Origin of the sequence: Anoxybacillus flavithermus, assembly GCF_002742685.1 — a bacterium.
GTDB classification, from domain to species: domain Bacteria; phylum Bacillota; class Bacilli; order Bacillales; family Anoxybacillaceae; genus Anoxybacillus; species Anoxybacillus flavithermus_E.
Genome location: NZ_PEDM01000002.1, coordinates 55589 through 142030, shown reverse-complemented (window position 1 = coordinate 142030; position 86442 = coordinate 55589). Strand labels below are relative to the sequence as shown.

The 86442-nt window shown below is 43.1% G+C and carries 81 protein-coding genes and 2 riboswitches (1 of these 83 running past the window's edge); of the genes, 56 read left to right on the top strand and 25 right to left on the bottom strand.

Annotated features, from left to right (window positions below):
• Window positions 1-100: 100 nt before the first annotated feature.
• The 3 genes from CS060_RS02750 to CS060_RS02740 form a co-directional block, all read right to left on the bottom strand.
• On the bottom strand, window positions 101-466 hold the full coding sequence (locus tag CS060_RS02750) for an EAL and HDOD domain-containing protein (protein ID WP_257211105.1): 366 nt from the start codon (window positions 464-466) through the stop codon (window positions 101-103).
• Between the two features lie 15 nt (window positions 467-481).
• Window positions 482-1042: a response regulator transcription factor gene (locus CS060_RS14255; RefSeq protein WP_257211104.1), complete on the bottom strand. Its 561-nt coding sequence runs from the start codon at window positions 1040-1042 to the stop codon at window positions 482-484.
• A gap of 63 nt (window positions 1043-1105) precedes the next feature.
• Window positions 1106-2464: an HD-GYP domain-containing protein gene (locus CS060_RS02740; RefSeq protein ID WP_035049069.1), complete on the bottom strand. Its 1359-nt coding sequence runs from the start codon at window positions 2462-2464 to the stop codon at window positions 1106-1108.
• A 118-nt stretch (window positions 2465-2582) separates the two neighbouring features.
• Here CS060_RS02740 and CS060_RS02735 point away from each other — a divergent pair, with 118 nt between their 5' ends.
• The gene (locus CS060_RS02735) at window positions 2583-2954 is read left to right on the top strand and encodes a helix-turn-helix domain-containing protein (protein ID WP_257211107.1); all 372 of its coding nucleotides are present in this window, start codon (window positions 2583-2585) and stop codon (window positions 2952-2954) included.
• Between the two features lie 17 nt (window positions 2955-2971).
• On the opposite strand, the gene CS060_RS02730 is transcribed toward CS060_RS02735, so the two are convergent.
• Entirely contained in the window at window positions 2972-5077 is a 2106-nt protein-coding gene (locus tag CS060_RS02730) for a methyl-accepting chemotaxis protein (protein WP_035049065.1), read from the bottom strand.
• 84 nt (window positions 5078-5161) lie between these two features.
• Window positions 5162-5752 carry an SCO family protein gene (locus CS060_RS02725; protein ID WP_035049063.1) on the bottom strand — a complete coding sequence of 197 codons (591 nt, stop codon included), beginning with the start codon at window positions 5750-5752 and terminating at the stop codon, window positions 5162-5164.
• Between the two features lie 143 nt (window positions 5753-5895).
• Between CS060_RS02725 and CS060_RS02720 the strand changes: the two genes are divergently transcribed.
• Entirely contained in the window at window positions 5896-7143 is a 1248-nt protein-coding gene (locus CS060_RS02720; RefSeq protein ID WP_035049061.1) for a M48 family metallopeptidase, read from the top strand.
• Window positions 7144-7359: 216 nt separating this feature from the next.
• On the top strand, window positions 7360-8646 hold the full coding sequence (aceA, locus tag CS060_RS02715; protein ID WP_035049059.1) for an isocitrate lyase: 1287 nt from the start codon (window positions 7360-7362) through the stop codon (window positions 8644-8646).
• Window positions 8647-8723: 77 nt separating this feature from the next.
• Here the strand turns inward: aceA and CS060_RS02710 are convergent, their stop codons facing one another.
• Entirely contained in the window at window positions 8724-9332 is a 609-nt protein-coding gene (locus CS060_RS02710; protein ID WP_035049058.1) for an HD domain-containing protein, read from the bottom strand.
• A gap of 283 nt (window positions 9333-9615) precedes the next feature.
• On the opposite strand from CS060_RS02710, the gene CS060_RS02705 reads away from it, so the two are divergent.
• The 8 genes from CS060_RS02705 to hlpB all read left to right on the top strand — a co-directional run bounded on the left by CS060_RS02705 (window position 9616) and on the right by hlpB (window position 24122).
• Window positions 9616-10827, top strand: a complete 1212-nt coding sequence (locus CS060_RS02705) for a YqcI/YcgG family protein (protein ID WP_306559368.1) — start codon at window positions 9616-9618, stop codon at window positions 10825-10827.
• 181 nt (window positions 10828-11008) lie between these two features.
• Window positions 11009-11527: a competence protein ComK gene (locus CS060_RS02700; protein WP_082180297.1), complete on the top strand. Its 519-nt coding sequence runs from the start codon at window positions 11009-11011 to the stop codon at window positions 11525-11527.
• 65 nt (window positions 11528-11592) lie between these two features.
• The gene (locus CS060_RS02695; RefSeq protein WP_099668672.1) at window positions 11593-12195 is read left to right on the top strand and encodes a TVP38/TMEM64 family protein; all 603 of its coding nucleotides are present in this window, start codon (window positions 11593-11595) and stop codon (window positions 12193-12195) included.
• A 16-nt stretch (window positions 12196-12211) separates the two neighbouring features.
• A complete protein-coding gene (addB, locus tag CS060_RS02690) occupies window positions 12212-15676 on the top strand; it encodes a helicase-exonuclease AddAB subunit AddB (protein ID WP_099668671.1) in 3465 nt (1154 codons plus the stop codon).
• A gap of 4 nt (window positions 15677-15680) precedes the next feature.
• A complete protein-coding gene (addA, locus tag CS060_RS02685) occupies window positions 15681-19310 on the top strand; it encodes a helicase-exonuclease AddAB subunit AddA (RefSeq protein ID WP_099668670.1) in 3630 nt (1209 codons plus the stop codon).
• Window position 19311: 1 nt separating this feature from the next.
• A complete protein-coding gene (locus tag CS060_RS02680) occupies window positions 19312-20475 on the top strand; it encodes an exonuclease SbcCD subunit D (RefSeq protein WP_035049050.1) in 1164 nt (387 codons plus the stop codon).
• Entirely contained in the window at window positions 20472-23831 is a 3360-nt protein-coding gene (locus tag CS060_RS02675) for an AAA family ATPase (protein ID WP_099668669.1), read from the top strand. The genes CS060_RS02680 and CS060_RS02675 overlap by 4 nt, the downstream gene beginning before the upstream one ends.
• A gap of 12 nt (window positions 23832-23843) precedes the next feature.
• Window positions 23844-24122, top strand: a complete 279-nt coding sequence (gene hlpB, locus CS060_RS02670; protein ID WP_035050697.1) for an HNH nuclease-like protein HlpB — start codon at window positions 23844-23846, stop codon at window positions 24120-24122.
• On the opposite strand, the gene CS060_RS02665 is transcribed toward hlpB, so the two are convergent.
• The 7 genes from CS060_RS02665 to CS060_RS02635 form a co-directional block, all read right to left on the bottom strand.
• The gene (locus tag CS060_RS02665) at window positions 24119-24340 is read right to left on the bottom strand and encodes a spore germination protein (protein WP_035050695.1); all 222 of its coding nucleotides are present in this window, start codon (window positions 24338-24340) and stop codon (window positions 24119-24121) included. The two genes, hlpB and CS060_RS02665, sit on opposite strands and share 4 nt — an antisense overlap.
• Entirely contained in the window at window positions 24315-24713 is a 399-nt protein-coding gene (locus CS060_RS02660) for a spore germination protein GerPE (RefSeq protein ID WP_035050693.1), read from the bottom strand. Before CS060_RS02660 ends, CS060_RS02665 begins: the two co-directional genes overlap by 26 nt.
• Complete coding sequence (locus CS060_RS02655; RefSeq protein WP_035050692.1) at window positions 24710-24907, bottom strand: spore germination protein GerPD; 198 nt, start codon at window positions 24905-24907, stop codon at window positions 24710-24712. The genes CS060_RS02660 and CS060_RS02655 overlap by 4 nt, the downstream gene beginning before the upstream one ends.
• The gene (locus CS060_RS02650) at window positions 24904-25488 is read right to left on the bottom strand and encodes a spore germination protein GerPC (protein ID WP_099668668.1); all 585 of its coding nucleotides are present in this window, start codon (window positions 25486-25488) and stop codon (window positions 24904-24906) included. Before CS060_RS02650 ends, CS060_RS02655 begins: the two co-directional genes overlap by 4 nt.
• A gap of 72 nt (window positions 25489-25560) precedes the next feature.
• Complete coding sequence (locus tag CS060_RS02645; protein WP_006319008.1) at window positions 25561-25773, bottom strand: spore germination protein GerPB; 213 nt, start codon at window positions 25771-25773, stop codon at window positions 25561-25563.
• A 12-nt stretch (window positions 25774-25785) separates the two neighbouring features.
• A complete protein-coding gene (locus CS060_RS02640) occupies window positions 25786-26007 on the bottom strand; it encodes a spore germination protein (RefSeq protein WP_006319006.1) in 222 nt (73 codons plus the stop codon).
• A 3-nt stretch (window positions 26008-26010) separates the two neighbouring features.
• On the bottom strand, window positions 26011-26235 hold the full coding sequence (locus CS060_RS02635; protein WP_009361956.1) for a spore germination protein: 225 nt from the start codon (window positions 26233-26235) through the stop codon (window positions 26011-26013).
• A gap of 141 nt (window positions 26236-26376) precedes the next feature.
• Between CS060_RS02635 and CS060_RS02630 the strand changes: the two genes are divergently transcribed.
• Together CS060_RS02630 and CS060_RS02625 are read left to right on the top strand one after the other, a co-directional pair.
• Window positions 26377-27969 (top strand): long-chain-fatty-acid--CoA ligase, encoded by a 1593-nt coding sequence (locus CS060_RS02630; RefSeq protein ID WP_099668667.1) that lies wholly within the window; start codon window positions 26377-26379, stop codon window positions 27967-27969.
• A gap of 71 nt (window positions 27970-28040) precedes the next feature.
• Window positions 28041-29150, top strand: coding sequence for a DUF418 domain-containing protein (locus CS060_RS02625; RefSeq protein ID WP_099668666.1), 1110 nt, complete (start codon window positions 28041-28043; stop codon window positions 29148-29150).
• 5 nt (window positions 29151-29155) lie between these two features.
• Here the strand turns inward: CS060_RS02625 and CS060_RS02620 are convergent, their stop codons facing one another.
• Entirely contained in the window at window positions 29156-29335 is a 180-nt protein-coding gene (locus CS060_RS02620) for an aspartyl-phosphate phosphatase Spo0E family protein (RefSeq protein WP_035046237.1), read from the bottom strand.
• Between the two features lie 185 nt (window positions 29336-29520).
• On the opposite strand from CS060_RS02620, the gene CS060_RS02615 reads away from it, so the two are divergent.
• On the top strand, window positions 29521-30384 hold the full coding sequence (locus CS060_RS02615; RefSeq protein ID WP_099668665.1) for a fumarylacetoacetate hydrolase family protein: 864 nt from the start codon (window positions 29521-29523) through the stop codon (window positions 30382-30384).
• Between the two features lie 22 nt (window positions 30385-30406).
• On the opposite strand, the gene CS060_RS02610 is transcribed toward CS060_RS02615, so the two are convergent.
• The gene (locus tag CS060_RS02610) at window positions 30407-31648 is read right to left on the bottom strand and encodes an ornithine--oxo-acid transaminase (RefSeq protein WP_012575742.1); all 1242 of its coding nucleotides are present in this window, start codon (window positions 31646-31648) and stop codon (window positions 30407-30409) included.
• A 96-nt stretch (window positions 31649-31744) separates the two neighbouring features.
• Here CS060_RS02610 and CS060_RS02605 point away from each other — a divergent pair, with 96 nt between their 5' ends.
• The gene (locus tag CS060_RS02605) at window positions 31745-32101 is read left to right on the top strand and encodes a YisL family protein (RefSeq protein WP_035046202.1); all 357 of its coding nucleotides are present in this window, start codon (window positions 31745-31747) and stop codon (window positions 32099-32101) included.
• 114 nt (window positions 32102-32215) lie between these two features.
• The gene (locus CS060_RS02600) at window positions 32216-34162 is read left to right on the top strand and encodes a putative bifunctional diguanylate cyclase/phosphodiesterase (protein ID WP_035046204.1); all 1947 of its coding nucleotides are present in this window, start codon (window positions 32216-32218) and stop codon (window positions 34160-34162) included.
• Here CS060_RS02600 and CS060_RS02595 read toward each other — a convergent pair.
• Window positions 34156-34677, bottom strand: a complete 522-nt coding sequence (locus CS060_RS02595) for a DUF2777 family protein (RefSeq protein WP_099668664.1) — start codon at window positions 34675-34677, stop codon at window positions 34156-34158. The two genes, CS060_RS02600 and CS060_RS02595, sit on opposite strands and share 7 nt — an antisense overlap.
• Before the next feature lie 124 nt (window positions 34678-34801).
• Here CS060_RS02595 and asnB point away from each other — a divergent pair, with 124 nt between their 5' ends.
• The 8 genes from asnB (at window position 34802) to CS060_RS02555 (ending at window position 44431) form a co-directional block, all read left to right on the top strand.
• Complete coding sequence (gene asnB / locus CS060_RS02590; protein WP_035046239.1) at window positions 34802-36652, top strand: asparagine synthase (glutamine-hydrolyzing); 1851 nt, start codon at window positions 34802-34804, stop codon at window positions 36650-36652.
• Between the two features lie 85 nt (window positions 36653-36737).
• The gene (locus CS060_RS02585; RefSeq protein ID WP_035046208.1) at window positions 36738-38258 is read left to right on the top strand and encodes a phytoene desaturase family protein; all 1521 of its coding nucleotides are present in this window, start codon (window positions 36738-36740) and stop codon (window positions 38256-38258) included.
• Window positions 38258-39679, top strand: a complete 1422-nt coding sequence (locus CS060_RS02580; RefSeq protein WP_035046210.1) for a phytoene desaturase family protein — start codon at window positions 38258-38260, stop codon at window positions 39677-39679. The genes CS060_RS02585 and CS060_RS02580 overlap by 1 nt, the downstream gene beginning before the upstream one ends.
• Before the next feature lie 2 nt (window positions 39680-39681).
• A complete protein-coding gene (locus CS060_RS02575; RefSeq protein WP_082180234.1) occupies window positions 39682-40533 on the top strand; it encodes a phytoene/squalene synthase family protein in 852 nt (283 codons plus the stop codon).
• Window positions 40520-41248 carry a carotenoid biosynthesis protein gene (locus CS060_RS02570; protein ID WP_180271044.1) on the top strand — a complete coding sequence of 243 codons (729 nt, stop codon included), beginning with the start codon at window positions 40520-40522 and terminating at the stop codon, window positions 41246-41248. Before CS060_RS02575 ends, CS060_RS02570 begins: the two co-directional genes overlap by 14 nt.
• A complete protein-coding gene (locus tag CS060_RS02565) occupies window positions 41245-41910 on the top strand; it encodes a lysophospholipid acyltransferase family protein (protein ID WP_035046212.1) in 666 nt (221 codons plus the stop codon). Before CS060_RS02570 ends, CS060_RS02565 begins: the two co-directional genes overlap by 4 nt.
• Window positions 41907-42989: a glycosyltransferase family 2 protein gene (locus CS060_RS02560; protein ID WP_035046213.1), complete on the top strand. Its 1083-nt coding sequence runs from the start codon at window positions 41907-41909 to the stop codon at window positions 42987-42989. The genes CS060_RS02565 and CS060_RS02560 overlap by 4 nt, the downstream gene beginning before the upstream one ends.
• Entirely contained in the window at window positions 42965-44431 is a 1467-nt protein-coding gene (locus tag CS060_RS02555) for a phytoene desaturase family protein (protein WP_099668663.1), read from the top strand. The genes CS060_RS02560 and CS060_RS02555 overlap by 25 nt, the downstream gene beginning before the upstream one ends.
• On the opposite strand, the gene CS060_RS02550 is transcribed toward CS060_RS02555, so the two are convergent.
• Entirely contained in the window at window positions 44409-45752 is a 1344-nt protein-coding gene (locus CS060_RS02550) for an MATE family efflux transporter (RefSeq protein ID WP_082180235.1), read from the bottom strand. The two genes, CS060_RS02555 and CS060_RS02550, sit on opposite strands and share 23 nt — an antisense overlap.
• 122 nt (window positions 45753-45874) lie before the next feature.
• Here CS060_RS02550 and CS060_RS02545 point away from each other — a divergent pair, with 122 nt between their 5' ends.
• Window positions 45875-46723: a helix-turn-helix domain-containing protein gene (locus tag CS060_RS02545; RefSeq protein ID WP_035046215.1), complete on the top strand. Its 849-nt coding sequence runs from the start codon at window positions 45875-45877 to the stop codon at window positions 46721-46723.
• On the opposite strand, the gene CS060_RS02540 is transcribed toward CS060_RS02545, so the two are convergent.
• The gene (locus CS060_RS02540; protein WP_035046216.1) at window positions 46707-48470 is read right to left on the bottom strand and encodes an alpha-glycosidase; all 1764 of its coding nucleotides are present in this window, start codon (window positions 48468-48470) and stop codon (window positions 46707-46709) included. The two genes, CS060_RS02545 and CS060_RS02540, sit on opposite strands and share 17 nt — an antisense overlap.
• Window positions 48471-48745: 275 nt before the next feature.
• Between CS060_RS02540 and CS060_RS02535 the strand changes: the two genes are divergently transcribed.
• The 27 genes from CS060_RS02535 (at window position 48746) to CS060_RS02405 (ending at window position 75063) form a co-directional block, all read left to right on the top strand.
• Entirely contained in the window at window positions 48746-50038 is a 1293-nt protein-coding gene (locus CS060_RS02535) for an extracellular solute-binding protein (RefSeq protein WP_035046217.1), read from the top strand.
• Window positions 50039-50149: 111 nt separating this feature from the next.
• A complete protein-coding gene (locus CS060_RS02530; protein ID WP_035046218.1) occupies window positions 50150-51433 on the top strand; it encodes a carbohydrate ABC transporter permease in 1284 nt (427 codons plus the stop codon).
• A 1-nt stretch (window position 51434) separates the two neighbouring features.
• Window positions 51435-52277, top strand: coding sequence for a sugar ABC transporter permease (locus CS060_RS02525; RefSeq protein ID WP_032100816.1), 843 nt, complete (start codon window positions 51435-51437; stop codon window positions 52275-52277).
• A gap of 97 nt (window positions 52278-52374) precedes the next feature.
• Window positions 52375-53889, top strand: a complete 1515-nt coding sequence (locus CS060_RS02520; protein ID WP_035046219.1) for an alpha-amylase family glycosyl hydrolase — start codon at window positions 52375-52377, stop codon at window positions 53887-53889.
• A gap of 19 nt (window positions 53890-53908) precedes the next feature.
• Complete coding sequence (locus CS060_RS02515; protein WP_035046220.1) at window positions 53909-56236, top strand: glycoside hydrolase family 31 protein; 2328 nt, start codon at window positions 53909-53911, stop codon at window positions 56234-56236.
• 17 nt (window positions 56237-56253) lie between these two features.
• On the top strand, window positions 56254-57288 hold the full coding sequence (locus CS060_RS02510) for a LacI family DNA-binding transcriptional regulator (RefSeq protein WP_035046221.1): 1035 nt from the start codon (window positions 56254-56256) through the stop codon (window positions 57286-57288).
• An 84-nt stretch (window positions 57289-57372) separates the two neighbouring features.
• Window positions 57373-57553, top strand: a riboswitch (cobalamin riboswitch).
• 153 nt (window positions 57554-57706) lie between these two features.
• The gene (locus CS060_RS02505; protein ID WP_035046241.1) at window positions 57707-58069 is read left to right on the top strand and encodes a (2Fe-2S) ferredoxin domain-containing protein; all 363 of its coding nucleotides are present in this window, start codon (window positions 57707-57709) and stop codon (window positions 58067-58069) included.
• Window positions 58066-58818, top strand: a complete 753-nt coding sequence (locus CS060_RS02500; protein ID WP_052025486.1) for an energy-coupling factor ABC transporter permease — start codon at window positions 58066-58068, stop codon at window positions 58816-58818. Before CS060_RS02505 ends, CS060_RS02500 begins: the two co-directional genes overlap by 4 nt.
• Window positions 58815-59084, top strand: coding sequence for an energy-coupling factor ABC transporter substrate-binding protein (locus CS060_RS02495; protein WP_035046223.1), 270 nt, complete (start codon window positions 58815-58817; stop codon window positions 59082-59084). The genes CS060_RS02500 and CS060_RS02495 overlap by 4 nt, the downstream gene beginning before the upstream one ends.
• On the top strand, window positions 59077-59799 hold the full coding sequence (locus CS060_RS02490; protein WP_035046224.1) for an energy-coupling factor transporter transmembrane component T family protein: 723 nt from the start codon (window positions 59077-59079) through the stop codon (window positions 59797-59799). Before CS060_RS02495 ends, CS060_RS02490 begins: the two co-directional genes overlap by 8 nt.
• Window positions 59783-60550 (top strand): energy-coupling factor ABC transporter ATP-binding protein, encoded by a 768-nt coding sequence (locus tag CS060_RS02485; protein ID WP_035046245.1) that lies wholly within the window; start codon window positions 59783-59785, stop codon window positions 60548-60550. Before CS060_RS02490 ends, CS060_RS02485 begins: the two co-directional genes overlap by 17 nt.
• A gap of 5 nt (window positions 60551-60555) precedes the next feature.
• Entirely contained in the window at window positions 60556-62076 is a 1521-nt protein-coding gene (gene cobJ / locus CS060_RS02480; RefSeq protein ID WP_099668662.1) for a precorrin-3B C(17)-methyltransferase, read from the top strand.
• 5 nt (window positions 62077-62081) lie between these two features.
• Entirely contained in the window at window positions 62082-62900 is an 819-nt protein-coding gene (locus CS060_RS02475; protein WP_035046226.1) for a sirohydrochlorin chelatase, read from the top strand.
• A gap of 10 nt (window positions 62901-62910) precedes the next feature.
• Window positions 62911-63684, top strand: a complete 774-nt coding sequence (cobK, locus tag CS060_RS02470) for a precorrin-6A reductase (protein WP_035046229.1) — start codon at window positions 62911-62913, stop codon at window positions 63682-63684.
• Window positions 63685-63688: 4 nt separating this feature from the next.
• Window positions 63689-64321 carry a precorrin-8X methylmutase gene (locus CS060_RS02465; RefSeq protein ID WP_035046231.1) on the top strand — a complete coding sequence of 211 codons (633 nt, stop codon included), beginning with the start codon at window positions 63689-63691 and terminating at the stop codon, window positions 64319-64321.
• Between the two features lie 2 nt (window positions 64322-64323).
• Window positions 64324-65436, top strand: a complete 1113-nt coding sequence (locus CS060_RS02460; RefSeq protein WP_035046233.1) for a cobalt-precorrin-5B (C(1))-methyltransferase — start codon at window positions 64324-64326, stop codon at window positions 65434-65436.
• Window positions 65402-66607 (top strand): bifunctional cobalt-precorrin-7 (C(5))-methyltransferase/cobalt-precorrin-6B (C(15))-methyltransferase, encoded by a 1206-nt coding sequence (locus CS060_RS02455; RefSeq protein WP_035046247.1) that lies wholly within the window; start codon window positions 65402-65404, stop codon window positions 66605-66607. Before CS060_RS02460 ends, CS060_RS02455 begins: the two co-directional genes overlap by 35 nt.
• Complete coding sequence (gene cobI, locus CS060_RS02450; protein WP_035046235.1) at window positions 66604-67305, top strand: precorrin-2 C(20)-methyltransferase; 702 nt, start codon at window positions 66604-66606, stop codon at window positions 67303-67305. The genes CS060_RS02455 and cobI overlap by 4 nt, the downstream gene beginning before the upstream one ends.
• A complete protein-coding gene (cobM, locus tag CS060_RS02445; RefSeq protein ID WP_099668661.1) occupies window positions 67302-68069 on the top strand; it encodes a precorrin-4 C(11)-methyltransferase in 768 nt (255 codons plus the stop codon). Before cobI ends, cobM begins: the two co-directional genes overlap by 4 nt.
• A 1-nt stretch (window position 68070) precedes the next feature.
• The gene (locus CS060_RS02440; RefSeq protein ID WP_035046085.1) at window positions 68071-69150 is read left to right on the top strand and encodes a cobalt-precorrin 5A hydrolase; all 1080 of its coding nucleotides are present in this window, start codon (window positions 68071-68073) and stop codon (window positions 69148-69150) included.
• Window positions 69132-70505, top strand: coding sequence for a cobyrinic acid a,c-diamide synthase CobB (locus CS060_RS02435; protein WP_052025479.1), 1374 nt, complete (start codon window positions 69132-69134; stop codon window positions 70503-70505). Before CS060_RS02440 ends, CS060_RS02435 begins: the two co-directional genes overlap by 19 nt.
• Complete coding sequence (locus tag CS060_RS02430) at window positions 70498-72012, top strand: cobyric acid synthase (protein WP_099668660.1); 1515 nt, start codon at window positions 70498-70500, stop codon at window positions 72010-72012. The genes CS060_RS02435 and CS060_RS02430 overlap by 8 nt, the downstream gene beginning before the upstream one ends.
• Entirely contained in the window at window positions 72002-73027 is a 1026-nt protein-coding gene (gene cobT, locus CS060_RS02425) for a nicotinate-nucleotide--dimethylbenzimidazole phosphoribosyltransferase (RefSeq protein WP_052025484.1), read from the top strand. The genes CS060_RS02430 and cobT overlap by 11 nt, the downstream gene beginning before the upstream one ends.
• On the top strand, window positions 73020-73769 hold the full coding sequence (gene cobA / locus CS060_RS02420; protein WP_099668659.1) for a uroporphyrinogen-III C-methyltransferase: 750 nt from the start codon (window positions 73020-73022) through the stop codon (window positions 73767-73769). Before cobT ends, cobA begins: the two co-directional genes overlap by 8 nt.
• The gene (cobO, locus tag CS060_RS02415) at window positions 73763-74284 is read left to right on the top strand and encodes a cob(I)yrinic acid a,c-diamide adenosyltransferase (protein ID WP_035046093.1); all 522 of its coding nucleotides are present in this window, start codon (window positions 73763-73765) and stop codon (window positions 74282-74284) included. The genes cobA and cobO overlap by 7 nt, the downstream gene beginning before the upstream one ends.
• An 87-nt stretch (window positions 74285-74371) precedes the next feature.
• Complete coding sequence (locus CS060_RS02410) at window positions 74372-74656, top strand: AbrB/MazE/SpoVT family DNA-binding domain-containing protein (protein WP_035046095.1); 285 nt, start codon at window positions 74372-74374, stop codon at window positions 74654-74656.
• On the top strand, window positions 74644-75063 hold the full coding sequence (locus CS060_RS02405) for a type II toxin-antitoxin system VapC family toxin (protein ID WP_035046097.1): 420 nt from the start codon (window positions 74644-74646) through the stop codon (window positions 75061-75063). Before CS060_RS02410 ends, CS060_RS02405 begins: the two co-directional genes overlap by 13 nt.
• Window positions 75064-75087: 24 nt before the next feature.
• Here the strand turns inward: CS060_RS02405 and metH are convergent, their stop codons facing one another.
• From metH to CS060_RS02390, 3 genes are all read right to left on the bottom strand, one after another.
• A complete protein-coding gene (gene metH, locus CS060_RS02400; RefSeq protein WP_099668658.1) occupies window positions 75088-78477 on the bottom strand; it encodes a methionine synthase in 3390 nt (1129 codons plus the stop codon).
• Entirely contained in the window at window positions 78470-80317 is a 1848-nt protein-coding gene (locus tag CS060_RS02395) for a bifunctional homocysteine S-methyltransferase/methylenetetrahydrofolate reductase (protein WP_035046184.1), read from the bottom strand. The genes metH and CS060_RS02395 overlap by 8 nt, the downstream gene beginning before the upstream one ends.
• A gap of 69 nt (window positions 80318-80386) precedes the next feature.
• Window positions 80387-80489: riboswitch (SAM riboswitch) on the bottom strand.
• Between the two features lie 90 nt (window positions 80490-80579).
• Entirely contained in the window at window positions 80580-81071 is a 492-nt protein-coding gene (locus CS060_RS02390; RefSeq protein WP_021094041.1) for a YajQ family cyclic di-GMP-binding protein, read from the bottom strand.
• Between the two features lie 163 nt (window positions 81072-81234).
• Here CS060_RS02390 and CS060_RS02385 point away from each other — a divergent pair, with 163 nt between their 5' ends.
• From CS060_RS02385 to CS060_RS14250, 3 genes are all read left to right on the top strand, one after another.
• Window positions 81235-82200 carry a BMP family lipoprotein gene (locus CS060_RS02385; protein WP_035046100.1) on the top strand — a complete coding sequence of 322 codons (966 nt, stop codon included), beginning with the start codon at window positions 81235-81237 and terminating at the stop codon, window positions 82198-82200.
• 12 nt (window positions 82201-82212) lie between these two features.
• Complete coding sequence (locus tag CS060_RS02380; RefSeq protein ID WP_099668657.1) at window positions 82213-83865, top strand: methyl-accepting chemotaxis protein; 1653 nt, start codon at window positions 82213-82215, stop codon at window positions 83863-83865.
• A 146-nt stretch (window positions 83866-84011) separates the two neighbouring features.
• A complete protein-coding gene (locus CS060_RS14250) occupies window positions 84012-84101 on the top strand; it encodes a putative holin-like toxin (protein WP_003395444.1) in 90 nt (29 codons plus the stop codon).
• A 192-nt stretch (window positions 84102-84293) separates the two neighbouring features.
• On the opposite strand, the gene CS060_RS02375 is transcribed toward CS060_RS14250, so the two are convergent.
• Window positions 84294-84419, bottom strand: a complete 126-nt coding sequence (locus CS060_RS02375; protein WP_003395443.1) for a DUF3941 domain-containing protein — start codon at window positions 84417-84419, stop codon at window positions 84294-84296.
• A 30-nt stretch (window positions 84420-84449) separates the two neighbouring features.
• On the bottom strand, window positions 84450-85313 hold the full coding sequence (locus tag CS060_RS02370; protein ID WP_035046103.1) for a DegV family protein: 864 nt from the start codon (window positions 85311-85313) through the stop codon (window positions 84450-84452).
• Between the two features lie 87 nt (window positions 85314-85400).
• Between CS060_RS02370 and CS060_RS02365 the strand changes: the two genes are divergently transcribed.
• A complete protein-coding gene (locus CS060_RS02365; protein ID WP_099668656.1) occupies window positions 85401-86234 on the top strand; it encodes a YitT family protein in 834 nt (277 codons plus the stop codon).
• 24 nt (window positions 86235-86258) lie between these two features.
• Here CS060_RS02365 and CS060_RS02360 read toward each other — a convergent pair whose 3' ends face one another.
• Together CS060_RS02360 and CS060_RS14035 are read right to left on the bottom strand one after the other, a co-directional pair.
• Window positions 86259-86432, bottom strand: coding sequence for a DUF3813 domain-containing protein (locus tag CS060_RS02360; RefSeq protein ID WP_082180233.1), 174 nt, complete (start codon window positions 86430-86432; stop codon window positions 86259-86261).
• A gap of 1 nt (window position 86433) precedes the next feature.
• On the bottom strand, window positions 86434-86442 hold the 3' portion of the coding sequence (locus tag CS060_RS14035; protein ID WP_009361918.1) for a hypothetical protein. It continues 144 nt past the right edge of the window; only the last 9 of its 153 coding nucleotides appear in the window; the start codon falls outside the window, past its right edge — the gene reads right to left on this strand; it ends in the stop codon at window positions 86434-86436.

Below are 86442 nucleotides of genomic sequence, written 5' to 3'. Positions count from 1 at the left end.
ACTGTAAATACAGCTTGTTGTACCGTCAACATGCGATTCACCTCCTTGTCTATCAATATTCACATCATAGACAGGAAAAGCAAAAAATATTCAGCTCACTTTATGATGTGGCTGAATAGTTACGTGCAATCACATATCCTTCTTTTTTCAACTTTTTGCATATGTGTAACAGCTCATTGGAGTAAGGAATAGACTCTAAAATTTCAACAACAATAAGATGTTTTGGGAAATAAAACGGCAGCTCTCTTTTCAATAATGTTTCTGTAAAATTAATAAAACAGCGAGAGCCATTTGTTAATCTTTCAATACCTATATTCATAAAACTATTAATCAATACATCGATCGTTGCACGGTCTCCATCAATAGAATTATAAACATTTTGTTCCCCATTCCGATACAGAAGTTCATAACCAATAACCTCATCATTCCGATTAAAGATCGGCTGTCGTCCCACATAAATGTCCATATGGCTCCCCCAAATTTATAAAAGATAGCTAAATTTTGCGATAAGCTGAGAACGACGTTTGACGTCAAGTTTTTGAAAGACATTGTTAATATGATTTTTTATTGTATGATGACTTAAAATGAGTTCCTGTGCAATTTCTTTATTGCTGTATCCTTTTAACAAAAGAAAAAAAATTTGTTTCTCTCTCTCTGATAGTTGTTCAATTTCTAATGTAAGCAAGTGCTCACGATATTTGGTTTGGATAATAAGAGCAATTGTTTCCATCAAGCATGTAATGTAATGATGTGCGTCATGATGGTATGGATGTGAAACAAATAATAACGCTTGAAAATCATTTGTTTTTACTTTAATAGGAAAAACAACCCAATTAAACAAACTATACTGTAGTAAGGTCGGTTGAGTGATGTCAGAAGTGTGTTGCTTCAAATAAGACTCATTTTTATAAAAATAATATTTTATATCTTCAGATGAGTCATAGGAAAAAATAATTTCTCCATTAATAATAAGAACAGTTGGTTGATCGATAGAACGTTCAAAGCAAGAAAGTGTTGTTTTTAACAATTGTATACAGTTCAATGAATGTTTCTCCCTTCCATCTCAAGAAAAAAGCGATATGAAAGCTAGAGCTTCGTATCGCTATTATACAATATTTATATCCTTTTTAGTGAATAAATGGTTTAGTGTGTAGACAACCGCCTCATCCCATTTCACCCCACTTTCTTCTCTCAAAATATGCATGACCTCGTGTTGATTTTTTTTATCGCGATATGGGCGAGAAGATGTCATTGCATCAAAAGCATCTGCGACAGAAATAATTCTTGCAAGCAAAGGAATTTCTTCAACTTTAATTTGATTTGGATACCCTGTTCCGTCCATATGCTCCTTATGGAACAGAATAGCATGCAACAAGTCTTTATTTGTTATTTGCAATATGTTTTTTGCTATAAGGTAACTGATGATCGGATATTGTTTAATGATTGAAAATTCATCTTTAGATAAAGGCTCTTTTTTTAATAAAATATAGTCAGGTATACCTAATTTTCCAATGTCGTGAAGAAGGGCGGCGTGATATAAACTATTCAACTGATCATCCAATAAACCAATATGCGCACCAATTCGCAAACAATAATGTGCAACGCGTCGTGAATGTTCAGCAATGTATTTATATTCATCGTTTTGCTGTTCTATTTCTGATAACAAGGAGAGAATGTGTTTTGTTTTATCGTTGTAACTGTTTAGCGCGTGAACGAGCATAGTCGTCTCATCGATATGTATATTCGGAATTGGTGCATTTCCTATTCGTCTGCAAAGCAAATGAAACGTTTGTTTCATTTGCTTTGATATCGTATAACTGATACCGATGTAAAATGTCATGAAAATGAAAAGAAGCAAAAAGGAAACAAAGAAAAAAGTCTCGCCCATTTGGCTTTGAATAAAGAGAAGTTTAATAAGTAACATATAAGCGAAAATAACACCAAACATTCCTATTCCGTAGTGGAACATTTTCTGAAAGTGCGATAAATGAACAAAATCTGTTGCTGTTACGGCATTTTGATAACCACGTTCAAAAAAATAATAAACATTATGCTCGATTACTTTTTGTAAAGAACGATAAGTCACATGAAAGATGAGTGGATGCCATAATGTATATAAACAAATGGCGATCATTAAATACGGAATAGGTAAGTGAAAGAACAACAATAAAGCGATGAACACGAGAAAGTAAAGTGTGATAGTGCCCATCATTGCTAACGGTTGCTTTTTTAATACATATATATATTTGTAAACGTTATACTCATTCTCCTCTTTTCTAAAAACTTGTACTTTCCTTATTTTCTTTTCAATCGTGATGATGAATAAGAAAAAGGTCACGAAACATGAGTATATGACGTATAAGCTTTTAGAAACGTCCATACAAGCAAGGATAGACGAAATAATGATATAAAAACATACAACTACTACATAAATGGTACGTTTTGCATGCGCATAAACGTCCATGAGTCCACCGCCTTATTACAATAAAAAAGATGAAGAAAGGTTTGTTCGTGTATATTATAGTTTCTTTTTAGGAATTTTTCAACAAAAAAATCCAAAAAAGAAACAAAACATGAAGGGAATGGTGAATGTGGATGATGTAAAAGGTGTCATCAGTAAACGAATTAAGCAGCGACTGAAACAGTTGAATTTGAAGCAAAAAGATTTAGTAGAGCAAACAGGACAGTCGAAAAGCACCGTTAATAAGATTGTGAACGGTATAGTCACTCCAAGAGTAGACTTGCTTATCCCGATTAGTCGTGTTCTCGATGTTTCGATAGATTGGTTAGTTGCAAATGAACAGACAGAACGAACGAATGATAAAAGTCAGATAGAAGAGGAAATTATAAATATTTTACGTCATGTTGATGAAACGAAAAAAATGCATATTTATTTCATTATTTCATATATTTTAATGATACTTGATGAAAAAAATACTGTGAAAAAAAAGTAGATCAGCCATTGGCTGATCTACAAGGTGAAGCGCTGAATGAGTTGCTGAAGTTTCGTTGAAATATGAGCTAGTTGTTTTGCAGATTCATCCAGTTGTTTTGAAATATTGGCTTGTTCGTCAATTGAACTTGTCGCTTCTTGAATTTCTTGTTGAACGTCTTTTGCTGTTTCCACAATATTTTCAATTGATGCCGTTACTTGTTCAACACCTGCTGACATTTGTTCTGTTGCTGCGGATATTTCTTGAATTTCTTCTGAAACAGCGTCTGTTTTTTGGACAATTCGTTCGAACGTTTGCGTCGTGCTTGTGATAACTGTGCTACCTTGTTTAATGTCATCTGCACCTTGTTTTGTTACTTCGGCAACTTCCTGCACTTGATGCTGGACGTGTCCAATAAGGTCACTCACTTGTTTTGCTGCTTCATCTGCTTGTTCGGCTAGTTTCCGTACCTCTTCAGCAACAACAGCGAACCCTTTTCCTGCTTCACCTGCTCGAGCTGCTTCAATGGCGGCATTTAAAGCAAGCAAATTCGTTTGTGATGAGATTGCACTAATCGTTGCGACGATATTTCCGATTTGTTCAGAATATGATGTGAGGCTATTCACTTGTTTGTTAATAAGAGCGAAAGATTGTTCGATTTGCTCCATTTGTTTTACGGTTTGTTCTAGTTGCTCTTTTCCTTGTTTTGCTTCATCGGACATTTCTTTCGCTGAGTCAGCTACTTCTGATGTCGACTCGGCTAGTTTTTGAACTCCAATCGCCATTTCTTCCATCGCCTTCATACTTTCAAGCAATGCTTCCGTTTGTGACGTTGTCCGTTCTGTAATTTCACTCATCACTTCATGCACATATGTGCTTGCTTCGCTATTTTGTTTCGCGTTTGTTGCGATATGACTGGCTTCGTTTGTTAATTGGTTGCTTTCATCAGACAATGTTCCGATTTGCTCGCGAAGCTGTTTTACCATTTCTTCCATTGATTTTGTCAACGTTCCTACTTCATCAGCATAAGGTAACGATTGAATATGAATATTTAAATTCCCTTCAGCAATTTGTTGCGCAGCAAGTGCTGTATGGCGTACAGGTAATAAAATACGGCGGAGCGTTACTGTAATAAAAACGGTAAGTAATAAAATGATGGCGATAACGCCAACTGCTCCTTCAATTGCGAGTGTTTGTACACGTTTAAACACGATATGGGTAGGGACGGATAATACAAGTGCCCATGTTTTTTCGAATCGCGGTAAGTCAATTGGAGCAAAAGCGCGCAAAACATCGTCTCCAACAAGTTTAGAATAAATTTCATCTGAAAAATGTTCATGATTTGCGATGCGCTGTAATACCGTTTTTTCTTTATCTAATGTAATTGTTTTTCCGATAAACTTTTCATCTAAACCGCTGGCGATAATTGTTCCATTTCCGTCAATAAAATTTAAATATCCGCCAAGCGGCTTTTCTTTACTAACAAGTTGTTGTAAAAATGACACTTCAAAATCAACGCCGACAATACCTAAGAACTGATTTGTTTCAGGATCGAGAAGTGGGAAAATGAGTGATGTAAGCAACACGTTTTTCCCATTTACTTCATATGTGTAAGGCTCGAGTAACAACGGTTTTTTAATATTTTTTGGTATTAAATAATAGTCCCCTGCTCCCTTTTTATCATAATCACGGCTTGCTTCGACAATAATTGTTCCATCGCTACGAACGACATACGGTACAAAACGACCTGTTGCATCGTGTCCTTCTTTATTAACGTACATTGTATCTTTTCCATCAAATGCATTTGGCTCCCACAACGTATAAATGCCGAGCAATTGCTTGTTATGATCGAGTAAATCGTGCATATGTTCTAACACTTGTTCGCGAGTTAATTGATGTTTTTTTGCGAATAACATATATTTTGCAAATGTATCTGCAATCGTTTCAGCATGGGTGAAAACTGTTTCGATAGTATGTGCATATGATTTCGTTTCTGCCACAGCATATGATTTTGTTAACTGCTTTTCTTCGTTTAAAAACTGGTACAACAAAAAAGAAACGGCACTAATTGTAATGATTGCGACCATTGTTGACAGCAAAAAAGCTGTTCGAAAAATAAGACTCCGATCTTTCCACCTTTTCATGATATACTCCCCCTGTATAGTTCTAAAGTACTATTACCACAACATATTAATATAAGACACAGTAGTCAGACAAGAGAAAAGAGGCTATTTCGCCTCTTTTACAATTTCTTTATAAACTTTCTCTTTATCAAACCCTTTTTCGCCCATGCCGAATGTGGCGATGACGCGGTTGTTTTCGTCTAAAAAGTATGTGAGCGTCGTATGAATAAGCATGCCGTTTCCAGGATCGCGGTATAAGAAGTTAAACGCGTCGGCCACTTTTTTTGTATCTTCTTCACTACCTCTCAAAAAAATCCATCCTTCGTCATCGCTTTCTACTCCGAACATGTTCGCATACGTTTGCATCACTTGTTGTGTGTCGCGTTTTGGATCGATCGTAATTGTAATAAACTCGACTTTCGTTTTAAACAAGCCGTCTTTTTCGAGCTGTTCTTTTAACTGTTTCATTTGAAATGACGTACTTGGACAAATGTCTGGACAGTTTGTGTACACAAACTCTAGTAGCCGCACTTTCGGTTCCATGTTACGAAATGAATACGGTTTTCCCCATGCAGTTTCCATCGTCACGTCTTTTGGAAACTCCATTTTATCTTGGCGGTAGTAAGAAAAATAAAATATGCCTATACCAATGCAAAGTGCAAGTAAACTAAAAAAGCCGATATATAGTTTTTTCAACGTATATCCCTCCCACTTTCATCATACATAATCAACGTGCCAATGAGGAGAATGGGACGTGACAATTATTTGAATTTTTTCGTTGTTCTAAATGGCGAATGAAAAACTAAACTAGTAGTAACGATGGACAAGGGGGAAGGAAAATGAGAAAAATGGCTTTTTGGACGTTGTTTCTTTATGCAATGTATGCGCTATTTTTTGCATTTTACTTATTTCAATGGACAGACTCATCTATTCCAGCACAATATAAGGGAACGAGCGCAGATCCTGCAACGTTTTTAACGAAAAAAGAACTGATGCTTGCTGAACAGTTTTCGGAAGTAAAAAACTTTTTATTTTTCTTATCTGTTCCATATGAGTGGGTCATTTATATTTTTGTGTTGTTGTTTGGTTTGTCAGCGCGTTTTCAACAGTGGGCGGAGGCAACGACAAAACAGCGGTTTATGCAAACGGCGATTTACGTCTTTTGGTTATCGCTTCTTGTACAAGTTGTGACGTTTCCGCTTAGCTATACAAGTTACTACATGGCGAAAATGTACCATATTTCAACCCAAACGTTTTCGAGTTGGATGCGTGATGAACTGATTGATTTTTGGGTGAATTATGCGATCATGGTTGTCGTTGTGTATGTATTATATACGCTTATGCAAAAATTCGAAAAGCGATGGTGGGTGTACGCGTGGCTTTGTTCCATTCCGTTTACGCTTTTTTTAACGTTTATTCAGCCCGTCTTTATTGATCCACTTTATAACGATTTTTATCCGCTGAAAAATAAACAGCTTGAAGCAAAAATTTTAGCGTTAGCGGAGAAAGCAAACATCCCAGCTGAACACGTGTTTGAAGTAAACATGTCGGAAAAAACGAATGCGTTAAATGCGTATGTCACAGGCATTGGCAACAACTCGCGCATTGTGTTATGGGATACGACGCTTGAGCGGTTAAGCGAAGATGAAATTTTATTTATTATGGCGCATGAAATGGCGCATTACGTCATGAAACATATTTATTGGGGGATTGGGTTATATATTGTTGTGACATTTGTCGGGTTGTTGTTGACGAATCGATGGATGAAACGAATGATTGAACGTTTTGGCGTGCTTTGTCGCATTGAAAAATGGAATGACCTCGCTTCTTTACCAATGTTTTTACTATTGATTTCGCTATTCAGTTTTGCGGCAAGCCCTGCGATGAATGCCATTTCCCGTTACGAAGAGCATGCCGCGGACAAGTATGCGATTGAGCTAACGAAAAATAAAGAAGCGGCGATCTCGACGTTTCAACAGTTGACCCGCTCAAGTTTAAGTCAAGTACATCCACCTTATCTCGTCAAACTATTTCGTTACAGCCATCCGACAATCTTAGAACGGATAATTTTTTTAGAGCAACAATAGAAGTAGGATAATTTTTTTGAAAAAAATTCATAAAAATACTTTCTTTTCTGAAAATTGTGTTATATAATAAAAACGTCAAAAGAAAAACGTGTATTATAACAAGAGGGGTGGGAGACGTATCAAAGCTCGTACATAGAGAAAAGAGCGTCATAACTTTTTGGGGGTCATATGCACGAAAACAGAGGGGTTACGATAAAAAACAAGGGGGAGAAGGAAATGGCAACATTCGAAGAACGTGTGAAACAGTTAGAAGAAAGTTGGCAATTGGATGAACGGTGGAAAGGGATTACGCGCCCGTATAGCGCAGAAGATGTCATTAAGTTGCGCGGTTCGCTTGATATTGAATATACACTAGCGCGTCGCGGAGCGGAAAAACTTTGGCATTTATTAAATACGGAAGATTATGTGCATGCGCTCGGTGCTCTAACAGGAAACCAAGCGGTGCAGCAAGCGAAAGCAGGTTTAAAAGCGATTTATTTAAGCGGTTGGCAAGTGGCAGCGGATGCGAACTTAGCGGGTCATATGTATCCAGACCAAAGTTTATATCCAGCAAACAGCGTGCCGCACGTTGTAAAGCGTATTAACCAAGCGCTTCAACGCGCCGATCAAATTCAATATGTGGAAGGAAAAGAAGACATCGACTATTTCTTGCCGATCGTTGCCGATGCGGAAGCAGGATTTGGCGGTCAATTGAACGTATTTGAACTGATGAAAGCGATGATTGAAGCAGGAGCAGCAGGCGTCCACTTTGAAGATCAATTGTCTTCAGAGAAAAAGTGCGGCCATTTAGGCGGAAAAGTGCTGCTTCCAACGCAAACAGCGATTCGTAATTTAATTGCGGCGCGACTTGCGGCAGATGTGATGGGAGTCCCAACCGTATTAATTGCGCGCACAGATGCGAACGCAGCCGACTTAATTACAAGCGACATCGACCCGCGCGATCAAGAGTTTATTACAGGTGAGCGTACGCCAGAAGGCTTTTTCCGTACGCGTGCGGGATTAGACCAAGCGATTGCGCGCGGATTGGCATATGCACCGTATGCGGATTTAATTTGGTGCGAAACGAGCGAACCAAACTTAGAAGAAGCACGTCGTTTTGCGGAAGCGATTCATGAAAAATTCCCAGGCAAATTGCTTGCGTACAACTGCTCGCCTTCATTTAACTGGAAGAAAAAATTGGATGACGAAACGATCGCAAACTTCCAAGTGGAGCTCGGAAAAATGGGCTACAAGTTCCAATTCGTTACATTGGCAGGATTCCACGCACTCAACTACAGCATGTTTATGTTAGCACATGGCTATCGCGATCGCGGCATGGCGGCTTACTCTGAATTGCAACAGGCAGAGTTTGAGGCAGAAAAATATGGTTACACAGCTACACGCCATCAACGTGAAGTCGGAACAGGTTACTTTGACGAAGTATCGCTTGTTATCACAGGCGGTCAAGCATCAACGGTGGCGTTAAAAGGTTCGACAGAAGAAGAACAATTTACGGGTGCGTAAAGGATAATAACCCCAAATGATTTAGTATAACTGAATCATTTGGGGTGGTTTTTGTAAATAAAACAACATCATTGATTCTATATGTTTTTGTATTTTTCTACTTTTATCCCTGATTCTATCATTTTTTCCTCTCCTTCTTTTTCTACCATATCTTTTAACTGATTAAGAAAAGAATCGAAATTAACATGTTTGGACATTTTGTATACCATTTCATATTCTATTTCTAACCATGTTGAAATGTTTGCTTCATTATGTTGAATTTGCACCTCTAACTTATCAAGGGCGTTAGCAACTTTTGCTTCATATGTCTCTTTCTTTTCAAATTCTAACCATAGGTTAAATATTTCTTCTCCTATTTTTTGTGGGAGAATGTTTTTTATTTTAAGAGCCGCTTCAAATTCCATCTGTTCTTTTTGGATCTTTGCTTCAGTTTCATGAAGTGTATTGAACGCAGGGATATCACCGGCGATAGCTTCAACGAGATCATGAATAATAATCATCTTTATTAATTTTTCTTGATTTATTTTTTTTATGTAAGGGGCGACTAGCATTGCCATGAAAGCCATTCTCCACGTATGTTCCGCTACACTTTCCTGTCTCCCATTAGATAACCAACTGTGTCTTAACTCCATTTTTAGATTTTGTGCAAGTTTAATGGCATTCATAATTTTATCTATGTCGTTCATAAACAAATGTTTCCTCCCCATTCATTTTATATTTTTATTTTTTATGGCTACAACTAGTAAGTTTGACTTCATTTTTTGATTGTCGAAAGATAAGATTACTCATCTTAACGCTACAAAGTGTTCTTTTATATACGTTCATTTTAAGTGATGATTTTAATTTTTGAAAGTATTTGAAAGTAATTTTTGTATTTGAACTATATTTCTTTATAAGTTATAATTTTACATGTTATTTCATGTATTTTTTAGAAGTTTTATTTAGTGTTCTAGGAGGAATGTGTGATGAATAAAATGTCTATTTACCAAAAAAAAGGTTGAAGAAGTTATTTTAAGATTAGGAGGGTATTGGACTCCTCTTTCTGCTTTGGCACGACTTAGTGAAGAAGTTGGAGAAGTCGCAGAGGAAATTAGGGGGAATGGAGAAGATGGAAATTTAATCAAGGAGCTTTCTGATGTGTTCATTATCTCCACATGCTTAGCTAATCAGTATTGTGTAAATCTTGACGAAGAGTTCGCTAATATGGGTTACTGTAGCAATACAAACAAATTGTATGATTCAATTCCCGAGTGTTGTGATATTACCGAGTCCTTCTTGAATGTATCTGTTCAATTATCTAAAATTTCAAGGATTTTAAATCACTATGAGGGGGATAAAGTGCGGAAAAAGGGAGAAAGTGCATCTAGAGTTTCCACAGAAATTGCTAAGTTACATGTCCTCCTTGTATCTATATCTAAGAGTTTGAAAGGTGACTTATTTGAGGAAGTTGATCAGGTTCTACAGAAGAGTTTATCAAGGGATAAAGGAAGATTTGGTTATTTTCAAGATCCTACAACATCACTAACTATTCAAAGGTTTAAAAAGGTAGCTGAAAAAACAAGTTGTATCTTCTCATCAAGATCAAAAATTTGGGGAAGTTATAGCTTTATTGAAAGCATGTCACTAGAGGAAAATCTCGAAAAAAATTTAAAACTATTGGAGCGTTTTAATAGAGTCGCTCCTTTTGAAGGACTTGATGGGTTTGTTATTGAAGCTTATGGTAAAGGATATGGAGATACATTAGAGAATTTATCCTATACATTAAAACGAGTCTTAAAGTATTTAAGTGATAACGATCCAGCAAAGGCTCATTGTATGAATCAAAATATTCTTAAGCCGGATTGGAGATTTTCGTTTGGGGATCAAACTTTCTTTATCACCACATTTGCCCCATGTTACCCTGAGAAACATCCGAGGTACTCGTACAATCCATTTTCTACGTTTATATTTTTGCAACCGGAGTTTTCTTTTGACCATCATGGCATTCATTCTGGGAATGCTAAGCGTGAGTCAATAAAAGAAATAATTAGAAAAAAATTTAGAGAAAATGGCTCTGAATATAATATTGACTTAGTGAGGCAGCCGTTAGAAGCCTATAAGTATGTAAAACCAATAAATGTTGATGATGCACCTGTGAAATGGTGGGAAAAAGAAGTGGTGCAAAGTAATGTAAACATGTAGTATATGACTACAACATATTCGTCTATCGGAAGCTATTCGAAAGTGTGTTTTGTCGCGCCTTCGCGTGACAAAACACCGAGTAACCGATCGTCAGACCTCTTCAACCTGTCTGAGGTGATGATGTTGGGGTACTGAATAGTCGAAAAATATGAAAGTGTATAAAAATAAGGGAGGGAGCTGTATGCTCATTGTCGAGCATCTCCATTTGACACGCTATACGATGGGACTTTTTCCGTTTTCTCGTGATAAACAAATATGGACGAAAGCGTTGGAGGAAGATGGAGAAATCATCGTGAAAAAAAGTCCGATGGAAATTATTGAACAAAGTTGTTTGTATTATGGCGCAAGTTTAAGAGGAAGGAAAGATGGAGCGAGGCATATTATCGGCACTTCGCATAAAGCACCAATTGCAGTCGAACCAACGAACGAAATTTTCTTTTTTCCAACGATCTCCCCAATGAATCCTCAATGTGTATGGCTATCTCATTTGCATATTCGTCATCATGAACATGTTCAAGGTGGGAAAACGCGCATTACGTTTTCAAATGGCATGAGCGTAGAGCTATGTATTTCGCATCATTCATTCGTGAATCAGCTACATCGTACGGCTCAGTTGCGAACAAAAATGAACGAACGAATTGAAGCACGCGAAAGGAAAATGATGTATTTATTATATTTACGGGAAAAGGAATGGTCGTAGTAGTTTTCTCTTTTCCTCTAAACTTGTACAATATAAGCATGAGCACGTAGCAAAGGGGTTACTGTATGAGTTTAGAGGAATTAAAACAATGGTTTACGATCAAACATATGCTTGATATGTTAGCCGAATATCGTTCGTTTGGCGTGATTCCCGGCATCGTCTTGCCGATGGCAGAGGCGTTTTTACCGTTTTTGCCGCTTTTCGTTTTTGTCATGGCAAACGCGGCGGCATTCGGTCTTTGGAAAGGGTTTTTCATCTCATGGATTGGAACGAGCGTAGGCTCACTGCTCGTCTTTTTTCTCGTTCGAAAAATCGGGAGGCAACGATTTTTCTCCTTTTTACATCGCCACCCGATGATTCGCCGCATGATGCATTGGGTGGAACGACGCGGATTCGGTCCGCTCTTTTTACTACTTTGTTTTCCGTTTACACCATCAGCGGCGGTCAATGTGGTTGCAGGGCTATCGGGCATTGCGATGCAACAATATATGCTTGCTGTTTTGCTTGGAAAAATGGTGATGGTGTTTATGATTAGTTTTATTGGTTATGATGTGGTAGCGCTTATTCGCCAACCGATGCGTACGGTGTTTGTGGCAGTCGCCATTTTTCTCCTTTGGTATATTGGAAAAAAAGTCGAGCAACGTTTCGCATTGCATGACGGAAAATAAGAAAGGATGAACGAATATGTCTGTACGCTTCATCATCGGGCGCTCAGGAAGCGGAAAAACGACGATGTGTTTAAAGGAAATAATCGAACAACTTGCGCATGAACCCGATGGCGCTCCGATTATTTATCTTGTTCCTGAACAAATGACGTTTCAATCGGAATACGCTTTAATGAAAGAAAACATAAAAGGAATGATTCGCGCACAAGTGTTTAGTTTCACACGTCTTGCTTGGCGCGTCTTGCAAGAGACAGGCGGCATGAGCCGCCATCATTTAACGCAAACAGGCGTACATATGTTGCTAAGGAAAATTGTTGAACAGCAAAAAGAACAGTTAAAGCTGTTTCGAAAAGCAGCTGACAAACGCGGCTTTATTGAACAACTTGAACGAATGTTGACGGAATATAAACGATATTGTGTCACTCCAGCAACGTTAAAACAAACGGAAGAAGAGCTGCGCCGTCATGCGACCGCAAACGAAGTTGGGCTTGCCGACAAATTAAAAGATACAGCCATGATTTTTGAGCAATTTGAACAGCATATGGCGCATCATTATGTCGATTCAGAAGATTATTTGCGTTTGCTTGCCGAAAAAATTCGCCATTCTTCTTATATGAAACGCGCGCGCATTTACATGGACGGCTTTTATGAATTTACGCCGCAAGAATATATGGTCATCGAACAATTATTTATTCATTGCCCGCATGTGACCGTTGCGCTTACGTTAGATGCCCCGTATGAACAACTGCCAAACGATTTGCACGTATTTCGCAGCACGTGGCGAACGTATGCGCAATTGCGTGAAATTGCATTACAAAACGGGATAGCGATTGACAACGTCATGCAACTTCATGACAACGTTCGCCACAAACATGAAGAGCTTCGTCATCTTGAAGCATGTTATGATGCACGACCTGTTTGCAAGTTGGAAAAACAGACGGAAGCGATCGTCATTGGAGAAGCGACCACGCGACGAGCAGAAATGGAAGGGATTGCGCGCGAAATCGTTCAGCTCGTGCGCGATGAAGGATATCGCTATCGTGACATCGCTTTGCTCATTCGAAACGTTTCAGACTATCGCGATGTGTTAAAAACAGTATTTGTTGATTACCGCATCCCGTATTTTATTGACGAAAAAGAACCGATGCTTGATCATCCATTTATTGAATGGTTGCGCGCAAGTATGGAAGCGGTGCGGACAAATTTTCGTTATGAAGCGGTATTTCGTGCTGTAAAAACAGACTTGTTTTTCTCGCTTGAGCAATCTGTACATGAGATGCGCATGGCGATGGATCAGCTTGAAAACTATGTGCTTGCTTCCGGCATCCAAGGAGATAAGTGGACAGAGCATTGGACGTATCGTAAATATAAAGGGCTAGAAGGCATACACGCCCCACAAACCGATGAGGAAAAACGATATGAACAACAATTAAATGAATGGCGCAAGCTTGTCATTTCTCCGTTGTTGTTTTTACAAAAGCGATTAAAACAAGCAAAGACAGGGCGTGAGCGATGTGAAGCGCTATATGCATATGCAGAACAGCTCCATATTCCCCGAAAATTAGAACGTTTACGCGATGAAGCAGAAGAAAGAGGCGATCTGTCCGCTGCCCGCCATCATGAACAAGTATGGCAAGCGTTTATTCATTTGCTTGATGAATATGTGGAAATATTAGGCGATGAATCCCTCTCGCTCGAAACGTTTTTTACGATTATTGAAACGGGATTTGAAAGTTTGCAGTTTTCTCTCGTGCCACCAGCGACAGACCAAGTGTTAATTGCGCATTTTGATCGTTCCCGTCTTTCGAACATTCGCTGTACGTTTCTTGTCGGGGTAAATGAAGGCGTCATTCCGATGCGCAAAAATGATGATGGCATGTTGTCGGAAACAGATCGCGAATTGTTGCATCATTATTCCGTACGCGTTGCTCCAGCAAGCCGTGATCGATTGCTTGACGAACCTTTTTTGCTTTATTTAGCGCTTGTTAGCCCGTCTGAACGTTTATATGTGACGTATGCGCTCTCTGACGAGCAAGAAAAAACGTTGTTGCCATCGATGTTTATTAAGCGGCTGACGGATATGTTTCCGCATGTGAAGAAAATGCAATGGGGAGCCGATCCGTTTTTCCTTCCGCCTCATGAACAATTGTCATATATGACAAACGATATTGCCACGCTCGGTCCGTTAGTGCAGCAACTTGAAGCGTGGAAGCGACAATACGCCATCGCCCCGATGTGGTGGGATGTATACAACACCTACGTCCAACATGAGCAATGGAAAGAACGAATCGCGGTCGTTGTGCGTGCGTTATTTTACGAAAACCGTGCGAAACCGTTACGGAAGCAGTTGGCGAAAGAGTTATATGGAAAAAAAGTGAAGGCGAGCATTTCGCGTATGGAGACGTTTAACCGCTGTCCGTTCGCTCATTTTGCCGCGCACGGTTTAAAGTTAAAGGAACGAACAGTCTTTCAATTAAAGGCGCCAGATATGGGACAGTTGTTTCACGAAGCGCTAAAAGTGATTGCGAATCGTCTGCGAGAAGAACAGCTTCCATGGAGTGAATTATCAAAACAACAATGTGAACAGTTGTCATATGAGGCGGTGGAGCAAATTGCTCCGTACATTCAACAAGAAGTGTTGTTAAGCACACACCGTTACCGATATATGAAGAAAAAACTGCAAACGATTATGACGAAAGCCACCACCGTATTAAGCGAACATGCGAAAAGAAGCGGATTTGTGCCGATTGGTGTTGAATTAGGATTTGGTGAAGGGGAGTTGCTCCCGCCGCTTACATTTACATTATCGGACGGAACGGTGTTGCAGTTTGTTGGGCGCATTGACCGCGTCGATCAAGCAACGAGCGAACAAGGTGTACTTCTTCGCATTATTGACTATAAATCGAAACAAAAGACGCTCGATTTAACGGAAGTATATTACGGCTTAGCGTTGCAAATGTTAGCGTATTTAGATGTCGTGCTTGAGTATGCGGAAAAGCTTGTTGGTACATCGGCATTTCCGGCAGGGGTGTTGTATTTTCCGATTCATAACCCGACGATGAAACTGAATGAATGGCTTGAGGAACACGAGCTAGAGAAAAAGTTTTTAGAACAGTTTAAAATGGGGGGCTACGTGTTAGCGGATGAACAGACGGTACGGCTGATGGATGAACAAGTAGAGCCGGGAACGAGTTCTCTCGTTATTCCTGTTCGTTTCAATAAAAATGGAACGTTTGCGCAACATTCGAAAGTGTTAACTGAGCAACAATTTACGATGTTAAGGCAACATGTGCGCCGTCTGATCGTCGATGTCGGTGAACAAATGATAGAAGGTGTTACACATATTGCACCATATAAACAAAAAGATAAAACAGCATGCCAATATTGTGAGTTTCGCGATGTGTGCCAATTTGACGAAGGGGTCGATGCGGAACAATATCGCATATTAACACCGAAACAGATTGATGAATGGTTAAAGGAGTGATTGTGTGATTCCGCCAAAACCACCGGAAAGTCAATGGACAGATGAACAATGGAAAGCGATTTATGCCACAGGTCAACATACGCTCGTTGCCGCCGCCGCAGGATCAGGAAAAACGGCAGTGCTTGTCGAGCGCATCATTCAAAAAATATTGCATAAAGAGCAGCCGATCGATGTCGATCGGTTGCTTGTTGTGACGTTTACGAATGCCGCGGCTGCAGAAATGCGCCAACGCATTGGGGAAGCATTAGAACGAGCGCTTGAAAGAGAGCCGCATTCGCTTCATTTGCGTAGACAGCTCAGTCTTTTGCAAAAAGCGTCTATTTCAACGATTCACTCGTTTTGTTTAGATGTCATTCGCAAATATTATTACGTCATCGGCATTGATCCGGTATTTCGCATTGCGGATGAAGGAGAGATGGCGCTATTAAAAGAGGAAGTGTTAGAAACGTTATTTGAGCAATATTATGCAGAAAACGACGAAGCATTTTTAGCTGTTGTTGATCGCTATACGAGCGATCGCACAGATGCGGATTTACAAACGCTTATTTTACGGCTATATGAATTTTCTCGTTCGCATCCAAATCCGAACGAATGGTTACAACAAATCGTTCATATGTACGATGTCGCAGAACACGCACGCGTTGACGATTTACCATATGCGCATTACCTTTTCCAAGCGGTTGATTTAGCGCTAGAGGCGGCGGAACAACGCTTGGCGCAAGCGTTGCAAAAAACGAAAGAGCCAGGCGGACCGGATTATTTGCACGATACGCTCGCAAGCGACGAACAAGTCATTGCAAAGCTAAAAGAAGCGCGCCATGAGTCGTGGCAAAAGCTGCACGAAACGATCAAAAACGTATCGTTTGCAACGGCAAAAAGAAAGCCGAAAGATGGAGCATATGACGAGCCATTAATTGATGAGGTAAAAAAGCTGCGCGATCAAGTGAAAAAAGAAATAACAAGTTTAACAGAAGAATTGTTTTCGTTTCAACCGGCGACATACGTGCGCCATTTGCGCGAAATGAAGCCGATTGTTGCCACGATCGTACAGATGGTGCAGCGGTTTGCTGAGCTATTGCAAGCGAAAAAAGACGAAAAAGGGATTGTTGACTTTTCAGACTTAGAACATTACTGTTTACGCATTTTACGCGCTCCTTCTCCCGAGCATGAGTTCAAGCCGTCGGAAGCGGCTCTTTATTATCGAGCGCAATTTGTTGAAGTGCTCGTCGACGAATATCAAGATACGAATATGGTGCAAGAGTCTATTTTACGGCTCGTATCGAACGACGATGAAGCAACGGGCAACATGTTTATGGTCGGCGACGTGAAACAGTCGATTTACGGTTTTCGTCTTGCGGAACCGTCGCTTTTTTTACAAAAATATAATCGATTTACGAAAGAAGGCGATGGTGGACTTCGCATCGATTTAGCGAAAAACTTTCGCAGCCGAAAAGAAATATTAGACGGAACGAACTTTATTTTCCGACAACTCATGACGGAAACGGTCGGGGACATGCGCTATGACGATGATGCGGCGCTTCGCTTTGGCGCGCGTGATTATCCGGAAAAACAAGTGCCGGTCGAATGTGTGTGGATTAATGAAGCAAAACAAGAAAGCGATGAAGAGGAACAAGAGGATGTAACGGCTGTTCAGCTCGAAGCGCGCTGGATCGCTAAAAAAATCAAGCAATTGCTTGCCGAGCCGTTTTTCATTTACGATCGTCGCTTAAAAGGAGAACGGCGCTTAATGTATCGCGACATCGTCATTTTATGCCGCTCGATGTCATCTGCTTCAGCGATGTTAGAAGAATTTCGGAAGCAAAACGTTCCTGTCTATGCCGAGTTGTCGACAGGTTACTTTTCAGCGACCGAAGTGTCTATCATGTTATCGCTTTTGAAAGTCATTGACAATCCGTATCAAGACATCCCGCTTGCGGCAGTGCTTCGCTCACCCATTGTTGGATTGGACGAAAATGAATTGGCGCGCATTCGTTTAGCGAAAAAAGACGGGGCTTTTTATGAGGCGCTGCTTGCTTTTGTCGAGCAGTCACAAGATGATGAGCTTTATGAAAAAGTCAAACGTTGGCTTTCGTATTTGTCGGAGTGGCGTACAGCGGCAAGACAAAAGCCGCTTGCTGATTTCATTTGGCAATTGTATCGGGAAACAAACTTTTACGACTACGTCGGCGGAATGCCTGGTGGAAAACAGCGGCAAGCGAATTTGCGTGCGTTGTATGACCGCGCAAAACAATATGAACAAACGTCATTTCGTGGCATTTTTCGTTTTTTACGCTTTATTGAGCGGTTAAAAGAGCGTGACAACGATTTTGGTGCTGCTCGTTCGCTGACAGAACAAGAAGATGTTGTGCGCATGATGACGATTCATAAAAGTAAAGGGCTTGAGTTTCCGGTCGTCTTTTTAGCTGGTGCATCGAAATCGTTTAATATGCGAGATTTACGTGGCGACTATATATTAGATAAAGATTTCGGATTAGGGATGCGCTTTGTTCATCCGACGTGGCGCGCAAGCTATCCGACTGTTGCGCAATTAGCGATGAAGAAAAAAATGAAATGGCAACTGCTTGCGGAAGAAATGCGTATTTTATACGTTGCCTTAACGCGCGCAAAAGAAAAATTGTACATCGTCTGTACGGCAAAAGATATCGAAGCGAAAAAGAAAAAATGGCAAGAAGTCACTTATACATCAACGTGGGAATTGCCAGCTTATATGATTGAAAAGGCGAAAAGCTATGCGGATTGGATCGGTTATGCTCTCATCCGTCATCCGCAAAGCATTTGCCCGTCGAAAACGGTGCTTCATGATGCATCGCTATGGGAGATGCACGTTGTGCCAGCCCATGAGCTTGAACAAGAAGATGAACAAGCGAATGAGCATCGTGACATCGTTGAAGCGATGCAACAACTGCAACCTGTGGCGATCAAAAGTGAATATGAAGAAGAAGTCAAGCGCCGTCTTTTTTGGACGTATACGTATGCGAGCGCAACGACGTTAAGGGCGAAACAAAGTGTATCAGAATTAAAACGGCAACGCGACATATACGGTGAACATGCTGAACAGCCGTTTCGAAAAGAAATCATTGAACGGCCGCGCTTTTTGCAAGCGAAAACGATAACGCCAGCCGAACGAGGAACGATCATGCATCTTGTGATGCAACATATCGACGTAACAAAAGAAGTGACTGCTCATGCGGTGCAGGAGCAAATCGCACGCATGGTAAACGGTGAGTGGCTAACGGAAGAACAAGCAAAAGCTGTTGATGTAGAAAGCATTGTCGCCTTTTTTAACACTCCGCTTGGCAAGCGAATGCAACGGGCGACGCGGCTTGAGCGCGAAGTGCCATTTTATTTGGCGCACGAAATGGAAGGCGAGACAGTTGTCGTTCAAGGGGTTATTGATTGCGTGTTTGAAGATGAGCATGGGCTCGTTTTAATTGACTATAAAACAGATCGCGTGTCGTGGATGAATGACCCACAGGAACAACTGAAGCGACGATACGAAGGGCAATTGGCGCTATATCGGGAAGCGATTGAAGCCATTTGGAAAAGGGAAGTAACAGAAACGTACGTGTACGCTTTTGATGGCGCCCTACTCGTGCCGATGGAGGTGGATTGATGTGCGCATTTTACATACAGCGGATTGGCATTTAGGAAAAACGCTTGAAGGACGAAGCCGTCTTCCTGAGCAAGAAGCGGTGATCGATGAAATCGTAGAAATTGTACAAAAAGAAAACATTGATGTCGTATTGCTTGCTGGCGATGCGTTTGATACAGTCAATCCGCCTGCTGATGCGGAAAAGCTTTTTTACGAAGCGCTTTCGCGGTTAAGCGATTACGGTAAGCGTCACGTTGTCGTCATTGCAGGAAACCATGATCATCCGGGGCGTTTAAGCGCTGCTGCTCCGATTGCAAATATGCACGCCATCACGTTGCTAGGTTTTCCGACAGATCGCGTGCAACAAATTCATGTTCCTTCAAGCGATGAAACATTAATGATCGGAGCGCTCCCATATCCGTCAGAGTCGCGCTTGAACGAATTGTTGGCAGAGGAATGCGACGAAGCGTTGTTACGCGCACGATATGATGAGCGCATTCGCGCCATTTTTGCGAAAATGAACAAATCGTTTCGCGAGGATGCGGTGAACATTGCGATGAGTCATTTATATGTTGCAGGCGGGGCTACATGCGACTCCGAGCGTCCGATTGAGCTTGGGGGAGCGTATACCGTATCTCCTGCAAGCTTCCCTGCAAGCGCGCAATATGTCGCGCTCGGGCATTTGCATCGTCCGCAAGATGTGAAACATGCCGCCATGCCGGCACGCTATTCTGGCTCACCGCTTGCTTACAGTTTTTCCGAAGCGGGATATAGCAAATCCGTTACGATCATTGACGTGCAGCCATGTTGCACACCGGTCATTTCGGAATATTTATTGTCAAAAGGACGTCCGCTCGTGAAATGGAGGGCAACAGACGGGCTTGCGCAAGTGTATCGTTGGATTGAAGAAGGGCGCGACCGTGGGGCGTGGATTGATTTAGAAATTGATGTCGAGCAATCGTTAACGTTAGAAGAAACACATCGACTACGCAAATTGTATGATGGATTTGTTCATATTCGCCCGAACTACTTAAAGAAAGAAGAAATTATTCGTGAAGCGCATACCGATGTGCCAATTGAAACGTTATTTACGCGCTTTTATGAACGGCAAACAGGCGGAGGAAAGCCATCAGAAGAGCTCGTTCAACTATTTTTACAGCTCGTTGCCGAGGAGGACGAACAATGAAGCCGATTCGTTTAACGATTGCAGGATTGCATAGTTTTCGTCAAAAAGAAACCATTGATTTTGAAAAACTATGTGAAGGTGGATTATTTGGTATTTTCGGACCGACAGGAAGCGGAAAGTCGTCAATTTTAGATGCGATGACGCTCGCTTTATATGGAAATGTAGAACGGGCGTCCAATCAAACGAATGGGATTATGAATCAATCAGAAAATGAACTATTTGTTTCGTTTACGTTTGAATTGCAAAATGCGAAAGGAGTAAAACGGTATACGGTTGAACGCTCGTTTAAGCGGGCGGATGCTTTGCGCATTCGTTCTGTTGTTAGCCGCCTTATTGAAGAAGGAGAGGAACGTGTCGTTATCGCAGATAAGGCCCGTCTTGTTGATGAGCAATTGAAACAGCTGCTCGGTTTAGAAATGAAAGATTTTACAAGGGCTGTCGTTTTGCCACAAGGAAAATTTGCAGAATTTTTATCGTTAAAGGGAGCGGAACGCCGTCAAATGTTACAACGGTTGTTTCATCTCGAACGATATGGCGATGAATTAAATAAAAAGTTAAAAAATAAATTAGCCGAAGCGTCAGCAAAGCTCGAAGCGATTAAAGGGGAACAAGCGGGGCTTGGCGATGCATCAAAAGAACAAGTCGAAAAACAAAAACAGGCGCTAGCAGAAAAAAAGGAGGCGCTCGAACAAGCGAAAAGTGCATTGCGTGACATGTACGAACGATACGAAAAACAAAAGCAATTATGGCAATGGCAATGTGAAAAAGAAAAAGTAGAACATGAACTGAACGAATGGCGCGAGCAAGAAGCACATATGAAGCAGCTTGAGCAGACGTATGAACGAAGCAAAGAAGCGGAGCGGCTCGTACCGTATATTGAACAAGTAGAACGAAGCGAGAAAGAGGTTGCACATTGGCAACAAAAAGCTAGTGAATTGGGTGTCCAATTACAGCAAGCAAGCGCGATGTATGAACGAGCAAGTAAACAATATGAACAATGTCGTGCGAAAAAGAACGAAGAAGAACCGAAAGCGTTACAAAAACAAGAGCAGCTGAAACAAGCGCTACAAACGTTGGCGTTTATGCGGTCGCTTGAACAACAACAAGCCAAGCTACGCGCGAGTTTGCGAGAGATCGAGCAAAAAGAACAACAAGCGCTCCAAATGGTTGACACGTGCACGAAAGAATATACAACATGGAGTGCGAAACAAGCAGAGTTAAAAAAACAATGGGAAGAAAAAAAAGTCGACGTGCATATCAAAGAGCGATTAGAGCAAGCGTACGAAAAAAAGAAGCACATTCAATTGCAACAACAAGCGCTTGAAGAAATAGAAAAGGAAAAAGAAGAAAAACAGAAAACATACGAAATGATGAAGCGTACGCATGATGAAGAAATAAAAAAAATAGAACAATATGAAACGCGTTTATTAGCAGAGTATCATCATATCGAATCGTTATATCATCGCGTATGCGAACGAGAAAGACAAGCGATGGTGCTCGTCTACAAATGGAAGGAAGAAAAAAAGCAAATCGAAGCGGCACGACTGTACGATTTAGCTGCGACGTTAGCGGAACGTTTGCACGATGGTGATCCTTGTCCGGTGTGTGGTTCAACACATCATCCAAATCGGGCAAAAAGACAACAAGTTATACTTGATGAAGAAGTGATCGAACAAATTGACCGCTCCGTTCAAATGGGGGAACAACTCATTGCGGCTATGCAACAAGTAAAAATGCAAGTCGAACAACTAGCTGAACTGATGGCGCGTCAGTCGCTGCCACAACGTGTCGATGTCGAAAAAGTGAAACGCGAAGTTGAAGAAACGCCTCTTTCCATTTTCAAAGAGGCAGAAGTCGAATGGAAGGCATTGCAACAAGATTATATCGCATGTCGCGAGCGGGTATATCGTCATATGGAACGATGGAACGAACAAAAGCAAAAAAAACAGCAACATGCGTATCAAATCGAAACGATGCATCAACAAATCGCTCAATTGGAGGAAAAATGTGCCGAGCGACGCGCGCGCGTAGAAAAAGAAACAATGATGTGGCATGAGGCGTATCCGGATTTATCGTTTGAACAAATCGATGCACTAGTTAGCGACCTTCGTGAGCGTGAGCGGGAAGCGCAACAGCTACAACAGCGCATTGAAAAAAGCGTTTCCGTGTTAGACGATAAACGAGCTGAACTTGAGCGTTGGAAAGAAACATATCAAACAGTCATGAAACAAAAAGCAGAGCGTATGACGGAATGGAATATGCAACAACAACAATACGAACAATATAAACGAACGTTGCCAGAAGGAATGAATGAGGAGTCCGTAAAACAACAGCTCATTCGTATAGAGGAAAGATTGCAACGTGTCAAGCGTGAAGAAGAAGAGGTGTATGCTCGATGGATGTCATTGCAACAACAACTGCATACGTTGCAAGCGGACAAACAAGCGGCAGACATTGCTTTACAAGAAGGGGAAAAAAGAAAAAAAGAAGCAGAACATGTTTTGGCTGAGCAATTGCAAAAAAGTCCGTGGAAAACGGTCGATGACGTACTCGCTTCCCGCCTAGACGAACAAATGAGACAACAAATTGCTCAACGCATTCAACAATATAAAGATGTGCTCACGAAGTTGCAAAACGAATGGCAACGATTACATGAAGCGATGAACGGCATGACGATAACGAAACAGCAATGGGAAGAAACGATGCGTGAGTATGAAGAAGTGAAGCAACAAGTGGACGAACATATGCGCCAACTCGGTTCACTTGAAGCGATCGTCGCTGATTTGGAAGCGAAACATGCGCGCTTTGAACAATTGCAAAAAGAACGAGCGCAACTTGAGAAGATGGTCAATCAGTATGAAGAGTTACAAAAAGTATTACGCGGCAACAGCTTTGTTGAATTTATTGCCGAGGAACAGCTCGTTCACGTGACGCGCTACGCTTCGGAAAGACTTGGTGAATTAACGAGACAGCGGTATGCGATTGAGTTAGATTCGGAAGGCGGTTTTGTCATTCGTGACGACGCAAACGGCGGTGTACGTCGCCCGGTGACGACGTTATCAGGAGGCGAAACGTTTTTAACGTCTTTATCGTTAGCATTAGCACTATCAGCGCAAATTCAACTGCGTGGGGAATATCCGCTTCAATTTTTCTTTTTAGATGAAGGATTCGGTACGCTTGACCAAGAGTTGTTAGATGTCGTGATGACCGCATTAGAGCGATTGCGTGCAGACAATATGGCGATTGGAGTCATTAGCCACGTACAAGAATTACATGCACGCATGCCGAAACGGCTCATTGTGAAACCAGCAGAACCGTCTGGGAAGGGAACGACGGTCCAGCTTGAAGTGATGTAAAGGAGACTTGCAATGAAAGGAATATGCGAACTGTGCGGAAGAGAAGATGTCGTATTAACTGTTCATCATTTAACCCCAAAAGAGTACGGGGGTACAGAAACAGCAAAGTTATGCATCCCGTGCCATAAACAAATTCACGCTATATATACGAATGAAGAGTTAGCAAGTCGGCTCTATACGATTGAACGGCTACAATGTGATGAACAAATTGCGTCATTTGTTCGCTGGATTCGCAAACAACCAGCTGAGCGGATACCGAAAATAAAAAAAGCGAAACGGCAAAAGCGTTAAGCATTGCCCGCAACGTTTTGATCAAATACATCGGAATCAAGTGTATTCGTTAAGCTAATGCCGTTGTTAGTGATAATAAAATTACCGGTATTAAACGCGCCTGCGCCAGCAAATGTTTTCGAACTAATTTTCGGTGATACATACAACGTATCACCCACTTGCATGACGGCACCGCTAGCGACGAGGTTAATTTTAATTGGACCGACGAGAGCTGGCATGTTCTTGTCTCCTTTCTGTCAGTTGACGAATATGTTTCACTCGTGATTCGGCTTCTACGTTTTTTGTTGAACCGATATGCACGACGGATGTAGAAGAAATTCCGATTACGCGAACGGAATGAACAGCGATGAGTGGACAATCGTGCAGCGTATAACGGCAAACCGGTTCAGTATCTACAGGTGGAAGCGGAATCGGCTTTGTGAAAATCGGAAAGGCAAGAGGAAATTCTCTGCTGTCGACGTATTCGAGTTGTCGTTGAACAGCTAACGCTCGTCCGGAAAGACGAATTTCTTGGCTATCTCCAATTTGCACGACAGAACTAAAGACAACAGCGTTTGCCCTTAGAAAGTGGACGACGGAAAGGCGGCTCATCGCTTTTCCTCATTTTTTTTATTGTTTTGTTTTTCTGGAAACGGACCGATAATTAACGATTCGGGCGGAGTATCAAATGCGGAAGCTAGTTGAATCATTTCGCTGTCACCAATTAATACGAGCGAGGCGCTTGCTACTCCTCCGATGGCGATATGACCGACAGATAGATGATGATTCACGACTGTCATATTCATTCGTTCGTCTCCTCTCGTGGTAAATGTTTTAAAAACGTGTCAATTGAATGTTCAATATCTCTTTTTAAGTAAGAAATGATCGTTTGTTGTAATGTATCGTTTTCTTGTTCATGTTCTCCGTATTGGCGTAAATAAAAATGAATGCGATCATCAATTTGCCGCGCAATATCTTGCAATATAAATTGGCGATATGACGAATCGAGTGAACGTCCATATGTTTGCTCGATGCGGGCGATGATGTTTTCTCCTTCTTCCTGTAAATACGAATGAACGGCTGTTTGAATGTTGCGGAAAATCGGTGTTGGTTGTGGAATGATCGTTTGGCTTTTTGGAACCGCAAAATTTTCAATCGTATCTTCCCCAAACGTTGCAGGATTTAGACCGATATTCAACGTTCCTTCTAACGTTTCCACTTTTAATTGATCAAAATGATATTCAATTTTTTCAATCGTTGTATGCGGCTTTTTTTTTAGTTGTTCATATTGTTGTTGTAAATCGTTTACTACTTGTTCAAGCGATTGCATTTTTTGTTGTTGCCATTTTAAATAGGCTTCGAGTTGTTTAAAATAATCGTGCCACATGTATGACGCCTCCTTCTTTGCCGACCCTTTTACTTTCTAATGTATGGCCGGGCAGAAAGAAGTAGCACAGTTTTATACAGGGGATTGGAGTGGAACGAACGGTCCTTCTTCTCCTTGAATATTGATTTTCGCTTCTGGTGCTGGTTGTGTAAATTGACCGGTATTGCTTAATGTGGCGAGTGGTTGTACTTTTCCTGTCGTTCCGATTTGAAGAACGGATGAGTTTGTGAGCGAACCGATTTTTAATTGATGAATCGAAATCGTTTGTTGAATGTAAAAGTTCATCTTTTCACCTCACTAGGCATTTCCAGCGATATTGCTATCGGCAATATCACGGTCGTTTGTATTTGTGTTGCTATATTGGTTGTAAATGTGCAGACCGTCTCCCGTATTAAATGAACCAGCGCCAGCAAATGTTTTAGCGACGCTATACGGAGAGATGGCAAATACATCGCCAATGTGAAATACGCCGCCGCTTCCAATGCTGTTAATTTGGACTGCTCCAACAATGGCAGGCATCGGCTATCCCTTGCTTTTTACGTTGCCATCGGCGATGTCTGGATCGATTGTATTTGTAAAGCTAATGAACGTATTTGTTTGTAAAAAGTCTCCTGTATTTCCACCGCCAGCACCTGCGAGCGATTTTGATGAACTTTTTGGTGCAATTTGCAACGTATCGCCGAAATTGACGGTCGCATCGCTACTGACGTTCGTAATTTTTATTGGACCTGCAATATAGGAAGGCATGGCCATCGTCCTTTCTCTCATTCTTTCCCTTACCCAATTATATGAAAACAATGAAAGAAATGTGCTCCACAAAAAGAAAGATATGTTATAATATTTCTGAAAAATTATAATTTTTAGATGTAAAAATAAGGGGGATTGGGGATGAACGTTCCGTTAGTATTAACTCATTTTTTAGATCGCGCCGTATCGCTTTATGGGGATAAAGTTGGCGTCATTAGTGAGGGAAAATCGCTTACATATCGTGAACTGAGTGAGCGCGTCAATCAATTGTCGCACGGGTTACGCGATTTAGGGATAAAAAAAGGAGATCGTGTCGCTTATTTAGCGCCAAATACGTTAGAAATGCTCGAAGGGTTTTACGGCGTATTTCAAACTGGAGCGATCATGGTACCGCTCAATATTCGCTTAAAACCAGATGATTATGTATTTATTTTAAATCATAGCGAAAGTAAAGTGTTGTTTGTTGATTATGAGTTATATCATTTAATTGCGCCAGTCAAAAACGAGTTGCAAACAGTTGAGCATATCATCGTACACGGCAAAACGGACGACATTCATGAAATCGCTTACGATACGTGGCTTGCTCAATATACGACAGAGCCGTTTGCTCGTCCGGATATTGACGAAAACGACGTATGTAGTTTGTTATATACGAGCGGAACGACGGGAAATCCAAAAGGGGTGATGCTCACACATCGCAACAACTATTTGCATGCATTAAGTACGATGCACCATTTGCGCGTGTCGGATCGAGATGTATATTTGCATATTTTGCCGATGTTCCATGTTAACGGATGGGGGGCACCGTTTTACTATACAGCGAACGGAGCAACGCACGTTTGTTTGCGTAAGGCTATTCCTAAAGTCATTTTCGAATACGTCAATAAATATAAAGTGACTGTTATGCATATGGCGCCAACGGTGTTAAATACGTTGCTGCAATATTATGAGCAACATGTGCCGACGATTGAGCATGATGTGCGTGTCGTTATTGCAGGTTCTGCTCCCCCACCAGCATTTGTCACGCGCGTGGAAAAAGAATTAGGCTGGGAGTTTATTCAAGTGTACGGCATGACGGAATCATCGCCATTAAGTACGGTGTCGACGATTCGCGCGCATCTCAGTCATTTACCGTTAAGTGAACAATATCGAATGAAAGCGAAAGCAGGCTATGCGATGATTGGCTGCGAAGTGAAAGTTGTCAATGAGCATGGCGAACAAGTGCCGCGCGATGGAAAAACGATCGGAGAAGTCATTGTGCGCAGTAACGGTGTGATGGCAGGCTATTGGAAAAATCCAGAGGCAACGATGGAAACGATTCGCAACGGTTGGCTGCATACAGGAGATATGGCGACGATGGATGAATACGGAAATATCGATATCGTTGATCGGAAAAAAGATATTATTATTAGCGGTGGGGAAAACATTTCATCGATTGAAGTCGAAGGGGTGTTGTACGAGCACCCAGCGGTGTTAGAGGCAGCAGTCATCGCTGTTCCGCATGAAAAATGGGGCGAAACGCCGCATGCGTTCGTTGTCGTCCGTCCTGGAAAAGAAGTGACAGAACAAGAGCTCATTGCCTTTTCACGTGAAAAACTTGCTCATTTTAAAGCGATTACCGGGGTGACATTCGTTCAAGAATTGCCAAAAACCGCATCAGGAAAAATTCAAAAAGTACATTTACGTAACGAATACTGGCAATCAATAGGGAAGACAGGAAGATATGTGAATTAATAAGGAAGAGCCGTTGTCGATTGACAGGCGGCTCTTTTTTCTTTACGCTGAAATGGAAAAGGAGGGAGATTATGCGTATTTCAATCATTGATGCAGTGCGTGGTTTGGCTTTATTTGGCATTTTGCTTGTGAACGTTCTTGATTTTTCGCTTCCGACGCTATATGTCGATGCTACGGTGTTTGCGAAAGATGGGGTTGATCGTTTCCTGCTTGCATTTGTAGATATATTTGTGCAAGCGAGCTTTTATCCACTTTTTTCGTTGTTGTTCGGCTGGGGAGCATGGATCATGCTTGATAAAGGGGGCGAGCGGTTTCAAGTGATTTTTTTGCGCCGATTGCTTGCGTTGTTATTATTTGGTATGATTCATGCGTTTTTTATTTGGCATGGCGATATTTTAATCGGGTATGCGATCGTTGGTTTGTTTCTTTTTCCGTTTTTTCAAGCGAGCGCAAAAACGTTGCGCAACTGGGCGCTTTCGCTTTGGAGCAGTTGGGCTTTCGGTTCCACCGTACTCATGTGGCTGATGTGGAAAATGAGCGGTGATGTCGATTTTTCAGAGCCAGAGCTGGCAAAGCAGGCGATCGCAAATTATCAACAAGGCACGTGGGAACAAATTTTTACGCAGCGAGCATATGATTGGTTGTATGTCAACTCATTGACACAAGCATTCATTTTTATTTTAACGATTTTCCCATTTTTTTTATTTGGGGCATTTATCGCAAAAGAAAAATGGTTTCATGACGTCAACCGACATCGCCCAACGATTCGAAAATGGTGTATCGGCTCGCTTATTGTTGGCATGGCTTTCAAATGGCTTCCGTATATCGAAAAAAATATCGTAACCGAGTATGCCCAAGATATGATCGGAGGTCCTGCGCTCGCCCTGTTTTATTTGACCGCGTTTTCGTTTGTGACAGAGAAAGTGATTCGTTTTTTTGCGCCTGTCGGCAAAATGGCATTCACGAACTATTTGACGCAATCGATCATCTGTACGCTTATTTTTTATTCTTATGGCTTCGGTTTATATGGGAAAGTAACACCAAAACAAGCGCTAGCTATCGCACTCGTTGTATATGTCATACAAATATGTTGGAGCCATTGGTGGCTGAAAAAACATGCGATCGGACCGATGGAGCGCGTATGGCGATGGATGACGTACGGAAAAAAGAAAACGACATGAATGAATCATGTCGTACACGGCTTGTCTTCTTTTTCTTTATGGAAAAGCACGGCTTCTTTCAAATGCTTATTTAATAATTCATCAAGCTCTTGACTGCATTGGATCGTTTCTTTCGCGGAAAAACCGTACATTTGCGCCAATTCAATTAATTGTCGTCTTTTCTTTTCGATGAGGGAAAGGGACATAACATTCACCAACATTTTTCATTTTCGTCAACAGTCTGTAAACAACTGTATGTATAAACTATTATACATATTCTGAAGAAAAAGGAAATAGTATAATGTGCTGAAAAATAATTTTTTACAAAGGAGTTTACACGTGAAAACGAGAAAATAATGGTGTTCGATCATATGAAAAAGGGGATGAGGACATGAAATTTGTTACAGCGCACGCCGGATCGGATGTGTTTGTCGGGGTTGTTCATGAGCAAAGTGTCGTTCATTTATCGAAAGCAGATGAGACGATACCGAATACGATGATCGAATGTCTCGAACTTGGCGAATCGTTTATTGAAAAAGTGGAACGTGTGCTTGGGCGCGTGCGGCCAGAGTGGACGTATGAACTTGACGACGTGCAACTGCTTGCGCCGATTCCACGCCCGACAAAAAATATTTTTTGTATCGGGAAAAATTATGCCGATCATGCGCAAGAAATGGGAGGCGTAGTGGATCGCGAAAATATCATTGTATTTTCGAAAGCGCCGACGACGGTCATTGGGCATGAGGCACCGATTTTACGCCATGCGGATGTAACTGATCAATTAGACTATGAAGGAGAGCTGGCGATTGTCATCGGGAAAAAAGGAAAGGCGATTCCGAAAGAACAGGCGCTCGATTACGTGTTTGGTTATACGATCATAAACGATGTGACCGCGCGTGATTTACAAGAAAGACATAAACAATATTTACTTGGAAAAAGTTTAGATACGTCATGTCCGATGGGACCGTGGATCGTTCATCGGTCGGCAATTGTCGAGCCGCATGCGTTACATATTGAAACGAAAGTAAATGGCGAAGTGAGACAATCAGCTACGACCGCGCAATTTATTTTCGACATTCCAACAATCATTGCGACATTGTCGAAAGGAATGACGTTAGAGCCGGGGGATGTGATTGCGACAGGAACGCCAGCAGGAGTCGGAAAAGGCATGAATCCGTCGCGCTTTTTACAGTCGGGAGATGTGATTGAAATTACGATTGAGCAAATTGGAACGTTACGAAACGTTGTGAAGTAAAAAGCTGGGATATCCCAGCTTTTTACTGTTCAAATACTTTTTTCACTTTTTCAATGGCCCAGTCGAGCTCTTCCTTTGTAATGACGAGTGGTGGGGCAAAGCGGATGACTGTATCATGCGTTTCTTTACATAATAGCCCTTCTTGTTGTAGTTTTTCGCAATATGGGCGAGCTGGGACGTGTAATTCAACGCCGATAAACAACCCTCTGCCGCGCACTTCTTTAATATCTGGATGGTTGATTTCGCGCAATTTTTCTTGGAAATATTGACCGAGCTCAAACGAGCGCTCTGGCAATTTTTCTTCTACGATGACATCAAGCGCAGCGATCGAAACGGCGCAAGCAAGCGGGTTACCACCGAATGTCGATCCGTGTGAGCCAGGATTAAATACGCCAAGAATGTCGCGGTTTGCGGCTACGCATGAAATTGGGAATACGCCGCCACCGAGCGCTTTACCGAGAATGTACATATCTGGCTCGACTTCTTCCCAATCGCACGCAAACATTTTACCGGAGCGGCCAAGCCCTGATTGAATTTCGTCCGCGATATATAAAACGTTATGTTGTTTACATACGTCGTATGCCGCTTTTAAAAATCCTTCTGGCGGAATGTTAATGCCTGCTTCCCCTTGAATTGGTTCGAAAATAAACGCTGCTGTATTTGGTGTAATGGCTTGTTTGAGCGCTTCGACATCGCCGAACGGAATGACTTTAATGCCCGGAAGCATCGGACCGAATCCGCGTTTATATTCTGGGTTCGATGACATCGATACAGCTGTCATCGTCCGACCGTGGAAGTTATCTTCACAAACGATAATTTCCGCTTGATCAGCAGGAACGCCTTTCACGTCATACGCCCAGCGTCGCGCCGCTTTGACGGCTGTTTCGACCGCTTCCGCTCCTGTGTTCATCGGTAAAACCATCTCTTTGTTCGTTAATTTTGCCACTTTTTCATACCATGGACCGAGTTGATCGTTATGAAATGCTCGTGATGTTAATGTAATTTTATTTGCTTGTTCAATAAGCGCTTGAACGATGCGCGGATGGCGATGTCCTTGGTTGACCGCTGAGTAAGCGCTTAACATATCCATATAACGATTACCTTCTGGATCTTCTACCCATACACCTTCGCCTTTTGATAAGACGACTGGAAGTGGATGATAGTTATTTGCGCCGTATTTTTCTGTTAGCTCGATGATTTGTGTTGTTTTCACGTCAATCCCTCCTATTTCGATCGTCACATATATAACATACTTGAAGTGCATATAGAAAGTAAATAGAAAAGGAGAGCGTTTTCTTTTTCAATTCATATACAGACGTGCTATCATAGGCATATATCAAATAAAGAAAGGAGCATAGTTATGACACATGCGCATATTACAACGTGGGTCGTTGCGCTTATTTTATTTGTCGTTGCAATTACGTTTCAAGCGAAAGGACATGAAAAAACAAAAATGTTGCACATGTTGTTGCGCTTATTTTATATTTTGATCATTGCGACAGGTGCGTGGATTTTACATAGCATGTCCTCATTTCCGTTTTTGTATATCGTCAAAGTGATTGTCGGTTTATGGGTCATCGGAACGATGGAAATGATTCTCGTTCGGACAGCCAAAGGAAAAAATACGAACGTGCTTTGGCTTCAGTTCATTATTGCGTTTGTCGTTGTGTTATATCTTGGATTTAAATTGCCGTTCGGTTTTTCATTCTTTTCGTAAAGTTGGCATATTCGCCAACTTTTATCTTTTTCTACCATATGGAAATGTGCTATAATGATAATTGATTGATAATTCTAAAAATACAAAGAGAAAGAAAGAGTGGGAAAAAAGGGGATGAAATTATTTCAAACGGTTTGCAACACGTTTGCGGATTGGGAACGATGGGTGAGCGACTATCGTTTATATGAGTACGACCAGCTAGCGATTTTTGTTTCTTCGCTTTCCCCTTCGTTTCGGATGCAAGTCGAACAATACGTACAGCATCATTTGCCCCAAGCGCAGCTTTTTCCGATGATTGGGGATGCATCGGAGCAAGCAGTCATTTGTGCCCTCGTTGTTGACGATTGTCGAGCCGATATGGACGAGATGCGTCAAAAAATGAAGCTATCGGAACAATATTACCGCTCTTTATTCGAACATAATCCAGATATTGTATATTCCACCGATTTAGAAGGCAATTTTACAAGCGTCAATCCTGCGTTTGAACGAGTGTTTGGGTATAAGGCAGAAGAAATTTTGCATACAAACTCGCTTCACTACATTAAAAAAGAAGATATTCCGCGCGTGCGCCGCTATTTTTATCGTGCGCTAAAAGGGAAAGTGCAACAATACAATTTAGAAATCCCAGCGAAATCAGGAGAAGTGTATTTATTCCAAATTAAAAACGTCCCGATTATCGTAGACGGGGAAAAGGTTGGTATTTACGGCATTGGGCGTGACATTACTGAACAAAAGCGAGCAGAAGAACATATGAAATATATCGCCTATCACGATATCGACACGGGGCTGCCGAATCGGTTGCAATTTACAAATATAGTGAAAAACGCAATTGAAAAGGCGAAAGAAAAAGGGGATACACTTGCCGTCTTGTTTATTGATATGGATCGATTTAAAATTGTAAACGATACAATCGGTCATTACGGAGGAGATGAAATATTAAAGCAAATGGCCGAGCGAATAAAAAACATATTGCCATCCGGTGCGCATTTCGGGCGTTTCGGAGGGGATAAGTTTAGCCTACTGCTAACGAAACGAACAGATGCTCATACGGTTATTGAATGGACGAAGAAGTTGCTCCAACAAATTGCTTTACCGATTGTATATGAAGAAAAAGAGTTTTTTTTAACGGCAAGCGTCGGTGTTAGCTTTTATCCAACGGATGGTGTAGATGCACATTCGCTCTTAAAAAATGCCGATACAGCAGTCAATCGCGCGAAACAAAACGGTGGCAACAATGTGAAATTGTACGCGACAAAAATGAATGAACAAGTGATGTATCGCGTCGAGCTTGAGCGATATTTACGAAAAGCGCTCGAAAAAAATGAATGTTTTCTTGTTTATCAACCGCTTCTCGATTTAATGTCTGGAAAAATCATTGGCAGCGAAGCGTTGTTACGTTGGAAACATCCGAAAATCGGCCTTGTTTCTCCGCTTGAGTTTATTCCGATTGCAGAAGAAATTGGTTTCATTCACGATCTTGGGCGCTGGGTGTTAAAAGAAGCATGCATGCAAACGAAAAAATGGCACGATCTCGGTTTTGGTTCGTTAATGATTTCTGTCAACGTGTCTGCTGCCCAATTTCAACATCCGACATTTTTTGAAGATGTGGAACAAGCGCTTAAGCAATCGAAACTGCCCGCGCATTGTTTACATTTAGAATTAACAGAAAGTTCCATGTTGCGTAACATGTATTACAGCATCCACGTCATGAAAAAACTGCAACAGCTCGGTGTTCATGTGTCGATTGATGATTTTGGCACAGGCTATTCATCGCTTAGCTACTTAAAAGATTTGCCGATTAACACGTTAAAAATTGACCGATCGTTTATTTATCAGCTTCATAAAGATCGTTCGGACATTGCGATCGTCAAATCGATTATTACGATGGGGCACGGTTTGCGCTTAAAAGTTGTCGCAGAAGGCGTTGAAACGGCTGAGCAAATCAAATTGTTGAAACGATTAAAATGTCATTATGCGCAAGGATACGCGATTTTCAAGCCGCTTCCTGCGGAACAATTTGAAAAACAAGTGTTGCAAGGAAGCGAATCCATCATTCAATGATCGAGTTGTACGCCAATCATTTTTTTTCCCGTTTGCAATGTCAGTTCGAAACGATGTTCGTTTCCATCAAAATAATGTTGCACGTTGCACATATCCAATGAGTTATCAAACATTAAAAAATTTACGCCGCTTTCGGAAAATAGCATATAATTGTAACAATACAAACAGTCATATACGGAAAAATGCCACTCGTTAATTAAGTGAATAAAATGAAAAAACGCGTGATCGGGTAGCTGAGCAAGCCATTGTTCGTATGCGTGCGACAACGGTTTCATGTAGCGAAGACGGTCACCGTTTTTTAATGCATAACGTTCTGATATATATATGTCTCCATGTTCTCCGAGCCATCCCTTGATCCATTGACCAAAGCGAAACAATTCTACTTCTTCAGGTAAACTTGTTAATTCATGCGCATCGTCATCTTCATCAAAAAATATCCATTCCCCATTTACTTGTTCAACAACACCGTATATGTAAGCTCGTTTTTGTGCGCGCAATGTTGTAAGGCGATCCATTTGCTCCACTCCTTTCGAATCAATTCCCTTCGTACGCCATTATAGACAACTCATCATTTATATAAACGATGCATAAAATAAAAGCATGCTTCATACTTGTTCACAACAGAAGGGAATGATTGACGTGTGCGGAATTACCGGATGGGTTCATTTTGGGCGTCATTTACGTCAAGAGAAAGAAACAGTGCTCATGATGGCTAATACGCTCTCTTACCGAGGGCCCGATGATACGAATGTATGGCTTGATGACCATGTTGCCTTTGGACATAAGCGTCTTGTCGTTGTCGATCCGGCAGGTGGTGTACAGCCGATGACGCGAACGAAAAACGGCTATGTTTATACGATTTGTTATAATGGTGAGCTGTATAATACGGAAGATATTCGTAAGCAGTTATTGAAAAAAGGGTATACGTTCCAAGGGCATTCCGATACAGAAGTGTTGCTTACGGCATATATGGAATGGCGTGAACAATGTGTCGACTATTTAAATGGTATTTTCGCGTTTGCGGTGTGGGATGGTGAACGAAAACAGTTGTTTTTAGCACGCGATCGTTTAGGAGTCAAACCGCTCTTTTATCGATATGAACAAAGGGAGTTTTTATTCGCTTCAGAAATTAAAGCGATTTTGGCTCATCCAAACGTTCGTGCCGAAATTGATCGCGAAAGTTTATGCGAAATTTTAGCGCTCGGCCCTTCACGTACGCCTGGACATGGCGTATTTCGAACGATTCATGAACTGCGACCAGCGCATGCGATGATCGTTGCCGAGCGTGGCGTCCGTCAATGGCGTTATTGGAACGTCAAAAGTGCCCCACACGTTCATTCGTTTGATGAAACGGTAGAGCATATTCGAACGTTGCTGATCGATGCGATTACACGCCAACTCGTTTCAGACGTTCCGGTGTGTACGTTTTTATCAGGTGGGGTGGATTCGAGCGCGATTACGGCGATTGCAGCGAAGGCGTTTGAACGTGAAGGGAAAGCTCCTCTTCATACGTATTCCATTGATTACGAAGAAAATGAACAATATTTTACAGCGAACGCCTTTCAACCGAACAGCGACGGACCGTGGATTAAACAAATGTCAGATGCATTCCAAACCGTTCATCATACGTGCGTCATTTCTCAACAACAATTAGCCGATGATTTAAAAGCGGCAGTCGTTGCCCGTGATTTGCCGGGGATGGCGGATATTGATTCATCGCTCCTTTGGTTTTGCCGTCAAATTAAGCAACAGTTTGTTGTTAGTTTGTCAGGTGAATGTGCCGACGAAATTTTTGGAGGTTATCCATGGTTCCATAGAAAAGAAGATTTTGAGCGAGACGGATTTCCGTGGATGCGGTCGTTAGATGAACGGTTCGATCTTTTAAGTGAAACGTGGCGTGAAAAACTTCCGCTTCATGAGTATGCCGATATGCGTTATAAAGAAACGCTTCGTGAAGTTCCTCACGCAGACGGAGAAAGCGCCGAAGAAGCGCGCCGCCGTGAATTGTTTTATTTAAATATGATTTGGTTTATGACGACGTTGTTAGATCGGAAAGACCGCATGAGCATGGCTGCCAGCTTAGAAGTACGCGTACCGTTTGCGGATCATCGCCTCGTTGAGTATGTATGGAACATTCCGTGGGAGATGAAAATGCACAACAATCGTGAAAAAGGAATTTTACGCAAAGCGTTTGAAGGTATTTTACCAAATGACGTATTGTATCGGAAAAAAAGTCCGTATCCGAAAACACATCATCCACGTTATACGGACATCGTGGCTGAACGGCTAGAGACGATTTTAACGAATCGCTCGTCCGTTTTATATGAATTGTTTGATCGAAAGAAGTTAAAGGAATTAGTGGAAACGAAAGGGCAATCGTTTCGCATTCCATGGTTTGGTCAGCTTATGTCTGGCCCGCAGCTGTTAGCGTATTTCATTCAATTTCACGAATGGTTTGAGCATTATAACATTCGGTTAACAGACAGCTAAAAAAACGGCTGTCTTTTTTCTTTCCTGTTTTTCATTTATCTTGTATAATATTTGTATAACTTTTGTTTAATTAGGAGTGGATAGTGTGAAAAAAATCGTTGTCGTCGGAGCGGGACCTGGCGGGCTTGCTGCCGCGATGTTGCTGGCGGCGAAAGGATATGATGTCACTGTATTTGAAAAACAACCGTACGTAGGAGGACGAAATGGACGATTCGAGCTCGGTGAATACCGCTTTGATATCGGTCCGACATTTTTAAGCATGCCTCATATTATTGAAGAGTTATTTGCAGCAGCAGGAAGAAACATACATGACTATGTCCAACTTGTCGAATTAGATCCGATGTACGAACTCGTTTTCAATGATGTAAAGTTAGCGATGACGATGAATCGGAAAAAAATGAAAGAACAAATTGCGGCACAATTTCCTGGGAACGAAGACGGTTATGACCGGTTTATGAATGAAAACGAACGGAAGTTGCAGGCGCTCGCACCGATTTTACAAAGTAAAATGGACCGACTGTACCACTATTTGCGTCCGACCGTGTTGAAAGCATTGCCGCAGCTGACGTTGTCACAATCGCTATACGACATATTAAGCCGATATTTTAATGATGAGCGTCTTCGGTTAGCATTTACGTTTCAAGCGAAATATTTAGGCATGTCCCCGTGGGAATGTCCAGGTGCGTTTTCCATTTTATCTTACATGGAACATGCATACGGCATTTATCACGTCATCGGCGGGTTAAATGAAATTCCAAAAGCGATGGCGCGCATCGTTGAAGAATATGGAGGAAGCGTGCATGTGAATACAGGAGTGCGAAAGCTTTGGCTTGATGGCACGACTGTGAAAGGGGTCATATTAGAAAATGGTGAAAAAGTGTCGGCTGATGAAGTGATTATTAATGCCGATTTTGCCCATGCGATGACGAATCTCGTCGATGACGGTGTATTAAAAAAATATCGCAAAGAAAAATTGCAAAAAAAGAAATATTCATGTTCGACGTTTATGATGTACGTCGGGATAAACAAGCCGGTTGATCTTGCTCATCATACAATTATATTTGCGGACGATTATAAGCGAAACGTCGATGAAATTACGAAAGAAAAAACGATTCCACACGATCCGTCCATTTACGTGCAACATGCTGCTATAACTGATGCGACGGTTGCACCGAAAGGAAAAAGTGCCCTTTACATTTTAGCACCTGTGCCGAACAATACGAGCGGAATTGATTGGGAAAAAGAGAAAGGACCGTTTCGCCAAAAACTATGGGATACGCTCGCGAAAAAGTTAGGATGGGGACGTATGGAACAACATATTGAATATGAAAAAATCATTACCCCGCACGATTGGGAGCATGACATATTCGTTTACGAAGGGGCGACGTTTAACTTAGGGCATCAGTTATCACAAATGATGGTGTTTCGTCCACATAACGAATTTGAAGAGTTGCAACATTGTTGGCTTGTCGGTGGCGGGACGCATCCGGGAAGCGGATTGCCGACGATTTTTGAATCGGCTCGCATTACCGCAAACGGTATATTACAAGCTCATCGTCAGCCGCTCATTCCTGTTGGTGATTTGCCAAAGCGGAGGGAAGCGTAATGAACATTGCCATTGTCGGTGGCGGAATTGGCGGCATAATGACGGCGCTATTGCTGGCAAAGAGCGGCGCGCATGTGACTATTTTTGAGAAAAACGACCGACTTGGTGGGCGTCTTTCGTTTATTGAGCGAGAAGGGTTTCGCATTGACGCCGGTCCAACGATCGTATTGTTGCCAGAAAAATTGCGTGACTTTCTTGCCGACGTTGGCGTAACGGAAGATGAATACGAGCTTGTTCGCTGTGATCCGATGTATACGATTCATTTTGCGGACGGCATATCGTATACAAAATATGCGGAAGAAGAAAGACAAGTAGAAGAAATTGCTCGTCTGTTTCCTGGGGAAGAAAAAGGATTTCAACGTTTTATGAATGAGATGAGGGAATATTTTACTAAAGGTGATGAGCTCATTTTAACGAAGTCATTTATAAAGAAACAAACGTTTTTTACGAAAGAGACGATATCGCTTTTTTCACGCATGCGCGCCTATCAATCTGTGAAAACGAGCATGAGTCGTTATTTTCACGACGAACGGTTGCAGCTTGCTTACTCGTTACAAACGTTATATATTGGTGGAAATCCGTACACAACGCCATCGCTTTATTCGCTCGTTTCGTTTAGCGAGCATGCGCACGGCGTGTATTACGTAAAAGGAGGGTATGCAAGTCTCGTTTCTTTACTTACAAGAAAGCTAGAAGAAGCAGGAGTTAACGTTCGATTGCAAACGGAAGTGGAACGGTACGAAGTGAACGGTTCAAAAATAGAAGCGCTTTATGCCCAAGGGGAAATGCACTGTTTCGATGCAGTTGTTATGAATACAGATGAACCGACGATGATGACGAACAAACGAACGTGGACTCCTTCATCGAGCTGCGTGTTGCTTTATATCGGACTTAGCCGCACATACGATGCACCGATTCATCAATTTTTTTTACCGCCTAATTTTAAACAACATATGGACGACGTCTTTGTTCGAAAAGTTGTCCCGAAAGACCCGTCATTTTATACGTTTTATCCGTCAGCGGTCGATCGTTCGTTAGCACCTGAAGGGAAAAGCGTGTTATATGTATTGATTCCTGTGCCGAGTGGGCGCCATATTGATTGGACAATACAACAACATTGGATTTCTCGCATCGTTGATGAAGTGGAGAAACGGGCGTTTCCAAACTTGAAGAAGGAAATGGAATGGATGCATGTTCGTACGCCGCTTGATGCGCACAACGAAGGATTGTATGATGGAGGGATGTTCGGGATCGCCCCGACGTTATTTCAATCGGGTCCATTTCGCCCACAAGTGAAGTCGACACGTTATGAAAACGTGTATCGTGTTGGAGCATCTGTTCATCCCGGTGGAGGGGTACCAGTTGTCATGCAAGGGGCAAAGTTATGTGCACAACAAATATCGCATGATTGGAGTGGATAATGATGAATATCAGGCAAGCGTATGCGCAATGTGAAGCGGTAACAGCATATCATTCAAAAACGTTTTATCGTGCGTTTTCCCTTCTTCCGTATGATGATCGTCAAGCCATTTGGGCCATTTATGCGTTTTGTCGCCGCGTCGATGATATTGTGGATGAAGGAAAACAGCCACATCAAGAACTGCAACAGTTTGAAAAACAATGGGAATCGTTTTTAGCAGGACATACCGATGATGACTTTATGTGGATCGCGCTTCGCGATGTCTTTTCGCGCTATGATATGGACGCTGAACCGTTTTCGCATATGATTGAAGGGCAAAAAATGGATTTAACCGTTCATCGTTATGATACGTTTTCACAGTTGCTTCGCTATTGTTATTGTGTGGCAAGTACAGTCGGCTTAATGTTATTGCCGATTTTAGCGCCCCATCGCCGTGAACAGTTAAAAGAAAGTGCCATCGCGCTTGGAGAAGCGATGCAGTTGACGAACATTTTGCGCGATGTCGGTGAAGATATGATGCGCGGTCGCGTGTATTTGCCGCGCGAATGGATGAACATGTATGGAGTGAGTGAACAACAGATTGCTTTCGGTCAAGTGACGAGCTCATTTATTGATTTATGGGAGCATATCGCACAAGAGGCGGAAAATAGATATGCGGAGGCAGAAAAAATGTTTTCTCTTTATCCACTGTCTGCCCGTTTTGCTGTAAAAGGAGCGGCGCTTATGTATAAAAGCATTTTACATGTTGTTCGTGAGCAACAATATGACGTATTTACGAAGCGAGCGTTCGTGTCGGAAGAAAGAAAAAAAGCGTTATTGCAACAAATGGGAGGCGAAAACGTTGAAGTGGGGTGATCGTTTATACCGCCTTTTTCTCATTTGGTATGGATGTGGACTTGTGCTCGTCGGTTTTCATCTTTTGCCGCCGTGGTTAGAATGGGCAAATGTTGTCTTTTTAATGCTCGCAGGAATGATTGGCGCATTATTTTTAATCGAAAGATACGGTCAACGGGGGATCATCGCAACGATTGCGATCTTCATTGGTACAATGGCGGTGGAGTATGTTGGAGCGACGTATAGTGTTATTTTTGGTTCATACCATTATACGAGTCAATTTGGGGTGACCATATTTGGGGTTCCGATAGCGATCGGCTTTGCTTGGCTTGCGGTGATCGGTTGTACGCATGCGCTCGCATTACGTTTCGTATCGCCAACAAGGCCGTTTGTTACTTCTGCTGTTGGTGCGTCATTAGCGGTTGTATTAGATGTAGTTATTGACCCGGTTGCCTATGTTGCAAAGCAATATTGGATTTGGGAAGAGACGAGCGTATATTATAACGTTCCGCTTGAAAATTTTGTCGGTTGGTTTGTCGTGGCGTTCGTCATTCATCGGTTATTGCTCATTTTTTCAGCGCGTGAAGGAAGTTCGGATCGACGAGCGATTTCTCTTTTTTTCCTTCTTGAAGCCATGTTTTTATTTCTTGCTTTACTAGAACAATTGTATGGTGCTTTCCTGCTTGGGTTATCGCTTACTACGTTTATTTTTTGGAAATGGAGACGGTCGGCATGATTGAAGCGAAAAAAAGTCGTATGTTTGAATGGATGTTTTCCCTTTACAACACATGGTTGTTGCGTACATCGTTTCATCGTCTATACGTACGCGGACACGTCGTGCGAACGCCTGCGTTATATGTGGCGAATCATAGCTCATGGTGGGATGGGCTCATTGCGTTTCAATTGAGTCGTTTTGTGTTTCAACAAAATAGTTATGCGATGATGAGCGAAGAAGGGTTAAAACAATATCCGTTTTTTCGTAAGCTTGGCGGTTTTTCGATCAACCGCACGCAACGAAAAGGGATGATGAGGTCGCTAGATTATGCTGTTTCATTATTGCGCGATGGAAAAAGCGTTTGGGTGTTTCCACAAGGGGAAGAACAACATATTGAAAAACGTCCGCTTCAGTTTTTTACAGGAGCTATATATGTAGCCGAACGAGCGAACGTGCCCATCATACCGCTTGCGTTTTACCATAGTTTTCGTCATCATCGGAAGCCGGAATGGTTTATTCATATTGGCGAGCCGTTATATATTTGTAATCTTTCAGGGAGCAACCGAAAAGAAAAAACGATTGAGCTCGAACGTATTTGCACTGCACAACTCGATGATGTAAGGCGCTTAGTCATGACCGAACAGCTTCAGCCGTTTACGCCTTGGAACGGAGGGACGTTATGATCGTTTTGTGGGCAAGTTTTTTTATTTGGACGGTTTTTAATTCGTTGTTTCTTATTTCTCTTCCGAAACGCCCGCAAATCGCTGCGCGACCGCTTGTGAGCGTGCTCGTTCCACTCCGCAATGAAGAGCGAAATGTCGTACGTCTCGTGCGCTCGTTAAAACAGTTGACGTATGAGTCAGTCGAATTTTTGCTTCTTGATGACCAATCGACCGATTGTACGTATGAGTTATTGTTGAAAGAAACGAAAGGGGACAATCGTTTTCAAATATGGAAAGGGAAGCCTCTTGCAGATGGTTGGGTAGGGAAAGTGCATGCGTGCCATCAACTGGCGAAACAGGCGAAAGGGGCGTATTTGTTTTTTATTGATGCGGATGTCGAGCTAAAGCCTGCGGTTATTGAAAAATTGTTGGCGGTCTTAATGGCGTATGATGCAAAACTAGTGACGGGCTTTCCGTCGTTTCAGCCATCGTCCCTCCCACTGATCGGCAAATGGCTCGTGCCGTTGCAACATTTTTTTATTTTATTTCATTTGCCGTTATATTTAGCGAATTATACGCGTATGCGTTCCGCGACAGCGGCACATGGGGCATGTTTGTTTTTTGAACGCACCGCTTATGAAGCAATCGGCGGCCATGCGTCTGTAAAAAGTGAACTTGTTGAAGATGTAATGATCGCGCGGAAAATGAAAGAACATCGGTATCGTGTTATCGTTGCGAACGTAAGCACGGATGTCGTTTGTTATATGTATGAAACGAATAAAGAAGTATGGGCAGGTTTTTTGAAAAATGTATATATCGGGCTAAATCGTTCACCGTTTTTTGTTGTAATGCTTACGATGTTTTACGGCATATTTTATGTCGCGCCGCTTATCTTTGCGCCGTTGTCGTTCATGTATGGGGCAGCGTACGCCGTGCCGCTTGCGATCATTATTGCGCAAAAAGCGTACGTCGAGTGGAAGACGGAGCGTTCAATTTCGACATGTTATTGGATGCCGATAAGCGCGGCGGTGTTTATCGCGTTAATGTATGCGTCGATGCGCGCGAAACGTTATGAATGGAAAGGGAGGACGTACACGTGAAAAAAGTAGTCATTATCGGCGGTGGGCTCGGTGGATTGTCTGCCGCTGTGACGCTTGCACATCGCGGGGTTGATGTGCAGTTGTTTGAAAAAAATAGTCATTTTGGCGGGAAATTAATGCCTGTTCAACTTGGCGATTATTATTTTGATTTTGGACCGAATACGATTACGATGCCGTTTGTATTTCGGCATGTCATTGAGCAAACAGGGGCTCGTACAGAAGATTACATTACGTTTCGAAAATTGTCTGTGCATACGAAAAACGTATATGAAGACGGCACAACGTTTTTTCTTTCAAGCGATCGCGACTATATGAAACAGCAGCTTGAGCGAATGGATCACATCGGGGCATTAAAATACGACGATTTTTTACGCGAAGTGGAGAGGATGTATCAACTCGCAAAAACGTACTTTTTTCCGCGCATGTTTCGCTCTTTTGTTGATTATATGTCGCCATCGCTTGCGGTTGCTTTATTGAACGCGCGACCATTTGAAACGTTACATCATTTTTTTCAACGTTATTTTACAAATGAACATGTTATTCAAGCGTACGATCGTTACGCAACGTACATTGGTTCATCACCGTATATGTCGCCAGCGACGTTTGCGATGATCGCTTATTTAGAAATGGTTGATGGCGTATATTACGTAGAAGGTGGAAACGCCCGAATTGCTCATACGTTTGCGATGCTTGCGAAACGAGCAGGGGCAACGTTACATACGAATCGGGCGGTCAAGCGCGTCATTGTCCAAAACGGTACGGTAAAAGGAGTCGAGCTTGAAGATGGGGAAAAGGTGGAAGCAGATGTCGTCATTATGAATGCCGATTTGTTGCGGGCATATCGCGAGCTCGTTGATCCTCACGATCGTTCGTATGAACGAGCCGAGCCATCCATTTCCGCCTTTGTCATGTTAGTTGGAACGAAAGAAAAATGGGATCATTTAGCTCATCACAACGTGTTTTTCTCTCCCAATTATAAACAAGAGTTTGAACATCTATTTGCCGGACGGTATAGTGAACGTCCGACGATATACGTTTGCGCTCCGCCGTTTACGAAAGAAGGTTCGTCTTTGTTTGTGTTAGTGAATGCCCCGCCTCTTACAAAAGATGGACGTATGCAAGTGGATGAACAAGCATATAAGCAGCTCGTGTATGAAAGGCTTCGGGCATATGGGTTGGACATTGTACCAGATGTTGAACAAGTAATTACTCCGCTTCATATTGCGGAGCAGTTTGGCGCATATCGTGGGGCATTGTATGGCATGGCGTCCAATCGACGTCGCGATACGTTTTTACGTCCGTCGAACGCATGTAGGCGAGTGAAAGGATTATATTTTGTTGGCGGGACGACCCACCCGGGAGGTGGATCGCCAATGGTTGTCATTAGCGGACAAAATGTCGCTCATCATTTGCTCGGTGCTAAGCTGTCGCTTCCTTTTTGACGAACGATTTTGTGCGCCATACGTTTGATTTCCAGCGCCAATAGACGAGCAAACCGCGCAGCCATTCGTCTGCTGTAAAGGCAAGCCAGACGCCGACTAAACCGAGATCGAACGAAATGCCAAGAATATAGGCGAGCGGGACGCTTACTCCCCACATCGATGCGATACCGATGTAGACAGGAAATTTTACATCGCCGGCCGCGCGTAAAGAGTTAATGATGACGAGATTAAACGAACGCCCGGGCTCAAGAAGCATCGTAAGCAAAATGAGCGTCCCGCCTGTTTCAATCATCCGTTTGCTGCTTGTGAAAATGGAAAACAGTTGATCGGAGAAGACGGAAAACAACGCCGCAACAGCAAACGAAATGATGACAGCGAGCCGTAAGCTCCGCAAGCAACGGGTATACGCCTCATGAAACCGTTCCGCCCCAACGAGATGCCCGACGATAATTTGTGTCCCTTGCCCGATGGCGACGCTAAATAAAAAAATAAACATCATGATGTTTTGTGTATATACTCTCGTCGTTAACGCCTCTGTGCCGAGCATCGTAATGAAATAGGTGATGACAAGTTGCGACGTATTGTAAGCGACATGTTCACCTGCAGATGGAATGCCGATTTTTAATAGTTGTTTCACGTAAGCAAATGAAAACGCCTCTTTCGATAAAAGTGGGAGAGGGTGTGGGAGGCGTTTCATGATGAATAAAAATCCAACGACAAGCCCAATGATACGGCTAATCGTCGTTGACCAAGCGACCCCTTCGACACCTAAAACCGGCAAGCCAAACGGTCCGAACAACACGAAATAGTTGCCGATGATGTTTAATATGTTGACCCCAATCGTAATATTCATCATGTCGCGCGTAAAACCGTAGCTGCGCAATATAGCCCCGAGCGTCATCATGAGCGCTTGCACAAATGAAAAGCCGCCAACAATCCATAAATAAGCACGCGCATCAGCCATTAACTCGTTCGGAACGTTCATCAGTTGAAGTAGATGATCGCCCCCTATCCAAAGCCCAATACTTAATACGATGCCAAATAATACATTCGCCCAAATCGAAGCAGCTCCAATATAGGAAGCTGTTTTTTCATCGTTTGCGCCAGCATATTGCGCAATTAAAATCGATGTTCCGGTCGCAATAAAACCGAACATGACAACGACCATAAACAATAACTGATTGGCTACACCGACCGCCGCAACCGCTTCATCGGCATATTGACTGAGCATAAACGTATCCGCATTGCCCGTCAACATATGAAGCGTCAATTCAATAAAAATCGGCCAAGTGAGCGCAAATAAAGAAAGCTTTTTTGCCAAACAAGACAACCCCTTTACGATTTCCGACTTGCAAACTGTTTTTAGTTTAATGGATTGTTATAATGGAAAAAAGGGAAAAAGACGATTACTTTTGTACATTTCCGACTGAAAGGAGGGGGCTTATGTATATATCGTTTTCCGTTCCGCCGTTTCCTGTTTTTATTAAAGGGGGCGAGGCGATGTTTCGAAAAGGAATGAAACATTTTCGCCGCACGTTTTCTGTATTCGATTTTTTGTATGTGCAAAAAGGGACGCTATATATGACCGAACAAGACGAAACGTTCGTTGTCCGTGAAGGGGAATACGTCATTTTATGTCCGGGCTTTGAGCATTATGGGCATGAGCCGTGCGATGAAGATACGCATTTTATTTGGATTCATTTTTCAGTGCCAAAATATGAGCTTGTTGAAAAACAGCCGTACGGATGGGGCGATATTATTGAGAGAGAGGCTACATATGTCGATTATGCGCAATATCGCTTGTTTATCCCCCAATATGGAAAGTTGAAACAAGCGGGGATGGAGGCGATGCTTCAACACATTGTCCGCGAGCAACAAACGCCGGATCATTCGTTAACGCAACAGTTGTTATTCGCCCAATGGATCGTTCAACTGCAAAAACAAATGCTCCATATTCCGTCTGCTGCCGAGCATGTATGTGCCGCGGCGATGGAGTATATTCATCGTCATTACGGAGAGCCGTTTGACATGGAGCATCTTGCTCATGCGCTTCGCCTTCATCCAGACTACATTTCACGCTGCATGCAAAAAACGATCGGCATGAGCGCGTTGCAATATGTGCATGATTATCGGCTGAAAGTAGCAAAGAAAAAATTAGCCGCGACGAATGAGACGGTCGCGGCGATTGCAAAACAAGTCGGATTTGAAGATGGCGCGTATTTTTCGCGCGTATTTAAAAAGATGGAAGGGATGACACCAAGCGAATATCGTCGCTTTATTCAGCGGACGTAGCTTGTACGAGCAGCATTCGAAAGCCGTATGGCTCGATTGTCATCGTTTGTTCAGTCATGCATTCGTTCGTCCAAAGGTTGATGACCGTTTTGTCAGCAAGTGAAAACGGAACGGTCCATTCCAATGGGGCTTCCCCGTTGTTTAATACGCAAACAATTGTTTCGTCGTCATATGTTTTCACGTAAGCGATATGATTCGTTTCATCGTTTGTTTCTAACACATGAAACTCTCCGAAGCGCAAGGCACGATATTGTTTGCGCAATGAAATGAGCGTTTGCACGTGCGCAAATAAATCGTGGTCTTGCTTTTCCTTTTCCCATACCATACATTTTCGGCAAAGCGGGTCTTGACCGCCGGTTAAGCCGATTTCGTCTCCGTAATATATGCATGGTGATCCGCTGAAAGAAAGTTGGAACGTAAACATAAGTTTCACTTTTTCTTTTTGTTCGTCGCATTGCGTGAGAATGCGCGGCGTGTCGTGGCTGCCGAGCAAATTAAAGGCGACTTCGTTTACGTTTTGTGGATAGTTGTGCAACACGTTTACGATCGTATGGGCAAATTCGCTTGCTTTTACGTTTTCTTTCGCAAAGTAGTTGAGTGCGCCGTTTGTAAACGGATAGTTCATGACCGCATCAAATTGATCTCCTCTTAGCCACGGCATTGCATCGTGCCAAATTTCCCCGAGAATATAAACGTCCGGTTTGATCGCTTTCACCGCTTGACGAAACTCACGCCAAAATTGGTGGTCGACTTCATTCGCCACATCTAACCGCCACCCGTCAATGTCAAACTCGCGAATCCAATATGTCGCGACGTCTAATAAATATTGTTTCACTTCCGGGTTTTCGGTGTTTAATTTCGGCATTTCTGGCACAAAAGCAAACGTATCGTAATTTGGAATCGGTTCCGTTTGAAGCGGAAATTCACGAATATGGAACCAATCTTTATAGCGTGATTTTTCCCCGTTTTGTAATACGTCTTGAAACGGTGCGAAATAATAGCCGCTATGGTTAAACACGGCATCAAGCATGACGCGGATGCCTTTTTCATGGCATGCTTCAACGAGCCGTTTAAACGTTTGTTTGTCGCCAAATTGTGGGTCGATTTCGAAATAGTCGATCGTGTCGTATTTATGGTTCGACGGCGCTTTGAAAATCGGCGTAAAATAAATGCCGTTAATGCCGAGTTCGACAAGATAGTCTAATTGTTCGATAATGCCTTCGAAATCGCCGCCAAAAAAGCTCGTTGTCGTTGGTTCTACGCTTCCCCACGGCAATGTATTCGGTGGGTTTAAGCGCGGATTGCCGTTGGCGAACCGTTCAGGGAAAATTTGATACCAGACGATGTCTTTCACCCAGTTAGGCGCCTTGAACACGTCGATGCGATTTAAAAACGGAAAACAAAAATAGTATGCTATATCATCTGTCGGGGCTTTTTTATAAAAGCCTTTTTCTGTATAGACGAGCACGTTTTCCCCGTCGTGCAATTCGAATCCATAGCGCAAGCGGCGATATGGAGGTTGCAAAGCGATAAACCAATAATCAAACAAACCGTCACAACCGCTTTTTTGCATTGGTTGTTTGTCAAATTGCCATTCGTCGTCTTTCCAGACGTACGGGTCGCCAAATAACAAATATACGGCATCGACATCATCTTTTTTTGTTCGTAGACGAATATGTAGCGTTCGCTCGTCGTATGCATAAGCAAACGCATCTTTTGGACGATGGTAAATCGCTTCTTTTAACATGTTTCAAACGCTCCTTTCAACTGTAAGCGCAATCGATTGCGCTTTTTATCACATGTTTAGCTGCGCCCCCCTTTATTTTATTAAGGAAGCGGATACATTGCTTATGTCAAGCGTAAAATGAACGGATGTAAAAAGTCAACATTCATTCAAAAAAAGATGAAAAAAATAGTTGTCAAAACGGAAAATGATTGTATAATGAAGATAAAGGTTGTGCAATCGTTTTCGCAAAAATGAAAGCGTTTGTACGTATTGCTTAAAACACAGGAGGGGTCGAAATGAAAAAGACGGTATCCATTTTCTCATCGCTTGCGTTACTTGCAGGTGTAATGGCAGGTTGTGGTCCAAAAGATGAGGCAAAGCCGAAGGAAAATGAAAACGAAGGAAAAACAGAAGTAACAGAAGACGGCATGCCGCCAAAGCCGGAAAAACTTGTCGTTTGGGAAGACGTGAAGCGCGGTGTGGCGTTAGAGCCAGCGATTAAAGCATTCGAAGAAAAGTATGGCATTAAAGTCGAGTACAAAGAAGTAGAAATGGCAACAAAACAACGCGATCAATTGCGTTTAGACGGTCCGGCTGGCACAGGTCCTGACGTCATTACTGTTCCGCATGACCAAATCGGTCAGCTCGTTACAGAAGGACTTATTCGCGAAATTCAAGTCGATCAATCGGTATTAGATACGTTTACAGAATCTTCGATCGCAGCGCAAATGTATGATGGAAAGTTATACGGACTTCCAAAAGCAGTAGAAACTCCTGTATTCATTTATAACAAAAAATTAATGGACAAAGCGCCAGAAACGATGGATGAATTGTATCAGTTCTCAAAAGAGTTTACAAAAGGTGATAAATACGGCTTCTTAGCGCTTTGGGATAACTTTTATTTCGCGCACGGTGTGATCGCTGGTATGGGCGGTTACGTATTTAAAAACAATAACGGTGCGTTAGATCGCAACGACATCGGTTTAAATAATGAAGGAGCAGTCAAAGGGACAGAATATATTCAAAAATGGTATAAAGAATTGTTCCCGAAAGGTATTATCGGTGAAAACGGCGGTTCAGCGATGGATGGCTTATTCAACGAAGGAAAAGCAGCATCTGTCATGAACGGTCCGTGGGCGTTCCAAGGTATGCGTGATGCGGGCATCGATATCGGTGTTGCGCCAATGCCAAAATTGCCAAACGGCGAGCCTGTAAAAACATTTATGGGTGTAAAAGGATGGCACGTATCTGCGTTCTCTAAACATCCGGAATGGGCAACAAAACTCATTGAGTTTATTACAAACGAAGAAAATGCGAAAAAACGTTTCGAGTTAACGCGTGAAATTCCGCCTGTGAAGTCGCTCATTAACGATCCGTTAATTGCAGAAGATGAAGGGGCAAAAGCGGTTGCGATCCAATCTCAATATGCGATTCCAATGCCAAACATTCCTGAAATGGCAGAAGTATGGGGACCAATGGCTACAGCACTTCAACTTGTAGCAAACCAAAAAGCGGAGCCAAAACAAGCGCTTGATGAAGCTGTAAAAACAATTAAAACGAACATTGAAACAAACCATCCAAGCAAGTAAGAAGTGAGCGGTACCTCTCTTGTAGAGGTACTGCTTCAACTTTCTTTTGTTTGTTTATTTATTCACATTCAAGTGCGCTCCTCGCCATTGTTTAGAAAGGAGACAAAATCAATGGAAACACCAATGTATCAATCGAATCATCGGAAAATTGCCCTCGGTTTATCCATCATTCCGGGATTTGGTCAACTGTATAATCGTCAATACGTGAAAGGTATTTCATTTTTTATTTTAGCTGCTTCGTTTTTGATCGTTTTTAAAGATTTATTAAATATGGGATGGTGGGGAATCTTTACGCTCGGTGAAGTCGTCGGACGTGACCATTCCATTTTCTTGCTTGTTGAAGGAATTTTAGCGGTTATTATTTCGGTGTTTGGGCTTGGGTTTTATGCATTTAATTTGCGCGACGCCTATAAAAATGGGCAAAAGCGTGATTTAGGGTTGAAAATTAGCTCGTTGCGCGAGCAATATCGCGCGCTCGTTGACAACGGTTTTCCATATTTAATGATTTCACCAGGATTTATTTTGCTTGTGTTTGTTGTTATTTTCCCGATTATTTTCGTCGTGTTATTGGCGTTTACAAACTATGACTTATATCATTCTCCACCAGCGAAACTTGTTGATTGGGTTGGATTTCAAAACTTTATTGACTTAGTGAAGCTCGATCTTTGGCGGAAAACGTTTATTAACGTACTTGCTTGGACGATCGTTTGGACGTTCGGCGCAACGACGTTACAAATTGCGCTCGGTATTTTCCTAGCCATTATCGTGAACCAAAAAGATTTAAAAGGAAAAGCGATCATCCGCACGATTTTCATTTTACCTTGGGCTGTTCCTGCGTTTGTAACGATTCTTGTTTTCTCAGGTATGTTTAACGAATCGTTCGGGGTGATTAATAAAACGATTTTAGCTGCACTTGGCATCGGACCGATCGAGTGGATGACCGATCCGTTTTGGACGAAAGTGGCATTAATTCTTATTCAAACGTGGCTCGGTTTCCCGTTCGTCTTTGCGATGACAACGGGGGTATTGCAAGCCATTCCGAACGAATTGTATGAAGCGGCGACAGTTGATGGCGCATCAAGTTGGCAAAAGTTTACGAAAATTACGCTTCCACTCGTGTTGTATGCGACAGCGCCAATTTTAATTACGCAATATACGTTTAACTTCAACAACTTTAACATCATTTACTTATTTAATGGTGGCGGCCCTGCGGTATCTGGGCAAAATGCCGGCGCGACAGACATTTTAATTTCGTGGATTTATCGTTTAACGATGACGTCTGCGCAATATTCGAAAGCAGCTGCGATTACGTTATTGCTTTCTCTCGTTGTCGTATCTGTCGCATTATGGCAGTTTAGAAGAACAAAATCATTTAAAGAAGAGGATATGATGTGATATGGATATGAAAAGACAAAAACTCATTCGGTTGACGTTGTCGTATGCAGTCATTTTGGCGATGACGATCATAATCGTCTATCCGCTTCTTTGGGTCGTTGGCTCGTCATTTAACCCGGGTCAAAGCTTATCGGGCTCGAAAATGATTCCAGACAACGCCACGCTAGCGCACTATAAAAAATTGTTTGATACGTCGCAAAGCGATTATTTGACTTGGTATTGGAACTCGTTAAAAATTTCGACGTTGACGATGATTTTTTCGGTTATTTTAGTGAGCTTAACAGCGTATTCGTTTTCGCGTTATCGCTTTATCGGGCGCCAAAATGGGCTTATGACGTTTTTAATTTTGCAGATGATTCCAAACTTTGCGGCGCTCATTGCGATTTTCATTTTAGCGCTTTTAACGGGATTAGTTGATACGCATTTAGGACTAATTCTCGTGTACGTCGGTGGAGCCATTCCGATGAATACGTGGCTGATGAAAGGATATTTAGATACGATTCCGAAAGAGCTTGATGAATCGGCGAAAATTGACGGGGCAGGGCACTTGCGTATTTTCTTTCAAATCGTTTTACCGCTTGCGAAACCGATTATTGCGGTTGTGGCGCTCTTTACGTTTATCGCGCCGTTTGGCGATTTCATTTTAGCGAGCGTGTTGCTGCGCAGTAAAGAAAAATATACGCTTGCGGTCGGATTGTACGATTTAGTGGCAAAACAGTTCGGTAGCGAATTTACAACGTTTGCGGCAGGTTCCGTTTTAATTGCGGTGCCGATCGCTATTCTCTTCCTTTCATTCCAAAAGTATTTCGTCTCTGGCTTAACGGCAGGTGGAACAAAAGGGTGAGAAACGAAAGGAAAGAATCGTTTTGGTTCTTTCCTTTCTTACTATTTAGAGATATATTAACAGAAGAAGCTTTGGAATGAATGGAGAGTGAAATGAAATGAAACGCGTATTTCGTGCGCTACTTGTTTTTATTTTGTTGTTGTCTGTGACGACGCCAGCGAGTGCGAAAACGGAGCGAACGTGGCAAGACGAGCGCATTTATTTTATTATGGTCGACCGTTTTAATAACGGGAATCCGAAAAATGACTATGAAGTAAACGTACATGATCCGAAAGCATATCATGGCGGTGATTTGCAAGGAATTATTGACAAGCTCGACTACATAAAAGGAATGGGTTTTACAGCGATTTGGCTTACGCCGATTTTTGCGAACGAAAAAGGCGGATATCACGGCTATTGGATTGAAGACTTTTATAAAGTAGAAGAGCATTTTGGAACGCTCGATGACTTCAAACGGCTTGTGAAAGAGGCGCATAAGCGCGATATGAAAGTCATTTTAGATTTCGTCGTCAACCATACAGGTTACAATCATCCGTGGCTAAATGATCCGGCGAAAAAAGATTGGTTTCATGAGAAAAAAGACATTTTTAATTGGGCGAATCAACAAGAAGTAGAAAACGGTTGGTTGTTCGGTCTCCCAGATTTAGCGCAAGAAAATCCGGAAGTGAAAGCGTATTTATTCGATGTCGCGAAATGGTGGATTCAAGAAACGGACATTGACGGCTATCGGTTAGATACGGTGAAACATGTGCCGAAATGGTTTTGGGACGAGTTTGCTAAAGAAGTGAAATCGGTGAAACAAGACTTTTTCCTTCTTGGTGAAGTGTGGCATGACGATCCACGTTATGTTGCGGAATATGGGAAGCACGGGATTGATGCGCTAATTGATTTTCCGTTTTATAAAGAAGCGTCAACGATTTTTTCAAACGTCGATCAATCGCTTGAACCACTTTACAACGTATGGAAGCGAAATGCAGCGTTTTATGACCGTCCGTATTTGCTTGGCACGTTTTTAGATAATCATGATACTGTTCGATTTACACGATTAGCCTTACAAAATCGCATCAATCCGGTAACGCGTTTAAAGCTCGGATTGACGTATTTGTTTTCGGCACCGGGCATTCCGATTATGTACTATGGAACGGAAATTGCGCTTGATGGCGGAGAAGATCCAGACAACCGTCGTTTAATGAATTTCCGTACCGATAAAGAGCTCATTGACTATGTCACAAAGCTCGGTGAATTGCGCGAGAAGCTTCCGTCGCTTCGCCGCGGTGATTTTGAGTTGCTTTATGAAAAAGACGGCATGGCGCTTTTTAAACGAACGTACGAAAACGAAACAACAGTGATCGCGATTAACAATACGTCTAAAACGCAAAAAGTAACGCTCGATGACGAATTAGAACAAGGAAAAGAATTGCGCGGGTTGCTGGTGGGAGATTTAGTGCGCAGTAAAGATGGGAAGTATGACATCATTTTAGATCGTGAAACGGCAGAAATTTACGTGCTTGCGCCAAAAACGGGATTAAACATTCCATTTATCGCCGCACTTGTTGCGGTATATACGGCATTTGGTCTGTTTTTATACTTCGCACGCAAACGAAAAGCATAATGATGATGGAGGAGAGAGCATGCTAGAAGATACAAGTTTTGCAATTCGGCCGATTGATCAGTCGGACGAAAAAGAAGTGTGGCAACCGATTGGACATGTACAAAAAATTGAAGGAAAAAAGCAAATATTTGCATTTACGTGCGAGCGGGCATCGGGTAAAATACGTTTTTATCGTGACGATATCGTTCGGGTGACGATCGATCCGTTCGATGGGAAGTACGATTCTGTCAGCCCGGCTGTTGTCGCAACGCCAGAAAAAGTGGACGTGCACGTTCGGGAAGAAGAAAACGGTTGGACACTACAGACGAAACAGCTGACGGTCATCATCGAGCGAAGTCCGTTTCGTTTAGCGATATACGATCAGGAAGGGACGCTTCTTGTTCGCGACGTACAACCTGTATGTTTTGAAGCGAAAGGGCGCATGCGTTGTACACATGCGCTCGCTCCGACAGATGTCGTATACGGTTTAGGGGAGAAAACGGGTGTATTAAATAAGCGCGGGGCAGTATGGACGATGTGGAATACGGATGTGTATGCGCCACACAACTTAGAAACAGATCCGCTATATCAATCACATCCGTACATGATGGTGTTAAAAAACGGACATGCGCACGGCATCTTTTTCGATCATACGTATAAAACGACGTTTGATTTGCGTCATGAATCGTTTTATACGTTTACATCAGATGGGGGAGCGCTCGATTATTATGTGTTTGCTGGGCCGCATCCGAAAGATGTGTTAACGCAATATACGCATCTTGTTGGACGCATGCCGCTGCCGCCGAAATGGGCGCTTGGGTATCATCAGTCGCGTTATAGCTACGAAACCGAACAAGAAGTACGCGAATTAATTCATACGTTTCGCACGAAACAAATTCCGCTTGATGCGGTGTATTTAGATATTCATTATATGGATGAGTATCGTGTGTTTACATTTGATCAAAAACGATTTCCACATCCGCAATCGCTCGTTCAATATGCAAAAGAACAAGGGGTTCATATCGTTCCGATTGTTGATCCGGGCGTGAAAGTCGATGCGGAATACGAGACGTATCGCGATGGGGTGCAAAAAGATTATTTTTGTAAATATGCTGACGGAACGCTATACAAAGGAGACGTTTGGCCGGGGACGAGCGCGTTTCCAGACTTTTTAAAGAAAAAAGTGCGAAAGTGGTGGGGAGAACAACACGCGTTTTATACAAACATCGGCATAGAAGGAATTTGGAACGATATGAATGAGCCGTCCGTGTTTAACGAGACGAAAACGATCGATGAACAAGTCGTCCATGACGGATGGAAAACGCATCGCCAAGTGCATAACGTATATGGGATGATGATGACCGAGGCGACGTACCACGGATTGAAAAAGCAGCTGAAAGGAAAACGTCCATTCGTATTGACGCGCGCAGGATTTTCGGGTATCCATCGCTATGCAGCGGTATGGACGGGAGATAATCGCAGTTTTTGGGAGCATCTTGAACTGTCAGTACCGATGTGCTTAAACTTAGGATTATCTGCGGTGGCGTTTTGCGGGGCGGATGTCGGTGGATTTGCGCATGATACAAATGGAGAACTGCTCGTTCGTTGGACGCAAGTCGGTGCGTTTTTCCCATATTTCCGCAATCATTGTGCGATCGGTTTTGCGCGGCAAGAACCGTGGGCGTTTGGGGAAGGATATGAACAAATCATAAAACGATATATTGAATTGCGTTATGAATGGCTTCCTCATTTATATACGTTATGTTTTGAAGCGCATCAAACAGGTGTGCCGATGATGCGCCCGCTTATGATGGAATATCCGAACGATCGCGAAACGTGGAATATTTCGGATCAGTTTATGGTTGGCGAGCAAGTGATGATTGCACCGATCATCCGTCCGTATACAACGCATCGCATCGTTTATTTTCCAGAAGGACGTTGGATTGATTATTGGACGAAAGAGCGATTTGAAGGTGGACGAAGATACATCGTTGAAGCCCCGCTTGATCGTTTGCCGATATACGTGAAGGAAGGGGCAATGATTGCTCACGCGAAAGTGAAGCCATCGACGTTCATTGAGGATGAACAGTTGACGTTATATGTGTATACAATGAAGGAAGGAACATCAACATATACGCTTTACGGTGATGACGGTACGACGTTTGCCTATGAAAAAGGCGAATATGTACACATACATATTCGCGCGACGTTTTGGGATGATGCGGTTCGTTTTGAGATAGAACGAGAAGGTGCGTACAAACCACCTTGGCAATTGCGTGTCGCATTTGTTAGTAATGTACCGTCTACAATTGTTGTCAATGGGGAACGACGTACCATCGATGAAGCGACAAACACGTTTGTTTTGTAAGAGATGGGGGATTTTTTATGACTGTAACGATTAAAGATGTAGCGAAGCGCGCGAATGTGGCGCCATCGACTGTTTCACGCGTCATCGCAGATAGCCCGCGCATTAGCGAGAAAACGAAGAAAAAAGTGCGCGAGGCGATGAAAGAGCTTGGCTATCATCCGAATTTTATCGCGCGCAGTTTAGCAAACAAATCGACGCAAGTGATTGGGCTCGTCATGCCAAGTTCGGCAGATAAAGCGTTTCAAAACCCGTTTTTCCCGGAAGTCATTCGCGGCATTAGTAAAGCGGTGCATGATCGGCAATATGCGTTACAGTTATCGACGGGAGAAACGGAAGCGGAAATTTACGATGGCGTCGTGCATATGGTGCAAGGAAAGCGCGTTGATGGTGTCATTTTGCTGTATTCGCGTGCGAACGATAAAATTATGGCGTATTTACAAAAAGAAGATTTGCCGTTCGTTGTCATTGGGAAACCGCATAAAAAAGTGGAAGAAATTACCCACGTTGATAACGATAACGTACGGGCGGCACGTGAGGCAACGGAACATTTAATTGAACTCGGTCATGAGCGCATCGCGTTTGTCGGCGGAAACGTCAATCTCGTTGTAACGATGGATCGTTTGCGCGGATATGAAAAAGCGTTGAAATCGGCCGGGCTTGTATATCGAAAAGATTACATTGTACATGAAGAATTTTTAAAAGAAGGCGGACAAGAGGCGATGAAAGAGTTGCTTTCGCTTGCTGAGCCGCCAACTGCGCTCGTTGTCGCCGACGATTTAATGGCGCTCGGTGTGTTAAATACGCTTGCAGAAATGGGCTTAAGCGTGCCGGGAGATGTATCGATCGTCAGCTTTAACAACGTACTTTTATCAGAAATTTCCCGTCCTCCGCTCACGTCAGTAGACATTCATATTTTTCAACTCGGTTTTGAAGCGGCAAGAAATTTAATACAACAAATCGAAAATCCGAATGAGCCCATTAAACGAATTATCATTCCACATACGCTCATAAAACGATTTTCGTGCGATTACTACAAAGCGCCTTCTAAATAAGAAGGTGCTTTTTTTATAAACAGGCTAGGCGAGAAGAAAAAAATGGTGTATGATATTCTTAACATTCATGCTCTTTGAAAAACAATATACGATAAGCAAGTACGGTGCATACGTCTGTATGCTTAAAAGGGAAGAACGGTGCAAAGCCGTCGCGGTACCCGCCACTGTGATGGGGAGTTTTGTTGCAATATGCCACTGATTTTTGGGAAGGCGCAACGAAATGATGAACCTAAGCCAGGAGACCTGCCTGCTTGCGATACGTCGGCTGCCTACGGGAATATAGGTAGACGTGCGGGAACGATGGACGTCATGTTGATGATGTATGCTTAGATGGCGTATACTTTATTGTTTGAATCTTTCGTTTTTTCTGCACCTCTACCTAGAGGTGCTTTTTATTTTGAAAAAAGGAGCGACATATATGGCGACGTGGAATTTGCAAGGAACGAAACACCATGTGTTGATTTGCAATGGAGCAAGCTGCATGCGAAAAGGGGGAGAGGAGGTAACGCAAGCGATTCGTGATGAGATTGACAGGCTGCAATTACATGAACACGTTCATACGACGCGGACGAGGTGCAACGGTCGCTGTGAAGATGCGTGTGTCGTCATCGTGTATCCCGAAGGTGTTTGGTATCGTACGATCGATGAACAAGTTGCGCGGGACATTGTCCGAAAACATGTAGGTGATGGTGAAGTATTGCATGAATATGTGACGTACACATACGATGAAGGTTTTGTTATGCCTGAATATAGCGTGGCGACAAGGGGGAAGGAGAAGTGAAGAAACCGTTGTTTTTGCTCGTTAGCGTGTGCTTTACCGTCTATATTTTATTTGCACTTTCGCCTTCTGTATATGCGATGCACATTATGGAAGGGTTTTTACCTTGGCAATGGGCTCTCGTCTGGTGGCTGCTGTTTTTACCGTTTTTCTTTGTTGGTTTGCGCACAATGACGCGCCTTATGAAACAAAAGCCAGAGGTGAAGTTGCTTCTTGCACTCGCTACTGCGTTCACATTTGTCTTGTCGGCATTAAAAATTCCATCTGTCACAGGAAGTAGTTCGCATCCGACTGGGACAGGTCTTGGCTCATTTTTATTTGGACCTTTTGTGATGACGGTGATCGGTACAGCCGTGTTATTGTTTCAAGCGCTTTTGCTTGCTCACGGTGGATTGACGACGCTCGGGGCGAATGCGTTTTCAATGGCGGTTGTTGGACCGTTTGTTGCGTACGGCTTGTTCGTTCTATGTAAAAAGTGTGGAATATCGTTGCGTATGTCCGTCTTTTTAGCGGCGATGATGGCTGATTTGGTGACATACGTTATGACATCGTTTCAACTCGCCCTAGCATTTCCAGACGCAACAAGCGGCGTATGGGGCGCGTTTTTAAAATTCGCCTCCATTTTTGCGGTGACACAAGTACCACTTGCGATTACCGAGGGACTTCTTACCGTCGTCGTATGGAACTTTTTGCATACGTACTCGAAGCAAGAGTTGGACGTGCTAGCAGAGAGGGGAGTGTCATTGAAATGAGCAATCGTATATTGATGTTCATCGCTGCATTGTTGATCGTTTTTCCACTACTTGTTGTGAGAAATACAGAGTTTGCTGGAGCGGATGTGCTTGCGGAGGAGATGATTCAACAAATTGCACCAAATTATGAGCCATGGTTTGATGTATTTTTTGAACCCCCGGGCGGAGAAGTAGAAACGTTGTTATTTTCTCTACAAGCTGCGTTTGGTGCTGGGATAATCGGCTACATCATCGGTTTGTATAAAGGAAGAAAACGAAATGGTTAGTTGGCTTGATCAATGGGCTTATCGAAATCGCCTTTCGAAATTAAATGCTACATTTAAGCTGACATTTGCACTTATTTTGCTTATATGGTCGCTAATTGGAACGAATATTGTTCGCTTGATCATCATCGTTTGGTTGCTCGTTTGGTTGCTTGGATATGCGCGCTTGCCATGGCGTGTTTGTGTGCGCATTTGTACACTCATGGCGCTCGTTACTCTCGGGAGTAGCGCACCGCTTCTTTTTTCATTTGATGGCGCCGTTCACTTCATAAGCGAAAGCTTTTTATATGTAATCACAATTTGTTTACGGACGTTTACAAGTTCAGTTGTTTTATTTTTTCTTGCGGCAACAACGCCATTTTTTCGCTTAGTGCATGCGTTAAACAAGTGGCGCATCCCTAGTGTGTTTATTGAGCTTTTATTGTTGACGTATCGTTTCATTTTCATATTGGAAAAAGTAGCAAAAGAGCTGTTTGTTACGGTTCAAGTAAAAAATGGAGAACGAAATTGGCGGCTTGCTTCACTTGCTGTCGCACAGTTGCTGCGCAAAGCGTTGCATGACTATGAAGCGCTAATGATTACACAGGAAGCGCGCCATGTTTCATTCAAAATTCCAGCTTGTGCGGACGAACAGTTGCCAAAAAGATATGTCATCGAAGCGTTTATTGGAGTTGTTGTTTTACTTATCGTGGAGGGCTTATATGCTAAAGTTTCATAATGTTCATTATACGTATCGAAACGGTGCGTACGTGTTAAAAGGGGTATCGCTTACGATTGAACAAGGAAAAAAATATGCGTTAATTGGAAGAAACGGTTGTGGGAAAACGACATGGTTGTTTCATGCAAACGGCATTTACCGCCCAACGAAAGGAGACGTGTATTGGGAAGGAAAAAAGGTGAAGAATCGTTGGCTCCGACAACATGTCGGCGTCGTTTTTCAAAACCCCGAACATCAATTTTTAGCTCCGACCATTGAAGAAGAACTAGCGATTAGTTTGCAATCAAATCGTGAGCGGATGGATGAAGTGATAGAGCAGTTTTCACTTCATCGATGGAGAGATATACCGATTCATCATTTAAGTCTAGGACAAAAAAAGTGGCTATCACTTGCGGTAGCAATGGCAACTAAACCTCGGCTACTTATTGTCGATGAGCCATCTGCATACTTGGATGGAGCGCAGAGCGAGCGCTTAGTCATGAAGTTAAATGAACTATATGAAGGAGGAACGACGCTCGTTGTCATTACGCACGACCTTGATTTTGTTTGGCAGTGGGCGGATGAAGTGTTTGTTATGGATGACGGGCGCATCGTTTTGCACGGAACACCCGCTTTTGTATTTACGCAAACGAATATATTTCGTGAACTTCATTTCTCATTGCCGCTTCTTTTACGCATATGGGAGTATGAGAAGAAAACGTATACTGAACAACAATTCGCGCAATGGATTGAACGATGGAAAAAGGGGTGAAAAAAATGGCTGGGAAATTGTTTGTTGTTGGCTTTGGACCGGGAAGTGTGGATCATATGACGAAACGGGCGCGTGAGGCAATTGAAGAAAGCGATGTCATTGTCGGCTATAAAACGTATGTCGAGTTAGTCATCGATCTCATTGATGGAAAAGAAGTCATTAGCACGGGAATGACGGAAGAAGTGAGTCGGGCTCAAGAGGCGATTAAACAGGCGGAACGTGGTAAAAAAGTGGCTGTCATATCAAGTGGGGATGCAGGGTTGTACGGGATGGCGGGACTCGTTTACGAAGTGCTCATTGAAAAAGGATGGCGAAAAGAAACTGGAATTGAAGTGGAGATTATTCCGGGTATTTCAGCTATCCATTCTTGTGCCGCTTTACTAGGGGCACCGATTATGCACGATGCATGTACGATTAGTTTAAGCGATCATTTAACGCCATGGCACGTCATTGCCAAACGAATTGAAGCAGTTGCAGCGGCCGATTTTGTTATTGCACTATACAACCCGAAAAGCGGTCGTCGGACGCAGCAAATTGTTGAGGCACAACGTATTTTATTAACATATCGTTCACCACATACACCTGTTGGTCTCGTCAAAAGTGCGTACCGCGAACGTCAGCATATTGTATTAACGAGTTTAGGAGAAATGTTAGAGTATGACATCGGCATGTTAACGACAGTCATCATCGGAAATTCTTCCACGTTCGTTCATGATGGTGTTATGATTACCCCTCGCGGCTATGAGCGAAAATATAAGCTATCAAGCGCCGTTCAGCCATTAAAACCGCACGAGCGATTGCGGGCAGAAGCAGAACCGTGGGCGCTCGCAAACGTACGCTCACTAGCGGAAGAAGCGTACGAAAAAGTGACTGTTCCAAAAAAGATGGAACGGTTAGAAGTAGCCATTAGCCCGGGGGTAGCAAATAAAACATTTACTCCAAAACAAATGATGGATATCGCATGCATCGTAGGCGAACGAGGAACGATTACGTATACACCAGATCATTATTTAAAAGTGATGATGGAGACAGAGCGACCAGACGAAGTTGTCGGTCAACTTTTAGAAGCAGGTTTAACCGTTGCACCAACAGGAAATGTGTTTGTGATGAAAGCGTGCGATTTTTGTGATGGAGAAAAAAAAGATGCTATTCCTTATGCCGAACAATTGCATAAACAATTTGGCGGCATGGAGTTGCCAAAAGAATTGCGCCTCGGATTCAACGGGTGTGGAATGGCATGTTACGGGGCTGTCCATGAAGATATTGGGATCGTTTATCGTAAAGGAGCGTTTGATTTATTTTTAGGTGGGAAAACAGTAGGAAGAAATGCTCATCCGGGTCAGCTTGTTGCAGAAGGCATTCGTCCAGATGATCTGTTAGAAACCATTACCCGTATCATTGTGCAATACAAGGAAGAAGCATATGCAAACGAACGTTTCCATACATTTTTTGAACGAAAAAAAGAAGTCGGCGGTTTTGTTTATGGACAAAAAATGAAAGCAGAGCCAGCGGCATGTGGGGAGTGATCGAGATGAGAGCAATTTTATTTGTTGGACATGGGAGTCGGGATGAAGAAGGGAACGAGCAAGTGCGCCAGTTTGTTCGGACGATTCGGCCACAAATTGATGAAACGTTTTATGTGCATACATGTTTTTTAGAATTTGGTATTCCATCAGTCATTGATGGCATTGCCCATTGTGTAGAACAAGGGGCAACAGACGTTATTGTTATTCCGATTATTTTGCTTCCAGCGGGGCACTCGAAGCTGCACATTCCAGCAGCAATTGACGAAGCGAGAGAGCGATACCCATATGTTTCATTTAAGTACGGACGTCCACTTGGCATTCATGATGCCACGTTTACAATTTTAAACGACCGTCTGCAAGAAGCAGGGATTGTTATGGATGAGCAAACAGCGGTCATTTTGCTCGGACGTGGGGGAAGCGATCCTGATGCGAATAGTGATTTATATAAAATTGCTCGCTTATTTTGGGAAAGAAATAAGCGGGTGATCGTTGAACCTGCGTTTATGGGAGTGACGAATCCGTTGTTGGACGAAGGCGTAGAGCGATGTATAAAGCTTGGAGCAAAAAAAATCGTCATTTTACCTTACTTTTTATTTACGGGTGTGCTTATTAAGCGGTTAGAAAAGCGAGTTTCCGAGTTTCAAAGCACATACCCGAACATGTCTTTCGTTCTTGCACATTATTTTGGATTTCATCCATCGCTACAAACGATTGTGCTTGATCGATTACAAGAAGCGCTTAGCGATTCGGTCCATATGAATTGTGATACGTGTCAATATCGGCTTCATATGGCTGAACATCACCACCATCATCATGATCATTGAGGTGAAACGGATGATTATTATGTTATCGGGAACGAGCGATGCAAGACAGTTAGCGCTAGCCATTCGTGACGCGGGGTATGATGTATTAGCTACGGTTGTCACCGAACATGCAGCAGAACAAATGGCATATGTCGGGTTGCATGCTCTCGTTGGACGTTTAACGGCACGTGAAATGGTTGAGATCATAAAACAACATGAAGCGAAAGCGATCGTTGATGCGAGCCATCCATTTGCGGAAGAAGCGTCGCGACAGGCGATGCAAGCAGCGGAGGAAGCGAACGTTCCGTATATCCGTTATGAACGAAAAGAAAGCGTCATTATGTATGATCGTGTTACATTTGTCGATAGTTATGAAGCAGCAGCAGAGTACGCGGCGAAAAAAAGAGGGATCATCATGCTCACGACAGGAAGCAAAACGTTGCATATTTTTGCAGAAAAGTTGCTCCCGCTTCCTGATGTTCGTCTCATTGCACGCATGTTACCACGGAAAGATAATATGGAAAAGTGCGAACAATTACGCTTCCCGCAAGAAAATATTATTGCGATGCAAGGACCGTTTACAAAACAGCTAGATATGGCATTAATGAAACATTTCGGCGTGACACTTCTTGTGACGAAAGAAAGCGGACAAGTTGGCTTTGTCGACGAAAAAATGGCTGCAGCGCAAGAGCTCGGCATTGAAACGGTCGTCATCCGCCGTCCGAAACTTTCTTATCCAGTCGTTTATCATGAGTTTTCTGACGTCATTCGCGCGTTGGAAGAAATGAAAAAGAAGGAGGAGTAAATATATGTTTCGTCCAATTACGGTGCAACCAGAACAAATTGAACAAAAAAGCTTTCAAATGATCGATGAAGAAATCGGTGAACACGCGTTCTCTAAAGAACAATACGCAATTGTTCAACGTGTTATTCACGCGAGCGCCGATTTTGAATTAGGGAAAAGTTTATTGTTTCATCCACGTGCGATTGAAGCGGGCATTTCAGCCATTCGCGCAGGAAAAAAAGTCGTTGCTGATGTACAAATGGTGCAAGTTGGGATTAATAAAACGCGCCTTGAGAAATACGGTGGGAGTGTACACGTGTATATTTCCGATGATGATGTCATGAAAGAGGCGAAGCGATTGAACACGACGCGAGCAATTGTTGCGATGCGCAAAGCAGTAAAGGAGGCAGATGGAGGAATATTTGCAATTGGTAACGCCCCAACAGCTTTACTGGAACTCATCCGACTAGTGAAAGAAGGAAAGGCTCGTCCTGGTCTCATTATCGGGCTCCCTGTTGGTTTTGTCTCTGCGGCAGAATCGAAAGAAGAATTAGCAAAACTAGATGTTCCGTTTATTACGAACATCGGGAGAAAAGGAGGGAGCACGGTTACGGTTGCTGCTTTAAATGCCTTGTCTATTTTAGCGGAGCGGGAATAAGTATGGAGAAAGAAAAGTTGCGTGAAGGATATACGACTGGGGCGTGTGCAACGGCTGCGACAAAAGCGGCGTTATGTGCGCTTATTACTGGCGTGAAACAAACAGAAGCGACAATTATGCTGCCGATCGGGCGTGAGGTGACGCTCCCCGTTGTCGCTTGTGAAGTAAATCAACATACAGCAAGTGCAACTGTTGTGAAAGACGCTGGCGACGATCCTGATGTGACGCACGGTGCTTCCATTATCGCAACAGTAAGCTGGACGGATGAAGGTATTTATATTGATGGAGGAGAAGGGGTAGGGAGAGTAACGAAACCAGGATTACCTATTCCTGTTGGTGAAGCGGCGATTAATCCCGTACCTCGTCAAATGATGATGGACGTTGCCAATGAGTTGATGACAAAATACGGTATAAAACGTGGTGTACGCATTATTATCTCTGTTCCAAATGGAGAAGAAATAGCGAAAAAAACATTAAACGGTCGCCTTGGTATTATTGGCGGAATTTCGATTTTAGGAACGCGTGGCATCGTCGTTCCGTTTTCAACATCCGCCTATCGAGCAAGCATTGTACGTGCGCTTGAAGTTGCCATCGCTTGCGGCTGTAACCACGTTGTCATCACGACAGGGGGACGAAGTGAAAAATATGCAATGAAGCAATATAGCCATCTTCCAGAAGAAGCGTTTATTGAGATGGGGGATTTTGTTGGTTTTACATTAAAACAATGTAAGCGTCTTAGTATAAAAACGGTGTCGCTTGTTGGAATGATGGGAAAATTTTCGAAAGTCGCCCAAGGAGTGATGATGGTCCACTCAAAAAGTGCACCTGTTGATTTTCATTTTTTATCCGAAGTTGCTAGGCAATCAGGCGCCCCCGCTCATCTGACAGAAGCTATTCAACGAGCGAATACAGCGTCGCAAGTTGGCGATATGATGTACGAAGCGGGGTATTCGCTGTTTTTTGATTTGTTATGTGACTATTGTTGCCAGCATGCGTTACGGGAAGTAGGTGGAGGAATGACAGTTGAAACGACATTATATACGTTGCAAGGACAGTTGTTAGGGAGGGCGATGCGAAATGATGAATCAAATGAAATTAATCGGGATCGGAGCTGATGGCAAAGCGTCGCTTCCTGCGATATACAAACAATGGATTGATGAGTGCGAGCGACTCATTGGAGGGGAACGACAACTCGCTTTTTTTCCTGATTATGTTGGTGAGAAAATCACCATTCGCAACAATTTATCTTCACTTTTGACGACGTTAATGAGCGAGCCGAAAAAAACGGTCATTTTAGCATCTGGTGATCCGCTATTTTACGGAATCGGTAGTTATTTAGCGAAAAAAGTTCCGATTGAAGTATATCCTTCTGTCAGTTCGCTCCAATGGGCGTTTGCGAAAATGGGAGAAAGCTGGCACGATGCATATGTCGTTAGTTTGCACGGGCGTTCGATGAAAGGGCTTGCTCAGCGTATAGATGGAAAAGAAAAAGTGGCCATTTTAACAGATGAAACGAACAACCCGCGTACGATTGCTTCATATCTTTTAGAATATGAAATGACGGAATATGAGGCGTTTGTTGGGGAGAACCTCGGTGGCGAAAACGAACGCTGTCGCTTTTTTACGCTAGAAGAAATGAAGGAGGCATCGTTTGCTCCGCTAAATATTGTCGTTTTACGACGGGTAAATAAAGGACCGAGTTGGACATTCGGAATTGACGATGAGGAGTTTTGGCAGCGAAAGCCAGAGAAAGGATTAATTACAAAAAAAGAAGTGCGTGTTTTAAGTCTTCAAGCTCTTCACCTTCATGATAAAAGTGTCGTATGGGATATTGGTACGTGCACAGGATCGGTCGCAATTGAAGCGGCGAAAATCGCTCGGGAAGGAGCGGTGTTTGCGGTTGAGAAAAACGCTTTAGATATTGAAATATGTCAGAAAAATATGAAAAAGTTTCGCGTAGACTTTACGCTTGTCCACGGTCGGGCTCCCGAACAATTAGCGCATTTTCCTGAACCGGATGCGATTTTTATTGGTGGGACATCAGGAAGTTTACGTGACATTATCGATGTATGTTGTGCCCGATTAAAAAAAGATGGACGCATCGTCATCAATGCAGTCACAATTGAAACGCTATATGAGGCGACAGATGCATTGCGTCATCACGGTTACGCTGTCGATATTTTGCTCGCTCAGTTTTCGCGCAGCAAACCGATTTTACAATTGACACGTTTTGATGCATTAAATCCGATATACATTATTTCAGCAAGGAAGGGTGAAAGCAAGTGATCGGTACGTTATATGGTATAGGCGTTGGTCCGGGAGATCCAGAACTATTGACAGTTAAAGCGTTTCGCCGTTTAAAAGAAGCGCATATTATCGCTTATCCGAAAAAGACAAACGGCAGTAAAAGTTATGCGCAACAAATTGTAGAGGCATACTTTTCCCCGTCCGAAAAGCATATGCTTGGTCTCGTTTTTCCGATGACAAAAGATGAAAATGTATTGCGCGAAAAATGGAATGAAACAGTCGAAACGGTATGGACTTATTTGCGCGAAGGAAAACATGTTGCATTTGTGACGGAAGGAGATCCGCTTTTGTATAGCACATTTATTCATTTTATGCGTACGATGCAAACGAAATATCCGAATGTATCGATCGAAATCGTTCCTGGTGTTTCTTCCATTAATGGTGCGTCTGCGCGTCTGCAGTTGCCGCTAGCTGATGGCGACGAAACAATTGCGATCGTTCCTGCACGAGATGATTATGATGCAATGAAAAAAGCGCTACAAGATCACGATTGCGTTGTATTTTTAAAAGTGGCAAAAGTGATGCCACTACTTCTCACGCTTTTAAAAGAGATGAATTTGACGAAGAAAGCGGCAGTTGTGACAAAAGTGACGTCCCATGAAGAAGTCATATGGGACATTGAGCAATTGGAAAACGTGTCGTTGCCTTATTTGACGTTAATGGTGGTGAGAACGTGAAAGTATACATTGTCGGTGCTGGTCCAGGGGCGAGCGATTTAATTACAGTCAGAGGCATGAAGCTGTTGCAACAAGCAGATGCCATTTTTTATACGGATTCGCTTGTCAATGACGAATTGCTTACATATACAAAAAAAGACGCGCGCATTTTTTGTACATCGGGCATGCATCTAAAGCAAATCGTCTCGCTCATGTGTGAAGAAGTAAAAAACGGAAAAATAGTCGTTCGGCTTCATACAGGTGATCCATCAATTTATGGAGCGACGATGGAACAAATCATACTTTTAAAAAAAGAAGGAATTGACGTCGAAATTGTTCCAGGGGTTAGTTCCGTATTCGCTGCCGCTGCTGCTGCGCAAGTGGAGTTAACCGTACCGAATTTAACGCAAACGGTTATTTTAACGCGAGCAGAAGGAAGGACACCTGTTCCTGAAAAAGAACAACTTGCATCGTTAGCTCAACATCATTGTACGATTGCTCTTTTTTTAAGTGCAACGTTAACAAAAAAAGTAACAGCTGCATTTCTTGAAGCAGGATGGGGTGAGCATACGCCTGTCGTTGTAGTATATAAAGCGACGTGGCCGGACGAAAAAATTGTACGCACAACGGTTGGCACGCTTCATGAAGATATGCAGCGCCACGGCATTCGCCAACACGCCCTTATTTTAGCAGGCTGGGCGCTTTCGAATGAACTAGATGAATCGTATCGCTCAAAATTATATGATGAAACATTTACGCACGGTTATCGCAAGGGAGGGAAGTAAGATGTATGCTGTTGTCGCGATTACGAAACATGGGGTACATATTGCGAGAAAGCTATACGATCAACTTCCGCATGCGCACATTTATTATACGGATAAATTTGCGAAAGGGGACGAACACGAGAAGGGTATTCATTTATTTTCAGGAAATGTTCGGCTGTTGTTGCCACAATTGTTTGCTACGTATCGCGGGCTCATTCTTATCATTTCGCTCGGTGCTGTTGTACGCATGATTGCACCGTTGTTAAAAGATAAAAAGACAGATCCTGCTGTTGTTGTTATTGATGATAAGGCGGAACATGTCATTAGTGTGTTATCTGGCCATTTAGGAGGAGCCAATGAGCTGACAAGGAAAGTGGCGAGTTTGCTTGACGCTCGTCCAGTCATTACGACAGCATCCGATGTTCAGCAAACGATTGCGGTTGACTTATTCGGTCGCCCGTTCGGATGGGAATGGGAAAATGAAAACAATTTGACGCCTGTGAGCGCTGCGGTTGTTAATGAGCAACATGTCGCGATTGTACAAGAATCAGGAGAGCGCAATTGGTGGACGTATGATACGCCGATTCCAGCAAACATTCGACAATATGCTTCGATCGCTGAGGCGCTTGAAGCGAAGCCGGATGCGGCGCTTATTGTCACGCATCGCTTGCTCGAAAAAGAGGAAGAAGCGATTTTACAAAACGGGGTGTTATATCGCCCAAAAGTGATTGTCATTGGTATCGGCTGTAATCGTGGGACGAGCGCAGAAGAAATTGAACACGTCATTGATGAAACGCTACAACAGCTTCGTTTTTCAATGAAAAGTGTGAAAGCGTTATGCACGATCGATTTAAAAAAAGATGAAGAAGGGTTAATAGCCGTCGCAAATAAATATAAATGGCCGCTTATTTTTTACACGCCTGAGCAGTTGAACGACGTCCCGATCGATGAACCTTCGGAAACGGTATTCCGCTACACGGGAGCATATGGGGTAAGCGAACCTGCAGCGAAGCGATATAGCAGGCAAAATAAGCTTGTGTTAACGAAAAAAAAGAGCGGAAATGTAACGATTTCCGTTGCACTATGGGAGGGACAAGAGTGAGGAGAATTGTCGTTGCAGGAACGGGAAGCGGTGTCGGCAAAACGACAGTGGCGCTCGGTTTAATGAGCGCATTTAAACAAAAAGGATATGTTGTGCAAGGCTTTAAATGTGGGCCTGATTATATTGATCCGACGTATCATACGGCGGTAACAGGAAGACGTTCGCGCAATTTAGATAGTTGGATGGGGAACGAACAAATTGTGCGCCACGTATGTAGACGTGGGAGCGAAGGAGCGCATTTGTCGATTATTGAAGGGGTGATGGGACTATTTGATGGAAAGCGTGCGACGACAAATGAAGGTTCCACTGCAGAAATTAGCATCATGACTGAAAGTCCTATATTATTAGTCGTTGATTGTTCAGGCATGGCGCGTAGCGCTGCGGCAGTTGTGGGGGGATTTCAACGGTTTGATGAGCGCGTTCGCATCGTTGGAGTTATTGCGAATCGCGTTGGGAGCGAAGGGCATTTTCGGCTTGTGAAAGAAGCGATTGAACGACAATGCGGTATTCCTGTCGTTGGCTATTTGTTAAAAGAAAACGATTTGAAGATTCCAGAGCGTCATTTAGGGCTTGTTCCGTCTGTGGAGCGTGGAGAACTTCAACCGTTTTTTGACGAACTTGGGAAGCGAATTTCCGAAACGGTTGATTTGGATGCGATATGGGATTTAGCAGAGGCGAATGAGCTGACAAGCACGCCGTTTATTGCACCGAAGCAGACGTACGATGTGCGCATTGCCATCGCGAAAGATGCTGCATTTCATTTTTACTACGAAGAAAATTTGGAAATGCTTCAGGCGTACGGAGCGACACTCGTTTATTTTTCACCTCTTGCAGGTGAATGTGTGCCGAACGATGTGCACGGATTGTACATTGGTGGAGGATTTCCAGAGGAATTTGCCGCGGAGCTTGCGCGTCATGAAAAAGTGAAACGATCAATTGCTGAAGCGATTCAGAACGGGTTGCCGACGCTTGCAGAGTGCGGTGGATTTATGTATTTAACGGAAGGTATTGAAACGACCGATGGACAATATTACGAGATGATCGGCATCATTCCTGGACACGTACGCATGCAACAAACGCTTGCAGCGCTCGGTTATCGTGAAGTGACGGGGGGAGAAGGAAATTTTTTGTTTGAACAAGACAAAGCGAAAGGACATGAATTTCATTATTCAACTTTCCTTCCGCATGTCGAAGAAAAGTTTGCATATGAGGTGAAAGGATTGCGCGGGTGTAAAAAAGATGGGTATATGGACAAACGTCTCGTTGCCGGTTACGTTCATTTTTATTTTCCATCAAATCCTTTGCTTGTTGAGCGGTGGTTGAAAACATGTACCGAGGTGAAAGGTGATGCGTAAGGCGCTTCCGATTATGTTTCAAGGAACGCATTCGGATGCTGGAAAAAGCGTCATCGCGACCGCCTTCTGCCGCATCTTTGCACGAAACGGGTGGAAGACGGCACCATTTAAATCGCAAAATATGTCACTTAACTCATATGTAACGGTCGATGGGAAAGAAATCGGACGTGCCCAAGGGGTACAGGCAGAAGCGGCAGGCGTGCTAGCGACGACGCATATGAATCCGATTTTAATTAAGCCGAGCCGCGATCAAGAAGCGCAAATTGTTGTGCATGGAAAACCGTACGAAAATATGAAAGCGAGTACTTACCGCAGCGAGTTTTTTGACATCGGACTTGAGCTTATTCGACAGTCGCTTGACATATTAATGAGACGATATGATCGTCTTGTCATTGAAGGAGCAGGCAGTCCTGCGGAGGTGAATTTAAACGATCGTGAGCTTGTCAATATGCGCGTGGCGCGCATGGCGAACGCCCCCGTTGTTTTGATTGGTGATATTGAGCGTGGAGGAGTGTTTGCGAGTTTAGTTGGCACATTGCAGTTGTTAGATGAATGTGATCGGAAACGTGTCATTGGGGTGATCATTAATAAATTTCGCGGCGACCTTTCGCTTCTTCAGCCGGGATTGCGTTGGTTTGAGCAATATACAGGCGTGCCTGTGCTTGGCGTTGTCCCGTACATGCACATGCGAATTGATGCCGAAGATTCTGTGACGCTTTCTCGTTATGCGACGAAAAAAGATGATACGAAAATGATTGATATTGCAGTCATCCAATATCCGCGCATCTCGAATTTTACAGATATCGATCCGTTTTTTGTTGAATCGGATTGTTCGGTACGGTTCGTGACGGATGTATCCGCATTAGACGAGCCTGATATACTCATTTTTCCTGGAAGTAAAAATACGATTGAAGACGTTCGCTTTTTAAAAGAAACGGGGCTGTTTTCTGCCGTCCAGCGTTTATATGAACGAACCGATGTGACAATGATCGGCATTTGCGGTGGCTATCAAATGCTCGGTGAACGTATTAAAGATCCATTTCATGTCGAAACACCGCTCGATGACATAGATGGATTGAGTTTGTTGCCGGTTGAAACGACGCTTGCATGCGAAAAAACGACGGTGTTATGCGAAGGAAGATTAATCTATAAAAACAAAACGTTTCATGTAAAAGGATATGAAATTCATATGGGGCGTTCGATTGTGAAACATGGAGAACCACTTATTTTGCTCAACGGTAAAACAGATGGATGTAAAACGAAAGATGAGCGCGTCATCGGAACGTATATGCACGATTTATTTCATAACGATTCGTTTCGTCATCATTTATTAAACGACGTGCGGAGAAAAAAACAACTTCCGCCATTAGCGGAGCGCCCGCTTTATCGGCAATTACGTGAGCAAGCATTCGATGAGCTAGCAGATTGTATTGAAACATATGTCGATGTGAAAACGATTGAACAGAAAATGATTGAATTTCAAGGGGGAGATAATGATGCTTTATGAACAAATTGGGGAAGAAGTACGCAATTATATTGATCAATTGACAAAACCGCGCGGCAGTCTTGGAAGACTTGAGGAACTAGCCATCGAGGTTGCGAAAATGACAGGGGAACGTTTTCCAAGCGTCACACCGCCGGGCGTACTCGTGTTTGCCGCTGACCACGGCATCGCAAAAGAAGGGGTGTCCGCATATCCACAAGAAGTGACGGCGCAAATGGTGTTAAATTTTGCGCGCGGTGGGGCGGCGATTAACGTATTTAGTCAACAAATTGGGGCAATATTTTCAGTTGTTGATGTTGGCGTGGCGGTTGATATTCATGAGGAAAACATCATTAACGAAAAAGTGGCGTATGGAACGAACAATTTTGTCGATGAGCAAGCGATGACGAAAGAAGAAGCGGAGCAAGCGGTACAAGTCGGATATCGACAAGCAAATCGGATGATTGATGGCGGTATTCGTTGTCTCATCGTCGGGGAAATGGGGATCGGGAATACAACAACTGCCAGTGCGTTGTTAGCGGCAGTGAGCGGTCGAAGTGTTACAGAGCTTGTCGGCAAAGGAACAGGTATTCATGATGAAGCGGTGAAACATAAAAGGAGAGTCGTTGAACGAGCGCTTATGCTTCATCAGCCGAATGCGTCCGATGCTATCGATTTATTGACAAAAATCGGCGGACTTGAAATTGCGGCGATGGCAGGAGCGATGATCGCAGCGGCAGAGCGGCGCATTCCGATTTTGCTTGATGGCTTTATTTGTACCGTCGCAGCGTTAATCGCCGAACGAATAGATAAACGTGTCGTCCATTATATGATTGCGGGACATCAGTCGCAAGAACCGGGTCATCGCATCGCTCTGGAGTTGTTACATAAAAAGCCGCTTCTTGATTTGTGTATGCGTCTTGGCGAAGGAAGTGGAGCCGCAGTCGCGTTTCCGATTGTTCATATGGCGATGGCGATGCTTCATATGGCGACATTTTCCACTGCAAACGTATCAACAGGGAGCGATCATAATGAATAAAGGAAAAGTATATATTGTTGGCGCAGGTCCTGGCGATCCCAAGCTTATTACTGTATATGGACGTGAATGTATCGAAAAGGCGGATGTTATTATTTATGATCGTCTCATCAGTCGTGAACTGTTGACTTACGCGAAAGAAGGAGCGGAGCTTTTATATTGTGGCAAAGAGCCGAGAAAACATGGAAACATTCAACAACAAATTCACGAATGGCTTGTAGAACATGCGTTGCAAGGAAAAACGGTCGTTCGATTAAAAGGCGGCGATCCGTTTATGTTCGGTCGCGGTGGAGAAGAGGCGGAGCATTTGCGAGCGCACGGCATTCCGTATGAAGTCGTCCCCGGTGTGACAGCTGGCGTCGCTGCTTCGGCATATGCGGGCATTCCGGTGACGCATCGCAACTATGCGGGCGGGGTGACGTTTATTGCGGGGCATCAAAGCGGAGAACGTGATCGCATTCGCTGGGACGCATTAAGTAATGCAACAGATACGATCGTATTTTATATGGGGATGGCAAATATCGCTTACATTTGTGAACAGTTGCAACGTCATGGCAAAGATGGCGAGACGCCTGTGGCAGTCATCGAATGGGCGACGACAAATAAACAACGAACGGTTGTCGGTACGTTACAAACAATCGTTGCCATCGTTCATGAAAAACAACTTTCTTCCCCTGCCATTATTGTCGTCGGGGATGTTGTGAAACTGCACGATCAGTTAAAGTGGGTGGAAGAAAAATGGTAATTGTTTATACGGGAGACGGAAAAGGAAAAACAACCGCAGCTGTCGGTCTTGCCGTCCGCGCTGCGGGGCACGGAAAAAAAGTGATTGTTATTCAATTTATAAAATCGCCGCATCGTCCATATGGAGAAGCAAAAATATTGCAGCAACTTGGTATTGCCGTGCATCAAACAGGCGTTGGCTTTACGTGGACGAAAACGCCAGAACAACATCGCGAAGCGTTGCAAAAAGGGTGGGCGCTTGCAAAAAAATGTATGTTGTCTGGGGAGTACGACATCGCCATTTTAGATGAATTAAATGTGGCGTTAGCCATTACATCGTTTCCAATTGATGATGTTTTGCCACTTCAAGATGTCGTGCATACGTTAACGAATAAGCCAGCTCATACGCATGTTGTCGTGACAGGAAGGGGGGCAAAAGAGGAAATAATTGAACTTGCCGATTTAGTGACGGAAATGAAAGAAGTGAAACATTATTATCATAAAGGCGTTCATGCGATTAAAGGGATTGATTTGTAGATGATATTTCATCTTTATCGTTGAATAATGTAAAGATAAAATAAAAGTAAAGAATATTTTGGGGGGATACGATGGAAAGTAACACATATGTTTATTCGTCGACGCTTTCTTCGAAACATCAGGTTGACGATTCCGGCGAAGGTGAGAGAATTGCTTGGAGCAGAACCAGGCGATCAAGTTGTGTTTGTTTATGGCGAAAATCGAGAAGTAACGTTGAAAGTGAGAAAGAAAGATTCGTTACTATCGTTATTTGGAAGCATGCCACCAAAGCGAGAACAGAAAGATATGAATTGGGAGGACATTCGAAAAGAAGCTAGGGAACAATGGCTTGCTAGCAAGCAAAAGAAAGAAGATGAACGATGTACATTTTAGATGCAAATGTAATTGTTCGCTTTTTAACGAATGATGATAAAATCCAATCACCGATTGCTTATCGATTATTCGAAAAGGCGGTAAACGGAGAACTGTCGTTTGTACTACATCCGTTAGTGATTGCAGAATGTTGTTGGGTTCTTGAGTCAAAACGTTACGGTTATCGGAAAGAAAAAATAGCTGAACGTTTAACACAGCTTGTTGAGGCTTCATGTATAAAAACGATCGATAAAGAGGTTGTGTTGCAAGCGATAGCGAGTTATGGAAAGCATCGTGTTGACTTTGCTGATGCTTATCTTAGTTCACTTATGAAACATTCTCCTACCGTACAAGCGGTCGTCACATGGAATGAAAAGGATTTTAAAAAACTAGCATGTGAATATTATTTGCTCGATCGTATTGTGTGAAAAAGCTGATCAAAGTCAGCTTTTTCACAACACGTTAAAATATCTCGCTTCCGGATGGGCGAAGACGATGGCGGAAACGGACGCTTCTGGTTCCATCATATACCCTTCCGTTAAATGAATGCCAATTTCTTCTGGACGCAATAGACGGAATAGTTTCTCTTGATCTTCAAGATTTGGACAAGCAGGGTAGCCGAAAGAAAAACGTTGTCCTTGGTATTTTGCTGCAAACCGTTCTTCCATCGTAAAATCAGGAGAATCCGGAAAGCCCCAACGGTCGCGCATAATTTGATGGACGCGTTCCGCTAATCCTTCCGCTAGTTCAAGCGCTAGCGCTTGAATGGCATGGCTTTTTAAAAACTGTCCTTCTTCTTTGAAACGTAATGCTAAATCGCGCACACCTGCCCCAGCCGTCACAGCAAACAGTCCGACGTAGTCGATTTGTTCGCTAGAAAGATAGTCTGCTAAACATAAATACGGTGCTTTCGTTTGCCTTGGAAATGTAAATGTCTCGATCATTGTTTGTTGATCGCTCGGATCGTAAATGATCACCGTATCGCCATCGCTTCTGGCTGGGAAAAATTGATATACCGCTTTTGGCGCAAGTGACTTTGTTTGTTTTGCTTCAGCGAGCAGCTCCTCGATCAACTCTTTTAACATGATTGCTTTTTCGTTTCCTTCTGCCAACAGCTTTTTTACATTTCCTTTTAAACCGAGATGGTGGCCAAGAAGCATTTGCCAATTAACGTACGGTTCGATATGCGAAAGCGGAATGTCTTTTAATGTATGTTTTTCTGTATCGGTCGGAACGTAAATGGGCGCCCGTTTCACATTTGATTTTGTCATGACGGCAACGGCGTTTTGCTGTTTTGTTACATGTTCCATTTTTTCTTTTTTCTCATAGGCGATGTCTTGTTGAATGATGCGGTTGGCAAGCGTCAATCCTTCCATCGCGTCTTTGGCGTATAAAACGATACCGTCATATTCAGGAGCAATTTTCGTATCGGTAAACTTGCGTGACAGAGCCGCTCCGCCAACTAAAATCGGCAGGGAAATACCCGCTTGTTTTAAGTCTTGTGCAGTGAGCACCATTTGTTGTGCGGATTTGACAAGCAGCCCTGATAAGCCGATCATATCAGGCTGTTCGTGACGCACTGCTTCGATGAGCTGTTGCGGCGTTACTTTAATGCCTAAATCAACGACGTGAAATCCGTTGTTGCTTAAAATGATGTCGACTAAATTTTTGCCGATGTCGTGTACATCGCCTTTGACGGTCGCAAGTAGCACTTTTCCTTTCACGCTCGTTTCGTTTTTTTCCATATACGGCTCTAAAAAGGCGACGGCCGCTTTCATCACCTCCGCGCTTTGCAACACTTCGGCGACGATGAGCTGATTATCGTTAAATAAACGACCGACTTCGTCCATTCCGTTCATCAGTGGACCGTTAATAATGTCAAGCGGGCTGTACGTTTGTAAAGCGAGCGTCAAGTCTTCGATGAGCCCGTCTTTCGTTCCTTCAATGACGTATGTGGCAAGACGTTCTTCTAACGTCATATGAACGTTTGCTTGTTTTGGTTGTTTCGTTTTATCGCGATAAAATTGAATAAATGCGTTTAACGTTTCATCGTTTGTGTCGAATAACAATGCCTCGGCTAACCGTACTTCTTCTTCAGGAATGGAAGCGAATCGCTCTAATTTTTCCGTATTGACGATTGCATAGTCAAGACCAGCTTGCGTGCAATGGTATAAAAAGACGGAGTTCAACACTTCCCGCCCGACAGGTGGCAAACCGAATGAGACGTTGCTAATGCCGAGCATCGTTAAACAGTTTGGCAAATGTTGTTTAATAAGACGAATGCCTTCGATCGTTTCTTTTGCTGCGCCAATATATTGCTCATCTCCTGTACCGATCGGGAAGACGAGCGGATCGAAAATAATGTCGTGCGGTGACACGCCATATTTATTGACGAGTAAATCGTATGAACGAAGGGCGATGTCTAGCTTTCGTTTCGCGTCAATCGCCATGCCTTGTTCGTCAATCGTGCCGACGACGACCGCTGCCCCGTATTGATGAAGAAGCGGAACAATTTTTTCAAATCGTTCTTCGCCGTCTTCTAAGTTAATGGAGTTAATAATTGCTTTTCCTTGCGAATACGACAAGGCGCAGGCGATGACGTCTTCATCGGTCGAGTCGATCACAAGCGGCACTTTCACCTTTTTTACGACTTGTTGAATAAATCGCTCCATATCTTCTTTTTCATCGCGGTCAGGGTCGGCTAAACAAATGTCGATGACGTGCGCCCCATTTTTTACTTGGGCACGGGCGATTTCTGCCGCTTCTTCATATTTGCCTTCCGCAATGAGCCGTTTAAACTTGCGCGAACCGATGACGTTCGTTCGTTCTCCGACAAAAAGCGGGCGCATCGTTTCATCGTAAATGAGCACATCGATGCCTGAGACAGCATGCATCGCAAACTGTTTCGGGATGACACGAGGCGGAATGTCACGCACCGCTTCGGCAATCGCTTGAATATGTTGTGGCGTCGTGCCGCAACAGCCGCCGACAATGTTTAGCCATCCTTTTTCAGCGAATTGGCGAATTTTTTTCGCAAGCATTTCTGGCGTTTCGTGGTAGTGCCCTTCTTCGTCAGGAAGCCCAGCGTTCGGATAACAGCTGACGGCGGTGTTCGCTAGTGAAGCGAGCGAGCGCAAATGGTCGGTCATAAATTCCGGGCCCGTAGCGCAGTTTAAACCGACGGCAAAAGGTTTCATATGTTGAATGGAAATAAAAAACGATTCGATCGTTTGCCCAGCAAGCGTCGTTCCCATCGGTTCAATCGTTCCAGAAATCATAAGCGGCACTTGTTTTCCGACCGCTTGAAACGCTTCGGTAATGCCGAGAAAGGCGGCTTTGACGTTTAACGTATCTTGGCACGTTTCCAACAACAATAAATCGACGCCGCCAATTAATAGCCCGCGCGCCTGTTCTTCATAGGAAGAAACGAGTTCGGCAAACGTTGCTCCGCCTGTGACGGACAGCGTTTTTGTCGTCGGACCCATCGAACCAGCAACGAAGCGAGGGTGATCGCTTGTTGTATATTTTTCCGCTGCTTGTTTCGCAAGTTTCGCTGCTTCAATATTTAATTCAAGCGCCAAATGGCCGAGGTTGTATTCGTCTAAGACGATGCGGGTCGCCCCAAACGTATTCGTTTCCACGATGTCCGCTCCAGCGGCAAAATACGCTTCGTGAATATGTGAAATGACGTGCGGAGCGGTGAGTGTTAAATATTCGTTACATCCTTCGTACGCTTCGCCGCCAAAATCGTCCGCAGTTAAGTTCGCTGATTGAATCATCGTCCCCATCGCACCGTCAATAATTAAAATTTTCTTTTCGAGCTGTTCAAATAAACTAGCCATAATAAACCGTCCTTTCTTTTGCGAGCCGCTCTTTTTCATGAATGTAGCGAACGAGTTCGACCGTCATATCGTAACGTAAAAATGGGGTAATTAAATAAATGCCTTGGAATAAATCGAACGCGGCATCGATGAGCGCTTTGGCGATCGCTAATCCTTCTTTCGTTGATTGAACCGGGTCGTTGGCACAAGCAGCCATGCGGGCACGAATGTCGTCTGAAAGCGTAATGCCCGGCACTTCGTGATGTAAAAAGTCGGCGTTGCGCGCGCTTGTGAGCGGCATAATGCCGATGTAAATCGGCGTCGGTAAATGTTTCGTCGCTTCATACACGTCTTCGATTTGTTTTTCGCTATAAAGCGGCTGTGTTAAAAAGTAGTGCGCCCCGCATTCAATTTTTTTCTCTATCCGCTTTACTGCTTTATCTAAATGACGCACGTTCGGGTTAAAGGCGGCAGCAATTGAAAAGTTCGTCTTTTGTCCGAGCGGTTTGCCTGAATACGAAAGCCCTTCGTTAAATTGCCGAATTAACGAAATAAGGTCAAACGATGATAAATCATAGACGGACGTTGCGCCTGGAAAGTCGCCTACTTTTGACGGATCGCCTGTTAAAGCGAGCACGTCGGTCATGCCGAGCGTATGAAGCCCCATTAAATGCGACTGCAAGCCGATTAAATTGCGGTCGCGGCATGTAATATGAATAAGCGGGCGCATATTCAGTTGTTGTTTGACGATCGTGCCGACAGCGACGTTGCTAATGCGCGGTGTCGCAAGCGAGTTGTCGGCAAGCGTTAAGGCATCAATGTGTGCTTCTTTTAACGCTTTTGCTCCTTCTAAAAATGTTGTTAAGCCGAGCTTTTTCGGTGGATCGAGCTCGACGATAATCGACCGCCGTGTGCGAGCGATGTCGGCAAGGGAAGGCTCTTTTGTTTGTTCTGCTTCTTGAACGACGATTGTATGCCGTTGTTTTACATCTTTTTTGCATACAGGTGTGCGGTCAGCAAGGGCGCGAGCAATGGCGGCAATATGTTTTGGCGTCGTACCGCAACAGCCGCCGATGAGGCGCACCCCTTGATCGCGAAACGCACGGGCGGTTTCTTCAAAATATTGTTCGCTCGTTTCGTAAATGAAGCGACCGTCGCGATATTGCGGTAAGCTTGCGTTTGGGTATACGGATAAGAAGGCGTGTGTCGGAATCGGCACTTCTTCAAGTGAACGTAACATATGATACGGACCGAGATGGCAGTTTAAACCGACGACATCAGCACCGAGTTGTTCTAATTGACGAAGCGCCTCGGCAAGCGGCATGCCATGTTGCAACACGCCAATGTCGTGAAGCGTGACGTGGGCGATGATCGGCAACGTCGTTTCTTTACGAGCGATGGACAGAACAGTTTGCAATTCTTCAAAATCGTAATACGTTTCAAGTAAAAGTCCGTCAACTTCTTCGTTTAACAGAACGTACAGCTGTTCGCGAAATGTTCGTTTCACTTCTTCAAGCGAAATCGTGCTTTTGTTCGTGCTCCGTAGTCCGCCGATCGTACCGAGCACGTAGGCGCGCCCTTTTGCTGCTCGTTTCGCAAGCTCAACCGCCGCTTCGTTTATTTCTTTTACGTCATCTTGCAGCCCGTAACGGGCTAGTTTTACGTAGTTGGCGCCGTATGTGTTCGTTTGAATGACTTCAGCTCCTGCTTCGATATACGCCTCATGAATATGGACAATTTCTTCAGGTTTTGTGACGTTTAATTCTTCAAAACAACGATCGATGCCGTGCGCATATAATAACGTTCCCATCGCTCCATCTGCGATGACGATGCGTTCTTTTAAATCATCTAACAATCCCACGTCCATTCCTCCGTTTCTTTGTTTAAAGTAAAAAAGTCCTCTCCATAAGAAGAAGACTTGACGCGCTCCTTCTTATCTTCCAAGCGAATCGCTTGTCTGGACTTAGCACCTTGACGATCGTCAGGTTGCTGAAGGTTCATCAGGCCAGTCCCTCCCCTTCTCTCGATAAGATGTTGTATGAAGTTACTCATAAATGTAACTGATTTTTTAGAAATATTCAACTATTTTATTTCAAAAAAGAAAAAGAAGGCAAAGCGCCTTCTTAACGATAGTTGACGAATTGGACGTCAATCGGTAAGTCTGCTTCACGAATAGCGGCGATTACTTTTTGCAAGTCGTCTTTACTTTTGCCGCTGACGCGAATTTGGTCTTCTTGAATTTGACTTTTTACTTTTAACCCTGTATTCTTAATGATTGTGTTAATTTTTTTCGCATTGTCTTTGTCGATGCCTTGGACGAGTTTGGCACGTTGGCGCACCGTTCCGCCAGATGCAGCCTCCACTTTTCCGTATTGAATGTTTTTTGTCGGCACGCCGCGCTTAATGAGTTTGCCGATGAGCACATCTTTCAGCTGTTCAAGCTTAAATTCATCGTCGGAAATTAAAATAAGCTCATCTTTTTCAAGCGAAATGTCGCTTTTGCTTCCTTTAAAATCATAGCGATTTTGAATTTCTTTTAACGCGATGTTGACGGCGTTTGTGACTTCCGACAAATCGACTTTTGATACAATATCAAATGAACTTTCTTTTGACATAATAATCACCTCGGCATAAATTCGTTTTGCTTCCATTATAGTCGATTGTTGTCATACGAACAACTTTACAAAATCTTTATATATAAAAAGTAAACAAAATGTCGAATGTTGTCGATATAATAAATGAAGCGATGATTGAAAGATAAGGAGATGAGAAAATTTTATGAAAAAAATCATTTCACTCATGATGGCAGTCGTTTTATTGCTTGCCGCAGGGTGTTCGCAAACGAGTTCTTTTCAACCGAAAGAGCGGATAAAAGTGGGCATTATGTTGTCGGACGTCGGACTTGGTGATCAATCGTTTAGCGATTCGGCGTTTAAAGGACTGATGAAAGCGCGTGATGAGCTCGGCGTCTTTTTTGACTATCGTGAGCTAAAAGAAACCGAGACGTATGAAAAAGGGCTAACGGAACTTGTTGAAGCAGGAAACGATCTCGTCATCGGATTAGGTTTTATGGTGCAGCAAGATTTAGAAAAAGTTGCGAAAAAATATCCGAAACAGCAATTCGTCTTAATTGATGCGGTATCCGATTTGCCAAACATTACATCCATTACGTTTAAAGAAGATGAAGGAAGCTTTTTAGCTGGCGTAGTCGCTGGCATGTTGACGAAAACAAACAACGTTGGTTTTGTTGGTGGAGCGGATGTGCCGCTTATTCGCCAATTTGCGAACGGCTTTATTCAAGGGGTAAAAGCGGTGAAGCCAGAAGCAAACGTGCAAGAAGTGTATGCCGGCAATTTCGGTGATGATAAACTTGGGGCACAAATTGCAAAACAAATGATCGCAAATGGGGCAGACGTCTTGTATGCGGCGGCTGGATTTACAGGTGTCGGTGTGCTTCGCGAGGCGGAAATGAATAAAAAATATGCGATCGGTGTCGATAGCGATCAATATTTTTATGCGGAAAAAGCAGTCGTCACATCGATGTTAAAAAATGTCGATGTGGCATTATATACGGTCATTAAGCAATATGTTGACAAGAACGAAGTACCAAAAGGAACGGTCGAACTAGGCTTAAAAGAAAACGGCGTTGATTTAGCACCGATTCGTGTCGTGACATTTACTCCAGAGCAACAAGCAACGCTTGAAAAATGGAAAGAAAAAGCAGCCGGTGGCATCGCGCAATAAAGGAGGGATACGATGTCGATTAAACAACGATTATTATTTCATTCATTAGCAACGCCAGTCATTGCCGGGGCGATTATCGTGTTTATTATTATGAACATGCTTTCGATTCAATCGTCCAATCAAGATTTTGTTCCGCTTATGATGAAAGCACAACATCTACAGGCAGAATTGAAGGCGACGAAGCAAAGTTTAAGCAACTATGCGTATAGTCCAACAGAAGGAAATAAACAAGAAGTGATCGTTCATTTAGCGGAATCGGAAAAGCTACTTCAAGCATTAAATAAAGGATTAACTGAGCCTTATTTCCGTTCTGCACTTGAACAGGCGAATAAAAAATTTGCTGAGCTTGCGAAACAATCGAACGAAGCGCTTAATGCAAATGATGTAGCGGAAGTGCGTCGCCAGTCGATGCGCGCAGAAGGGGTATTGAACGACATATACGTCGTTAACACATATGTAAGCGAGTATTATACGTACATGCAACAAACGTTACAAAAACAAATTTCAGGCGTTATTACTATTTCGCTTGTTGCGATTGTCATCGTGTTATTGTTTGCAGGATTTAGCGGATTCCGTCTAACGCAAAAAATTACGACGCCACTCAAAAAAATTGCTGAAAACGCGAAGCAAATCGCAAGCGGCAATTTGCGTATCGAGCCTGTGAAATATAACGGGAAAGATGAGCTTGCCGATTTAAATGCGGCGTTTACAACGATGGCGGATCAACTAAACGAGTTGCTTCAATCTGTTGATACGGTAAGTAAGCGAGTGGAGGCATTTGCGAAAGAAATTGATGAAGAAACAAAAACGTTAACAGAAATTAACAACCAAGTCGCTGTCTCGACAAACGAATTGTCCGCAGGGGCGCAAAGTATTTCGGAAGACTTACAACAGGCAGTACAGCTTATTGAACGAATGGAACATACTGTACAAGAAAATGTGGGGCGTACCGAGCGAACGGCACATTATAGCGATGAAGCGGTGGATGCGATTGTGCACGGTCAAGCGGCGTTAGCCGAACAAAAAACGTTTATTGACGAAAATGCGAAAGCGACCGCTTCCATTGAGCAATCGACAGAACAGTTTGCGACATATGCAAGCAAAATTGAAGATATGGCAAAAGCGGTAGCTGATATTGCAACGCAAACGAACTTGCTTGCGTTAAACGCGGCGATTGAAGCAGCGCGAGCAGGAGAAGCGGGCAAGGGGTTTGCCGTCGTTGCCGAAGAAGTGCGCAAACTTGCGGAAGAATCGTCGAAAGCGACAAGCCAAATTTTTGAGATGGTGCAGCTTATTCAATTCGGGGTAACGAATGTGACGGAGGCGGTTCGCCGCGGGGTAGATATTGCTGAAGCGCAAGTAAAAGCGATTGAAACGACAACCGATGCGTTTGCTCAAATTGAAAATAAAGTGCACGATATTACAACAGACATTCAAGCGCTTGTCGTCGGCATGAACGAATCAAAAGAACTCGGCAAAAACGTGTTGCAAAACGTGGAAAGCATTAGCGCGGTCGTTGAACAGTCAGCCGCAGGAAGCGAACAAATTGCCGCTTCCATGGTCGAACAGTTAGAAGCGTTCAAAAAAATGAGCGAAAAAGTGACGACGTTGCGCCAACTAACAGACGACTTACAAAAAACGATGGCAAAGTTCCAAATGAAGTAAAAAAGATGCTCCGCGCGAGCATCTTTTTTACTAAGTATTGTTCAACTTTTTCGTTTTCAGTCGTATGTTGCAGTGATATAATGTGAATTGCACGGTGATATGCAGGGTGGGCAGTGGCTACTCCCTTATAGAAAGGGGGGCTACTGATGATTGCAGTTGAAGATGCACTAACGTTAATGATTGCCTTTGCATCTTTAATTGTCGCAGTAATTGCGGTTGCTAAAGATAAAAAGTAACCCACCCTGCTAGGCCCAAGTGAGGGTAGGTTACTTCCTAACATGTCTCGGGCCACTGCACGTCTTGCAGTAAGCCGTGTATTGTAGGGCATTGGTGGCAGCCGATGCCCTATTTTTATGTCAATTCATTTTCACCTTTCATTATAACGCGAAAAGGGAACAATGAAAAGAGATACTGCGATCCTCTTGTTTTTACAAATGATTCGTTTCTTTTGAATAGGCGCGTTTGCCAGCTTGGCGGTTTTTTTCGCGCTCCATATTTTTTTCATGTCTTTTTGCATTATTGTCTTTTGCTTTTTTGTCGTTATCGCTTGTCATCGTCTCGCCCTCCTTTTATCGGTAGTGTAATCATTGCTCAAGCTGTTTATTCAAGAAAAAGAGGGCGATCGTTCCCGGTCCGGCGTGCGCTCCGATGGCACCGCCAATTTCAGAAATGAAAAATTGTTTGCATCCGAACGTTTCTTCAATCATCGCTTTTAATTCGAGCGCCGTTTGTTCATCGTCACCGTGGCTAATGCCGATCAGTTGGTTTTCAACGTCTGCTCCGCGCTGTTGCATCAGCTCGACCATGCGCTTTAGCACCTTTTTCCTTCCACGTACTTTCTCAATCGGAATTAACTTTCCGTCCTCGACGTGAAGAAGAGGTTTAATGTTTAACACCCCGCCGACAAACGCAGCCGTTTTGCTGACACGTCCGCCGCGCGCTAAATATTGCAAGTCATCGACCGTAAAAATATGTTCCATATGGCGACAATACGTTTCGATTGTCGCGACGACATGTTCATACGGCATGCCGCTTTCAGCTAGCTCAACCGCTTTTTTTACGACAAGTCCAAGGCCGAGCGATGCGCATTTCGAGTCGATGACCGTCAATTTTGCATGAGGATATTGTTCAAGCACTTCGTTTTTCATCATGACGGCTGTTTGATATGTACCTGACAAAGCAGAAGAAAAAGCAATGTAAATGGCAGGGATGTTTTCTTGCGCAAGTGTCGTAAATAGCTCTTTCATTTCGGAAGGTTTCGCTTGCGACGTTTTCGGCACATCGCCTTTACGCATCGCTTCGTATACTTGTTTTGGTTGAATCGTCAGTTGGTCATCGTAATCGTGGTCGTTTATATGAACAGTTAACGGCAAAAAAGCAATTTGTTTTTCTTGTATAAAAGAAAGTGGCAAATCGCACCCGCTATCCGCTATAATTTTAATATTCATTTCAATCACCCCTATGTATGTACTTATTTTAAGTGTAGCGATTCTTATAAAAAAAAACAATCTTATCGTTTTGTAGGAGGATGTTCTGTGGATGTAAAAAAATTGTTTGTCGTCGTGATTGGCGGATTATTAAATGCGATCGGCATGAATTTATTTTTAATTCCAGCAAACGTATATACGAGCGGATTTGCTGGAGCAGCTCAGCTCATTTCAAAAGTCGTTGGGGACTATACACCTTATGCGATTTCAACCGGTTTGTTGCTTTTTTTATTTAACATTCCGGTAGCTATTTTAGGGTGGAAAAAAGTAGGGAAGTCATTTACGTTTTACAGCTTTTTAAGCGTTGTGTTTATGTCGTTATTTCTCGAGCTCATTCCGATTCGTTCGCTTTCAGAAGATATTTTATTAAATGCGGTATTTGGTGGGGTGATTGCGGCCATCGGAACGGGCTGGACGTTAAAGTGGGGGGCGTCAACCGGCGGTTTAGATATTATTGCGCTCGTGTTGTCGCGCGTGAACGATCGTTCCGTTGGGACGTATATTTTTGCGCTTAACTCCATTATTATTTTAACGGCTGGATATATGTATGGGTGGGAAAAGGCGTTATATACGCTTGTGACGTTGTATGTGACGACGCGTGTCATTGATGCGATTCATACGCGCCATCAAAAACTAACAGCGCTCATCATTACGACAAAAGGGGAAGAGATGAAACAAGCAATTAAATCGCAAATGATTCGCGGCATTACGGTCATTCCAGCCAAAGGTGCATTTTTAAATGAAGATAAAGATATGTTAATGATTGTCATTACGCGCTATGAATTGTTTGATTTAAAACGAATTATTAAAGAAGTCGATCCAAAAGCGTTTACGAACATTATGCAAACGACAGAAGTGGTCGGTTTTTTCCGAAAAGAGTAAAAGCTGCGCAACGTGCGCAGCTTTTTAAAATGTATCGAGTTCGTCTTGCAAGTCGTGCAGTTGTTTCCGTTCGGCATCGTTGGCGTTGGCGAAAGCGGATGAGAGCGTATTTTTTGCCACAGCGATGGTGCGTTCTGTTTTTTCTTCTTTCGCTTTGGCGACCGCTTTTTTCGCTTGTTGAAATAACGGATTGCCCATATTAAAATCC

What these genes read in the sequence shown, in the direction of transcription:
- CS060_RS02675 (WP_099668669.1), top strand. Translation starts at nt 20,472, where the DNA reads ATGAAGCCGATTCGTTTAACGATTGCAGGATTGCATAGTTTTCGTCAA.
- CS060_RS02575 (WP_082180234.1), top strand. Translation starts at nt 39,682, where the DNA reads ATGAATATCAGGCAAGCGTATGCGCAATGTGAAGCGGTAACAGCATAT.
- hlpB (WP_035050697.1), top strand. Translation starts at nt 23,844, where the DNA reads ATGAAAGGAATATGCGAACTGTGCGGAAGAGAAGATGTCGTATTAACT.
- metH (WP_099668658.1), bottom strand. Translation starts at nt 78,477, where the DNA reads ATGGCTAGTTTATTTGAACAGCTCGAAAAGAAAATTTTAATTATTGAC.
- CS060_RS02610 (WP_012575742.1), bottom strand. Translation starts at nt 31,648, where the DNA reads ATGCACTTCAAGTATGTTATATATGTGACGATCGAAATAGGAGGGATT.
- CS060_RS02545 (WP_035046215.1), top strand. Translation starts at nt 45,875, where the DNA reads ATGTATATATCGTTTTCCGTTCCGCCGTTTCCTGTTTTTATTAAAGGG.
- CS060_RS02520 (WP_035046219.1), top strand. Translation starts at nt 52,375, where the DNA reads ATGAAACGCGTATTTCGTGCGCTACTTGTTTTTATTTTGTTGTTGTCT.
- CS060_RS02385 (WP_035046100.1), top strand. Translation starts at nt 81,235, where the DNA reads ATGAAAAAAATCATTTCACTCATGATGGCAGTCGTTTTATTGCTTGCC.
- CS060_RS02695 (WP_099668672.1), top strand. Translation starts at nt 11,593, where the DNA reads ATGAGTTTAGAGGAATTAAAACAATGGTTTACGATCAAACATATGCTT.
- CS060_RS02555 (WP_099668663.1), top strand. Translation starts at nt 42,965, where the DNA reads ATGGAAAGGGAGGACGTACACGTGAAAAAAGTAGTCATTATCGGCGGT.
- CS060_RS02465 (WP_035046231.1), top strand. Translation starts at nt 63,689, where the DNA reads ATGTTTCGTCCAATTACGGTGCAACCAGAACAAATTGAACAAAAAAGC.
- CS060_RS02740 (WP_035049069.1), bottom strand. Translation starts at nt 2,464, where the DNA reads ATGGACGTTTATGCGCATGCAAAACGTACCATTTATGTAGTAGTTGTA.
- CS060_RS02460 (WP_035046233.1), top strand. Translation starts at nt 64,324, where the DNA reads ATGGAGAAAGAAAAGTTGCGTGAAGGATATACGACTGGGGCGTGTGCA.
- CS060_RS02455 (WP_035046247.1), top strand. Translation starts at nt 65,402, where the DNA reads ATGAATCAAATGAAATTAATCGGGATCGGAGCTGATGGCAAAGCGTCG.
- CS060_RS02435 (WP_052025479.1), top strand. Translation starts at nt 69,132, where the DNA reads ATGGGAGGGACAAGAGTGAGGAGAATTGTCGTTGCAGGAACGGGAAGC.
- CS060_RS02630 (WP_099668667.1), top strand. Translation starts at nt 26,377, where the DNA reads ATGAACGTTCCGTTAGTATTAACTCATTTTTTAGATCGCGCCGTATCG.
- CS060_RS02615 (WP_099668665.1), top strand. Translation starts at nt 29,521, where the DNA reads ATGAAATTTGTTACAGCGCACGCCGGATCGGATGTGTTTGTCGGGGTT.
- CS060_RS02505 (WP_035046241.1), top strand. Translation starts at nt 57,707, where the DNA reads ATGGCGACGTGGAATTTGCAAGGAACGAAACACCATGTGTTGATTTGC.
- CS060_RS02495 (WP_035046223.1), top strand. Translation starts at nt 58,815, where the DNA reads ATGAGCAATCGTATATTGATGTTCATCGCTGCATTGTTGATCGTTTTT.
- cobK (WP_035046229.1), top strand. Translation starts at nt 62,911, where the DNA reads ATGATTATTATGTTATCGGGAACGAGCGATGCAAGACAGTTAGCGCTA.
- CS060_RS02580 (WP_035046210.1), top strand. Translation starts at nt 38,258, where the DNA reads ATGAACATTGCCATTGTCGGTGGCGGAATTGGCGGCATAATGACGGCG.
- CS060_RS02735 (WP_257211107.1), top strand. Translation starts at nt 2,583, where the DNA reads ATGGTGAATGTGGATGATGTAAAAGGTGTCATCAGTAAACGAATTAAG.
- CS060_RS02540 (WP_035046216.1), bottom strand. Translation starts at nt 48,470, where the DNA reads ATGTTAAAAGAAGCGATTTACCATCGTCCAAAAGATGCGTTTGCTTAT.
- CS060_RS02625 (WP_099668666.1), top strand. Translation starts at nt 28,041, where the DNA reads ATGCGTATTTCAATCATTGATGCAGTGCGTGGTTTGGCTTTATTTGGC.
- CS060_RS02530 (WP_035046218.1), top strand. Translation starts at nt 50,150, where the DNA reads ATGGAAACACCAATGTATCAATCGAATCATCGGAAAATTGCCCTCGGT.
- CS060_RS02640 (WP_006319006.1), bottom strand. Translation starts at nt 26,007, where the DNA reads ATGCCTGCCATTGTTGGAGCAGTCCAAATTAACAGCATTGGAAGCGGC.
- CS060_RS02595 (WP_099668664.1), bottom strand. Translation starts at nt 34,677, where the DNA reads ATGGATCGCCTTACAACATTGCGCGCACAAAAACGAGCTTACATATAC.
- CS060_RS02490 (WP_035046224.1), top strand. Translation starts at nt 59,077, where the DNA reads ATGGTTAGTTGGCTTGATCAATGGGCTTATCGAAATCGCCTTTCGAAA.
- CS060_RS02375 (WP_003395443.1), bottom strand. Translation starts at nt 84,419, where the DNA reads ATGACAAGCGATAACGACAAAAAAGCAAAAGACAATAATGCAAAAAGA.
- CS060_RS02440 (WP_035046085.1), top strand. Translation starts at nt 68,071, where the DNA reads ATGTATGCTGTTGTCGCGATTACGAAACATGGGGTACATATTGCGAGA.
- CS060_RS02645 (WP_006319008.1), bottom strand. Translation starts at nt 25,773, where the DNA reads ATGAACTTTTACATTCAACAAACGATTTCGATTCATCAATTAAAAATC.
- CS060_RS02565 (WP_035046212.1), top strand. Translation starts at nt 41,245, where the DNA reads ATGATTGAAGCGAAAAAAAGTCGTATGTTTGAATGGATGTTTTCCCTT.
- CS060_RS14250 (WP_003395444.1), top strand. Translation starts at nt 84,012, where the DNA reads ATGATTGCAGTTGAAGATGCACTAACGTTAATGATTGCCTTTGCATCT.
- CS060_RS02515 (WP_035046220.1), top strand. Translation starts at nt 53,909, where the DNA reads ATGCTAGAAGATACAAGTTTTGCAATTCGGCCGATTGATCAGTCGGAC.
- CS060_RS02535 (WP_035046217.1), top strand. Translation starts at nt 48,746, where the DNA reads ATGAAAAAGACGGTATCCATTTTCTCATCGCTTGCGTTACTTGCAGGT.
- cobJ (WP_099668662.1), top strand. Translation starts at nt 60,556, where the DNA reads ATGGCTGGGAAATTGTTTGTTGTTGGCTTTGGACCGGGAAGTGTGGAT.
- CS060_RS02660 (WP_035050693.1), bottom strand. Translation starts at nt 24,713, where the DNA reads ATGAGCCGCCTTTCCGTCGTCCACTTTCTAAGGGCAAACGCTGTTGTC.
- CS060_RS02730 (WP_035049065.1), bottom strand. Translation starts at nt 5,077, where the DNA reads ATGAAAAGGTGGAAAGATCGGAGTCTTATTTTTCGAACAGCTTTTTTG.
- CS060_RS02600 (WP_035046204.1), top strand. Translation starts at nt 32,216, where the DNA reads ATGAAATTATTTCAAACGGTTTGCAACACGTTTGCGGATTGGGAACGA.
- CS060_RS02700 (WP_082180297.1), top strand. Translation starts at nt 11,009, where the DNA reads ATGCTCATTGTCGAGCATCTCCATTTGACACGCTATACGATGGGACTT.
- CS060_RS02370 (WP_035046103.1), bottom strand. Translation starts at nt 85,313, where the DNA reads ATGAATATTAAAATTATAGCGGATAGCGGGTGCGATTTGCCACTTTCT.
- CS060_RS02560 (WP_035046213.1), top strand. Translation starts at nt 41,907, where the DNA reads ATGATCGTTTTGTGGGCAAGTTTTTTTATTTGGACGGTTTTTAATTCG.
- CS060_RS02410 (WP_035046095.1), top strand. Translation starts at nt 74,372, where the DNA reads ATGTTTATTCGTCGACGCTTTCTTCGAAACATCAGGTTGACGATTCCG.
- CS060_RS02720 (WP_035049061.1), top strand. Translation starts at nt 5,896, where the DNA reads ATGAGAAAAATGGCTTTTTGGACGTTGTTTCTTTATGCAATGTATGCG.
- aceA (WP_035049059.1), top strand. Translation starts at nt 7,360, where the DNA reads ATGGCAACATTCGAAGAACGTGTGAAACAGTTAGAAGAAAGTTGGCAA.
- CS060_RS02485 (WP_035046245.1), top strand. Translation starts at nt 59,783, where the DNA reads ATGCTAAAGTTTCATAATGTTCATTATACGTATCGAAACGGTGCGTAC.
- CS060_RS02665 (WP_035050695.1), bottom strand. Translation starts at nt 24,340, where the DNA reads ATGCCAGCTCTCGTCGGTCCAATTAAAATTAACCTCGTCGCTAGCGGT.
- CS060_RS02620 (WP_035046237.1), bottom strand. Translation starts at nt 29,335, where the DNA reads ATGTCCCTTTCCCTCATCGAAAAGAAAAGACGACAATTAATTGAATTG.
- CS060_RS02380 (WP_099668657.1), top strand. Translation starts at nt 82,213, where the DNA reads ATGTCGATTAAACAACGATTATTATTTCATTCATTAGCAACGCCAGTC.
- CS060_RS02390 (WP_021094041.1), bottom strand. Translation starts at nt 81,071, where the DNA reads ATGTCAAAAGAAAGTTCATTTGATATTGTATCAAAAGTCGATTTGTCG.
- CS060_RS02710 (WP_035049058.1), bottom strand. Translation starts at nt 9,332, where the DNA reads ATGAACGACATAGATAAAATTATGAATGCCATTAAACTTGCACAAAAT.
- CS060_RS02475 (WP_035046226.1), top strand. Translation starts at nt 62,082, where the DNA reads ATGAGAGCAATTTTATTTGTTGGACATGGGAGTCGGGATGAAGAAGGG.
- CS060_RS02655 (WP_035050692.1), bottom strand. Translation starts at nt 24,907, where the DNA reads ATGAATATGACAGTCGTGAATCATCATCTATCTGTCGGTCATATCGCC.
- cobT (WP_052025484.1), top strand. Translation starts at nt 72,002, where the DNA reads ATGCTTTATGAACAAATTGGGGAAGAAGTACGCAATTATATTGATCAA.
- cobA (WP_099668659.1), top strand. Translation starts at nt 73,020, where the DNA reads ATGAATAAAGGAAAAGTATATATTGTTGGCGCAGGTCCTGGCGATCCC.
- CS060_RS02405 (WP_035046097.1), top strand. Translation starts at nt 74,644, where the DNA reads ATGTACATTTTAGATGCAAATGTAATTGTTCGCTTTTTAACGAATGAT.
- CS060_RS02750 (WP_257211105.1), bottom strand. Translation starts at nt 466, where the DNA reads ATGGACATTTATGTGGGACGACAGCCGATCTTTAATCGGAATGATGAG.
- CS060_RS02430 (WP_099668660.1), top strand. Translation starts at nt 70,498, where the DNA reads ATGCGTAAGGCGCTTCCGATTATGTTTCAAGGAACGCATTCGGATGCT.
- CS060_RS02650 (WP_099668668.1), bottom strand. Translation starts at nt 25,488, where the DNA reads ATGTGGCACGATTATTTTAAACAACTCGAAGCCTATTTAAAATGGCAA.
- addB (WP_099668671.1), top strand. Translation starts at nt 12,212, where the DNA reads ATGTCTGTACGCTTCATCATCGGGCGCTCAGGAAGCGGAAAAACGACG.
- cobO (WP_035046093.1), top strand. Translation starts at nt 73,763, where the DNA reads ATGGTAATTGTTTATACGGGAGACGGAAAAGGAAAAACAACCGCAGCT.
- CS060_RS02635 (WP_009361956.1), bottom strand. Translation starts at nt 26,235, where the DNA reads ATGCCTTCCTATATTGCAGGTCCAATAAAAATTACGAACGTCAGTAGC.
- CS060_RS02525 (WP_032100816.1), top strand. Translation starts at nt 51,435, where the DNA reads ATGGATATGAAAAGACAAAAACTCATTCGGTTGACGTTGTCGTATGCA.
- CS060_RS02360 (WP_082180233.1), bottom strand. Translation starts at nt 86,432, where the DNA reads ATGGGCAATCCGTTATTTCAACAAGCGAAAAAAGCGGTCGCCAAAGCG.
- CS060_RS02605 (WP_035046202.1), top strand. Translation starts at nt 31,745, where the DNA reads ATGACACATGCGCATATTACAACGTGGGTCGTTGCGCTTATTTTATTT.
- CS060_RS02510 (WP_035046221.1), top strand. Translation starts at nt 56,254, where the DNA reads ATGACTGTAACGATTAAAGATGTAGCGAAGCGCGCGAATGTGGCGCCA.